The 115,343-nt window shown below is 72.6% G+C and carries 98 protein-coding genes, 2 tRNA genes and 1 riboswitch (1 of these 101 running past the window's edge); of the genes, 70 read left to right on the forward strand and 30 right to left on the reverse strand.

Going from position 1 to position 115,343, the window contains the following annotated elements; translation table 11 throughout:
• Positions 1 to 192: 192 nt before the first annotated feature.
• The 5 genes from leuS (at position 193) to holA (ending at position 8,192) form a co-directional block, all read left to right on the forward strand.
• On the forward strand, positions 193 to 3,087 hold the full coding sequence (gene leuS, locus AC1DYZ_RS02710) for a leucine--tRNA ligase (RefSeq protein ID WP_477063685.1): 2,895 nt from the start codon (positions 193 to 195) through the stop codon (positions 3,085 to 3,087).
• A 5-nt stretch (positions 3,088 to 3,092) separates the two neighbouring features.
• Complete coding sequence (locus tag AC1DYZ_RS02715) at positions 3,093 to 4,058, forward strand: DegV family protein (protein ID WP_477063686.1); 966 nt, start codon at positions 3,093 to 3,095, stop codon at positions 4,056 to 4,058.
• A gap of 756 nt (positions 4,059 to 4,814) precedes the next feature.
• Positions 4,815 to 5,546, forward strand: a complete 732-nt coding sequence (locus AC1DYZ_RS02720; protein ID WP_477063687.1) for a ComEA family DNA-binding protein — start codon at positions 4,815 to 4,817, stop codon at positions 5,544 to 5,546.
• A complete protein-coding gene (locus AC1DYZ_RS02725; protein ID WP_477063688.1) occupies positions 5,543 to 7,165 on the forward strand; it encodes a ComEC/Rec2 family competence protein in 1,623 nt (540 codons plus the stop codon). The genes AC1DYZ_RS02720 and AC1DYZ_RS02725 overlap by 4 nt, the downstream gene beginning before the upstream one ends.
• 19 nt (positions 7,166 to 7,184) lie before the next feature.
• Positions 7,185 to 8,192, forward strand: a complete 1,008-nt coding sequence (gene holA / locus AC1DYZ_RS02730; RefSeq protein ID WP_477063689.1) for a DNA polymerase III subunit delta — start codon at positions 7,185 to 7,187, stop codon at positions 8,190 to 8,192.
• Here holA and AC1DYZ_RS02735 read toward each other — a convergent pair.
• Positions 8,182 to 8,817 carry an EAL domain-containing protein gene (locus AC1DYZ_RS02735; protein WP_477063690.1) on the reverse strand — a complete coding sequence of 212 codons (636 nt, stop codon included), beginning with the start codon at positions 8,815 to 8,817 and terminating at the stop codon, positions 8,182 to 8,184. The two genes, holA and AC1DYZ_RS02735, sit on opposite strands and share 11 nt — an antisense overlap.
• 87 nt (positions 8,818 to 8,904) lie before the next feature.
• Positions 8,905 to 9,633: an EAL and HDOD domain-containing protein gene (locus tag AC1DYZ_RS02740; protein ID WP_477063691.1), complete on the reverse strand. Its 729-nt coding sequence runs from the start codon at positions 9,631 to 9,633 to the stop codon at positions 8,905 to 8,907.
• 217 nt (positions 9,634 to 9,850) lie between these two features.
• On the opposite strand from AC1DYZ_RS02740, the gene AC1DYZ_RS02745 reads away from it, so the two are divergent.
• On the forward strand, positions 9,851 to 9,994 hold the full coding sequence (locus AC1DYZ_RS02745; RefSeq protein ID WP_477063692.1) for a hypothetical protein: 144 nt from the start codon (positions 9,851 to 9,853) through the stop codon (positions 9,992 to 9,994).
• Between the two features lie 90 nt (positions 9,995 to 10,084).
• Positions 10,085 to 11,407 carry a helix-turn-helix domain-containing protein gene (locus AC1DYZ_RS02750; protein WP_477063693.1) on the forward strand — a complete coding sequence of 441 codons (1,323 nt, stop codon included), beginning with the start codon at positions 10,085 to 10,087 and terminating at the stop codon, positions 11,405 to 11,407.
• Between the two features lie 168 nt (positions 11,408 to 11,575).
• Here AC1DYZ_RS02750 and rpsT read toward each other — a convergent pair whose 3' ends face one another.
• Both rpsT and AC1DYZ_RS02760 read right to left on the reverse strand, forming a co-directional pair.
• The gene (gene rpsT, locus AC1DYZ_RS02755; RefSeq protein WP_456825459.1) at positions 11,576 to 11,836 is read right to left on the reverse strand and encodes a 30S ribosomal protein S20; all 261 of its coding nucleotides are present in this window, start codon (positions 11,834 to 11,836) and stop codon (positions 11,576 to 11,578) included.
• A 207-nt stretch (positions 11,837 to 12,043) separates the two neighbouring features.
• Entirely contained in the window at positions 12,044 to 12,547 is a 504-nt protein-coding gene (locus AC1DYZ_RS02760; RefSeq protein WP_477063694.1) for a type II toxin-antitoxin system PemK/MazF family toxin, read from the reverse strand.
• 126 nt (positions 12,548 to 12,673) lie between these two features.
• Here AC1DYZ_RS02760 and AC1DYZ_RS02765 point away from each other — a divergent pair, with 126 nt between their 5' ends.
• From AC1DYZ_RS02765 to AC1DYZ_RS02775, 3 genes are read left to right on the forward strand one after another with little or no spacing between them, the layout of a single operon-like run.
• The gene (locus AC1DYZ_RS02765; RefSeq protein WP_477063695.1) at positions 12,674 to 14,263 is read left to right on the forward strand and encodes a circularly permuted type 2 ATP-grasp protein; all 1,590 of its coding nucleotides are present in this window, start codon (positions 12,674 to 12,676) and stop codon (positions 14,261 to 14,263) included.
• Complete coding sequence (locus tag AC1DYZ_RS02770; protein ID WP_477063696.1) at positions 14,257 to 15,186, forward strand: alpha-E domain-containing protein; 930 nt, start codon at positions 14,257 to 14,259, stop codon at positions 15,184 to 15,186. Before AC1DYZ_RS02765 ends, AC1DYZ_RS02770 begins: the two co-directional genes overlap by 7 nt.
• Positions 15,183 to 16,022 carry a transglutaminase family protein gene (locus tag AC1DYZ_RS02775; RefSeq protein ID WP_477063697.1) on the forward strand — a complete coding sequence of 280 codons (840 nt, stop codon included), beginning with the start codon at positions 15,183 to 15,185 and terminating at the stop codon, positions 16,020 to 16,022. Before AC1DYZ_RS02770 ends, AC1DYZ_RS02775 begins: the two co-directional genes overlap by 4 nt.
• Positions 16,023 to 16,025: 3 nt before the next feature.
• On the opposite strand, the gene AC1DYZ_RS02780 is transcribed toward AC1DYZ_RS02775, so the two are convergent.
• On the reverse strand, positions 16,026 to 16,730 hold the full coding sequence (locus AC1DYZ_RS02780) for a maleylpyruvate isomerase family mycothiol-dependent enzyme (protein WP_477063698.1): 705 nt from the start codon (positions 16,728 to 16,730) through the stop codon (positions 16,026 to 16,028).
• A 106-nt stretch (positions 16,731 to 16,836) separates the two neighbouring features.
• On the opposite strand from AC1DYZ_RS02780, the gene lepA reads away from it, so the two are divergent.
• Together lepA and hemW are read left to right on the forward strand one after the other, a co-directional pair.
• On the forward strand, positions 16,837 to 18,717 hold the full coding sequence (lepA, locus tag AC1DYZ_RS02785) for a translation elongation factor 4 (RefSeq protein WP_477063699.1): 1,881 nt from the start codon (positions 16,837 to 16,839) through the stop codon (positions 18,715 to 18,717).
• A complete protein-coding gene (hemW, locus tag AC1DYZ_RS02790) occupies positions 18,714 to 19,928 on the forward strand; it encodes a radical SAM family heme chaperone HemW (RefSeq protein WP_477063700.1) in 1,215 nt (404 codons plus the stop codon). The genes lepA and hemW overlap by 4 nt, the downstream gene beginning before the upstream one ends.
• A 3-nt stretch (positions 19,929 to 19,931) precedes the next feature.
• Here hemW and AC1DYZ_RS02795 read toward each other — a convergent pair whose 3' ends face one another.
• A complete protein-coding gene (locus AC1DYZ_RS02795) occupies positions 19,932 to 20,399 on the reverse strand; it encodes a DUF4870 domain-containing protein (RefSeq protein WP_477063701.1) in 468 nt (155 codons plus the stop codon).
• 89 nt (positions 20,400 to 20,488) lie between these two features.
• Here AC1DYZ_RS02795 and AC1DYZ_RS02800 point away from each other — a divergent pair, with 89 nt between their 5' ends.
• A complete protein-coding gene (locus AC1DYZ_RS02800) occupies positions 20,489 to 21,697 on the forward strand; it encodes a hypothetical protein (protein WP_477063702.1) in 1,209 nt (402 codons plus the stop codon).
• A 46-nt stretch (positions 21,698 to 21,743) separates the two neighbouring features.
• Here AC1DYZ_RS02800 and AC1DYZ_RS02805 read toward each other — a convergent pair whose 3' ends face one another.
• Complete coding sequence (locus AC1DYZ_RS02805) at positions 21,744 to 22,601, reverse strand: DUF3097 domain-containing protein (protein WP_477063703.1); 858 nt, start codon at positions 22,599 to 22,601, stop codon at positions 21,744 to 21,746.
• 149 nt (positions 22,602 to 22,750) lie between these two features.
• Here AC1DYZ_RS02805 and hrcA point away from each other — a divergent pair, with 149 nt between their 5' ends.
• From hrcA to AC1DYZ_RS02920, 23 genes are all read left to right on the forward strand, one after another.
• The gene (gene hrcA, locus AC1DYZ_RS02810; protein ID WP_477063704.1) at positions 22,751 to 23,773 is read left to right on the forward strand and encodes a heat-inducible transcriptional repressor HrcA; all 1,023 of its coding nucleotides are present in this window, start codon (positions 22,751 to 22,753) and stop codon (positions 23,771 to 23,773) included.
• An 82-nt stretch (positions 23,774 to 23,855) separates the two neighbouring features.
• A complete protein-coding gene (gene dnaJ, locus AC1DYZ_RS02815) occupies positions 23,856 to 24,983 on the forward strand; it encodes a molecular chaperone DnaJ (protein ID WP_477063705.1) in 1,128 nt (375 codons plus the stop codon).
• A 22-nt stretch (positions 24,984 to 25,005) separates the two neighbouring features.
• The gene (locus AC1DYZ_RS02820; protein ID WP_477063706.1) at positions 25,006 to 25,764 is read left to right on the forward strand and encodes a 16S rRNA (uracil(1498)-N(3))-methyltransferase; all 759 of its coding nucleotides are present in this window, start codon (positions 25,006 to 25,008) and stop codon (positions 25,762 to 25,764) included.
• Positions 25,765 to 25,873: 109 nt separating this feature from the next.
• Entirely contained in the window at positions 25,874 to 26,872 is a 999-nt protein-coding gene (locus tag AC1DYZ_RS02825; RefSeq protein WP_477063707.1) for a PhoH family protein, read from the forward strand.
• 7 nt (positions 26,873 to 26,879) lie between these two features.
• Positions 26,880 to 27,332 carry an rRNA maturation RNase YbeY gene (ybeY, locus tag AC1DYZ_RS02830; protein ID WP_456825474.1) on the forward strand — a complete coding sequence of 151 codons (453 nt, stop codon included), beginning with the start codon at positions 26,880 to 26,882 and terminating at the stop codon, positions 27,330 to 27,332.
• Positions 27,329 to 28,636 carry a hemolysin family protein gene (locus AC1DYZ_RS02835; RefSeq protein WP_477063708.1) on the forward strand — a complete coding sequence of 436 codons (1,308 nt, stop codon included), beginning with the start codon at positions 27,329 to 27,331 and terminating at the stop codon, positions 28,634 to 28,636. Before ybeY ends, AC1DYZ_RS02835 begins: the two co-directional genes overlap by 4 nt.
• Complete coding sequence (era, locus tag AC1DYZ_RS02840) at positions 28,633 to 29,550, forward strand: GTPase Era (RefSeq protein WP_056090219.1); 918 nt, start codon at positions 28,633 to 28,635, stop codon at positions 29,548 to 29,550. The genes AC1DYZ_RS02835 and era overlap by 4 nt, the downstream gene beginning before the upstream one ends.
• A 2-nt stretch (positions 29,551 to 29,552) precedes the next feature.
• On the forward strand, positions 29,553 to 31,142 hold the full coding sequence (locus tag AC1DYZ_RS02845; RefSeq protein WP_477063709.1) for an alpha/beta hydrolase family protein: 1,590 nt from the start codon (positions 29,553 to 29,555) through the stop codon (positions 31,140 to 31,142).
• 105 nt (positions 31,143 to 31,247) lie between these two features.
• On the forward strand, positions 31,248 to 32,129 hold the full coding sequence (locus tag AC1DYZ_RS02850) for a PP2C family protein-serine/threonine phosphatase (protein WP_477063710.1): 882 nt from the start codon (positions 31,248 to 31,250) through the stop codon (positions 32,127 to 32,129).
• Positions 32,126 to 33,424: an FHA domain-containing protein gene (locus AC1DYZ_RS02855; protein ID WP_477063711.1), complete on the forward strand. Its 1,299-nt coding sequence runs from the start codon at positions 32,126 to 32,128 to the stop codon at positions 33,422 to 33,424. The genes AC1DYZ_RS02850 and AC1DYZ_RS02855 overlap by 4 nt, the downstream gene beginning before the upstream one ends.
• Positions 33,421 to 34,962: a serine/threonine-protein kinase gene (locus tag AC1DYZ_RS02860; RefSeq protein WP_477063712.1), complete on the forward strand. Its 1,542-nt coding sequence runs from the start codon at positions 33,421 to 33,423 to the stop codon at positions 34,960 to 34,962. Before AC1DYZ_RS02855 ends, AC1DYZ_RS02860 begins: the two co-directional genes overlap by 4 nt.
• On the forward strand, positions 34,959 to 41,078 hold the full coding sequence (locus AC1DYZ_RS02865; protein WP_477063713.1) for an Ig-like domain-containing protein: 6,120 nt from the start codon (positions 34,959 to 34,961) through the stop codon (positions 41,076 to 41,078). The genes AC1DYZ_RS02860 and AC1DYZ_RS02865 overlap by 4 nt, the downstream gene beginning before the upstream one ends.
• Positions 41,079 to 41,127: 49 nt before the next feature.
• Complete coding sequence (locus AC1DYZ_RS02870; protein WP_456825482.1) at positions 41,128 to 42,084, forward strand: AAA family ATPase; 957 nt, start codon at positions 41,128 to 41,130, stop codon at positions 42,082 to 42,084.
• 35 nt (positions 42,085 to 42,119) lie between these two features.
• Complete coding sequence (locus tag AC1DYZ_RS02875; protein ID WP_477063714.1) at positions 42,120 to 43,235, forward strand: DUF58 domain-containing protein; 1,116 nt, start codon at positions 42,120 to 42,122, stop codon at positions 43,233 to 43,235.
• Positions 43,232 to 45,508: a transglutaminase-like domain-containing protein gene (locus AC1DYZ_RS02880; protein WP_477063715.1), complete on the forward strand. Its 2,277-nt coding sequence runs from the start codon at positions 43,232 to 43,234 to the stop codon at positions 45,506 to 45,508. Before AC1DYZ_RS02875 ends, AC1DYZ_RS02880 begins: the two co-directional genes overlap by 4 nt.
• Before the next feature lie 29 nt (positions 45,509 to 45,537).
• The gene (locus AC1DYZ_RS02885) at positions 45,538 to 46,710 is read left to right on the forward strand and encodes an FHA domain-containing protein (protein ID WP_477063716.1); all 1,173 of its coding nucleotides are present in this window, start codon (positions 45,538 to 45,540) and stop codon (positions 46,708 to 46,710) included.
• Positions 46,711 to 46,726: 16 nt separating this feature from the next.
• Complete coding sequence (locus tag AC1DYZ_RS02890; RefSeq protein WP_477063717.1) at positions 46,727 to 48,154, forward strand: outer membrane protein assembly factor BamB family protein; 1,428 nt, start codon at positions 46,727 to 46,729, stop codon at positions 48,152 to 48,154.
• A gap of 33 nt (positions 48,155 to 48,187) precedes the next feature.
• On the forward strand, positions 48,188 to 49,627 hold the full coding sequence (locus tag AC1DYZ_RS02895; protein WP_477063718.1) for an outer membrane protein assembly factor BamB family protein: 1,440 nt from the start codon (positions 48,188 to 48,190) through the stop codon (positions 49,625 to 49,627).
• Between the two features lie 163 nt (positions 49,628 to 49,790).
• The gene (gene leuA, locus AC1DYZ_RS02900; RefSeq protein WP_477063719.1) at positions 49,791 to 51,536 is read left to right on the forward strand and encodes a 2-isopropylmalate synthase; all 1,746 of its coding nucleotides are present in this window, start codon (positions 49,791 to 49,793) and stop codon (positions 51,534 to 51,536) included.
• A 255-nt stretch (positions 51,537 to 51,791) separates the two neighbouring features.
• Positions 51,792 to 52,241 (forward strand): NUDIX hydrolase, encoded by a 450-nt coding sequence (locus tag AC1DYZ_RS02905; RefSeq protein ID WP_477063720.1) that lies wholly within the window; start codon positions 51,792 to 51,794, stop codon positions 52,239 to 52,241.
• 445 nt (positions 52,242 to 52,686) lie between these two features.
• Positions 52,687 to 54,441 (forward strand): HNH endonuclease, encoded by a 1,755-nt coding sequence (locus AC1DYZ_RS02910; protein ID WP_477063721.1) that lies wholly within the window; start codon positions 52,687 to 52,689, stop codon positions 54,439 to 54,441.
• Positions 54,442 to 54,503: 62 nt separating this feature from the next.
• The gene (gene recO / locus AC1DYZ_RS02915; protein WP_477063722.1) at positions 54,504 to 55,235 is read left to right on the forward strand and encodes a DNA repair protein RecO; all 732 of its coding nucleotides are present in this window, start codon (positions 54,504 to 54,506) and stop codon (positions 55,233 to 55,235) included.
• Positions 55,236 to 56,018, forward strand: a complete 783-nt coding sequence (locus AC1DYZ_RS02920) for an isoprenyl transferase (RefSeq protein WP_056026541.1) — start codon at positions 55,236 to 55,238, stop codon at positions 56,016 to 56,018.
• On the opposite strand, the gene AC1DYZ_RS02925 is transcribed toward AC1DYZ_RS02920, so the two are convergent.
• The 4 genes from AC1DYZ_RS02925 to AC1DYZ_RS02940 are packed head-to-tail and all read right to left on the reverse strand — an operon-like array spanning position 56,003 to position 59,217.
• Positions 56,003 to 56,566, reverse strand: a complete 564-nt coding sequence (locus tag AC1DYZ_RS02925; protein WP_477063723.1) for a DedA family protein — start codon at positions 56,564 to 56,566, stop codon at positions 56,003 to 56,005. The genes AC1DYZ_RS02920 and AC1DYZ_RS02925 overlap by 16 nt on opposite strands.
• Positions 56,567 to 56,576: 10 nt before the next feature.
• Positions 56,577 to 57,485 (reverse strand): metal ABC transporter permease, encoded by a 909-nt coding sequence (locus tag AC1DYZ_RS02930; RefSeq protein ID WP_477063871.1) that lies wholly within the window; start codon positions 57,483 to 57,485, stop codon positions 56,577 to 56,579.
• 41 nt (positions 57,486 to 57,526) lie between these two features.
• The gene (locus AC1DYZ_RS02935; protein WP_477063724.1) at positions 57,527 to 58,303 is read right to left on the reverse strand and encodes a metal ABC transporter ATP-binding protein; all 777 of its coding nucleotides are present in this window, start codon (positions 58,301 to 58,303) and stop codon (positions 57,527 to 57,529) included.
• On the reverse strand, positions 58,300 to 59,217 hold the full coding sequence (locus AC1DYZ_RS02940; protein ID WP_477063725.1) for a metal ABC transporter substrate-binding protein: 918 nt from the start codon (positions 59,215 to 59,217) through the stop codon (positions 58,300 to 58,302). The genes AC1DYZ_RS02935 and AC1DYZ_RS02940 overlap by 4 nt, the downstream gene beginning before the upstream one ends.
• Before the next feature lie 159 nt (positions 59,218 to 59,376).
• On the opposite strand from AC1DYZ_RS02940, the gene AC1DYZ_RS02945 reads away from it, so the two are divergent.
• The 6 genes from AC1DYZ_RS02945 to dusB all read left to right on the forward strand — a co-directional run bounded on the left by AC1DYZ_RS02945 (position 59,377) and on the right by dusB (position 65,691).
• Positions 59,377 to 60,762: a glycine--tRNA ligase gene (locus AC1DYZ_RS02945; RefSeq protein ID WP_477063726.1), complete on the forward strand. Its 1,386-nt coding sequence runs from the start codon at positions 59,377 to 59,379 to the stop codon at positions 60,760 to 60,762.
• Positions 60,763 to 60,890: 128 nt separating this feature from the next.
• Positions 60,891 to 61,841, forward strand: coding sequence for an ABC transporter ATP-binding protein (locus AC1DYZ_RS02950; RefSeq protein ID WP_477063727.1), 951 nt, complete (start codon positions 60,891 to 60,893; stop codon positions 61,839 to 61,841).
• On the forward strand, positions 61,838 to 62,632 hold the full coding sequence (locus tag AC1DYZ_RS02955) for an ABC transporter permease (protein WP_477063728.1): 795 nt from the start codon (positions 61,838 to 61,840) through the stop codon (positions 62,630 to 62,632). Before AC1DYZ_RS02950 ends, AC1DYZ_RS02955 begins: the two co-directional genes overlap by 4 nt.
• A 50-nt stretch (positions 62,633 to 62,682) precedes the next feature.
• Positions 62,683 to 63,873 carry a sensor histidine kinase gene (locus AC1DYZ_RS02960; protein ID WP_477063729.1) on the forward strand — a complete coding sequence of 397 codons (1,191 nt, stop codon included), beginning with the start codon at positions 62,683 to 62,685 and terminating at the stop codon, positions 63,871 to 63,873.
• Positions 63,870 to 64,481 carry a response regulator gene (locus tag AC1DYZ_RS02965; protein WP_477063730.1) on the forward strand — a complete coding sequence of 204 codons (612 nt, stop codon included), beginning with the start codon at positions 63,870 to 63,872 and terminating at the stop codon, positions 64,479 to 64,481. The genes AC1DYZ_RS02960 and AC1DYZ_RS02965 overlap by 4 nt, the downstream gene beginning before the upstream one ends.
• Before the next feature lie 25 nt (positions 64,482 to 64,506).
• Entirely contained in the window at positions 64,507 to 65,691 is a 1,185-nt protein-coding gene (gene dusB / locus AC1DYZ_RS02970; protein WP_477063731.1) for a tRNA dihydrouridine synthase DusB, read from the forward strand.
• Positions 65,692 to 65,695: 4 nt separating this feature from the next.
• Here the strand turns inward: dusB and AC1DYZ_RS02975 are convergent, their stop codons facing one another.
• Positions 65,696 to 66,568, reverse strand: a complete 873-nt coding sequence (locus AC1DYZ_RS02975) for a carbohydrate kinase family protein (protein ID WP_477063732.1) — start codon at positions 66,566 to 66,568, stop codon at positions 65,696 to 65,698.
• A 155-nt stretch (positions 66,569 to 66,723) separates the two neighbouring features.
• Between AC1DYZ_RS02975 and AC1DYZ_RS02980 the strand changes: the two genes are divergently transcribed.
• Positions 66,724 to 68,166 carry an alpha-amylase gene (locus tag AC1DYZ_RS02980; RefSeq protein WP_477063733.1) on the forward strand — a complete coding sequence of 481 codons (1,443 nt, stop codon included), beginning with the start codon at positions 66,724 to 66,726 and terminating at the stop codon, positions 68,164 to 68,166.
• A 40-nt stretch (positions 68,167 to 68,206) separates the two neighbouring features.
• On the opposite strand, the gene AC1DYZ_RS02985 is transcribed toward AC1DYZ_RS02980, so the two are convergent.
• Positions 68,207 to 69,943: a glycoside hydrolase family 13 protein gene (locus AC1DYZ_RS02985; RefSeq protein ID WP_477063734.1), complete on the reverse strand. Its 1,737-nt coding sequence runs from the start codon at positions 69,941 to 69,943 to the stop codon at positions 68,207 to 68,209.
• Positions 69,944 to 70,033: 90 nt separating this feature from the next.
• A complete protein-coding gene (locus tag AC1DYZ_RS02990; protein ID WP_477063735.1) occupies positions 70,034 to 71,107 on the reverse strand; it encodes a LacI family DNA-binding transcriptional regulator in 1,074 nt (357 codons plus the stop codon).
• Between the two features lie 195 nt (positions 71,108 to 71,302).
• Here AC1DYZ_RS02990 and AC1DYZ_RS02995 point away from each other — a divergent pair, with 195 nt between their 5' ends.
• From AC1DYZ_RS02995 to AC1DYZ_RS03025, 7 genes are all read left to right on the forward strand, one after another.
• Positions 71,303 to 72,544, forward strand: coding sequence for a sugar ABC transporter substrate-binding protein (locus AC1DYZ_RS02995; RefSeq protein ID WP_477063736.1), 1,242 nt, complete (start codon positions 71,303 to 71,305; stop codon positions 72,542 to 72,544).
• Positions 72,545 to 72,658: 114 nt separating this feature from the next.
• A complete protein-coding gene (locus AC1DYZ_RS03000) occupies positions 72,659 to 74,275 on the forward strand; it encodes an ABC transporter permease subunit (protein ID WP_477063737.1) in 1,617 nt (538 codons plus the stop codon).
• A 1-nt stretch (position 74,276) separates the two neighbouring features.
• Complete coding sequence (locus tag AC1DYZ_RS03005) at positions 74,277 to 75,179, forward strand: sugar ABC transporter permease (protein WP_477063738.1); 903 nt, start codon at positions 74,277 to 74,279, stop codon at positions 75,177 to 75,179.
• Positions 75,176 to 77,014, forward strand: a complete 1,839-nt coding sequence (locus AC1DYZ_RS03010; RefSeq protein ID WP_477063739.1) for a glycoside hydrolase family 13 protein — start codon at positions 75,176 to 75,178, stop codon at positions 77,012 to 77,014. The genes AC1DYZ_RS03005 and AC1DYZ_RS03010 overlap by 4 nt, the downstream gene beginning before the upstream one ends.
• 16 nt (positions 77,015 to 77,030) lie before the next feature.
• Positions 77,031 to 78,350, forward strand: a complete 1,320-nt coding sequence (locus AC1DYZ_RS03015) for a deoxyguanosinetriphosphate triphosphohydrolase (protein ID WP_477063740.1) — start codon at positions 77,031 to 77,033, stop codon at positions 78,348 to 78,350.
• A gap of 59 nt (positions 78,351 to 78,409) precedes the next feature.
• Positions 78,410 to 80,341: a DNA primase gene (gene dnaG, locus AC1DYZ_RS03020; protein WP_477063741.1), complete on the forward strand. Its 1,932-nt coding sequence runs from the start codon at positions 78,410 to 78,412 to the stop codon at positions 80,339 to 80,341.
• An 86-nt stretch (positions 80,342 to 80,427) separates the two neighbouring features.
• Positions 80,428 to 81,000: a VIT1/CCC1 transporter family protein gene (locus AC1DYZ_RS03025; RefSeq protein ID WP_477063742.1), complete on the forward strand. Its 573-nt coding sequence runs from the start codon at positions 80,428 to 80,430 to the stop codon at positions 80,998 to 81,000.
• Between the two features lie 33 nt (positions 81,001 to 81,033).
• Here the strand turns inward: AC1DYZ_RS03025 and AC1DYZ_RS03030 are convergent, their stop codons facing one another.
• Positions 81,034 to 81,831, reverse strand: a complete 798-nt coding sequence (locus tag AC1DYZ_RS03030; RefSeq protein WP_477063743.1) for a transglutaminase-like domain-containing protein — start codon at positions 81,829 to 81,831, stop codon at positions 81,034 to 81,036.
• A gap of 225 nt (positions 81,832 to 82,056) precedes the next feature.
• A complete protein-coding gene (locus AC1DYZ_RS03035; RefSeq protein WP_477063744.1) occupies positions 82,057 to 82,689 on the reverse strand; it encodes a 4'-phosphopantetheinyl transferase family protein in 633 nt (210 codons plus the stop codon).
• 94 nt (positions 82,690 to 82,783) lie between these two features.
• Here AC1DYZ_RS03035 and AC1DYZ_RS03040 point away from each other — a divergent pair, with 94 nt between their 5' ends.
• The 4 genes from AC1DYZ_RS03040 (at position 82,784) to AC1DYZ_RS03055 (ending at position 85,275) form a co-directional block, all read left to right on the forward strand.
• A complete protein-coding gene (locus AC1DYZ_RS03040) occupies positions 82,784 to 83,206 on the forward strand; it encodes a transferase (RefSeq protein WP_477063745.1) in 423 nt (140 codons plus the stop codon).
• A gap of 97 nt (positions 83,207 to 83,303) precedes the next feature.
• Complete coding sequence (locus tag AC1DYZ_RS03045; protein WP_477063746.1) at positions 83,304 to 83,450, forward strand: hypothetical protein; 147 nt, start codon at positions 83,304 to 83,306, stop codon at positions 83,448 to 83,450.
• Between the two features lie 53 nt (positions 83,451 to 83,503).
• Positions 83,504 to 84,259, forward strand: coding sequence for an alpha/beta hydrolase family protein (locus AC1DYZ_RS03050; protein ID WP_477063747.1), 756 nt, complete (start codon positions 83,504 to 83,506; stop codon positions 84,257 to 84,259).
• A 95-nt stretch (positions 84,260 to 84,354) separates the two neighbouring features.
• Positions 84,355 to 85,275: an SMP-30/gluconolactonase/LRE family protein gene (locus AC1DYZ_RS03055; protein WP_477063748.1), complete on the forward strand. Its 921-nt coding sequence runs from the start codon at positions 84,355 to 84,357 to the stop codon at positions 85,273 to 85,275.
• A gap of 109 nt (positions 85,276 to 85,384) precedes the next feature.
• Here the strand turns inward: AC1DYZ_RS03055 and adhP are convergent, their stop codons facing one another.
• Both adhP and AC1DYZ_RS03065 read right to left on the reverse strand, forming a co-directional pair.
• Positions 85,385 to 86,413 carry an alcohol dehydrogenase AdhP gene (gene adhP / locus AC1DYZ_RS03060; RefSeq protein WP_477063749.1) on the reverse strand — a complete coding sequence of 343 codons (1,029 nt, stop codon included), beginning with the start codon at positions 86,411 to 86,413 and terminating at the stop codon, positions 85,385 to 85,387.
• A 176-nt stretch (positions 86,414 to 86,589) separates the two neighbouring features.
• Complete coding sequence (locus AC1DYZ_RS03065; protein WP_477063750.1) at positions 86,590 to 87,795, reverse strand: vanadium-dependent haloperoxidase; 1,206 nt, start codon at positions 87,793 to 87,795, stop codon at positions 86,590 to 86,592.
• 199 nt (positions 87,796 to 87,994) lie between these two features.
• On the opposite strand from AC1DYZ_RS03065, the gene AC1DYZ_RS03070 reads away from it, so the two are divergent.
• Together AC1DYZ_RS03070 and AC1DYZ_RS03075 are read left to right on the forward strand one after the other, a co-directional pair.
• Positions 87,995 to 92,950 (forward strand): nSTAND1 domain-containing NTPase, encoded by a 4,956-nt coding sequence (locus AC1DYZ_RS03070; protein ID WP_477063751.1) that lies wholly within the window; start codon positions 87,995 to 87,997, stop codon positions 92,948 to 92,950.
• Between the two features lie 278 nt (positions 92,951 to 93,228).
• Entirely contained in the window at positions 93,229 to 93,846 is a 618-nt protein-coding gene (locus tag AC1DYZ_RS03075; RefSeq protein WP_477063752.1) for a GNAT family N-acetyltransferase, read from the forward strand.
• 255 nt (positions 93,847 to 94,101) lie between these two features.
• Here the strand turns inward: AC1DYZ_RS03075 and AC1DYZ_RS03080 are convergent, their stop codons facing one another.
• The gene (locus AC1DYZ_RS03080; protein ID WP_477063753.1) at positions 94,102 to 95,301 is read right to left on the reverse strand and encodes an MFS transporter; all 1,200 of its coding nucleotides are present in this window, start codon (positions 95,299 to 95,301) and stop codon (positions 94,102 to 94,104) included.
• 105 nt (positions 95,302 to 95,406) lie between these two features.
• Here AC1DYZ_RS03080 and AC1DYZ_RS03085 point away from each other — a divergent pair, with 105 nt between their 5' ends.
• The 4 genes from AC1DYZ_RS03085 to AC1DYZ_RS03100 all read left to right on the forward strand — a co-directional run bounded on the left by AC1DYZ_RS03085 (position 95,407) and on the right by AC1DYZ_RS03100 (position 98,688).
• The gene (locus AC1DYZ_RS03085; RefSeq protein WP_477063754.1) at positions 95,407 to 95,919 is read left to right on the forward strand and encodes an Lrp/AsnC family transcriptional regulator; all 513 of its coding nucleotides are present in this window, start codon (positions 95,407 to 95,409) and stop codon (positions 95,917 to 95,919) included.
• A gap of 206 nt (positions 95,920 to 96,125) precedes the next feature.
• Positions 96,126 to 96,632: a GNAT family N-acetyltransferase gene (locus AC1DYZ_RS03090; protein ID WP_477063755.1), complete on the forward strand. Its 507-nt coding sequence runs from the start codon at positions 96,126 to 96,128 to the stop codon at positions 96,630 to 96,632.
• Positions 96,633 to 96,714: 82 nt separating this feature from the next.
• Complete coding sequence (locus tag AC1DYZ_RS03095; RefSeq protein ID WP_477063756.1) at positions 96,715 to 97,224, forward strand: GNAT family N-acetyltransferase; 510 nt, start codon at positions 96,715 to 96,717, stop codon at positions 97,222 to 97,224.
• A gap of 816 nt (positions 97,225 to 98,040) precedes the next feature.
• Entirely contained in the window at positions 98,041 to 98,688 is a 648-nt protein-coding gene (locus AC1DYZ_RS03100) for a hypothetical protein (protein ID WP_477063757.1), read from the forward strand.
• 441 nt (positions 98,689 to 99,129) lie between these two features.
• Here AC1DYZ_RS03100 and AC1DYZ_RS03105 read toward each other — a convergent pair whose 3' ends face one another.
• On the reverse strand, positions 99,130 to 100,101 hold the full coding sequence (locus tag AC1DYZ_RS03105) for a GGDEF domain-containing protein (protein ID WP_477063758.1): 972 nt from the start codon (positions 100,099 to 100,101) through the stop codon (positions 99,130 to 99,132).
• 207 nt (positions 100,102 to 100,308) lie between these two features.
• Between AC1DYZ_RS03105 and AC1DYZ_RS03110 the strand changes: the two genes are divergently transcribed.
• From AC1DYZ_RS03110 to AC1DYZ_RS03125, 4 genes are all read left to right on the forward strand, one after another.
• Entirely contained in the window at positions 100,309 to 100,542 is a 234-nt protein-coding gene (locus AC1DYZ_RS03110) for a hypothetical protein (protein ID WP_477063759.1), read from the forward strand.
• 102 nt (positions 100,543 to 100,644) lie between these two features.
• A complete protein-coding gene (locus AC1DYZ_RS03115) occupies positions 100,645 to 100,857 on the forward strand; it encodes a three-helix bundle dimerization domain-containing protein (protein WP_477063760.1) in 213 nt (70 codons plus the stop codon).
• Between the two features lie 152 nt (positions 100,858 to 101,009).
• Positions 101,010 to 101,279, forward strand: a complete 270-nt coding sequence (locus tag AC1DYZ_RS03120; protein WP_477063761.1) for a hypothetical protein — start codon at positions 101,010 to 101,012, stop codon at positions 101,277 to 101,279.
• An 87-nt stretch (positions 101,280 to 101,366) separates the two neighbouring features.
• Positions 101,367 to 101,993 (forward strand): hypothetical protein, encoded by a 627-nt coding sequence (locus AC1DYZ_RS03125; RefSeq protein ID WP_477063762.1) that lies wholly within the window; start codon positions 101,367 to 101,369, stop codon positions 101,991 to 101,993.
• A gap of 335 nt (positions 101,994 to 102,328) precedes the next feature.
• Here the strand turns inward: AC1DYZ_RS03125 and AC1DYZ_RS03130 are convergent, their stop codons facing one another.
• The 3 genes from AC1DYZ_RS03130 to AC1DYZ_RS03140 all read right to left on the reverse strand — a co-directional run bounded on the left by AC1DYZ_RS03130 (position 102,329) and on the right by AC1DYZ_RS03140 (position 104,754).
• Complete coding sequence (locus AC1DYZ_RS03130) at positions 102,329 to 102,661, reverse strand: STAS domain-containing protein (protein ID WP_477063763.1); 333 nt, start codon at positions 102,659 to 102,661, stop codon at positions 102,329 to 102,331.
• Between the two features lie 399 nt (positions 102,662 to 103,060).
• On the reverse strand, positions 103,061 to 103,933 hold the full coding sequence (locus tag AC1DYZ_RS03135) for an alpha/beta hydrolase (RefSeq protein ID WP_477063764.1): 873 nt from the start codon (positions 103,931 to 103,933) through the stop codon (positions 103,061 to 103,063).
• Entirely contained in the window at positions 103,930 to 104,754 is an 825-nt protein-coding gene (locus tag AC1DYZ_RS03140; protein ID WP_477063765.1) for an alpha/beta fold hydrolase, read from the reverse strand. The genes AC1DYZ_RS03135 and AC1DYZ_RS03140 overlap by 4 nt, the downstream gene beginning before the upstream one ends.
• Before the next feature lie 215 nt (positions 104,755 to 104,969).
• On the opposite strand from AC1DYZ_RS03140, the gene AC1DYZ_RS03145 reads away from it, so the two are divergent.
• Positions 104,970 to 105,926 (forward strand): helix-turn-helix domain-containing protein, encoded by a 957-nt coding sequence (locus tag AC1DYZ_RS03145; RefSeq protein WP_477063766.1) that lies wholly within the window; start codon positions 104,970 to 104,972, stop codon positions 105,924 to 105,926.
• 33 nt (positions 105,927 to 105,959) lie between these two features.
• Here the strand turns inward: AC1DYZ_RS03145 and AC1DYZ_RS03150 are convergent, their stop codons facing one another.
• From AC1DYZ_RS03150 to AC1DYZ_RS03160, 3 genes are all read right to left on the reverse strand, one after another.
• The gene (locus tag AC1DYZ_RS03150) at positions 105,960 to 106,289 is read right to left on the reverse strand and encodes a DUF2510 domain-containing protein (RefSeq protein WP_477063767.1); all 330 of its coding nucleotides are present in this window, start codon (positions 106,287 to 106,289) and stop codon (positions 105,960 to 105,962) included.
• Positions 106,290 to 106,347: 58 nt separating this feature from the next.
• Positions 106,348 to 106,423 (reverse strand) — tRNA-Asn (locus AC1DYZ_RS03155).
• A 47-nt stretch (positions 106,424 to 106,470) separates the two neighbouring features.
• On the reverse strand, positions 106,471 to 106,983 hold the full coding sequence (locus AC1DYZ_RS03160; RefSeq protein ID WP_477063768.1) for a hypothetical protein: 513 nt from the start codon (positions 106,981 to 106,983) through the stop codon (positions 106,471 to 106,473).
• A 144-nt stretch (positions 106,984 to 107,127) separates the two neighbouring features.
• Between AC1DYZ_RS03160 and AC1DYZ_RS03165 the strand changes: the two genes are divergently transcribed.
• The 3 genes from AC1DYZ_RS03165 (at position 107,128) to AC1DYZ_RS03175 (ending at position 109,159) form a co-directional block, all read left to right on the forward strand.
• Entirely contained in the window at positions 107,128 to 107,568 is a 441-nt protein-coding gene (locus AC1DYZ_RS03165) for a hypothetical protein (protein WP_477063769.1), read from the forward strand.
• 4 nt (positions 107,569 to 107,572) lie between these two features.
• A complete protein-coding gene (locus AC1DYZ_RS03170; RefSeq protein ID WP_477063770.1) occupies positions 107,573 to 109,060 on the forward strand; it encodes a multicopper oxidase family protein in 1,488 nt (495 codons plus the stop codon).
• 25 nt (positions 109,061 to 109,085) lie between these two features.
• Positions 109,086 to 109,159: transfer RNA gene (locus AC1DYZ_RS03175), tRNA-Ile, on the forward strand.
• Here the strand turns inward: AC1DYZ_RS03175 and rox are convergent.
• Complete coding sequence (gene rox / locus AC1DYZ_RS03180; RefSeq protein ID WP_477063872.1) at positions 109,119 to 110,585, reverse strand: rifampin monooxygenase; 1,467 nt, start codon at positions 110,583 to 110,585, stop codon at positions 109,119 to 109,121. The genes AC1DYZ_RS03175 and rox overlap by 41 nt on opposite strands.
• A 147-nt stretch (positions 110,586 to 110,732) precedes the next feature.
• Here rox and AC1DYZ_RS03185 point away from each other — a divergent pair, with 147 nt between their 5' ends.
• Both AC1DYZ_RS03185 and AC1DYZ_RS03190 read left to right on the forward strand, forming a co-directional pair.
• Positions 110,733 to 111,539 (forward strand): DUF1206 domain-containing protein, encoded by an 807-nt coding sequence (locus AC1DYZ_RS03185; RefSeq protein ID WP_477063771.1) that lies wholly within the window; start codon positions 110,733 to 110,735, stop codon positions 111,537 to 111,539.
• A 74-nt stretch (positions 111,540 to 111,613) separates the two neighbouring features.
• Positions 111,614 to 111,688: riboswitch (cyclic di-GMP riboswitch) on the forward strand.
• A 16-nt stretch (positions 111,689 to 111,704) separates the two neighbouring features.
• Positions 111,705 to 111,923, forward strand: a complete 219-nt coding sequence (locus tag AC1DYZ_RS03190; RefSeq protein WP_477063772.1) for a BldC family transcriptional regulator — start codon at positions 111,705 to 111,707, stop codon at positions 111,921 to 111,923.
• 56 nt (positions 111,924 to 111,979) lie between these two features.
• Here AC1DYZ_RS03190 and AC1DYZ_RS03195 read toward each other — a convergent pair whose 3' ends face one another.
• The 3 genes in view from AC1DYZ_RS03195 to AC1DYZ_RS03205 are tightly spaced (at most 43 nt apart) and all read right to left on the reverse strand, a layout consistent with a single transcriptional unit that may run on beyond the window.
• A complete protein-coding gene (locus AC1DYZ_RS03195; RefSeq protein ID WP_477063773.1) occupies positions 111,980 to 113,224 on the reverse strand; it encodes an arginine deiminase in 1,245 nt (414 codons plus the stop codon).
• A 43-nt stretch (positions 113,225 to 113,267) separates the two neighbouring features.
• Positions 113,268 to 113,807, reverse strand: a complete 540-nt coding sequence (locus AC1DYZ_RS03200) for a TetR/AcrR family transcriptional regulator (RefSeq protein ID WP_477063774.1) — start codon at positions 113,805 to 113,807, stop codon at positions 113,268 to 113,270.
• 13 nt (positions 113,808 to 113,820) lie between these two features.
• Positions 113,821 to 115,343, reverse strand: partial view of a YhgE/Pip family protein gene (locus AC1DYZ_RS03205; RefSeq protein ID WP_477063775.1) — the 3' portion only. The gene runs 478 nt beyond the window's last position; only the last 1,523 of its 2,001 coding nucleotides appear in the window; its start codon lies beyond the right edge, outside the window; it ends in the stop codon at positions 113,821 to 113,823.

Raw genomic sequence — 115,343 nt, forward strand, 5'->3', positions numbered from 1 at the left:
GCCTGCGCCTTCGCCTCGGCCGCCTCGGCGGCGGCCTGCGCGGCGACCGCGCGCAGGGCGGCGAGGTCGGCCGCGGACGAGCTGGCGGCCGACGCTGGCGTGCTGTCCGACATGTCGGGAGCATACGGCGGGGGAGCAGGCCGCACCCGGCCGGGGTGCGGGGGGAGCGCCACCGGTCGGTAAACTCGCGGGGTGACCTCGCAGGACGCCCCCGCCGCCATCCCCACCGCCTCCGACGACGTGCCCTTCCGCTACACCGCGGAGCTCGCGCGCGAGATCGAGCTGCGCTGGCAGGACGAGTGGGCGGACCGCGGCACGTTCTATGCGGCCAACCCGTCGGGCGACCTCACCGACGGCGACGGGAACCACGCGGCAGCCGACCAGCCGGCGTTCTTCGTCATGGACATGTTCCCGTACCCCTCGGGCGCGGGCCTGCACATTGGCCACCCGCTCGGCTACATCGCGACGGATGTCGTCGGCCGGTTCCGCCGCATGCAGGGCGACAACGTGCTGCACGCGCTGGCGTTCGACGCGTTCGGCCTGCCCGCCGAGCAGTACGCCGTGCAGACGGGCCAGCACCCGCGCACCACCACCGAGGCGAACATCGTCATCATGCAGCGCCAGCTGCGCCGGCTGGGCCTGGCCCACGACCCGCGCCGCACGTTCGCGACGATCGACCCGGGGTACGTGCGCTGGACGCAGTGGATCTTCCTGCAGATCTTCGACTCCTGGTACGACGAGACCGCGCCGCGACCGGACGGCGGCGTCGGCCGGGCGCGCCCGATCGCCGAGCTGGTGGCCGAGTACGAGTCGGGGTCGCGGGGCCCGGAGTGGGCGGACCTGGACGAGGTCGCTCGTCGGCGTGTGCTCGACACGCACCGGCTGGCGTACGTCTCCGAGACGCCGGTCAACTGGTGCCCGGGCCTGGGCACGGTGCTGGCCAACGAGGAGGTCACCTCCGACGGCCGCTCCGAGCGGGGCAACTTCCCGGTGTTCCAGCGCAGCCTGCGCCAGTGGAACATGCGCATCACCGCCTACGCCGACCGCCTCATCGACGACCTCGAGCACATCGACTGGCCCGACAAGGTCAAGGCGATGCAGCGCAACTGGATCGGCCGCTCGTCGGGCGCCCGGGTCCGCTTCGCGGTGCAGGGCGGCGACCAGGTCGAGGTGTTCACCACCCGCCCGGACACGCTGTTCGGCGCCACGTTCGTCGTCGTCGCCCCCGAGCACCCGCTGCTGGACGAGGTCCCGACCGCCTGGCCCGACGGCACCAAGGACCTCTGGACCGGTGGCCACCGCACGCCGGCCGACGCCGTCGCGTCCTACCGCGCCGAGACCGCCGCCAAGACCGCGGTCGAGCGTCAGGCGGACGCCGGCCGCAAGACCGGCGTGTTCACCGGCCACCTGGCCGCGAACCCCGTGAACGGCGAGCTGTTGCCCGTCTTCACCGCCGACTACGTCCTCATGGGCTACGGCACCGGCGCGATCATGGCCGTCCCGGGCGGCGACGAGCGCGACTTCGCATTCGCGCAGGCGTTCGACCTGCCCGTCGTCTACACGATCGACGCCCCCGAGGGGACCGAGCCCGGCGCGCGCACCGGCGACGGCGTCGCGATCAACTCGTCGAACGACGAGGTCAGCCTGGACGGGCTGCCCGTCGCCGACGCCAAGGCGACGATCACCGAGTGGCTGACCGCGAAGGGCGTCGGCGAGGGCACCATCACGTACCGCCTGCGCGACTGGCTGTTCAGCCGCCAGCGCTACTGGGGCGAGCCGTTCCCGATCGTCTACGACGAGCACGACCTGCCGCTGGCCGTCCCGGAGTCGGCCCTCCCGGTGAACCTGCCCGACGTCCCGGACTACTCGCCGCGCACGTTCGACGCCGACGACGCGCACTCCACCCCCGAGCCGCCCCTGGGCCGCAACGAGGACTGGGTCCAGGTGACGCTCGACCTGGGCGACGGCCCGAAGCAGTACCGCCGCGACACCAACACCATGCCCAACTGGGCCGGATCTTGCTGGTACTACCTGCGCTACCTGGACCCCACCAACGACACCGCCCTGGTGGACCCGGCCCTCGAGCAGTACTGGATGGGTCCGGGCCACGGCGAGCAGAAGCCGGGCTCGATCGGCGGCGTCGACCTGTACGTCGGCGGCGTCGAGCACGCGGTCCTGCACCTGCTGTACGCGCGGTTCTGGCACAAGGTCCTGCACGACCTGGGCCACGTCTCCAGCGGCGAGCCGTTCCACAAGCTGTTCAACCAGGGCTACATCCAGGCGTACGCCTACACCGACCAGCGCGGCGTGCACGTGCCCGCCGACGAGGTGGTCGAGGACGCCGCGGCCGAGACCGGCTTCAGCTGGCAGGGCGAACCCGTCAACCGCGAGTACGGGAAGATGGGCAAGTCGCTGAAGAACATGGTGACGCCCGACGACATGTACGCCGAGTACGGCGCCGACACCCTGCGCGTGTACGAGATGTCGATGGGCCCGCTCGACCTGTCGCGCCCGTGGGAGACCCGCGCGGTCGTCGGCTCGCAGCGCTTCCTGCAGCGCCTGTGGCGCAACGTCGTCGACGAGACCACCGGCGCGACCGTGATCTCGGACGAGGCGCCGTCGCAGGAGACCCTGCGGGTGCTGCACCGGGCGATCGCGGACACGACGGCTGACATGGCGGCCATGCGCGTCAACACCGCGATCTCGCGCCTGATCGTGCTGAACAACCACCTCACCACCTTGCCGACGACGCCCCGCGCCGCCGTCGAGGCCCTCGTGCTGATGACCGCGCCGGTCGCCCCGCACGTCGCGGAGGAGCTGTGGTCGCGCCTGGGCCACGAGCRCTCGCTCGCCCACGAGCCGTTCCMGGTGGCCGACCCGGCGTACCTGGTCGAGGACACCGTCACCTGCATCTTCCAGGTGCAGGGCAAGGTGCGTGGGCGCGCCGAGGTCGCCCCGGACATCTCCGACGACGACCTGCGCGAGCTGGCGCTGGCCGACGTGGGCGTGCAGCGCGCGCTCGACGGTCGCGGCATCCGGACGGTCGTCGTCCGGGCCCCCAAGCTCGTCAACGTCGTGCCGGCCTGATCGCCGTGCCCGGCCGCCGTCGGCCCGAGCAGCCGTCGGTCGCGATCGTCACCGACTCGACCGCGTCGCTGCCGGAGGGGGCTGCCGAGCGGTGGGGCGTCGGCGTGGTGCCGCTGGACGTGGTCGTCGACGGCGAGCGGCACGTCGAGGGCGTCGACCTGTCCCCGCAGGCCCTGCTCGCCGCGCTGACCAAGGGCGTGACGGTCACGACGTCGCAGCCGCCGCCCGCCGCGTTCGCGTCCGCGTACGAGCGCGCCGCCGCGTCGGGGGCGCGCGAGATCGTCTCGATCCACCTGTCCGGCGAGCTGTCGGGCACCGTCCGCGCGGCCCGGCTCGCCGCCGAGTCGTCCTCCGTCCCCGTGCACGTGGTCGACTCCGGGGTCGTCGCGATGGCGCTGGGCTTCGCCGTGCTCGACGCCGCCCGCTTCTCCGCCGGACCCGAGGTCGCCGTCACCGCCGCCGCGCCCGCACCCGGCCCGCTGGCGGCGGCCCGAGCCTGGTGGCACGCCCGCGCGCGCCCCGAGGCGCGCCTCCCGTCCGGTGGGGAGGTCGCCGAGCACGCGCGCACGGTCGCGGCGTCGACCCGGGTCTGGTTCCTGGTCGACTCGCTCGACCACCTCCGACGCGGGGGGCGGCTCAGCGTGCCGGCGACCGCGATCGGCATCGTGCTCGGCCTGCGCCCGATCCTCACGCTGCATGCAGGCGGCATCGACGTCCTCGAGAAGGTGCGCACCCGTCGGGCCGCCCGCGACCGGCTCGTGGCCCTCGCCGTCGCCGACGTCGTCCGGCGCTCGTCCGCGCGTATCGCGGTGCACCACCTCGGGCAGCCCGAACTCGCGGAGGCCCTCGCCGCCGAGGTCGCCGCGGCAGCGGGCGACCGGCTCACCGAGACCGCCGTCTGCGAGTCCAGCGCCGTCCTGGCGGCCCACGCCGGACCCGGCCTGCTCGCGATCGTGGTCGCCGACGCCTGAGCCTGGCCCCCCCGACCGACCTGATCGATCGACCCCAGTTCGACCCGCCAGTTCGACCCGCCGGATCGACCCGCCAGATCGACCCGCCCACAGCCCCCGGACCCGACCGACGGGTCGCGCCGGACCTCCCCAGCCCGGATCGCGGCGATCCCGCGACCGTAGGTTCTGCGGGTGCCACGCCGTGATCGCGACCTCGCCCCGGGCGCCCGGCTGACCGCACTCACCACGCCGCGCCGACCTCTCGCGCCCCGAGCGTTCGCGCCGGCCCCGAACGACCCGCCCACGTCCGCGCGCGAGCGGTTCCCGCCGGGCTGGACGCCCGAGCCACCGGCGCCCACGACCGCGAGTCCGGCCCTGCCGAGCAGTCCGGTGCCGGCCTTGACGGTGTGGTCTCCGCTAGCGGCCCCACTCGCACCGCCCCCACCCTCACCGCCCCCACCCTCACCGCCCCTACCGGCCTCGCCCGCACCGGCCCGCGCACCCTCAACACTGCGGACTCCCGCGCCAACTGTCCCGATGGCGAGCCCGCCGACGGCGCCCAGGCCGACGCCAATGGCGCGTGCGGCTCCGCGGACGACAAGCACCCCGACAACTACCCCGCCGATGCCGACGGTGCCGACGACCTCGCCGGTCCCGAGCCCGCCGCCAGCGACCCTGCCGGCGACCCCGCTGGAGCCGAGGACCGCGACCCCGCTGACGTCGAGCGTGCCGACGACCCCGCCGTGGCCAATCAGGCCGACGGCGACACAACCGACGTTGGGCACACCTACGACGACCTCGCCGGTCCCGAACGCGCCGGCAGCGCCGGCTCGAACCACCCGGGCGCTGGAGTCGGCCGCCGCCGGCTACGTCGAGTCGCACGGCGATCCGCTCGCCGGATCTGCTGGCCCTCGCCGCCGGGCCCGATGGACGATCTCGTGGCGCCTGGCCGCGGCCGCCGGCACCGTGCTCCTGCTGGTGGGGGGAGCGGTCGCGCTGCGCGCCGTCTCGCTGACCCCGGGCCCGGCGGTGACGTTGCCCGACCCGGCGCCGAGCGGTGCCAACGCCCCGGCCGCGTCTCCGACGGGTCAGGTCGTGGTGGACGTGGTCGGCGCCGTGGCAGCGCCGTCCGTGGTGCGCCTGGCCGCGGGCTCCCGCGTCGTCGATGCGCTGGCGGCCGCCGGCGGTGCCACCGCCGAGGCCCAGCTGGGTGCGCTCAACCTCGCGCGAGTGCTGGTGGACGGCGAGCAGATCGTGGTGCCTGCGGTGGGCGACCAGCCCGTCGATGCTGCGCCGGGACCGGCGGGCGCACCGACCGACGACCGCGTCGACCTCAACGCGGCGGACGCCGCCGCGCTCGATGCGCTGCCGGGAATCGGCCCCGTGCTCGCCGGCAGGATCGTCGCGCACCGCGAGGACGGACCGTTCACGAGCGTCGACGAGCTCGCCGACGTCGCAGGCATCGGGCCGACGCTGCTCGACCGCCTCCGCGACCTGGTCCGCGTGTGACCGGGCACCGGACCCCGCCGGTCGACAGTGGACTGACGCCGACACCCGCCTGCCCGGCGACGAGCCCCGACCTCGGCCCGCCCGCCGACGACCGTGACCCGCCGCTCACCATCGACGTGCGACTGCTCCCGGCCGCTATGGCCTCGTGGGTCGCCGCGCTCGCCGTGGTGCGGGTGCCGGCCGCCGCGGCGCTGGCCGTCGGTCTCGCGGTGCTTGGCGCCGCGATCGCAGGTCTCGGGTGCGTGGCGCGGCGTGGTGCTCGCCCCGGGCCGCTCCACGAGCCGCGCGGGGTCTTCGCCCTCGTGCCGACACTCTGCCTCGCCTTGGCCGCGGCTGCGATCGTGCTCTGCGCCGGCTCGGGCCAGACGGCCGCACGGGCCCGCGGGCTGCTGCCCGAGCTCGCCCGGCACGAGCAGGTCGGCCGTGTCGAAGGCGTGGTCGTCGAGGAGCCGACCGTCCTCCCGCCCGGCTGGCCGGGCGCCCCGGCGCGCGTCCGATGCGTCATCGCCGTCGACGCCGTCTCCGCACCTGGGCGCTCGTCGGGTGCCGCGGGTCGGGTGCTCGTGCTCGGCCCGGCGAGCTGGGCGGAAGCACCGTACGGCGCGCGGGTCTCGGCGACGGGGAGCGTGCGGCCGGGCGAACCCGGGAGCCGGGTCGTGGCGGTGGTCCTGACCGGCGCCGCGCCGGAGGTCGTCGGACCGCCGCCGCCGTGGCAGGCGTCCGCCTCGAGCCTGCGCGACGGTGTGCGTTCGCTCGCCGCGACGCTGCCGGGCGACGCTGGCGCGCTGTTGCCGGGAGTGAGCGTGGGGGACACCCGCGAGGTCCCCGACGACCTCACAGCGGCCATGCGCACGGCCGGCCTGACGCACGTGACCGCCGTGTCCGGCGCGCACTTCTCGCTCGTCGCGGCGTTGGTGCTCGCGCTGGCCTCCGCGGTCGGTCTGCCTCGCGCCGGGCGCGCCGCCGTCACGGCCGCCGCGATGGCCGCGATGGTCCTGCTCGTCCACCCCTCGCCGAGCGTGCTGCGCGCCGCGGTCATGGGCCTCGTCGCCGTGCTTGGGGTGCTGGTCGGACGCCCGCACCGCGCGCCCGCCGCCCTCTCGGCGACGGTCGTGCTTCTGCTCGTCGTCGACCCGTGGCTTGCCGCCGAGCTCGGCTTCGTGCTCTCGGTGCTTGCCACCGGGGGCCTGGTGCTGGTGGGCGGACCTCTGGCGGAGCGCTGGTCGCCGAGGTGCGGACGCCCGCTGGCGACCGCGCTGGCCCTGCCGGTCGCGGCGCAGCTGGTGTGCGCGCCCGCGATCCTTGCGGCGACGCCGACGGTCGCGCTGTACGCCGTCCCGGCGAACGTGCTGGTTGCCCCGGCCCTCGCTCCGGCCACGGTGCTGGGGCTCGCCGCGGCCGGCACGGCGGGGTGGTGGGGCGCCGGCGCGCACGTGCTTGCGCTGGGCTCGGGTGCGGCCTGCTGGTGGATCGGCGCAGTCGCGCGCGCGGCCGCCGCCGCACCGGGCGCCCAGGTGGCGTGGCTACCGGGGTGGGCCGGCGTCGTGGTTCTCTCCGTCGCCGGGGCGTGCGTGCTGCGCCTCGTCGTGGCCCGCGGCGCTGCGTCGAGACGTCAGTGACGTCTGGCAGGCTGAGCCCGTGCCTCCCGCCTCCCGCMGCCCAGCCGCCCGCACCGCGGGCATCTCGTGGGAGGCCGTCGAGCTGGCCCCCGTGCTCCTGGTCAGCGGGGCCGAGGACCTGCTCGGTGACCGTGCCGTCGACCGCGTGGTGTCGCTCGCCCGCGCCGCCGACGCCGGCGTGGAGGTCACGCGCCTGGACGCGACCGAGTACACCGTCGGCGCCCTCGGGGTGGTCACCAGCCCGAGCCTGTTCGCCGAGGAAAAGGTCGTCGTGGTCGACGGCCTCGAGCGTGCGACGGACGACCTGCTCAGCGACGTGACCGAGTACATCACCGCTCCGCCCGCCGACGTCGTGCTGGTGCTCCGGCACGGTGGGGGCCAGCGTGGCAAGAAGCTGCTCGACGCTCTTCGCTCCGCGGGAGTGCCGACCGTGGCGTGCGACGTGATCAAGTCCGACGGCGACAAGAGCGCCTTCGTCACCGCGGAGCTGCGCCGGGCTGGCCGGCGGGCCGACGCGCAAGCCGTCCGGGCGCTCGTCGACGCGGTCGGCAGCGACCTGCGCGAGCTCGCGGCGTCGTGCGCACAGCTCGTCGCCGACACGACCGGCCTGATCGGGCCGGAGGCCGTCGAGCGGTACTACGGCGGGCGCATCGAGGCGACGGGCTTCCGCGTCGCAGACGCCGCCGTGGCGGGTCAGGCCGGACAGGCCGTGGCGCTGCTACGGCACGCCCTGGCCACGGGCGTGGACCCGGTCCCGGTGGTCGCCGCGCTGGCCGCCAAGCTGCGGGTGCTCGCCAAGGTCGCGGCGGTCCGCGGACGGGGAGCCGGCGCGGTGCGGGACCTCGGCCTCGCGCCGTGGCAGACGGACCGCGCGATGTCTGACCTGCGTCGCTGGACGCCCGAGGGCCTCGCGAGCGCCATCGCGGCGGTCGCGCAGGCGGACGCCGAGGTCAAGGGCGAGGGCCGAGACCCGCAGTTCGCCGTCGAGCGCGCCGTCCTGCGCGTCGCCGGGGCAGTCAGACCCTGACAGTCACATCGAGGGTGACGGCCGGACCGAGCTCGTCACCCTGCAGGAGCTCGAACCCGAGTCCGCGGCACTCCGCGACGAGCCCGGGATCGGAGACGCGCTCCGCGACGAGCGTCGCGCCGTGCTGACGGGCGAGCTGCACCAGACCGGCGCCGAGTCGGTGGACGTCGCGGCAGTCGATCTTGACGAAGTCGGCCCAGGGCATCATCGCCACCTGGTCGGGCTCAGCGGCGAAGTCGTCGATCGCGATCCGGTAGCCGCGCGACTTGAGGCGCTCGAGCCCGGCGAGCACCGCGTCGTCGGCCGTGACGGACTCGACGACCTCGAGCACGAGCCGGCCGGCGTGCGCCGGCAGCGGGCGGTCGTTGACGAGGAACGAGCGGGTGACGTTGACGAAAGCGAACGTGCTGCTGGTGGGAGGGCCGTCACCGAAGAGGACGTCGAGCACCGAGGCCGTCGCCACGTCCTGCCGGTCGGAGCCCCAGCGGTCGACCTGGGCGGGAAGGCCGTCGCGTGACCGGTAGAGGAACTCGTTGGCGTACAGCCGGCCGCCGGCGGTCCAGATGGGCTGGCGCGCGATGGGGAGCCGAGCGGGTACCGCGGGGGAGACGACGGGCAGTGTCACATCGGATGAGAGGGACTTGCGTCGGCGCTATGACGCCGTTCACCCATTCGGACCAAGCAAGTGTGACCGGACGAACAGGCGACGGGCCTACAGGCTGACGCGGCGCGCGCCTGCTCGGTCGAGGACGCCGGCGCGCTCGAGCAGATTTCCCTGAAAGAGGGTGAAGCCCAGGTCGCGCGCGTGGCGCAGGGTGTCGGCGCTCTCCACGTACTCGGCGACGAGGAGCGCGCCGTACGACCGGGCGAGGTGCACGACGGGCGGACCTTCGACATCCAGGTCCCGGACGTCGATCTTGACGAAGTCGGCGTGCGGGAGGAGCCGGCGCTGGTTCGGGCTGCTGACGAACGCCGGGATGGCGATCCGGAAGCCTTCCTCGCGCAGGCGTCGAATGCCCGTGAGGACCGCCGAGTCGACGGTGACGGCGTCGTTGATCTCGATGACGAGGCGATCCGGGCGGCGGGGGATGGGCAGATCGCCGACCAGGTACGCGCGCGGGCAGCGGACGAACAACAACCGACCGTGCGCGACGTGCTCGAGGTCGGCGCGCCCGAACGTGGCGCCGAGCACGTGCGCGGTGGCGCGCTCGTGCTGGTAGGAGTTCCAGGAGACCGCCGTCGCGGTGTGCTGGTCCGGCGACCGGAACGAGAGCTGGTACGCGAACGGCCGGCCGTGGTCGGAGAAGATCCCCTGCCGCGCGACCAGGACGGGCTCGTGCGAGATCCGCTGCGACCATTCCTGACGGAGGGCAGGGGGGATGGCCGCGTCCACCGCAGCTGCGAGGTACGCGAGCCGCCCGTCGGCGTCATCCGGTGTCATGGCATCTATGACACCACAACTTCGGCGCTGTGAACCGCCGACGTGCGGGTGGAATTCTGGACGAGTGACCGCCTCCCCTGCTCAAAGCGCCGCCGATAGGAGAACATTCACCCATTCAGGGGCGGACCGACCGGTAAGGGAAGACGTCGGGGCCCGCCACCCGCCATCATGGGCACCACCCCGGATCGCCCGATGATCGTCGAAGGAGCAACTCACGATGTCCAGAATGCTCAAGACCGCACTCGTCGTCGCCACCATCTTCGGGTCCCTGGCGCTGTCGCCGGGCGCCGCGCTGGCGGACGGCGCAGGGGACAGCCCCAACACCGGGGGCGCCAGCGGCTGCTGCCGGACGATCGACTGACAGTCCGCTCGGGTGCGCCGCAGAGGCACAGACTTACGCCACTGCAGGGGGTGGTGCATCCGGGGGACGTCACACATACAATGACTGACCATGACCACGATTGCTGACCGGGTTCGCGAGGCCCGGCTCGCTGCTGGGCTGTCCCAGACCGCGCTTGCGGGGTCTGCCTTCTCGCCCAGCTACATCTCTCTGATCGAGGCGGGTCATCGGGAACCGACCGACTCCGCGCTCGCCGTGCTGGCTATCCGCCTGGGCACGACTCTCGAGTACCTGAAGCACGGCGAGGACGGCCCGAACGAGGCCCGGACGCGTCTCGAGATCGACTACGCCAAGCTCGACATGACCCAGGGCGACGCCGCCGGGGCGCGTCGCCGGCTGGAGGCGCTCGACCTCGAGATCGTGTCTCCGTCGGTCCGCGTGGAGGCCTTGACCACCTTGGCGCACGCGTTCGAGGTGCTGGGCGACCTCGAGTCGTCGGTGGCGATCCTCGAGCCGCTGCTCGCGGACTCCCGGGCGCGGACGCACCACGTCGAGTCCGCCAAGCTGGCCAACGCGCTCGTCGCCTCGTACCTCGAGGCCGGTGATCTGCACCGCAGCGTGGAGGTCGGCGAGCGGACGCTCGCGGACCTCGAGTCGGCGGACCTGACCGGGACCGACGAGCACCTGCGGCTCGCGTCGACCGTGCTGTGGGCGTACGTCGAGCGCGGTGACCTGCTCTACGCCACCCACCGGGCGGCGGAGCTGGTCCGGCTGGCCGAGTCGCTCGGCACGCCGCGCGGTCGCGGGAGCGTCTACTGGAACGCGGCGCTCGTCGCGGAGCAGCGTCGCGACTACGAGCTCGCCCAGCGATACACGGAGCGTGCGCTCGCCCTGCTGTCCGAGGGGGAAGCGGATCGCGACCTGCCCCGGCTGCGGCTCAACTACGCGTGGCTCCTGCTGCGCTCCGACCCGGTGGACCCCCGGGCGGCGCTCGACCAGATCGAGCGCGCCGCGCCGGAGCTGGCGGTCCTGGGTTCGGAGCTCGACCTGTCGCGCGTCGACGTCGAGAGCTCGCGGGCCCACCTGCTGCTCGGTGACATCGACGCCGCGGAGCGGTTCGCGGACGCGGCCCTCGCGCGGTTGGGCGACCCGCCGCGGCTGGAGACGGCGTTCGCGCAGCTCTCGCGGGGCGACGCGCTCCACGCGCGCGGTGACGCCGAGGGTTCGGCTCGGGCGTACGAGTCGGCCGCGGACCTGCTCGGCATGATGTCCGCCTCCCGGCAGTCCGCGTCCGCGTGGCGTGACCTGGGAGACCGCTACGCGATGCACGGCGACAGCGCGGCGGCCGCGCAGGCCTACGACCGTGCGCTGCGCGAGGCAGGCTTCCGTCCCACGATCCCGCTGAGCACCTGGGAGACCTGGTCGCTGACCTGATCGGGCCGGAGTGCAGCGAAGGCGTCACCCCGCAGGGGGGGTGACGCCTTCACTGTGTGCGGGGTCCGGATCCGGACGCACTGAAGGCGTCACCCCGGGTGGGGGTGACGCCTTCAACGTCGGGCTGCCTGGCGGTCGCGGCGGGGCCGTGACCAGCTCAGGAATGCCTCAGAGTGCGCCGACCGACTTCGCCAGCGCCGACTTCTTGTTGGCGGCCTGGTTCTCGTGGATGACACCCTTCGAGACGGCCTTGTCGAGCTTGCGCGACGCCTCGATGAGGGCGACCGACGCGGCGTCCTTGTCGCCACCGGCGACGGCCTCACGGACGCGACGGATGTGCGTCTTGAGCTCGGACTTCACCGACTTGTTGCGCAGGCGCGCCTTCTCGTTGGTGGTGATGCGCTTGATCTGGGACTTGATGTTGGCCACGTGTGGACTCTCTTGTGCGTTCGCCGAAGCGATCTGACAGGTCTAGAGGGCGCGCACAGCTCCGGGACATGGGCGTGGGGATACCCGCGGAGAGGAACTGGGCTTGTGCCCGCCGACCCGGGCGGACACGCGAATAGCCATGTTAGCAGGCAGGAGGCCTGACGCCGAACCCCGTGATCCGACTCACGCAGCGCCTCATCCGGCACCTCACCATCCGTGCGTCGCACGCAGCGCCGCGGCCACGCGGTCGAACAACGCGCGGTCCACGACGGCGCCCTCGCGGCGGAACGCGGTCGGGTGCAGGCGCAGGACGCGGTCGAGGCGGACCTCGCTGGGTCGTCGCTGCGAGTCCCACGCGCCCGAGCCGATGTCCATCCAGACCCGGCCGCGCCGCGCCTCGAGCGCCTGGTCGCGGGAGTGGTCCTTGCTGGTGAGCATGAGGCCGAGCACGTTCGCGCCGTCGCGGCCGATCACCAGGACGGGTCGATCCTTGCCCTGCGACGGGTCGTCCTCGAACGGGACCCACCCCCAGACGATCTCGCCGGGGTCGGCGTCGCCGTCCCGGCGGGGGGCGTACTCGAGCCGCACGGTTCCCCGGTGGTCGGGGAGGGTCACGCGCGTCGGCGCGGGTGCGGGGGGCTTCCCGGTGAGCCGGGCGAGGGCGTCACGGAACGATCGTCGGAGGCGGGCCCAGCCCGAGGTCGTGCTCACGCGCCGACGGTACCCGTGCGCGCGTCGGTCCAGGTGGGGAACACGTCGAGCGCCGGACCGGGGATCGACTGGTCGAGGACCGGATCCGTAACGCGGCGTTATCACCGGGCGGATACTGTCCGGATCATGGCGGACCTGTTCGACGACTACCCGACCGGACCGGCGTGGGACGAGATGATCGATCCCGACGGCGGAGGCTCGCGCGCGGCCTACACGGGCCTGCACCGTGCGCTCGCCCAGCTGAGCGCCGGTGAGCTGAAGGCGCGGGCGGAGACGCTCGCGCGCTCGTACCTCGCGCAGGGGGTCACCTTCGACTTCGCCGGCGAGGAGCGACCGTTCCCGCTGGACGTCGTGCCGCGCGTGCTCGCCGGGGACGAGTGGGAGCACGTGGCTCCCGGCGTCGCCCAGCGCGTCCGCGCCCTCGAGGCGTTCCTGGCGGACGTGTACGGACCGCAGCGCGCCATCGCCGACGGGGTGATCCCGCGCAGCGTCGTCGTCTCGTCGACCAACTTCCTGCGCGCGGCGCGCGGCATCAACCCGCCGAACGGCGTCCGCGTGCACGTGTCGGGCATCGACCTGGTCCGCGACAGCCTGGGCGGCTGGCGGGTGCTCGAGGACAACGTCCGCGTGCCCAGCGGCGTGAGCTACGTGCTCTCCAACCGGCGGGCGATGGCGCAGACGTTCCCCGAGCTGTTCGCCGCGCTGCGCATCCGCCCGGTGGCCGACTACCCGCGCCGGCTGCTCGCGGCGCTCACCGCAGCCGCACCGTCCGGGGTCGACGAGCCGACGGTCGTCGTGCTCACGCCGGGCGTGTTCAACAGCGCCTACTACGAGCACTCGTTGCTCGCCCGGATGATGGGCGTCGAGCTCGTGGAGGGGCGGGACCTGTTCTGCGCGGGCGGGCGCGTCTGGATGCGCACGACGCAGGGCCGGCGCCGGGTCGACGTCATCTACCGGCGCGTCGATGACGACTACCTGGACCCGGTCATCTTCCGGAACGACTCGTTCCTGGGCAGCCCCGGGCTCATGACGTGCGCGCGCAACGGCACGGTCACCATCGCGAACGCGGTCGGCAACGGGGTGGCCGACGACAAGCTCGTCTACACCTACGTGCCCGACCTCATCCGGTACTACCTGAGCGAGCAGCCGATCCTGCGCAACGTCGACACGTGGCGGCTGGAGGAGCCGGACGCCCTCGAGGAGGTGCTCGACCGGCTCGACGAGCTCGTGGTCAAGCCGGTGGACGGCTCAGGCGGCAAGGGCCTGGTCGTCGGCCCCAAGGCCTCGACGTCCGAGCTGGACGCGCTCAGAATCCGGCTGCGGGACGACCCGCGCGGCTGGATCGCCCAGCCGGTCGTGCAGCTGTCCACCGTGCCGACGCTCATCGACGACAAGCTGCGCCCCCGGCACACCGACCTGCGGCCGTTCGCCGTCAACGACGGGGAGTCGGTCTTCGTGCTCCCCGGCGGTCTGACCCGCGTCGCGCTCCCCGAGGGCGAGCTCGTCGTCAACTCGTCGCAGGGCGGCGGGTCCAAGGACACCTGGGTGCTCGGCGGGGCGGTGCCGCGGCGAGCGGTCCGGCACGAGTCGGACAGCCCGCAGGCCGTCCCGCAGGACGCGGCGGTGCCGATCGAGTCCAACCCCAACGACGTGCGCGCCCAGGTCATGCAGCAGCAACAGACCCTCTCGTTCCCGGCCGGAGGTGCCACGTGCTGAGCCGCATCGCGGAGTCGCTGTTCTGGATCGGTCGCTACGTGGAGCGCGCGGACGACACCGCCCGCCTCCTCGACGTGCACGTGCAGATCCTGCTGGAGGACCCGTGGGCGGAGGAGGACCTCGCCTGCCGGTCGCTGCTGTCGGTCATGGACCGCACCCCGCCGCCTGCGCACGTCGAGGTCGGCCGCGAGTACGTGCTCGACATGCTGGCCTACGACCGGTTCGCACCGTCCTCCATCGCGGGCTCGCTGGTGTCCGCGCGGGAGAACGCCCGCCGGGCGCGCGAGACCATCTCGACGGAGCTCTGGGAGAGCCTCAACGCGACGTGGAACCAGCTGCCGTCGCACATGCGCCCCGCGCGGCCGCACGACTACTTCACGTGGGTCCGTGAGCGTGCCGCGGTGGTCGCGGGCATCACCGACTCGGCGACGTCGCGTGACGACACGTGGAACTTCATGGTGCTGGGCCGGTCCATCGAGCGGGCCGACATGACCGCGCGCCTGCTGACGACGCGGGCGCTGGCGGGTTCGGCCGGTCCCAGCTGGACGACCCTGCTGCGGTCCTGCGGCGCGCACGAGGCGTTCCTGCGCATGTACCGCGGCGCGGCGTCCGACGAGCGCGCCGCCGGCTTCCTGCTGACGGACCAGCTGTTCCCGCGCTCGATCGTGTTCGCGCTGAACCAGGCGGAGGCCTGCCTGGCGGCCCTCGAGGGGACGTCCGACCGGGCGGCCGTCGACGACGCGCGGCGGCACATCGGGTACGTGCGGACCAACCTCGAGTACCGCCCGCTGATCGAGGTGCTCGACAAGCTGCCCAAGGAGATGGAACGGGTGCAGCGCGCGTGCTCGGCGGCCTCGGACGCGATCCGCGGCCGGTACTTCCCGAGTGGGTCGGCGACGAACTGGGTGGGGGAGGCACTATGAGCAGGTTGCGGGTCGTGCACACGTCGACGTTCCGGTACGGCAGCGCCGTGCTGGCGTCGTACAACGAGGCGCGCATGACGCCGATCTCGCAGCACGGTCAGACGGTGCTGGAGACGAAGCTCGACGTGCAGCCGCACACCGGTTGGCACGAGTACCGCGACTACTGGGGGACGGCGGTCACCGCGTTCGAGGTGCTCGCGCCGCACGAGTCGATGGTGGTGACCGCCGAGCACCTGGTCGAGGTGGCCGAGCGGGGGCCGCTGCGGTCGCCGGCGGGGTGGGACACCCTGCGCGGCCTCGAGCTGCGGGACCGGCTGGCGGAGTTCCTCACCGACACGCCGACTACCGCGCCGCCCGAGGACGTGGTCGATCTGACCCGCCGGGTCGCGGCCGACCTCGAGCCGGCCGACGCGGCGCTCGCGGTCGCTGCCGCCCTGCGCGACGAGATCGAGTACATCCCGGGCGTCACGACGGTGCACACGCCGGCCTCGGAGGCGTGGACCGCCCGGGCCGGCGTCTGCCAGGACATCGCGCACCTGGTCACCGGAGCGCTGCGCTCGATCGGCATCCCCGCCCGCTACGTGTCGGGCTACCTGCACCCCGACTCGGAGGCCGAGCTGGGCAGCACGGTACTCGGCGACTCGCACGCGTGGGTCGAGTGGTGGGTGGGCGAGTGGTTCGCCTACGACGTGACCAACCGCGTGATTGCGGGCGACCACCACGTCGTGCTGGCGCGGGGGCGGTCGTACGACGACGTGCCGCCGCTGCGGGGCATCTACGCGGGTGCCGGGACGCAGGACGCCGAGGTGCAGGTGCGCATCACGCGCGAGGCGTGAGGCTCACGGGGTCAGGCGGCGGCCGAGGGCGTCGCTCAGCGCCCCGGCGTCACCCGTCACCGCGAGCCGCTCGTCGTCGGGCGACACGCGTCCCCACAGCAGGAGGGCGAGGGCGTCCGCGGGTCCGGTGACGGTCACCGAGGGGTGGGGGACGGTCGGCGCACCGAGCAGCCAGCTGCGCTGGGCGTCGTCGGCGACCAGCTCGATCGGAGCCTCCAGCGGCTCCATCCGGCCCATCCGCTCCTGGCGGGGCTGCATGACCGTGACCACCTCGTCGACGGTGTCCGCCCACAGCGCGGGGTCGGTCGCGAGCTCCAGGCCGCCCGCGGTGCGCAGGTCCCACAGGTGCACGAGCGTCTCGTGGGTCTGCCGGCGGTGCCAGAACGAGGCCTGGCCGTCCCCGACGAGGGTCCACGCGTGGGCGTCGGGCCCGAGCGCGGTCAGCGTGTCGCGCAGCTCCGCCGCGCACGTCGCGTAGAGGTCCTCGAGCACGAACGGGCCGCGGCCCAGCGGTGTCTCCTGCTTCCGGCTCGCCTGGCGGGCCGCCCAGTGGTGGACGCGCGAGAGATGGACGACGAGGTCCCGCACGCGCCAGCGGCCGCACCAGGGGACGCGGGTGGTCGGGTCCACGTCGGGGATCGTCGCGAGGAACTGGTCCTGGAGCTCGCCCAGAGTCTCGAGCGGGGTGAGAACACGGCTGGCCGTCATGGGACCATGGTGGGACCGACCACCGACAGCCGACAGGCTGGCAAGGGTCACCGTTCGTCGGGAAGCCGCCATCGCGTGCCCGACTCCAGCGCCAGGAGCAGTCCGCTTGTCCCCGATCCCGAGTGCAGCCGCCGCGTCGCGCATCCACCCCGCGGCGACCACGCCCGACCTGCTGCGCAACTTCTGCATCATCGCGCACATCGACCACGGCAAGTCCACGCTGGCCGACCGCATGCTGCAGCTCACCGGCGTCGTCGACTCGCGGGCCATGCGCGCGCAGTACCTGGACCGGATGGACATCGAGCGCGAGCGCGGGATCACCATCAAGTCCCAGGCCGTGCGCATGCCGTGGGGCGTGGACGACAAGGCCTTCGCGCTCAACATGATCGACACGCCGGGCCACGTCGACTTCACGTACGAGGTCTCGCGCTCCCTGGCCGCCTGCGAGGGCGCGGTGCTGCTGGTGGACGCCGCGCAGGGCATCGAGGCCCAGACGCTGGCCAACCTCTACCTGGCGCTCGAGAACGACCTGACGATCATCCCGGTGCTCAACAAGATCGACCTGCCGGCCGCGCAGCCCGAGAAGTACGCCGAGGAGCTGGCCAAGCTCATCGGCGGCGAGCCCGAGGACTGTCTGCGGGTGTCCGGCAAGACCGGCGAGGGCGTCGTGGAGCTGCTCGACCGCATCGTCGAGCTCGTCCCGCCGCCCACCGGGGACGCCGACGCACCCGCCCGCGCGATGATCTTCGACTCCGTCTACGACACCTACCGCGGCGTCGTCACCTACGTCCGCGTGATCGACGGCAACCTCAACCCGCGCGAGAAGATCGTCATGATGTCGACGCGCGCGACGCACGAGCTGCTCGAGATCGGCGTCATCTCCCCGGAGCCCGTGCCGACGAAGGGACTCGGCGTCGGTGAGGTCGGCTACCTGATCACCGGCGTGAAGGACGTGCGCCAGTCGAAGGTCGGCGACACCGTCACCAACGCGAGCAAGCCAGCCTCCGAGGCTCTGGGCGGGTACTCCGACCCCAAGCCGATGGTGTTCTCCGGCCTGTACCCCATCGACGGGACCGACTACCCGATCCTGCGGGACGCCCTGGACAAGCTGAAGCTGAACGACGCAGCGCTGAACTACGAGCCGGAGACGTCGGTCGCCCTCGGCTTCGGGTTCCGCGTCGGCTTCCTCGGCCTGCTGCACCTCGAGATCATCCGCGAGCGCCTCGAGCGCGAGTTCGACCTCGACCTGATCTCGACCGCGCCGAACGTGGTCTACGAGGTCACGCTCGAGGACAAGACCGTGGTCACGGTGACGAACCCGAGCGAGTTCCCCAGCGGGAAGATCGGCGACGTGCACGAGCCGATGGTCAAGGGCACGATCCTGGCCCCCAGCGAGTTCATCGGCGCGATCATGGAGCTCTGCCAGACCAAGCGCGGCGAGCTGCAGGGCATGGACTACCTGTCCGAGGACCGCGTCGAGCTGCGCTACGTCCTGCCGATGGCCGAGATCGTCTTCGACTTCTTCGACCAGCTGAAGTCCAAGACGCGCGGGTACGCGAGCCTCGACTACGAGCGCATCGGCGACCAGGTGGCCGACCTGGTCAAGGTCGACATCCTGCTGCAGGGCGAGACCGTCGACGCGTTCAGCGCGATCGTGCACAAGGACAAGGCCTACGCGTACGGCGTCATGATGACCGCCAAGCTCAAGGACCTCATCCCGCGCCAGCAGTTCGAGGTGCCCATCCAGGCCGCCATCGGCGCCCGGATCATCGCGCGCGAGACCATCCGGGCCATCCGCAAGGACGTCCTGGCCAAGTGCTACGGCGGCGACATCACCCGCAAGCGCAAGCTCCTCGAGAAGCAGAAGGAGGGCAAGAAGCGCATGAAGACGATCGGTCGGGTCGACGTGCCGCAGGAGGCCTTCATCGCCGCGCTCTCGAGCGAGCCCGCGGGGTCGGCCGGCGGCAAGGACGCGAAGAAGAAGTGAGCCCCGCCCTTCCCGAAGGGGATGTGGCTCCCGACGACGGCGCCCTGCCGCCGTCGGCCTTCGACGGCCTCGACCAGCGTGCGTTCGGTGTCTACCTGCACGTGCCGTTCTGCACGGTGCGCTGCGGGTACTGCGACTTCAACACGTACACGGCGACCGAGCTGGGCGGCGGCGCGAGCCAGAACGCCTACGCGGACACGGCGCTGCGGGAGATCGAGCTGGCCGCCGGCATCCTGCCTCCCCGGCCGGTGAGCACGGTGTTCGTGGGCGGTGGCACGCCCACGGTCCTGTCCGTGCCGGACCTGTCGCGGATGCTCGGCGGCGTCCGCGACGCGTGGGGCCTTGCCGACGACGTCGAGGTGACCACCGAGGCCAACCCCGACTCGGTGACGCCGGAGTCGTTGAAGGCCCTGGCCGACGCGGGGTTCACCCGCGTCTCCTTCGGCATGCAGTCGGCCGTGCCGCACGTGCTTGCCACGCTCGACCGCACGCACGACCCCCGGCGGATCCCGGACGTGGTGCGATGGGCCCGCGATGCCGGCCTGGCCGTCTCGCTCGACCTCATCTACGGCACGCCGGGGGAGTCGCTCGACGACTGGCGCACCAGCGTCGAGGCGGCGCTGGCGACGGGCGTCGACCACGTGTCCGCCTACGCGCTCGTGGTCGAGGCCGGGACCCGCATGGCGGTCCAGGTGCGCCGCGGAGAGCTCGAGCTGCCCGACGGCGACGACCAGGCCGCCAAGTACGAACTGGCCGACGACCTGTTCGAGGCCGCCGGGCTCGGTTGGTACGAGGTGAGCAACTGGGCGCGGACGCCGGCCGACGCGTGCCGGCACAACCTCAGCTACTGGCGGGGCGACGACTGGTGGGGGATCGGTCCCGGGGCGCACAGCCACGTGGGTGGGGTGCGCTGGTGGAACGTCAAGCACCCCCGCGCGTACGCCGACCGGCTCGAGCGGAACCTCAGCCCCGCGGCCGGACGGGAGACGGTCACCGGTGAGGGCGCCGTGCTGGAACGCCTGATGCTCGGTGTCCGGCTGGCGTCGGGGTTGCCGCTCGACGCGCTCCCCAGCGAGGCGCGGCCGTCGGTGGCTGGGCTCGTCGCGGACGGGTTGGTCGACGGGCACGCCGCGACCGGGGGACGCCGGATCGTGCTGACCCGGCGCGGCCGGCTGCTCGCCGACGCCGTCGTCCGGACGCTCGTCGGCTGACGGTCAGCGGATCAGCTCGAGGCTGAACGGGTAGCGGTAGGAGCCACCACGCTGCACGGCGAGCGCCGCGAGGATGCTCACGACGAGGCTGATGATGCCCAGCGCGATGAAGCCGAGCCAGCCGACGATCCCGATCACCGGGATCGCGCGCACGATCGCGCAGATGACCAGCCCGACGAGCACCGTGAGCTGGAAGTTGAGCGCGACGCGCGCCTCGTCGGCGACGCGTGCGGCCTTCTCGCGGTTGACCAGCCAGATCACCAGCGCCGCCAGCCAGCCGACCCAGAAGTACGCGAGGATCCCGCCGAGGTGCGCGAGCATGCCCAGCGAGCGCGTCTGGTCCGCGCCGTGCGGTGATGGGCTCTCGTGGTGCTCGTACGACATCGTGGCTCGCTCCTCGTCCGGGGCCGTCGTCGTGACGGCACCGCGCAGCCTACCGACGGGGGAGTCGTCGTGGGCACGTTCCGACATGCCCGGAAAGCGTGGTTCCTTGACATGCGACCGCCGCCTTCGGTTCCCTGGCGTGGGCGACGACCGCCCTGTGACCAGGGAGGCCACGCATGAGCGAGAACCCCGGCGGTACCCCGCCGCGTGACGACGACCCCGCGAAGCCCGCTGACCCGATCGTTCCCGAGACACCAGCAGAACCGCCCGCGGCACCGGACCCGGTCGAGAAAGCCGCCCCCGTGCCGCCGGCTCCCGAGCCCGAGCCCGCGCCGCCCGTAGCTCCTCCGGCACCCGAGCCCGCACCGCCGGCTGTTCCTCCGGCACCACCCGCCMCGCCCGTCGCACCACCCGCCCCGCCCGTCGCTCCGCCTGCACCGCCCGCTCCGCCGTCCTACGGCCAGCCGCCMGCCGGGGCGTACCCGCCGCCGCCCCCGTCCGGCTACGGCCAGCCGCCCGCCGGCGCCTATCCGCCCCCTCCGGCGCCGGGCTACGGCCAGCCGCCCGCCGGGGGGTACCCGCCCCAGGGCTCGCCCTACGGTCAGCCCTCGCCCGGCGCCTATCCGCCCGCCGCGCCCGTCTACGGTCAGGCGCCCCCGGGCGCGTACCCGCCGCCCGCCGGTGGCTACGGCCCCCCGGTCCAGGCGTCGCCCATCGGCGAGTCCTTCTCCTACGGATGGAGGAAGTTCACGAGCCACGGCGGCCTGTTCATCGGGGCCGCGCTCGTGTGGTTCGTCGTCGCCGCCGTCGTGTTCACGGTCGTGGCGCTGATCTTCGGCGGCTTCGCCTCGCTGTTCGACCCGAACGGCCGCGGGATGGGCAGCGGCATGGGCATCGGGCTGTCGTTCGGGCTGATCGTGTTCTACGCCGCGGTCGCGCTCATCGGCTACCTCATCCAGGCGGCGTTCATCCGGGCCGCGCTGACCGTGACCGAAGGTCGTGAGCTGTCGTTCGGCGACTTCTTCAAGTTCGTCGACGCCGGTCCGATCGTCCTGACGGCGCTGCTGCTCGCGGCGATCGGCGTGGTGCTCAACCTCATCCCGTTCTTCGGCGGGCTGATCTCCCTCGTCGTGAACTTCCTGCTGCTGTTCACGTTCTGGTTCGTGATCGACAAGCACCTGACGCCCGTCGACGCGATCAAGGCCAGCTACCAGCTCATCACGGCGAACCTGTCGACGACGATCCTGTTCTACCTGCTCAGCATCGTGATCCTCTTCGCCGGAGCGATCCTCTGCGGCGTCGGCCTTCTCGTGGCCGTGCCGGTGGTGCTCCTCGCGACGGCCTTCCTGTTCAAGCGGCTGCTGGGCGACCCGATCGCCGCCTGACACCGACTGACCGTGCCCGGTCACCCACGAGGGTGGCCGGGCACCGTCATGCCGTGACGAAGTCGATGAGCTCCTCGACGCGACCCAGGAGGCTCGGCTCGAGGTCGGCGTAGCTGCGCACGGAGCGCAGGATCCGCTGCCAGGCGCGGGCGACGTCGGCCTGCTCGTCGGCGGGCCAGCCGAGCTCGCGCAGGATGCCGTGCTTCCACTCCGTGCCGCGTTCGATGACGGGCCATGCCGACAGCCCGAGGCGCTCGGGGCGGACGGCCTGCCACACGTCGACGTACGGGTGGCCGAGGACGAGCACCGAGCCGGCGGGCGCCCCGCGCACGGCGTCGGCGGCGATCCGGCTCTCCTTGGAGCCGGCGACGAGGTGGTCGACGAGGACGCCCACGCGACGTCCCGGGCCCGGGGAGAAGTCGCGCAGGGCGTCGGCGAGGTTGTCGACGCCGTCGAGCAGCTCGACCACGACGCCCTCGAGGCGCAGGTCGTCGCCCCAGACCTTCTCCACCAGCTCGGCGTCGTGCTTGCCCTCGACCCAGATCCGGCTGCCGCGGGCGACGCGGGCGCGGGCGTCGTGCACCGCGACCGAGCCCGAGGCGGTGCGGGTGGGCCGCGCGGGTGCGGGGGTGCGGACCGGGGCCGTCAGGGCCACCGGCTCGCCGTCGAGCCAGAAGCCCCGGCCCAGGGGGAAGGTGCGGGTGCGGCCGCGCCGGTCCTCGAGCACGACCACGTGCTGGCCGCCCGACTTCTCGACCCGGACCACGGCGCCGACCCACCCCGTGGTGACCTCCTCGACGACCAGGCCGGTCTCGGCGGGCTGCGGGCGGCTGGTGCGGGCGGGCCGGTGGTGCGTCGAGGCGGAGCCCCCGAGCACGTCCGAGCCGTAGCGGTCGTCGTTCACCCGGGCAGCCTAGGGGGGCGCGCGAGCGGTGCGGTCGAGGCGCGCAGCGGCCGCCCCGTGGGTGTCGGCTCCGCGGCGTAGCATTGGCACTCCTGTGCGCGGAGTGCTACCCGCTGGGACGATGGCGGCGCGACGACGAAGGAGGCGACATGAGCGAGGACCGACGGCTGGACGTGCTGCGGGCGATCGTCGAGGACTACGTCGCCACCAAGGAGCCCGTGGGCTCGCGCGCGCTGGTGGAGCGGCACTCGCTCGGCGTCTCGCCGGCCACGATCCGCAATGACATGGCCGCGCTCGAGGAGGGCGGCTACATCGCCCAGCCGCACACGTCGGCGGGGCGCGTGCCGACGGACAAGGGCTACCGGCTCTTCGTCGACCGCCTCTCGACCGTCAAGCCGCTGTCCAGCCCCGAGCGGCGCGCCATCGGCGCGTTCCTCGAGAGCGCACAGGACCTGGACGACGTCGTGGACCGGGCCGTGCGCCTCATCGCGCAGCTGACGCAGCAGGTCGCCGTCGTGCAGTACCCGTCGCTGCGGCGGTCGGCGCTGCGGCACGTCGAGCTCGTGCCCGTCGGGGCGCGCCACCTGCTGGTCGTGCTCATCACGGACACGGGACGGGTCGAGCAGCGCACGCTGGAGCTCGCGTCCGACCTCGACGAGTCCGTCGTCGCGCGCCTGCGGTCACGCCTGAACATCAGCGCGGCCGGCCGACGCCTGTCCGAGCTCCCGGTGGCGCTCGGCGAGCTCACGGACGCGTTCGTGCCCGGCGACCAGGCGCTCGTCGAGGCCGTCATCGCGGTGGTCGAGGAGACCCTGGCGCAGGAGAGCGAAGAGCGCGTCGTGCTCGCCGGCACAGCGAACCTCGCCCGCGTCGGCGGGACCGACGTGCGGTCGATCGGCCCGGTCCTCGAGGCGCTGGAGGAGCAGGTCGTGCTGCTGCGGCTGCTCTCCGAGATGGCCGAGGACTCTGCGACGGTGTCCGTGCGCATCGGCCGGGAGAACCAGCACGACGGGTTGTTCGAGACGAGCTTCGTGACCACCGGCTACGGCGACGAGGGCGGTGGCTCGGTGGCGCGCGTCGGCTCGATCGGCCCGCTGCGGATGGACTACCCCGGGACCATGTCGGCGGTCCGCGCCGTGGCTCGCTACCTGACGCGCATCCTCGCGCAATGACCGGCCCTGTTACCTGCCACAAGACCTCCCCGAAGACCTGCACGCACCTGTCCACGACAGCTGGAAGTGAGCACCCCCTCTCGTGACCGACTACTACGAGGTCCTTGGCGTCCCGCGTGACGCCAGCCCCGAGCAGATCAAGAAGGCGTACCGCAAGCTCGCTCGCGAGCACCACCCCGATGTCGCGGGCGCGGACGCCGGCTCCGAGGACACGTTCAAGGACGTGTCGCGCGCGTACGACGTGCTGGGCAACCCCGAGAAGCKCCGCGCGTACGACCTCGGCGGCGACCCGTCCTCGCCCGGCGGCGGCATGGGCGGCGGGTTCGGCTTCCAGGACATCTTCGAGACGTTCTTCGGCGCCGCGACCGGGGCGGCGGCGCAGCGGGGACCCATCCCGCGCGCGCGGCGCGGGCAGGATGCGCTCGTGCGGCTCGACCTCGACCTCGCGGAGGTCACCTTCGGCGTCCACAAGGACGTGCCGGTGGATACCGCGGTCGTCTGCCCGACGTGCAGCGGCTCGTGCTGCCGGCCGGGCACCTCTCCGCGCACCTGCGAGGTGTGCGGCGGTCGGGGCTCGGTGCAGCGCGTCGCGCGGTCCTTCCTCGGGCAGGTCATGACGACGCAGCCGTGTGCCGCGTGCCACGGCTTCGGCACCGTCATCCCGGAGCCGTGCACCGAGTGCTCCGGCGAGGGTCGCGTCCGGTCGCGCCGCACGCTGAGCGTGGACGTGCCCGCGGGCGTCGACACCGGCACCCGGATCAAGCTGACCGGCCAGGGCGAGGTCGGTCCCGCCGGCGGCCCCGCCGGTGACGTCTACCTCGAGGTGCGCGAGCGCAAGAACGACACGTTCGTGCGGCGCGGCGACGACCTGCACGCGACGCTCGAGGTCCCGATGACCGCGGCGGCCCTGGGCACGGTGCTCACGCTCGACACCCTGGACGGCGCGCGCGAGGTCGACCTGCGACCGGGCACGCAGCCCGCCCAGGTCGTGACGATCAAGGGCCTCGGCGTCGGTCACCTGCACGCCGCCGGGCGCGGCGACCTGCACGTCCACGTCGAGGTGCAGGTGCCGACGGCGATGGACGACGAGCAGGCCGAGCTGCTGCGCCGGCTGGCCGCCCTGCGGGGCGAGGAGCGTCCGGAGGCGCGGCTCGCTGCGTCGAATACGGGCGTCTTCGCGAAGCTGCGCGACAAGCTCTCGGGCCGCTGAGCATGACGGCGCCGGCCGCGTCATGAGCGCGCCCGTCTTCCTGGCCGAGCCCGGGTCGCTCGACGCCGTCGCCGACGGCGGCACGTACCTGCTGGGCGGCGCCGAGGGGCGCCACGCGGGGGTCGTGCAGCGCCGGGTCGCCGGTGAGCGGGTGGACGTCGTCGACGGCGCGGGTGTGCGGCTCGTCGGGGTCGTCGGCTCGGTGACGCCCGACGGCGTGCTCGTGCAGGTCCAGCAGCGCGTGGTCGAGCCGGCGGCGGCCGTCGCCCTCGTGCTCGTGCAGGCGCTGGCCAAGGGCGACCGCGACGAGATGGCGATCGAGGCGGCCACCGAGGTCGGCGTCGACGCGGTGGTGCCGTGGCAGGCAGAGCGTTCGATCGTGGTCTGGCGCGGCGACCGGGCCGCGAAGAGCCGCGCGCGCTGGCTGGGGACCGTGCGCGCGGCGGCGAAGCAGTCGCGACGCGCCCGCGTGCCCGACGTCGAGTTTGCGCTCGACGGCCGGGGCCTGGCCGAGCGGGTCCGTACGGTCGTCGACGGCGGTGGGGTCGCGCTGGTGCTGCACGCGGACGCGACCGACGCCATTGCGGCGACGGCCCTGCCGGACGCCGGCGAGTGCCTCGTCGTGGTCGGCCCGGAGGGCGGCATCGGCGAGAGCGAGCTCGGGCGGCTCGTCGAGGCGGGGGCGCGGGCCGTCCGGCTCGGTCCGCATGTGCTGCGCACGTCGACCGCGGGCCCGGTCGCGCTGGCTCTGCTGGCCGAGCGGCTCGGGCGCTGGGCCTGACCGCTCCGTCGGCGGCGCCTCGTAGACTGTCGACGTCTGCCTGGGACACCCGTGCCTGACCCGCACACCCACCACCTGACCTAAGGAGCGCACGGCGCACGCCGAGCACATGGCCGAGTCCACATCCGCAGCGCGGTCCTCCGGGGCACCCGCGCGCGTCGAGCACCGCATCAGCGTCCCGTCCGAGGTCTCGATGGTCGAGCTGCTCGGCCTGCGGGACGAGGTGCTCCGCACCATCGAGTCCGGGTTCACCGGCGTCGACATCCACGTCCGCGGCAACGAGGTGACCCTCGCCGGGCCGGTCGGCGACGTGGCCCTGGTGTCGCGGCTCATCGACGAGCTGGTCGAGATGGCGGCGGGCGGCACACCGCTGACCCCCGACGTGGTGACCCGGTCCGTGGCGATGCTCACGGCGGCATCGACGGCGCGGCCTGCCGACGTCCTCTCGTTCAACATCCTCACGGGTCGCGGCCGCACCATCCGCGCCAAGACGTCGGGCCAGAAGGACTACGTCGACGCGATCGACCGGCACACCGTGACGTTCGGCATCGGGCCTGCCGGCACGGGCAAGACGTACCTGGCGATGGCCAAGGCGGTGCAGGCGCTGCAGGACCGCAAGGTGCAGCGCATCGTGCTCACGCGCCCCGCCGTCGAGGCGGGCGAGCGGCTCGGGTTCCTGCCCGGCAGCCTCTCGGACAAGATCGACCCGTACCTGCGGCCGCTCTACGACGCGCTGCACGACATGGTCGACGCCGAGTCGATCCCGCGGCTCATGGAGGCGGGCACCATCGAGGTGGCGCCGCTGGCGTACATGCGCGGGCGCACGCTGAACGACGCGTTCATCATCCTCGACGAGGCGCAGAACACGTCGGTCGAGCAGATGAAGATGTTCCTCACCCGGCTCGGCTTCGGGTCGAAGGTGGTGGTCACCGGCGACATCACGCAAGTGGACCTGCCCGCGGCGCAGACCTCCGGCCTGCGCGTGGTCGAGCAGATCCTCACGGGCGTCGACGACGTCGCGTTCTGCCGCCTGACGTCGTCGGACGTGGTCCGGCACCGCCTGGTCAGCGAGATCATCGACGCGTACGCGCGCTGGGACAGGAGCTGAGGCGGCCATGAGCGTCGAGGTCAACAACGAGTCCGGTTACGACGCCGACGAGGCGGAGTTCGCCGCCCTCGCCCGCTACGTGCTGGACGAGATGCACGTGCACCCGCAGACGGACGTGTCGATCCTGCTGGTGGGCACCGACGTCATGACGGACCTGCACGTGAAGTGGATGGACGAGCCCGGCCCTACCGACGTGCTGTCGTTCCCCATGGACGAGCTGCGCCCGGGCCGGGAGGGCGACCCCACGCCCGCCGGCCTCCTGGGCGACGTCGTCCTGTGCCCCGAGGTCGCGGCGCAGCAGGCGCGCACCGCCGGCCACTCGACCGCGGAGGAGCTGCTGCTCCTCACCACGCACGGGATCCTGCACCTGCTCGGCTACGACCACGCAGAGCCGGAGGAGGAGAAGGAGATGTTCGCCCTCCAGCGTCGGCTGCTGCTGACGTTCCTGGCGTCGCGATGACGGACATTCCCGTCGCGCTGCTCATCGTCGTCGCCGTCCTGGGCATCGCCACCGCCGCGGCCCTGTCCGCCGGCGAGGTGGCCGTCGTGCGCATCTCGCGCGCCGCGGTGACCGAGCTGCTGGCCGAGCACGACCCCGCGGCCGGCCGCGTGCGCGCCCTCACCGAGCACCCTGCGCGGGTGGCCTCGGCGGCCGCGTTCGTGCGGCTGCTCGCCGAGATGACGGCGACGGTGTGCATCACGGTGACCGTCGGGTCGACCGGCCTGGTGTGGTGGGCGGTCCTGCTGGTCGCGCTCGCGATCTGCGGGCTCGTCGCGTTCCTGCTCGTGCGCGCCAGCCCGCGCACCATCGGCCGGAAGCACCCCGTCGCGACCGTCACCCGGCTCTCGCGCGTGCTCGTGGCCGTGACCGCGGTCGCCGGCGGGCTCGGAGCCGTCGGGCGGCCGGGTGCGGGGTCGGCGGCCGAGGACGAGGACGAGCTGCGGGACATGGTCCAGCGCGTGAGCGAGTCGGACGTGATCGAGGACGAGGAGCGTGAGATGTTCCGCTCCGTGCTCGAGCTCGGCGACACCCTGACGCGCGAGGTCATGGTCCCGCGGACGGACATGGTGACGGCGCGGGCGGACACGACGCTGCGCAAGGCGCTCGCGCTGCTGCTGCGGTCGGGGTACTCGCGGGTCCCGCTCGTCGGTGACTCGGTGGACGACCTGCGCGGCGTGCTCTACCTCAAGGACGTCGTCGGGCGGCTGCCGATCGCGCCGGCCGGACGCTCGGACCGCCGCGAGCAGGAGGCGATGCTCGACGCGCCGGCCTCGTCGCTGGCGCGGCCGGCGGTGTTCGTGCCGGAGTCGAAGCCCGTGGACGAGCTGCTGCGCGAGCTGCAGGACGGCACGTCGCACATGGCCATCGTGGTCGACGAGTACGGCGGCATCGCCGGGCTCGTGACCATCGAGGACGCGCTCGAGGAGATCGTCGGCGAGCTGACCGACGAGCACGACCCCACCGCGCCGGTGGTCGAGGACCTCGGGGACGGCGTGTTCCGGGTACCCGCGCGCCTCGGCCGCGACGAGCTGGGCGAGCTGTTCGACCTCGAGGTGGACGACGAGGACGTCGACACCGCGGGCGGGCTGCTGGCCAAGGCTCTCGGCAAGGTGCCGCTGCCCGGCTCCGCCGGCGACATCCACGGGCTGCACCTCGTGGCCGAACGCGTCGAGGGTCGTCGCCGGCGCCTCGCCACCGTCCTGGTCAGCGTGGTCGACGCCGACACCCCCGTCCCCACCGAGAACCACGGAGCCACCCGATGACCACCTTCCATTCCGGGTTTGCCTGCTTCGTCGGGCGGCCCAACGCCGGGAAGTCGACGCTCACCAATGCGCTCGTCGGCCAGAAGGTCGCCATCACGTCGGGGCGCCCGCAGACGACGCGGCACACCGTCCGCGGGATCGTGCACCGGCCGGACGCGCAGCTGATCCTCGTCGACACCCCCGGTCTGCACCGACCCCGCACGCTCCTGGGCGAGCGGCTCAACGCGCTGGTCAAGGACACGCTCACCGAGGTCGACGTGGTCGGGTTCTGCCTGCCCGCCGACCAGCGGGTGGGCCCGGGTGACCGGTTCATCGCCGAGCAGATGTCGGAGCTGGCGCGCGACGGCCGCGGGACACCCGTGGTCGCGGTCGTCACCAAGGCCGACCTCGTCGGCAAGGGGAAGCTCGCGGAGCACCTCATGGCCGTGCAGGCGCTGGGGGAGTGGGCCGACATCGTGCCCGTCTCCGCGACGTCCGGCTACAACGTCGACGTGCTGGAGAACGTGCTGATCGGCCACCTGCCCGAGGGGACGCCGCTGTACGCGGAGGGTGAGCTCACCGACGAGCCCGAGGCCGTCATGGTCGCCGAGCTGGTGCGGGAGGCCGCCCTCGAGGGCGTCCGCGATGAGCTGCCGCACTCGCTCGCGGTGGTCGTCGACGAGATCGTGGCGCGCGACGAGCCGGCCGCAAACGGCGTGCCCATGCTCGACGTGCGCGTGCACCTGTTCGTCGAGAGGGACAGCCAGAAGGCCATCATCATCGGCAAGGGCGGTGCCCGGCTGCGCGACGTCGGCAGCCAGGCGCGGCGCGGCATCGAGGCCCTGCTCGGGGCGCGCGTGTACCTGGACCTGCACGTCAAGGTGGCCAAGGACTGGCAGCGCGACCCCAAGCAGCTCGGAAAGCTGGGCTTCTGAGCATGCTGAGGAAGGGTGAGCGCGCGGGGACGCGCGCGGAGACGGACGTGGGCCGGCACGTCGGGCGGTGGTACCGCGTCGCGGCGAGCACCGCGTTGGGTGTGGTGCTGCTCGCCGTGCTCGGGGCCGTCATGGGCCCGCAGTGGGACCCGGTCCCGCTCGCCGACCCGCTGACCGTCGAGACCACCTCGACCGCGATCGGGTCGGCAGCGCCCGTGCCGACCTACGAGGTCCGCACCTCGGTGGTCACCGTGCAGCTCGACGGGACCACGGTCGACGCTCAGATCAGCGAGCCGATCGGCGCGGAGGGTCCGCTGCCCGGGGTGGTGTTCGTGCACGGCGCCGGGACCGGCCGCTACGACACTGCGTTCCTCCAGCAGGCCCACGCGCTCGCGGCGTCGGGGATCGTCGCGATGGTGCCCAACAAGCGGCTCGACACCTACACGACGCGGCACCGCGACTACCCGCTGATGGCCGCGGACTACGACGCGTCGGTGGCCCTGCTCCAGTCCCGCGAGGGGGTCGACCCAGACCGGGTCGGGATCTACGCCGAGAGCGAGGGCGGCTGGATCGCGCCGGTCATGGCCGCGCAGGACCCGTCGATCGCCTTCGTGGTCCTGGTGTCCTCGCCGGTGGTGCCGCCGCGGGAGCAGGCCGCGTTCGCGGTCGACTCCTACCTGCGGAACACCGGCGTGCCCCACGGGGTGTTCCGGGCGATCCCGCGGGCCGTCGGCATGTCGCTGCCGGGCGGCGGGTTCGAGTACGTCGACTTCGACGTGACGCCGTACCAGCGGCAGATGAGTCAGCCGGTCTTCGTCGTGTACGGCACGGGCGACGCCTCGATGCCGACCATCCAGGGCGCCGAGCAGGTGCTGCGGGACACCGCGATCGCGGGCAACGGCGACGTGACCGTGCGGTACTACGAGGGCGCCAACCACGGTATCCGCGTCGACGGCGACGTCGACGCCGACTTCTTGCGCGACCTGTCGGGCTGGGTGCTGGGGCAGCCCGCGACCGCCGACGCGTCGCCGCGGATCGCCGGTGCGCAACCGGTGCAGACGTACGTCGCCGCTCCCGTGCCGGAGCCCCGCTGGTTCGGGGACGGAGACCTGGTCGTCGCCCTCGCGCTGGCCGCGGTGGCCCTCATTCTGCTGGGGCCGCTGGCGGTGCTCGTCGCGCGTGGCGTGGAGGAGACGACCGATCGGGTCCGGCGCCGGGGCGGTGCCGCCGTGACCGTGCCAGGTCCCCGGTTCGCGCGCGGGGTGCTGCCGCTGCTCGTCGCGCTCGGCCTGGGCGCGCTCCTCACCGTCGTGGCCTTGGTCTGGTACATCGTCTCGGTGGCGCGCCTGGCGCTCGACTACCAGCGCAACGACATCGTGGTGCAGGGCGGCTGGGTCGCCGTGCGGGTGCTCGGCATCGCGGTGGTCGTCGTCGGGGTCCTCCTGCTGCGCCGCTGCCGGCGCGTGCGCCTGGCCGGCGGGCATCCTGCTCCCGGTATCGTGCGGACCTGCGTCCTGTGGGCGGGCGTCATCGGCTCGGTCGTCCTGCTGGTCGTCCTCGCTTACTGGGGCGTCTTCCAGCTCGGGATCTGATCACAGGTCGGTCCCGGTTGTGTGCCGAGCGCTCACGTACGGCACGATGTGCGCCGATGATCTGAACGAGGCACCGGCCGGGGCCACAAGGACGAGGGGGGTCGCGTGCGCACGTCGTGGGGGTCGGCGACCGATCGCGGCCTGGTCCGTGAGGTCAACGAGGACGCCCTGCTGGCGTACCCGCCCGTGTTCCTCGTCGCGGACGGCATGGGTGGCCACGACGCGGGCGACCTGGCCAGCCGGATCGCCGTCGAGGAGTTCGCCCAGCTCGCCGGGCAGGCCGCGGCGACCGCCGACGACGTGCACGCGTGCTTCGACCGCACCGCGGCCCGCATCCGCACCGAGTTCACCGGCGGACGCCAGGGCGGTACCACCGTCGCCGGGGTGGCCGTCACCGAGCACGACGGCGGCTCCTACTGGCTCGTCTTCAACGTCGGGGACTCGCGCGTGTACCTGTGGTCGGGCGACGAGCTCGAGCAGGTCAGCGTCGACCACTCGGTGGTCCAGGAGCTCCTGGACCTGGGCGAGATCGACCGAGGCGAGGCGGCGACGCACCCCGACCGGCACGTCCTCACGCGGGCCCTGGGCACCGGCGACCCGCCCGAGCCGGAGTACTGGCTGCTGCCCGCCGGGCTGCACGACCGCCTCCTGATCTGCACCGACGGCCTCACGCGCGAGCTCCACGACGACGTGCTCGCGCGCGTGCTGGCCGGCACGGCCGACCCGCAGGACGCCGCGGCCGAGCTGGTCCGGCTGGCCCTCGACCACGGCGCCCGGGACAACGTGAGCGCCGTGGTCGTCGACGTCGCCACCGCGTCGGGCGCGCACGACGACGTGCACATCACCGTCCCGCGCAGCGGCGCGGAGCTCGGTCCGCACCTGTGGGACGAGATGCTCAACGGCGCGACGGTCCCGCGCCGGTCGCTGTTCACGACCGACCCCGGCGCGCGCGGCGCGGGCACACCGAACGAGGAGATGCCGTCATGAGCGTGCCCGAGTACTCCGCCGGCGGTTGGACCGCCGTGGTCCGTCCCGGCTTCGTGGCGCTGCTGGGCCCGACGACGGCCGCCTCCACCGTCCGTGCGCTGTGGCAGGACGCCGGCGAGGGTGTCTTCTCCGCGCTCGCCCTCCTGGCCCGCGACGGCTTCGGTGGCCTCCCGCCGTTCGCCGTGGTGTCGGTCGACGGCCAGCGCGTCCACGCCGCCCTGCGCGGGGACGTCGAGGTCGTCGTCGAGGTGGGCGGCCGCCGGGACGTCTGGCGCTCCGGCGAGGTCAGCACCTGGACCGAGCGCGTGCTCGACGGCGTGTCCGACGTCGCCGTGCAGGTGGACGGGCCGGGGAGCGGCTCGGCGAGCCTGCCCCTGGCAGACGGCGTCGTGCAGGCCTCGCGCGTGAGCGTGTCCCTGACCGCGCGTGAGGATGTCCCCGAGCCGGTGACAGCCGCCGCGACCGAGGCAGTGCTCGTCGTCGAGGAGCCCGTCGAGGCACCGTCGGACGAGGTCATCGAGCCGTCGGTCCAGCAGGTTCCCGAGGTCGTCGACGTCGTTGTCCACGACGAGGCGTCGGACGAGCCCGAGGTTCAGCAGCCGGCCGCGGAGATCGTCGACGACGTCGTGTGGGACGAGCCGACGACCGTCGCGCTCGTGCCGGTCGAGGAGCACGCGCCGGAAGAGGCTCCGGACGAGGTCGACGTCCTCGACGAGAACACCGACCCGACGAGTGTGGTCGCCGCCGCGGAGTCGTTCCTCACGTGGCCCCCGACAGAGCCCATCGAGGCGCCGGCGGCTCCGGAGTCGCCCGTCCCGGTCGCCGGCGCGTCGCTGGACGACCACGACGGCCTGACAATCCTGTCGACGGATCTCGCGGAGATCCGCGAGCAGCTGCCGTCGTGGGCGTCCGACGAGGTTCCCGGCCCGTTCCGGGTCCCGACGACGGTCCAGACGGCGGCCCGCCTCGTGCTCTCGACCGGCCTCGTGGTGCCGCTCGACCGCGCGGTGCTGCTGGGTCGCGCGCCGCAGGTCGCGCGGGTCACCAACCGCGAGCTGCCGCGCTTGATCACGGTGCCGAGCCCGCAGCAGGACATCTCGCGCACGCACGCGGAGGTCCGGCTCGACGGGGACCACGTGGTCGTCACCGATCTCGACTCGACGAACGGCGTCCACGTGGCGCGTCCGGGGGAGGGCGCGCGGCGCCTGCACCCGGGTGAGCCCAGCGTCGTCGGTCTCGACGAGATCGTCGACCTGGGTGACGGCGTGACGTTCTCGGTGGAGCGGGGTTCGTGACCGCACGCCGCGAAGCATCGACCCCGCCTCGCCTGCCGGGCTACGAGCACCTCCGGGTGCTCGGCCTCGGAGGCTTCGCGGACGTCTTCCTGTACCAGCAGGAGCTTCCGCGGCGCGAGGTGGCGGTCAAGGTCCTGCTGGCCGGGAGCCTGGACGACGAGGTGCGGGCGCGCTTCCAGCAGGAGGCCAACCTCATGGCCCAGCTGTCGCACCACCCCTCGATCGTGACGATCTACCACGCGGCGATCGCTGCTGACGGGCGTCCGTTCCTCGTCATGGAGTACTGCTCGCGGCCGGGCCTGGCCGAGCGGTACCGGCAGGAGCGGATCTCCGTCGCCGAGGCGCTACGCATCGGCGTCCGCCTCGCGTCGGCGGTCGAGACCGCGCACCGGGCCGGCATCCTGCACCGCGACATCAAGCCCGCGAACGTGCTCACCACCGACTTCGGGTGGCCCGCGCTGACCGACTTCGGCATCGCCGCGACGACCGGGCACGGCGCGGGCGCCACCGTCGGCATGTCGATCCCGTGGTCGCCGCCCGAGCTGCTCGGGGAGCACCCGACCGGTGACGAGCGCTCCGACGTGTACTCGCTGGCGGCGACGATCTACTCCCTGCTCGCGGGCCGCACGCCGTTCGAGGTGCCCGGCGGCGAGAACACCGCGCAGCAGCTGGTCGCCCGCATCGAGCGGTCCCCGCTGCCGCCGACGGGCCGTGCCGACGTGCCGTGGGGGCTGCAGGACCTGCTCGAGCGCGCCATGGCCAAGCACCCGGCGCGCCGTTTCGAGTCCGCGGCCGCCGTGGCGCGCGCCCTGCAGCAGGTCGAGGCCGACCTCCGCCTCCCGATCACCCCGCTGGACCTCACCGACGAGCCCGACGGCGTCCCCGCGCTCGAGGTGCCGCCGCACGCCCCGGCCGGGCAGGAGGACGCCACCCGGCTGCGCTCGATCGTGACCGTCGCGCCCGAGGCTGCCGAGCCCGCGCCCGGCGGCGACGAGCCGACCCGGCTGCGCGGCGTCACCACGGTCCCGCCGGCGACGCCCGCCCGCCCCGGACCCGTCTTCGTCGCGCCGCAGGAGGTCGCCGAGACGGAGCCCGAGGCGAAGCAGCGGAACCGGGGCAGGCTCGTCGCGGGCATCGTGTCGGGCCTCGTGGTGCTGGGCGCGGTCATCACCATCGGTGCCGTCGCGCTCGGCCGCGACGACTCGCCCGACGTCGCACCGACGTCCACCTCGGACTTCAGCCAGGCGCCCGTGTCCACGAGCATCGGCGAGGCGGTCCCGTCCCCCCACTCGCTGCTCGGGACGCGGCAGGCGGACGGCTCGGTCGTGTTCACCTGGGAGAACCCCGACCCCGAGCAGGGCGACCAGTACCTCTGGGGAGTGCGCCAGGCCACCGGCGAGCCGCAGCTGACCCTCGTCGCCCAGCCGACGGCGACGGTCCCCGCGGCCGACGCCACGGGCGAGGTCTGCATCGAGGTGTCGATCGTGCGCGCCGACCGTCGCGCGTCGACCACGCCCCTCGAGGGGTGCGCGTCATGAGGGTGCGCTCGCGCGTCACGACGGCCGCGGCGGTCGTCACCGTCCCGGTGCTCGTGCTCGTCCTCGCGCTGCTCAACCAGGGCTTCCCGCTCGCGCGCCTCGACCTCAACGACGGCGCCGTCTGGCTGACGGCGACCAGCCAGTCGCAGCTCGGCCGGTTCAACGCGCAGGTCGAGGAGCTCAACGGCGGGCTCGTCGCGCAGGGAAAGTCGTTCGACGTGCTCCAGGACGCCGGCGACGTGCTGCTGGCGGAGTCCGGCAACCTCTCTGTCGTCGACCCGGCCACCGTCGCGACCACCACGCAGGTCGCCGCACCCGGCACGACACCGTCGATGGCCGCGGGCACGGTCGCGCTGTACGACGGGGACGGCAACGTCTGGGTGCGCACCATCGACGACCTGGACTCGCTCCGCACCGAGACGGACACGCCGGAGATCGAGCTGGGCGACGGCGGCCGCGCCGTGGTCGCCCGGAGCGGGACGGCCTTCGGCGTCGCGCCCCAGGGTGGCGCCGTCACGCGCGTCGAGATGGGGTCCGGGTCGCCGCAGGTGAGCGAGTCGGGGTCCGTCGGCGACGGTGCTGTCGACCAGATCACCGCGGTCGGCGACGAGCCCGTCACGCTCTCGGGCAGCACGGTCCGCACGCTGCACGGCTCCGTCGAGGTGCAGGGCGAGGACCTCACGCTCCAGCAGCCCGGTCCCGCGTCGTCGCGCGTCCTCGTCTCCAGCCGCGACACGCTGCTCGAGGTGCCGCTCGACGGCGGCCGGGTGGTCGAGCACAAGACCACCGGGTCCGGGAAGCCGGCGCAGCCGGTCCAGGTCGGGTCCTGCGCGCACGGCGCGTGGGCGTCCCCGATCGGGTCGTACATCCAGCTGTGCGACGGCGGCAAGGCCGACGTCCGCGACCTCGAGGACATGTCCAGCGCCGACGTGCTGACGTTCCGCGTCAACCGGCAGATGGTCGTCCTCAACGACACGTTGCGGGGCCGGCTGTGGCTGCCGCTCGAGGACACCAAGCTGCGGGTGCCCAACTGGACGGACGTCGTGCCCGAGGAGCAGCCCGACGAGGCGCAGGAGGAGACCGAGACCTCGGACACGACCCAGGACCTCGTCACCGAGTGCTCGGCCGAGTCCGCGTCGCCCACGGCGACCGACGACGAGTTCGGCGTGCGGCCCGGTCGCACGACCATCCTGCCGGTCATCGACAACGACTCCTCGTCCGACTGCGGCATCCTCGCGATCTCCCAGTTCGAGCAGCTGCCCGAGCAGTTCGGCCGGGTGGAGGCGATCTACGGCGGCCGGGCGCTGCAGGTCTCCATCGCCGCTGGCGCGACCGGCAGCGGCGAGTTCACGTACACGATCACGGACGGACGCGGCACGTCGGCACCACCGACGGCTCACGTGCGCCTGACGGTCCGGGGCATCGGCGAGGACGAACCACCGCGCCAGGTGCGCACGGGCTCGATGCGCGTCGAGCAGGGCGGCCAGTCCGACCACCAGGTGCTGGCCGACTTCGTCGACCCGGACGGCGACGACCTCCTGCTCGTCGGCGCCACCGCCGACCCGGCCGCAGGGTCCGTGCGGTTCCGCCAGGACGGCACGATGACGTTCAAGGCCGACGGGGCGTCCCTGGGCCGGACCCAGGTGACGGTCGAGGTCTCGGACGGGACCACGACCACCGAGGGGACCGTGGACGTGGACGTGCGGCCGGCGGGTTCGCTCGCGCCGCAGATCGACCCGGTCTTCGCCGTGACGTACGTCGGCCAGGCGGTGACGCTCAACCCGCTCACGGCCGTGCGCAGCTCGTCCAGCGAGCCACCGCGCCTCGCCGGTGTCGACGAGGTCGTCGGCGCGACGATCACGAGCGACCTGCAGGGCGGCACCTTTACGTTCAGCGCTGCGCGGGCGGGCACCTACTACGTCCCGTTCCTCGTCGCCGCGCCGCCGCAGCAGGCGACGGGACTCGCGCGCGTCGACGTGCTCGAGTGGCCCGACACCCCGGTGCCCCCGGTCGCCGTACGGGACAAGGCCTACCTCCCGGCGGGCGGCGAGGTGACGATCGACCCGCTCGAGAACGACTCGGACGCGGAGGGCAAGGTCCTCGTCCTGCAGTCCGTCGAGGTCCCCGAGGGCTCCGGGCTCAAGGTCGCGGTGCTCGACCACCACCTGGTGCAGATCCGCTCCGAGCGCACGCTCGACGGCCCCGTCGCGCTCAGCTACACGGTGTCCAACGGGCAGGCGTCGGCGGTCGGCGAGATCGTCGTGCAGCCCGTGCCGCCGTCGGCGACGTCTCAGCCGCCGGTCGTGGAGAACGTCGAGGTGAGCGTGCGCACCGGTGGCGTCGTCACGATCCCCGTGCTGGACACCGCGTACGACCCCGACGGCGACCGCCTGACCCTGGTGCCGGAGCTCGCCGAACCGCTGGGCGACGGAGAGGGCCTGCTGTTCGTCTCGGGTGACGTGCTGCGCTACCAGGCGCCCGACGACGCGATCACGGCCCACGCGACGTTCGCCGTCCAGGACGCGACGGGCAACGTCACGGCGGCGACCGTCACGGTGCGCGTGCACGCGTCCGACGCGAGCACCAAGGCACCCCCGCGACCGAAGAACCTCGTCGCGCGCGTCTACGAGGGCGACACGGTGCGCATCCCCGTCCCGCTCGTGGGCATCGACCCCGACGGAGACGGCGTGACCCTGCTCGGGCAGGCCTCGGCCCCCGCGCACGGCCGCGTGACCGCCACCGGTCCGGACTGGATCGAGTACCAGGCGCTGCCCGGCGAGCTCGGCACGGACACCTTCACCTATGCCGTCGAGGACTGGGTGGGGCAGCGTGCCGTCGCCGAGATCCGGGTCGGCATCGGCCCGCGACCGACCGGCGCTGCGCCCGTGGTCGCCCGCGACGACCAGGTGACCGTCAAGCCCGGCCAGCGGGTCGAGGTCCGGGTGCTGGCCAACGACATCGACTCGAGCGGCGGCGAGCTCACCCTCGCCCCGGAGCTCGACATGCCCGACGGCATCGACGCGAAGGTGGACGGCCGGCGCATCGTCGTGCACGCGCCCGACCAGCCCGGGGTCCTCCAGATCGCCTACACGGTCTCGAACGACCGAGGCGGCCACGACACCGGGGTCCTCACGGTGACGGTCGCCGACGACGCGCCCGTGCTCGCCCCGATCGCCCGCGACGTCGTCGTGCCGGCGATCGACACCATCGGTCGGACCGAGGTCTCGGTCGACGTGCTGGCCGTCGCGCAGAACCCGAGCGGGCCGCTGAGTGACCTCGACGTCTCGGTACCCGCCGCCCTCGCGGACGTCGCGCGGGTGGACTCGTCCGGCAAGGTGGTCGTCACGCTCGTCGACCACGCGCAGACGCTGGCCTACCAGCTCAGCAACAGGACGTCGACCGACGGCAAGGCGACCGCGTACGCGTTCATCACGGTCCCCGCGCTGGGCTTCTTCCGCCCGATCCCGCGGCCGAAGGCGCCGGAGCTACGTGTCGCCTCGGGGGAGCAGCTCGTCATCCCGCTGTCGGAACAGGTGCAGGTCGCGCCCGGACGCACGGCGTCGGTCGCGGACCCGCTCGGCGTGACGGCGACGAAGTCGGACGGCACCGACCCCGTCAAGGACAAGGAGACCCTGCAGTTCCGCTCGGAGGCCGGCTACGCCGGGCCTGCCTCGATCACCGTGCCGGTGACCGACGCCTCCGGGGCGGGGGACACGTCGGCGCGCACCTCGCTGATCACCCTGCAGATCACGGTGTTCGCCGTCGACGACCACCCGCCGACGTTCACGCCGTCGGTGATCGACGTCGCGCCCGGCGAGGACCCGATCCCCGTCGACCTGCGGTCGTTCACCACCGGCCCCGAGGGCGCGACGCCCGCGGAGGACCGCTACAGCTACCAGCTCACGGCCGCCGTGCCCGCCGGGTTCACGGGCGGCATCGACGACGACGGCTTCCTGCGGATCGCGGCCGACGAGACCACGCCCAAGGGCCGCACCGACAAGCTCGAGCTGCGGATCGGGTACGGGCGCACGGGCTCGCTCCCCGCGACAATCGACCTGCGCGTCATCGCGAGCACCCGCCGCACGGCCGTGGTCAACGACCGGGTGATCGAGAACGGCGTCGAGGGCCAGCAGACCACGGTGAACGTGCTGGACGACGCCTTCAACCCGTTCCCCGACTCGCCGCTGACGGTCGTCGGGGCGACGGTCGAGACGCCGGGCGCGGGCACCGCGAGCGCGACCACCAGCACCGTGAGCGTGCGCCCCGCCGTCGGGTTCATCGGCCAGATGGTCACCCGATTCCGCGTCCGCGACGTGACGGGCGACCCGGACCGCGAGGTCGAGGGCCGCATCACCGTCACGGTCCGCGGGAAGCCCGCCACGCCCACCGCGCCGCGCGTCGGCGAGGTGCGGGACCGGACGGTCGTCCTGTCGTGGGACGCGCCCGACAACCGCGGGGCGCCCATCACGGGCTACCGCGTCGTCGCGAACCCCGGCAACATCGTGCGCTCGTGCGCGAGCACCACCTGCACGATCGACAACCTGACCAACGACACCGAGTACACGTTCACGGTCGCGGCGCAGAACGACGTCGACTGGTCGGAGCAGAGCCCGCCGTCGGCGACCGCACGCCCCGACGCGGTGCCCAACCAGCCGTCGCCCCCGGTGCTCACCTTCGGCGACGGCAGCGTCCGGGCGACCTGGGAGCCGCCCGTGTCGACCGGTTCGCCGGTGACCAGCTACACGCTCGAGATCTCGCCGGCGCCCCTGACCGGGCCGGCGTCCGTCACGTCGACGACCACCAGCTACACGTTCCCCGGCCTGAAGAACGGGACCGCGTACACGGTGCGCGTGCGGGCGCAGAACCGGGCGCCGGAGCCGAGCGCGTGGTCGGACTCGTCGCAGCCCGAGGTGCCCGCCGGCGTCCCGGCCGCGCCGACCGACCTCGTGGCCCAACGGGTCAACACCCCACTCGGTGGGCAGATCAACGTCAGCTGGGCCGAGCCCAACGGCAACGGCGACCGCGTCGCCGGCTACGAGCTCGTGATCTCCAACGGGCCGAACGGCCGGACGGTGGCGCTGGACGCCGCGTCCACCGGCTACGCGTTCACCGACGCCGCGAACGGCCCGGCGTACCGGTTCCAGGTCCGGGCGAGGAACAAGGCCCCCGGGTGGTCCGCGCCGACGGTCACGGAGGCGTCGACGTATGGGCTGCCGAGCGCGCCGACCTCCGTGAGCGCCAGTGCAGACGCCGGTCAGGGCCGCATCCAGGTGCGCTGGTCCGGCGCCGACGGCAACGGCACGTCGATCCGCTCGTACGTGATCAAGCTTCCCGACGGATCCGAGCGGGACGTCGGCGGTTCGACGTCGTTCACCGACAGCAACCTGCGCGGCGGGAGCACGTACGCGTACCAGGTCCGCACCGTCAACGACGCGGGATCGAGCGAGTGGAGCGCGGTGGCCTCGGCGGTCGCGACGACGCCGCCGGACGCGCCGCCCGTCTCGCTCGCCGTCACGGCGAACGGCAACGGCGGTCGGCCCACGCAGATCACGATCACCCGCGGCAACGTGGGCAACGACGGCGGCGGGCAGAACCTGCAGTACACCTGGGAGCTCAGGAGCGACCGCCACGGACCCGTGTCCGGGTCGTTCTCCGGCACGACCGCGGTCGTCGACGTCACGGGCTGGGACTGGCAGTTCCGGGGAACTCAGGCAACCGCCACCGTGACGGCGAGCACGAGCGTCGGATCGACGTCGAACGCCGCGTCGATCGACGTCGTGTGGGGCCAGCCACCGAGTGCGGTCCAGGGCCTCGCCGTCGTGCCGGACAGCGCGACTGTGCCGAAGAGAATCACCGTCACCTGGGACGCGCCCGCGGACGACGGCGGCATCGGCATCGACAAGTACTCCGTGTGCTGGAAGGTGAACGGCCAGGACTCCGGGTGTGAGGACACCCGCGGAACGTCGGTGGAGCGGCGTCTGAGCGACTGGCTCAACCCCCCGGTTGCCGGCGACAAGGTGACCGCCACCGTCTCCGCGAGCAACGGTCGCGGCTCCGGCCCGAGCGCCTCGGTCGACTTCGTCTACCCCGACCCGGCGCCACCACCCACACCATGACCGACCCACGACACCACCACCTGACCGACCTCCCGAGGAGCACCACCACATGACCCCCGAGCAGAGCATCTGGTTCGCCGAGACCTTCGACGCGCTGGTCGCCAACGTCGGTCTCGCGCTCCTCGGCAAGGAGCAGTCCGTGCGCCTCGCGCTCACGGCGATGGTCGCGGAGGGCCACCTCCTGCTCGAGGACGCGCCCGGCACCGGCAAGACGTCGCTGGCCAAGGCGCTCGCCGCCACGGTGCAGGGCAGCCACCACCGGATCCAGTTCACGCCGGACCTGCTGCCGTCCGACGTGACCGGCGTGACCATCTACGACCAGAGCACCCACCGCTTCGAGTTCCACCCGGGGCCGATCTTCGCGTCCGTGGTGCTCGCCGACGAGATCAACCGCGCCTCGCCGAAGACGCAGGCCGCGCTCCTCGAGGTCATGGAGGAGGGCAACATCACGGTGGACGGCGTGACGCACCCCGTGGGTCGCCCGTTCATGGTGATCGCGACGCAGAACCCGATCGAGCAGGCCGGCACCTACCGGCTGCCCGAGGCGCAGCTGGACCGCTTCCTCATCAAGACGTCGCTGGGCTATCCAGACCGCGCCTCGACCATCGAGATCCTCGCGGGTGCGAAGGACCGGACCACGGTCCTGACGCCCCGCATCACCACGCAGGCGGTCGGCACGATGGCGGACCTGGCGCAGACCGTGCACATCGACGAGGTCGTGCTCGACTACGTGGCTCGGCTGACGGAGGCCACGCGCGACGACGCCCAGACGGCGATCGGCGCGAGCGTCCGCGGCGGGCTCGCGCTCGTCCGCACGGCCAAGGTGTGGGCGGCCGCGTCGGGCCGCGAGTACGTCATCCCAGACGACGTCAAGGAGCTGGCCCAGCCGGTGCTCGCGCACCGCCTGATCCTGGACACGGAGGCCGAGTTCGCGGGGGTCACGGCGGTCGACGTGCTCGCGCGCATCCTCGAGCAGACGGCGCCGCCGGCGCTGCGGGCGGCCTGATCGTGGGTCTTCGGGTCTCTCCGGTCGGTTGGGGAGTGGCGGTCGTCGCCCTCCTCGGCCTCGTGCTGGGCCGGTGGTTCGGCTGGCTCGAGCTCGCGGCCATCGGGGCGGCCCTCACGGCGGTGCTCGTCGTGTCGCTGGTGATGACCGCGGGCCGCGCCCGGTACGAGATCCGCCTCGACATGGCGGACCGCCGGGTCAAGGTCGGGGAGCGCGCGGTCGGGCGCGTCGAGGTGCGCAACGTCGCGCGCCGCCGGTCGCTGCCGTCGCGCGTCGAGCTTCCGGTCGGGGCCGCGGTCGCCGAGTTCTCGGTCCCGGCCCTGGCGCCCGGCGCCGAGAACGACGACCTCTTCGCCATCCCGACGGCCCGCCGCGCGGTCATCGTCGTGGGGCCGGTGCGCTCGGTGCGGGGCGACCCGTTCGGCCTCGCGCGCCGCAGCGTGCGCTGGACCCGGCCGGTGGACCTGTTCGTGCACCCGCTGCTCGTCTCGCTGGCAGGTGCGAGCTCGGGCCTGCTGCGCGACCTCGAGGGGCAGTCGACGCGGGACCTGTCCGACTCGGACCTGTCGTTCCACGCGCTGCGCGACTACGTCGCGGGCGACGACCGGCGCTACATCCACTGGCGGACCACCGCGCGCCGAGGCGCCCTCATGGTCAAGCAGTTCGAGGACACCCGCCGCACCCAGACGGCGCTGGCCCTCGCGACGGACCCGCGCGACTACGCCGACGACGACGAGTTCGAGCTCGCCGTCTCGGTCATCGCGTCGGTCGGCGTCCAGACCATCCGCGAGGAGCGTGACCTGGCCGTCCTCGCCGGCCCGGGGAGCCTGCGGGTCGAGACCCCGCCGCTGCTGCTCGACGACTGTTCCGGCATCCAGCTCGCGTCGAGCGGCGCCGGCATGGCCCTGCTGGGCCGGCGCGTGGCCCGTGAGGCGGCGGACGCGTCGGTCGCGATGCTGGTCACCGGCTCCGGCCCCTCCGACGCCGACCGACGCCTCGGCGCACGCCACGTGCCCGCCGGTACGCGCACGGTCGTCGTGCGGTGCGAGCGCGGCGCCGACGTCTCGGTCCGCACGCAGGGCTCGTTGAGCCTCGCGACGATCGGCACCCTCGACGACCTGCCCCGGCTGCTGCGGCGGGTGACCGCGTGACGGCACCTGTCCGCATCGCGAGCCGCGCCGCGGTCGACATCGCCTGCCTGGTCGGCACGCTCGCGCTGGCGCTCGTCCCGCTGCTCGCCGTCTACGGCGGCCTCGTCGCGCTGCCCGCGCTCGTCGGCGGACTCGTGCTCGGCACTGGCGTCGCCGCGCTGGGTGCGGTGCGCCGCTGGTCCGCCCTCACGGTGGTCGCGCTGGTGGTCGTCGTCTTCGTGCTCGTCGGCGGACCGCTCGCGGTGCCGTCGACGACGATCGCCGGCGTGCTGCCCACGCCGAGCACCGTCGTCGAGCTGGCCCGCGGCACCGTCACCTCCTGGAAGCAGGTGCTCACGCTCCAGCCGCCGGTCGGCTCGAGCGGGAGCCTGCTGGTCGCGATGCTGGTGCTCGCGCTGGTCGGGTCGGCCGTCGCGGTGTCCGTGGCGCTGCGCGCGCGAGGTGCCGTCGCGGCGACCGCAGCGCTGGTGCCCGTGGCCGGTGTCGTCGCCGCGATCCTGCTGGGCGTCCGCCATCCGTCGGTCCCGCCGATCGTGACGGGCACGGTCCTCGTCGTCGTCCTGCTGCCGTGGTCGTCGTGGCGCGCCGGGCTGCTGCGGGCGCGCCGCGTGGTCGCCACTGGCCTGCTCGCGACGATCGCCGTGGCCGCCGGCGTGCTGGGCGCACCCGCTGTGGCCGGCCCGACGGAGCGGTTCGTGGTCCGCGACGAGATCGTTCCGCCGTTCGACCCGCGCGCCTACCCGAGCCCGCTGTCGGCGTTCCGGGAGTTCGTGAAGAAGGACGAGGACGCCAAGCTCTTCACCGTCACCGGGCTGCCGGCGGGCGCGCGGATCCGGCTCGCGACCATGGACCGGTACGACGGCGTCGTGTGGAACGTCGCGGGCGACGGGTCCGCGCAGGCGTCGGGCGAGTTCCGCCGCGTGGGCGACACCATCGACACCACCGTCCGGGGCGAGCCCGCGCACGTCGAGGTGCAGATCGACGATCTCACCGGCGTGTGGCTGCCCACGGTGGGCCAGGCGACGTCGTTCGATGTCGCTGATTCCGCCGCGGCGGCGGGCCTGCGCTACAACGACGCGACGGGCGCGGCGGTGCTGACCGACGGCGTGCACCGGGGTCTGCGCTACGGCGTCGACGTCGTCGTCCCGCCCGTCCCCACCACCGACGAGGTGGGCAGCGCCGCGGCATCCGACATCTCGCAGCCGGAGCTGACCGGCGTGCCGGACGCCGCGACGATCACGGCCGCGGACGTTGCGCGCGACGCTGGCAACCCGGTGCAGATCGCGGAGCAGCTCTCGACCTGGCTGACCGAGCAGGGCTACTTCAGCCACGGCATCGTCGACGCCGGTGACTACGCCTCGCTCTCCGGGCACGGCGCGGACCGGATCACCTCGCTGCTGGCCGGCGACATCATGGTGGGCGACGGCGAGCAGTACGCCGCGGCGATGGCTCTGATGGCCCGGGAGATGGGCCTGCCCGCGCGGGTGGTGCTCGGGTTCGCGCCCGAGGACGCCGCTGCCGGTCCCGTCACCGTGACCGGCAAGGACATCCAGGCGTGGGTCGAGATCAACTTCCAGGGCTACGGCTGGGTGCCGTTCGACGCCACACCGCCGCCCGAGCAGACGCCGCAGGAGGACGACCAGCAGAAGCCGTCCGAGCCCGACCCGCAGGTGGTCCAGCCCCCGCCGCCGCCGCCGGCCGCGGTGACGCCGCCCGACGAGGACACGGAGCAGCCGCAGACGGACGACCCGGCCTCGGACGACGACGGCAACGCCCAGTGGCTCCGGATCGCCCGCGTCGCCGGCGTCGTCTCGATCCCGCTGATCCTTCTGGCGGCTCCGCTGCTGGTGATCGTCGGGCTCAAGGCTCGTCGTCGCCGGCGTCGGCGTCGCAGCCCGGACACGGTCGCGCAGGTCGCGGGCGGCTGGGACGAGGTGCTCGACGTCGCGCGCGACCTGCGCCGGCCGGCCGGAGCCCTGGCCACCCGCAACGAGTCCGCGCGTGCGCTGGCCGCGGCCTTCGCGGATGAGCCGCAGGGCGCACTCGTCGGCTCGCGGGTCGGGGCCCTTGCCCGCTCCGCCGACCAGGCGGTGTTCAGCGCGGGGGACCCGAGCCCGGCTCAGGCCACCGCCTACTGGTCGGACGTGGAGACCACCGTCGAGGCGATGTCGCACAGCGTCGGCTGGCGCCGACGGATGCGGGCGCGCCTCTCGACGGCCTCGCTCCGGTCCGACCGACGCCGACAGAAACGCCGCCGCAGGGACGCCTCATGACGACGGCCACCCGACCTCAGGGAGTGCACGTGCCCGACAACCGCCACCAGGTTGAGCACGCGGACCCGGCGTCGATGGGACGTCGGGCCGCGGCGACCGTGCTGGACCTCGCGCTCTGGCTCGTCGTCGGCGGCTGGCTCGTGGTCGTCGGCACCGTGCGCGGGCTCGCCGACGCCGGGCAGCCGGACACCGGGTCGCTGCTCCTCGCCCTGCTCGGCGGTGCGGCGGCCACGCTGTTCGTCGTGGGCCAGTGGATCGTGCACGCCCGGTTCGGCTGGACCGTCGGCCGGCTGGCGACGGGGATCCGCACGCTCGACGTCGAGACGCGCCGACCGATCGGCCTCGCCCGCGTGCTGCTGCGAGCCCTCGTCCTCGCGGCCGGCGCGCTGGCCCTGGGCGTTGGTCTGCTCGTCGTGCTGCTCTCGCCCCTGTTCGACCGGACGGGCCGACGCCGCGGGTGGCACGACCTCGCCGCACGGGACGAGGTGCTCGACCTGCGGTCCGCGCGCGGTCACGGGGGACCGGTGGCTCTTCCTGCGCCGCAGATCCCGGACCCCCGGCCGGCGGCTCCGGCCCGACCCGTGACGACGACCGTGCCGGGCTGGGCGGCGTCGGCCGTCGCGGGCGGCGACGGCGCCGAGCTGCTGGACGTCCTCCTCGACGAGGGACGGCCCTCCGCGCTCGTCCTGGCACCCGTCTCGCCGCAGCGCAGCGGGCCCGACCTCGACACCCGCGCGACGCCGGTGGTCCGGCAGGTCGGGCTCAGCTACGGCCTCGCGCCGGAGCTCGAGATGACCCGCCCCGCGGGGCCGCGCGACGACCTCCTCGCGCAGCCCGTCGACTCGGTCGCGGTGGACCGTGCGGTGGCCGAGCTCGAGCTCTCCGACGGTCGCCGGATCACCGTCGAGCGGACGGCGCTGGTGGGCCGCAACCCGGCGTCGGACGCGGACGTCCAGCTGGTGCGCGTGGTCGACCCCGGGCGCTCGGTGTCCAAGACGCACCTGCAGATCGGCGTCGAGCCCGGTGGCGTCTGGGTGGCGGACCGCGGCTCCACCAACGGCACCGTGGTCACCCTGCCCGACGGCGCGCAGGTGGTCTGCCGCGTCGACCAGCAGGTCCGGCTGCGCGTCGGCTCGACTGTCGTGTTCGGCGACTGTGCCCTGCGTCTGGTGCGGGCTCCCGGAACGCGCTCCACGCCCTAGCAACTAGAGTCGGAGCATGGCGGACCGGCGCCTGGCTGCACGGATGCAGCTCGTCGAGATCGAGGACGCCTCGATCACGGCTCCTCGGTCGCGCCACCCCGACGACGAGCCTCCTCCCGGGATCCCCGCCGCCAGCCACCATCCGGTGCTGCGCTGGTGGCCGCTGGCCGCGGTCGCGGTGGTCTGCCTCGTCGCGGCGACGATGCTCGCGTCCGCCCGGGACCGCGCCTTCGTCCGCCACATCGGGGCCGTCCCCGGCCTGGTGCGGCCGCTGGACGCGGCGCCCGCACCCCTGTGGGAGGTGCCGGGTCGGACGGCCAACGGTGCGGTGCTCGCTGCCGACGGAGCGCTCGTCGTCGTCGGCGAGGGCAACGATGCGTGGGACGTGACGGCGCACGACCCGACGACCGGGGACGTGCTGTGGACCGTCCCGGTCGGGCAGGCACCGCGCAGCGGGTTCGAGAGCGGCGGCGTGACGTGCCCGGCACAGGGCGCCGACGTCGGCTCGCTGGTCCTGTGCCTGGTGCCGCAACCGCGGGTCCTGTACTCCGACGACGCGTCGATCCAGGAGGAGCCACGCATCACGGTCCTGGCCCTGTCCGCCAGTGACGGCACGCGCACCGGTGGCTGGGAGATCCGCGGCGACGTCGTCGGCGTCGAGCGGGTGGACGACGACCTCGTCGTCGGCAGGCTCGCTTCGGACAACCACCTGGAGGTGCAGCGCCGCGACGGCCGGTCGGGCGCGGTCGTCTGGTCGTACAGGACGCCGGCCGACATGGCGCAGCTCCTCAGCGCCTCGATGCGCGTGCTGCCGCCGATCGTCGTGCTCGATGGCGAGTCGACGATCATCCTCGACGCCGGCGACGGTCACACCCTGGTGGCCGGCGCCCGGTTCAGCGGCCTCCAGGCCTCGGCGCTCCGTGGCCGGTTCGCGACCTGGGCGCCCGCCGGTGGCGGCCACATGCACGACGTCGACGGCGCGGAGCTCTACCGGCTGTCGGGCCTGCCCGCTCAGCTGTCGGCCGACGACGGCTCCGAGCCGGCGCGGGTGGTCGTCGACGAGGGCTCGCAGCTGGTGTCGCTCGACCTGGGCACGGGGACCGAGCAGTGGCGCACGGTGTCGATGCTCGACCCGCGCGTGCTCGTCGGCCACCGGCTCGTGGTGTCGGGCGCCGGCACGTACGGGGTGCTCGACGCCTCCGACGGCCGCGAGCTGTGGTCCGTCGACACCGGCGACGCGCTGGGGTGGGAGCCGCTCTCCGACGGCACCCTCGTCCTGGGTCCGGGCCTCTCGCCCGACGGACGGCCGGAGCTGTGGGGGCGCGCGCTCACCGACGGGGTGCGGTACTGGGCGGTCCCGCTGCCCGAGCACGTACGCCACGTCGACGCGGTGGGCGGGCACCTCGTCGTGCAGACGCCCAGCGACCTGATCGTCTACGGCTGACGCGCGGTGGCCCACGGTGGGCTGAAGGCCCCGATGCAGCTYGTCCGGCTCGACGAGGGCGAGGCCCTCCCGGACGAGCCCGCATCCGGACCCGAGCGGCTGCGTGCGTGGGCGGCCCGGCGACCTGCCCGTGCGACGTCGGCGGCCGTCGTCGCGCTGCTCGCGCTGGCCGCTGTCGTCGTGGGGGGCCCGCGGTGGGAGTCGACGCAGGAGCGGACCGCCGTGCTCGGCGAGGCGCGGTTCCCCGGCGCCGTCCGATCTCTGGACCACCAGCCTCGGGTGCGCTGGACGGCCACCGTCGACGGGTCTGTCGCGCCCCTGCTGATCGGCGACGTGATCGTCGCGACGGCCGGAGCCGCCCCGCAGGGACGGCGGATCGTGGGGCTGGACGCCGTGGCCGGCGAGCAGCGGTGGTCCGTGTCCCTGGCTGAGGTTCCGTCGCCGGAGAACGTCCTCTGCCGCTCCCTGGGCGCTGGGCTCGCGTGCGTGGTCGGCCCGGCACCGCCCACCGGCCGGAACCTGCTGGTGCCGGGGGAGGCGACCGGCGACGACGGCACCGCTGCCCTGCTGGTCCTGGACCCCGCCGACGGAACGGTGCTGTCCCGCAGCGAGATCCCCGGGTGGGTGGTGGCGACCGCGCAGGCGGGTCCTGACCTGGTGGTCGCCACGTACGCGCGGGGCATGCTCACGGTGCGCAGGGTCGACCCGGCGACGGGTGCGGCGCGGTGGGAGACCCAGCGGTGGTCCACCTTCCAGTCGGCGTCCAACGGGCGCGTGTCGTTGGTGGCGGCGGCGGGCCTGGTCCTCGCGGCGGGGAACGACGTGACCCTCCTGCTCGACGCGACGACGGGGGAGCGGCTGCCGCGGCCGAAGGGCTCGACGGTGGCTGACCAGACGCGCCTGCTCGAGGACGGCACGCTGGTGCGCACCCGGTACCGCCTGAGCGACGAGGGTGTCGACGCCGTGTCGGAGCTGTCGACCGGCCGCGGCCAGCCGTGGGCCGCGGTGCGCGGGGTGCTCGTGGCACCGGCGACGAGCGACGGGACGTCGGGCCTCGTGTTCGCGGCCGGCGGGCTGGCCGACCAGACGTCCGGCGGGCGGGTGCGGGCGTTCGACCGCGGCTCCGCCGCGCAGGTGTGGCTGGCCACGGCGCCGGCCCCGGAGGTCGCCGTCGACGCGGCCGGGCGCGTGCTGCTGCGCGGTGGCGGCGGGCTCGTCGGGCTGGACGCCGCGACCGGTGAGCAGCTCTGGGCGAGGACGTTCGGCCCCTCGATCGGGCGCGTGTTCACGGACGGTCGGCGGGTGGCGGTCGAGCACGACGCCTCCGACGGCGCGCCGGTGCTCTCCGCCGTGTCGCTCGACGACGGCGCCGCCGCCTGGGAGGTCGCGCTGCCCGTCGGCACCACCCGGGTGGTCCGACTGGGCAGTCAGCTCTATGCCGTGGGTGACGAGGCGCTGGTGGCGCTGCGATGAGACCGGGTTGCAGTGCGCCCCGCGTCTGGGGGTACGGTGACATCGTGCTCGCAGTCACCCTCCTCCTTCTTTGCCGCGACGAGGCCCTCTAGGCCGCATCCTCGTCGCGGTGTCGTGTGTGCCGGCTGACTCCCCGCCGAACCGCCCGAAGGACGAGAAGACCATGACCTACCTGGAGACGAGCGCACAGCAGCCGTCGTCGATGCCGGTGCACAAGTACCGCCCCTTCCACGAGCAGATCCGTGTCGAGCTGCCCGACCGTCGCTGGCCCGACAAGCGCGTGACCCAGGCTCCCCGCTGGTGCGCCGTCGACCTGCGGGACGGCAACCAGGCGCTGATCGAGCCGATGAACCCCGCCCGCAAGCTCGAGATGTTCGAGCTGCTGGTGCAGATGGGCTTCAAGGAGATCGAGGTGGGCTTCCCGTCCGCCTCGCAGACCGACTTCGACTTCGTGCGGATGCTCATCGAGGAGAACCGCATCCCCGACGACGTCGTCATCCAGGTGCTGACGCAGGCGCGAGAGCACCTCATCGAGCGGACGTACGAGGCGATCGCGGGCGCCAAGCAGGCGATCGTGCATCTGTACAACTCCACGTCGACCCTGCAGCGCGAGGTCGTGTTCCGCTCCGACGAGGACGGCATCGTCGACATCGCCGTCTCGGGCGCCCGGTTCTGCAAGAAGTACGAGGAGCTCGTCCCGGACACCGACGTGTACTACGAGTACTCGCCGGAGTCGTACACAGGCACCGAGCTGGAGTACGCGCTGCGCATCTGCAACGCCGTGCTCGAGGTGCTGGAGCCGACGCCGGACCGCAAGGTGATCATCAACCTGCCGGCCACGGTCGAGATGGCGACGCCCAACGTCTACGCCGACTCGATCGAGTGGATGAGCCGCAACCTGCGCTACCGCGAGAGCGTCGTGCTGTCGCTGCACCCGCACAACGACCGCGGCACCGCGGTGGCCGCCGCCGAGCTGGGCTACCTGGMCGGCGCGGACCGCATCGAGGGCTGCCTGTTCGGCAACGGCGAGCGCACCGGCAACGTCTGCCTGGTGACCCTCGGCATGAACCTGTTCAGCCAGGGCGTCGACCCGCAGCTGGACTTCTCCGACATCGACCACATCCGCCGCACCGTCGAGCGTTGCAACCAGCTACCCGTCAACGAGCGGCACCCGTACGGCGGGGACCTGGTGTTCACGGCGTTCTCCGGCTCGCACCAGGACGCGATCAAGAAGGGCCTGACCGCCCTCGAGGCGTCGGCGGAGCGCCAGGGCAAGACCGTCGACGACGTCGTGTGGGCCGTCCCGTACCTGCCGATCGACCCGAAGGACGTGGGCCGGTCGTACGAGGCGATCATTCGCGTGAACTCGCAGTCGGGTAAGGGCGGCATCTCCTACCTGATGAAGTCCGAGAAGGACCTGGACCTGCCGCGCCGGCTGCAGATCGAGTTCTCGCAGGTGGTGCAGAAGCACACCGACCAGCACGGCACCGAGGTCACGGCCGACGAGCTCTGGCACATCTTCAACGACGAGTACCTGCCGGTAGAGCCGGGCAGCCCCTTCGCGCCGTGGGGGCGGTTCTCGCTGCGCGGCACGCGAGGCACGAGCGTCGAGGACGGGCCGGACACGCTCGAGGTGGACCTCGTTGACCGTGGCGTGCCCCGCACGCTGCAGGGCTCCGGCAACGGTCCGGTCGCGGCGTTCGTCGCGGCCGTGAAGACCCTCGGGGTCGACGTGGCCGTGCTCGACTACGCCGAGCACGCGCTCTCGTCGGGCGGCGACGCCACGGCCGCCGCGTACGTGGAGTGCGCCATCGGTGACGAGATCCTGTGGGGCGTCGGCATCGACCCCTCGATCACGACCGCCTCGCTCAAGGCGATCATCTCGGCGGTCAACCGGCACGAGCGCTGACGTCGGCCGACCCGCGCCGACCTCGCCCGCTTTCCGCCCGTTCTCGGCCCCTGCTCTGCCCCGCGGCGGCGACACGCCCGCCGTCCCGGGGCGCGCGCGGCTCCCGTCGGCAACCCCGACGACGCCACGCGCCACTCGCGCCGCCGACCCTCACCCGCCTCACCGTCACCACCCTTCGACGGGAGCGGGCCGACGAGGAGTCGGCGGCGCGGGCCCGTCGACCATCTCGCACGGGTCCGGTCTACGGTGGCTGCCGTGCGCTTCCAGGTCGTCCCCGCCGCCTACGTCGTTCTCCGCCGCGACGACGAGGTCCTGCTCCAGCTGCGGCGCGGCACCGGCTACATGGACGGGCACTGGGCATGCGCGGCCGCCGGGCACGTCGAGCGGGGCGAGTCGGTGATCGCCGCCGCGATCCGCGAGGCGCGCGAGGAGCTCGGCATCGACGTCGCCGCTGCCGACCTCGTCGGGCTCACCGGCATGCATCGCACGAACGGGACCGGCGACCCGATCGACGAGCGGGTGGACTGGTTCTTCGAGTGCCGCCGATGGGTGGGCGAGCCCGCGCTCCAGGAGCCCGACAAGGCCGCCGACCTGCGCTGGTACTCCCTCGCAGCGCTGCCCCACCCCGTCGTGCCACATGAGCACGCGGTGCTGGACGCACTCGCTCACGGATCCGTTCCGGCTGTGATGACCTTCGGCTTCTGACGTCGGCCGGGGGCCACACAACCTGACCCGGATGTGGACAAACCGAGCGGATCGAACGCATGTTCGATAGACTGCCCACGTGAGATTCACTCCAGCCGACGCGACGCGCGACTCCGGCGCGATGACGCGCGACGCGATGACGCGCGACGCGATAACGCGAGGAGTGGGTGCGTGCGACGAAGACGCGTACGACGTGACCGCGTGCGACGGGTCTGCACCCGATTTCGCTGCATGCCGTGTCGTTTTGTGTGACGCACCTGACGGGCCCAGGGTCGCCGTCGACGCGAAGTCGGTCGGTGAGTCTTCGCGCGAGGCGGCCGCCCCGGATGTCGGTGCGCACCCTCGGGCTGCCGTCGACGCGGGCATGGTGGGGCGGTGGTGTCGCGAGCTCATGCGAGGACTCGACGACTCGCAAGAGCTGGCCCGCGGCGCACGGGAGTGGACGGTGTCGGACGTCGCATCGGGGAGCCCCGACGTCCGCGCGGAGGGTGCCGCCGGCCCGAGCGCGGCGCAGGTGGATCTGATCGCCGCCCTGGAGGCCCTGAAGTCCGCGGCGTGCGCGCTCCAGGCGGAGGCAGCGGTCGCGCTCGACCGTGCGGAGCGAAACCGACAGGCGCTCGAGGGCGTGCCTGCGAGGCGCCGCGGACTGGGCGTCGCCGCCCAGGTGGGCCTGGCGCGCCGCGAGTCGCCGCACCGCGGTGCGGCACTCCTCGGTGCCGCCAAGGTGTGGCTCGCCGAGATGCCGCACACGTTCTGCGCTCTACGCGCGGGGCGGCTCTCGGAGTACGGCGCGATGCTGCTCGTCCAGGAGACCGCCTGCCTGGAGGCCGAGGATCGCCGAGAGGTCGACGCCCTGCTCTGCTCCGACTTGTCGGCGTTGGAAGGGGTCGGGACGCGGCAGCTCGTGGCGTCGGCGCGCGGGCATGCGGCGCGGCTCGATCCGTCGGCGGTCGTGCGTCGCGCGCGGCGTGCCGAGTCGGAGCGCTGCGTGACCTTGCGGCCCGCCCCGGACACGATGACCTACCTCACGGCGTTGCTCCCGGTGGCGCAGGGTGTGGCGGTCTACGCCGCCCTCGGCCGTGCCGCCGACGCCGCGTTGGCACTCCCGGCAGCTGGAGCTCCACAGGACGGGGTCAGTGGCGACGGGCCAGCGTCGAAGAGCCTGGACGAGCCAGTTCGGGCGCAGCGGGGGCGCGGGCAGATCATGGCGGACACCCTCGTGGAGCTCGTCACCGGTCAGTCGAGCGCGTCGGCGGTGCCAGTCACGGTGAACCTCGTCATCAGCGACTCGGCGCTGCTGGGCGCCGGCCACGAACCCGGCCATCTGCCGGGTGGCGGCCCGGTGCCCGCGCAGGTCGCCCGTGAGCTCGTGGCCGCCGGGATCAATGCCGACGCGGCGTGGCTGCGGCGGCTCTACGCCGATCCCGGCAGTGACCTGGTCTCGATGACCTCCCGGGCGCGGTTCTACCCTGACGGGTTGGCCGAGTTCCTGCGGATCCGCGACCAGGGGATCTGTCGAACCCCGTACTGCGGGGCGCCCGTCCGACACATCGACCACATCGTCCCGGCCGCGGCCGGCGGACCGACGACCGCCGAGAACGGCGAGGGCCTCTGCGTCGCCTGCAACCTGGCGAAGGAAGCGCCCGGATGGGCCCGAAGGCCGGTCCAGCGGGCGGGGCCGGGACACGCGGTGCTGACGACGACGCCCACCGGCCACCAGTACCTGGGTCGCGCCCCGAGCCTGCCCACACCGAGCGCATCGGCAGAATTCACCGGAGCCGAAGGGCTGCGCGCGAGGCTGCCCGGCGGCGTGCCAGCCACCAGGTCGATGGCCGTCGCCAGGGCCGAACGAGACCCTGCGATGCTCGCCGGCACGTCGCGAACCGAGCGCGAGAGCGACGTGGGAGTGGCGAGGGGCCCGGCCGCGCGCGAAAGCGACCCTTGTCTGACGATCGAGGCGGGCGCGCGGGAGAGCCACCCGCGCTCGACAATCGAGGCAGGCGCGCGGGAGAGCAACCCGCGTTCGACGATCGAGGCGGTCGCGCGGGAGAGCAACCCGCGTTCGACGATCGAGGCCGTCGCGCGCGAGAGCGACTCACGTGCGGCGATCGATMGAGCCGCGCACAAGAGCGACGTGCGTTCCGTGATCGACGTGTGCTTCTCGGGGCTCGTCGCCGAGTACGGGGACTTCGCCGCCTGATCGGCGCCGGTCGCCTCCGCGCGCCGACGGGGACTGTGGGTGCCGCGGGGGACAATGAGCGGGTGAGCCTCTACCGCGATGAGGCGATCGTCCTGCGCACCCATAAGCTGGGGGAGGCCGACCGCATCGTCACCCTCCTGACCCGGTCGCACGGCAAGGTCCGTGCCGTCGGCAAGGGGGTCCGCCGCACGACGTCGCGGTTCGGGTCGCGCCTGGAGCCGTTCATGTACGTCGACCTCCAGCTGAGCACCGGCCGCAACCTCGACATCGTCACGCAGGCGGAGACGCTGGGCGCGTTCGGGCGCCGGATCTGCGAGGACTACACGCTCTACACGGCCGGCACGGTGATGCTGGAGACCGCGGACCGGCTGGTCGAGGCGGAGCACGAGCCGTCTCTGCAGCAGTACTGGCTGCTGGTCGGCGCGGTGAAGGCGCTGGCGTACCGCGACCACGCGCCCGGCCTCGTGCTCGACTCCTACCTGCTCCGGGCGCTGGCCGTGGCGGGCTGGGCGCCCAGCTTCACCGACTGCGCGCGCTGCGGCGAGCCAGGTCCGCACTCCGCGTTCGCCGTGGCGTCGGGCGGGGCCGTGTGCCGGGCGTGCAGGCCGCCGGGAGCGGCGGCTCCGGCGCCCGAGACGTTCGAGCTGCTGGCGGCACTGCTTGCGGGAGACTGGTCCGTCGCCGACGCCAGCGCCGAGCGGCACCGCGGTGAGGGCAACGGCCTGGTCGCCGCGTTCTGCCAGTTCCACCTCGAGCGCCAGCTGCGCTCGCTCCCGATGGTCGAGAGGGTCTGAATGCCGGTCCCACCCCCGCCGCACCCCAGCGGCGAACGCGCTCCTGCGATCCCGAAGGAGTTCGTGCCTCGGCACGTGGCCGTCGTCATGGACGGCAACGGCCGGTGGGCCAACGCCCGCGGGCTGCCGCGCACGGCCGGGCACGCCGCCGGAGAGGCGTCGCTGCTCGACGTCGTCGCGGGGGCCATCGAGGTCGGCGTCGAGTACGTGTCGGCGTACGCGTTCTCCACGGAGAACTGGTCGCGGTCGCCCGACGAGGTGCGCTTCCTCATGGGCTTCAACCGGGACGTGCTGCGGCGTCGGCGAGACCTCATGAACTCGTGGGGGGTGCGGGTGCGCTGGGCCGGTCGGCGGCCGAAGCTGTGGCGCTCGGTGATCAACGAGCTCGAGACGGCCGAGGAGCTGACCAGGAACAACTCCACGGTGACCCTGACCATGTGCGTGAACTACGGCGGTCGGGCCGAGATCGCCGACGCCGCGCAGGCCATCGCTCGCGAGGTCGCGGCGGGCCGGGTGAAGCCGGACAAGGTCAACGAGAAGCTCTTCGCGCGCTACCTCGACGAGCCAGATCTGCCCGACGTCGACCTGTTCCTGCGGTCGTCGGGGGAGCAGCGGACGTCGAACTTCATGATCTGGCAGGCGGCCTACGCCGAGCTGGTGTTCCTGGACGAGCCGTGGCCCGACGTCGACCGCCGGCACCTGTGGCGGGCGGTCGAGACCTACGCCCGACGGGACCGCCGGTACGGCGGAGCGGTGGACAAGCCGGGTCAGACCTCGGCCTGAGCGGGGACGTCAACCGAACGGCGCGCCCGGCGCAGCAGACGCCGGCGCACGAGCCACACGATCCCGGCGACGAGCACGACGGCCGCGCCGAGCAGCGCCCACGGCGACTGCGCGAACAGTGCCAGCGCGCCCCACACCGCACCGAACCCGACGGTCGCCCACACCACGGCCCAGACGAGCGCGCCCGGGATCGAGGCGAGGGTGAAGCGCAGGTAGGGCATCTTGATGAGCCCGGCCGAGGCGAAGATCGCCGTCTGCAACCCGATGGTCATGTAGGCGAGGGTGACGGCGATCGCGCCCCACCGGCGGACCAGGTCGAGCCCCCGCTGCGCGGTGCGCGTGTCCGTCCACGCCTCGAGGCGCATCATCGTGGCGTGCCACCAGCCGGGTGCGCCCTCGGTCTCGTGCACGGCCTGCGCGCCCCGCACGACCCCTCGGCCTGCCCAGTAGGTGGCGTGCGAGCGGGCGAAGACGATGGCGAAGAGCACGACGACGGCGATGCCGAGGGAGGCGCCTCCCAGGCCGTACGCGTCGCGGACGTCGGTCACGGGCCCGATTCTACGGCTTGGGTGAGGTAGTCCTTACCTCGAGATCGTCGTGCACGTCATCCACCAGCAGCACGTCGTCGACCATGTCCGGGTGCGGGTCGCTCGGGGGCTGCGGGCGTGAGAAGAGCGGCCGCAGGCTCGCCGCGACGGCATAGACCAGGATGGCGAGCACGACGATGGTGGCGCCGGGTGGGATGTCCTGCCAGTAGGTGAGCACTAGCCCGACCACGCTGACGACGACGCCGATGACGCTGGCCAGCGTCATGGTCCTGCCGAACGAGCGCGCGAACAGCTGGGCGATCGCCACGGGCACGATCATCAGCGCGCTGACCAGCAGCAGGCCGACGACGCGCATCGCGATCGTCACCGTGAGGGCGGCGATGACGGCGACGATCATCGACAGGAAGCGCACGGGCAACCCGCTGGCCCGCGCGAACTCCTCGTCGTGGCTGACGGCGAACAGGGCGGTCCGCAGGCCGATGCCGACGGTGAGCACCAGCGCGGCGAGCCCCGCGGTCCACCACAGGTCGGTGGTCGAGACGGTGGAGATGGAGCCGAACAGGTAGCTGATGAGGTTGGCGTTGGTGCCGCCGGCCACCTTGATGAGCAGCACGCCGCCCGCGATGCCGCCGTAGAACATCAGGGCGAGGGCCAGGTCGCCGCTGGTGCGTCCACGCTCGCGCACGAGCTCGATGATGACGGAGCCGACGATGGCGGCGATGACCGCGCCGGGCACGGCGAGCGCGTCCTGCGGCACCAGCCCGGCCCAGCTGCCGACGAGCCAGCCGAGCGCCACGCCGGTGAGGGCGACGTGCCCGATGCCGTCGCCCATGAGGGCCATCCGGCGCTGCACGAGGAAGGTGCCGACGACGGGCGCGCATGCGCCGACGAGGATGGCGGCGATGAGCGCCCGCTGCATGAGCGGCGAGCTGAGCAGCTCGACCACCTGGTCCCACGCGGTCACGGGTTCACCTCCACCGACAGGGACGGCCCGGAGCGCGGCGGCTCGGGATCGGGGTGCGCGTGCGTGTGGTCGTGCCACTCCCCGGCGTGCTCGTCGCKGGCGCGGGGCGGGGCGCCGTCGTGCGCGACGCGGCCGTGCCGCAGCACGATCGCGCGGTCGATGAGCGGCGCGAACGGACCCAGCTCGTGCAGGATCACCACGACCGTGGTGCCGGCGTCGTGCAGGCGGCTGATCGTGTCCACGAACGTCGCCTGCGTGGGGATGTCGATGCCCGACGTCGGCTCGTCCAGCACGAGCAGGTCGGGGTCGCGGACCAGCGCCCGGGCGATGAGCACGCGCTGCTGCTGGCCGCCGGACATCTCGTGCACCCGTTGGAACGCCCGGTCGCCCAGCCCGACGTCGGCGAGCGCCGCCATGGCGCGTCCACGGTGCCCGCGCGGGGGACGCAGAGAGCGGCCGTGCAGGAGCCCGGACGTCACCACCTCGTAGGCGGTCGCGGGGACGCCCGCGGCAGCGGGGAGCCTCTGCGGCACGTAGCCGATGCGGTTCCACGGTGCGGTGGGTCCGAGATCGATGCCGAACAGCTGCACGCGGCCCGCGGTGCGGGGGATGACGCCGAGCAGGGTGCGCACGAGCGTCGACTTGCCCGACCCGTTGGCGCCGAGCAGGGCGAGCACCTCGCCGGTGGGGACCGTGAGGTCGATGCCGTCGAGGATCGGCTGGCCGCCCAGGGTCACGCCGAGGCCGGTCGCCTCGATCACGGGGGTGCTCACGAGCAGGACAATGCCATGCGGAGGGCGTCGAGGTTGCGCTCGGCGATGGAGAAGTAGTCGTCGGCGGGGTCCGCGAGACCCTCGATCGGGTCCAGCACCGCGCTCTCGATGCCCAGGTCGTTGGCCAGCGTCTCCGAGACCTTCGGGCTGACCAGGCTCTCGAAGAAGATCGTGCTGACGTCCTGGTCGCGCACGATCTTCTCGACCGCGGMGAGGMGCGCGGGAGACGGCTCGGCCTCGGGATCGACACCGGAGATGCCGACCTGGTCGAGGTCGTACCGGTCCGCTAGGTAGCCGAACGCCTGGTGCGCGGTGACGAAGGTGCGCGTCTCGCACGTGGTCAGGCCCGTGGCGTAGGCCGCGTCGAGGTCCTCGAGCTTCTGGTTCAGCGCCGCGGCGTTCGCGGCATACGTCTCCGCGCCCGCCGGGTCGATCGCGCCGAGCTCCGACGCGACGTCGTCGACGACCGACGGCAGCCTGCTGGGGTCGAGCCAGAAGTGCGGGTCGAGGGCGCCGTGGTCGTGGTCCTTGTGACCACGCTCCTCCGCCGGCGTCATCAAGGTCGTGTCGTTCGCGGCGTCCACCACGTGCGCGGGGGAGGTCTGGGCCACGGCGTCGTCGACGGCTGCCTGGAATCCCGACAGGTAGACGACGAGGTCGGCCCRGTCGATGCGCGAGACCTGCGCGGGGGACAGCTCCACGTCGTGCGGCTCGGCACCGGGGGGCGTCAGCGAGCGCACGGTCACCCGGTCGCCGCCCACCTGCTCGGTGATGAACTGCAGCGGGTAGAACGACGCCATCACGTCGAGGGTGCCCTCGGCGACGCCGGGATCGTCCGCGCAGCCGGCCAGCAGCAGTGGGACGAGCGCCAGCGGCGCGAGCACCCGCCGTCGGCGTCGCGGAATGATGGACATGACGATCATTCTCAGTTGGGCGAGAACCGTTGTCAAAACGGTCCCGGCCGCCGACGGGTAGCCTGGGCAGCGCCTTGTGCCCCACCGCGACGATCGGCGTCGCGGTCCACCCGCCCGCGACACCCAGCCGCGGGCGCCACCACCCTGGAGTGATCGATCGTGGCTGCACCCTCCCGCCTGGATTCCGTCGTCTCCCTCGCCAAGCGGCGCGGGTTCGTCTTCCCGAGCGGTGAGATCTACGGCGGTACCCGGTCCGCGTGGGACTACGGACCGCTGGGCGTCGAGCTCAAGGAGAACATCAAGCGTCAGTGGTGGCGCACGATGGTGACCAGCCGCGACGACATCGTCGGCCTCGACTCGTCGGTGATCCTGCCCCGGCAGGTCTGGGTCGCGTCCGGCCACGTCGGCGTCTTCACCGACCCGCTGACGGAGTGCCTGAACTGCCACAAGCGGTTCCGCGAGGACCACATGCTCGAGGAGTTCGAGGAGAAGAAGGGTCGCGCGCCCGAGAACGGCCTGGCCGACATCGCGTGCCCGAACTGCGGCACCCGCGGCCAGTGGACCGAGCCCCGCGACTTCAACATGATGCTCAAGACCTACCTCGGCCCGGTCGAGGACGAGTCCGGCCTGCACTACCTGCGGCCCGAGACCGCCCAGGGCATCTTCGTGAACTTCAAGAACGTCTACTCGACCGCGCGCATGCGCCCGCCGTTCGGCATCGGTCAGATCGGCAAGTCGTTCCGCAACGAGATCACGCCGGGCAACTTCATCTTCCGCACGCGCGAGTTCGAGCAGATGGAGATGGAGTTCTTCGTCGAGCCCGGCACGGACGAGACCTGGCACCAGTACTGGATCGACCAGCGCACGGACTGGTACGTGGACCTGGGCATCTCGCGCGACAACCTGCGCCACTTCGAGCACCCGCAGGAGAAGCTGTCGCACTACTCGAAGCGGACCGTCGACATCGAGTACCGCTTCGGCTTCCAGGGCAGCGAGTGGGGCGAGCTCGAGGGCATCGCCAACCGCACCGACTTCGACCTCAAGACGCACAGCGAGCACTCGGGCCAGGACCTGTCGTTCTTCGACCAGGCCAAGAACGAGCGCTACATCCCGTACGTCATCGAGCCGGCGGCCGGCCTGACCCGCTCGCTCATGGCGTTCCTGGTCGAGTCCTACTACGAGGACGAGGCGCCCAACACCAAGGGCGGCGTCGACACCCGCACGGTGCTCAAGCTCGACCCGCGCCTGGCGCCGGTCAAGGCCGCGGTCCTGCCGCTGTCCCGCAACGAGTCTCTGTCGCCCAAGGCGCGCGACCTGTCCGCCGAGCTCCGCAAGAACTGGAACGTCGAGTTCGACGACGCCGGCGCGATCGGCCGCCGCTACCKCCGCCAGGACGAGATCGGCACGCCGTTCTGCATCACGGTCGACTTCGACACGCTCGACGACCAGGCCGTCACCATCCGGCACCGTGACGACATGACGCAGGAGCGCGTGGCCCTGGACAAGGTCACCGGCTACCTCGCGCAGCACCTCGTCGGCGCCTGACCGCACGCGATTCGAGACGCCCGTCCCGTTCGCGGGGCGGGCGTCGTCGTCTCCGCATGACATCCGTCATGCCTGGCTCGTGACGTGCGACGGGGGAGCGGCGCCCGGTCGCCCGTCAGGATCGAGCCATGACCTTCACCGACACCCTTCCCACGCCGGCCCCGGCCGGCTCGGGACCGCTGGCGATCGAGCTGCGCGGTCTGCACAAGTCCTTCGGCACCGTGCGTGCCGTCGATGGGATCGACCTGGCGGTCACGCCGGGTGAGGTCGTCGCTTTCCTCGGCCCCAACGGCGCCGGCAAGACGACCACGATCGACATGCTGCTCGGCCTGGCCCAGCCCGACCAGGGTTCGGTGTCGGTGCTCGGGCTCGACCCCAGCCGCGCGATCGCCGAGGGCCGGGTCTCGGCCGTCATGCAGACCGGCGGCCTCCTCAAGGACCTCACGGTGGGCGAGACGGTCGAGCTCACGGCGTCGTTCTTCCGGTCGTCGCGGTCCGCGAGCGAGGTGCTCGGGCGGGCCGGCATCGCCGACATCGCCGACCGCAAGGTGGGCAAGTGCTCCGGCGGCCAGCAGCAGCGGCTCCGGTTCGCGCTCGCGCTGCTGCCCGACCCGGACGTCCTGGTCCTCGACGAGCCGACGACCGGTATGGACGTCGAGGGGCGCCGCGACTTCTGGACCGCGCTGCGTGCCGACGCCTCGCGCGGCCGGACGATCCTGTTCGCGACGCACTACCTCGAGGAGGCCGACGCCTACGCCGACCGGATCGTGCTGGTCAGCCACGGCCGGATCGTCGCCGACGGGTCCGCCGCGCAGGTGAAGAACATGGCCTCGGGCCGGCTGGTCACGGCCACCCTGCCTGAGATGACGGCCGCGGAGCACACCGCCCTGCAGGCCATCCCCGGCGTGCAGTCCGTCGAGCAGCGCCGCGACCGCATCCTCGTGCACACGTCGGACTCCGACGGCGTCGCACGCCACCTGCTCACCGCCACCGCGGCGAGCGACGTCGAGATCACCGCCCGCGGGCTCGAGGACGCGTTCCTCGCCCTCACCGGCGACACCAAGGGGAGTGCAGCATGAGCGCCGCCGCCGCGACCGTCTCCGCCGTCACGACAAAGGATCGGACACCCCGCACGGGGCTGGTCAACGGCCCGTTCCTGTCCATCGAGCTGCGCCGCCTGGTGCGCAACCGGCGCACGGTGATCTTCACGCTGATCATGCCGCCGGCGTTCTTTCTCATCTTCGGAACGGCCGACGCCTACAAGACCCAGTCCGTCGGCAACGGCAACGTCACCGCCTTCATCATGGTCTCGATGGCGCTCTACGGCGCGATGCTGGCCACCACGAGCGGCGGCGCGAGCGTGTCCGTCGAGCGCTCGCAGGGGTGGACGCGCCAGCTGCGGCTCACGCCCTTGCGCCCGGCGACGTACGTCTTCACCAAGGTGGCGGTCGCCATGGTGATGGGGCTCGCGGCGGTCGTCGTCGTCGCGGCCGTGGGGCTGCTCAGTGGAGCGACGGGTGACACAGGCGCGCTCGTCGCGTCCCTGGGGCTCGCCTGGCTCGGGTCCGTGGTCTTCGCCGCCTTCGGCCTCTTCATGGGCTACCTGCTGCCCGCCGAGAACGTCATGCAGATCCTGGGTCCCGTGCTCGCGCTGCTGGCCTTCGCGGGCGGCCTGTTCGTCCCGCTCGGCGACGGCCTGTTCGCGGACATCGCCAAGGTGGTCCCCACCTACGGCCTGGCGGAGATCGTCCGGGCGCCGCTCACCGGTGAGACGCCCAGCATCTGGGCCGTGATCAACGTGGTCGGCTGGGCGGCGGTGTTCGTCGGCGGAGCGGCGTGGCGGTTCCGCCGCGACACGGCGCGCGTGTGACCAGCAGCTCCGTCGGCCCGACCGGCCACCGCCCGGATACCGTGGACGCTGTGACCAGCAGCGAGGTTCCGGGCGGCGGCCGGTCGGCGCCGCGCTGGGGCGGCCGCGAGGCGTTCATCGGCGACGACGGACCGTTCCGCCCGCGGACGCGGCGGGTCATGCGCGTCGTCGGCCCGGTCATGGGGATCGTCTGGGCGGTCTTCCTGCTCCAGCCGTGGCAGGCCGCGTGGGACGCGCCGCACGGCGTCGAGCGGACGCTGTCGCTGCTCGCCATCGCGGGGCTGGCCGTGAGCTTCGGCTGGGTGGTACTGACCCGCGCGGGACCGCACGGCAGCCGCTTGCCCGACCCGCGCTCCTGGTTCGTGCTCCTCCAGCAGGTGGTCCTCGTCGCGATCGCCTGCATGGCCGCCGACGAGCAGGGCCTGGTCGGCCTCGTCTTCGTCTGCGTGTCCGCGATCTTCCTGCTGCGCGACCCGCGCGCGCTGCTGGTCGCGGTGTTCTCGACCGTTGTCATCCTTGTCGTCCCCCGGCTCGTGCCCGGCTGGGACACCATCGACGACCTGGTCATCTCGGTGATCCTGGCCTCCGTCGCCGTGTACGGCTTCACGCAGCTGGTCCTGCGCAACCGGCAGCTGGCGCTCGCGCAGGACGAGGTCGCCGTGCTTGCCGTCGAGCGGGAGAGGGAGCGCATCGCGCGCGACATGCACGACATCCTCGGGCACAGCCTGACCGTGATCGCGGTCAAGGCGGAGCTCGCCGGCAAGATGTTCGACGTCGACGTCGAGCGCGCGCGCGCCGAGATCGCCGAGGTGCAGGGCCTGGCGCGGGCCGCGCTCGCGGACGTGCGCGGCATGGTCTCGGCCACCCGCGCGGTCACGCTGGCCGGCGAGCTGGCCGGCGCGCGGCAGGCGTTCGACTCGGCGGGCGTCGAGGCCGACGTCCCGGGCACCGTCGACCAGGTGCCCGACGACCTCCGCGAGCTGTTCGCCTGGGCGCTGCGCGAGGGGACGACGAACGTGCTGCGGCATGCTGCGGCGTCGCGGGTGCGGGTGACCATGACGTCCGACACGCTCGTCGTCGACGACGACGGGTACGGGCCCGCGAACACCGAGGTGGTGCCCGGCAACGGGCTGCGCGGGCTCTCGGAGCGCGCGAGGCAGGTCGGGGCGCACGTCGAGGTCTCCGCGAGCCCGCTGGGCGGCTACCAGCTCCTGGTCACGACGAAGAACGGCGCCCGATGATCCGCCTGCTCCTGGCCGACGACCAGGCCCTCGTCCGCGGAGCCCTCGCCGCCCTGCTCGACCTGGAGTCGGACCTCACGGTGGTCGCGCAGGTGGGCCGGGGCGACGAGGTGCTCCACGCCGCCCGGCAGAACGCCGCCGACGTCGCGCTGCTCGACGTCGAGATGCCCGGCATGGACGGGATCGCCGCCGCCGCGGAGCTCAAGGCGCGCTACCCGGCGTGCCGCTCGCTCATCGTCACCACGTTCGGGCGCCCCGGCTACGTGCGCCACGCGCTCGATGCCGGGGCCAGCGGGTTCGTCGTCAAGGACACCCCGGCGGAGCAGCTCGCCGACGCCGTCCGCCGCGTGCACCGCGGCCTGCGCGTGATCGACCCGGACCTCGCGGTGGAGTCCCTGACGGTCGGCGCCAACCCGCTGACCGAGCGCGAGCGCGCCGTGCTCGTCGTCGCCGCGACCGGCGGGACCGTCGCCGACATCGCCCGCGAGACCTTCCTGTCCGAGGGGACGGTGCGCAACTACCTGTCGGCGGCCATGGGCAAGACCGGCGGACGCACGCGCGCCGAGGCCGCCCGGCTGGCGCAGGAGAACGGCTGGTTGCTGGGCTGATCCTGCAGTGGGGGACAATGGGGGCATGACCCTGACGACTCCTGCGGTTCCGGCGCGCTCCGGCGCCGTGCTCCCGCCGTTGCGCATCGGGCCCCTGACCATCGACACCCCGGTGGTCCTGGCGCCCATGGCGGGGGTCACGAACGCCGCATTCCGCCGCCTGTGCCGCGAGTCCGGCGCCGGGCTGTACGTCGCCGAGATGGTCACGTCCCGCGCCCTGGTCGAGCGCGGCGAGGAGTCGATGCGGATCATCTCGCACGAGCCCGACGAGCGTCCGCGGTCCGTCCAGGTGTACGGCGTCGACCCCGCGACCGTCGGTGCCGCGGTCCGCCTCATTGCCTCCGAGGACCGCGCCGACCACGTCGACCTCAACTTCGGCTGCCCGGTGCCCAAGGTCACGCGCCGCGGCGGGGGAGCGGTGCTGCCCTGGAAGCGGGACCTGTTCCGCAACATCGTCACGGCCGCGGTCGACGCCGCGAGCCCGTACGGCGTCCCGGTCACCGTGAAGATGCGCAAGGGCATCGACGACGACCACCTGACGTACCTCGAGGCCGGCCTCGTTGCGCAGGAGGTCGGCGTCGCGGCCGTCGCGCTGCACGCCCGCACGGCCGCCGACTACTACTCCGGCACGGCCGACTGGGACGCGATCGCCCAGCTCAAGCAGGCGGTCACCGACATCCCGGTGCTGGGCAACGGCGACATCTGGTCCGCTGAGGACGCCCTGGAGATGGTCGCGCAGACCGGCTGCGACGGGGTGGTCGTCGGCCGCGGCTGTCAGGGCCGCCCGTGGCTGTTCGCCGACCTCGCCGCCGCGTTCGCCGGCTCCGACGAGCGCATCAAGCCGGGCCTCGGGTACGTCGCGACGATCGTCCGGCGGCACGCGGAGCTGATGGTCGAGCACTTCGGCGACGAGGGCAAGGCGCTGCGCGAGATGCGCAAGCACATGGCCTGGTACTTCAAGGGCTACGTCGTCGGCGGGGAGACCCGGGCCGCCCTCGGGCTGGTGTCGACGATGGCGGAGCTCGACGAGCGTCTCGCACGCCTCGACCTCGAGCAGGGCTACCCGGGCGCCGGCGCCGAGGGTCAGCGCGGCCGCGCCGGATCGCCGAAGCGCCCGCTGCTGCCGTACGGCTGGCTGGACTCACGCGACCTGTCCGAGGAGTTCGCCAAGGCCCTGCACGAGGCCGAGCTGAGCGTCTCCGGCGGCTGACGCCTCAGACGCGCCGGACGGCCACACCCACTCGGTCGAGGGCCGCGGGCGTGGCGGACGGTGCCCCCAGGTCGGGGGTCGTCACGGCGAGCGCGCCGGCGGCCGACGCGCGCGCGAGCGCCCGCTCGACGGCCAGACCRTCGAGCACGCCGCTGAGCAGTCCCGCGAGGAACGCGTCGCCCGCACCGTTGGTGTCGACGACCTCGGCCACCGGTGCGGCCGGCACCTCGATCCAGCCGTCCGCGTCGAGCGCGAGCGCACCGGCGGCGCCGTTGGTGCACACCGCGAGCCGGCACCCGCGGGCGACCGCGTCGGCGAGGTAGGCGCGGGGGTCGGCCAGCCTCGCTGCGCTGACCAGCAGCACGTCCGCGGCCGCGACGAAGTCGCGCGGGTAGTCGGCCACGCCGTCGTCGTCGTGGACGTCGCACCACACGGGTACGCCTGCGGCCCGGGCGGCGGGCAGGAGCGGGCGGCTGTGGTCGGCGAGGTCGAGGACGGCGGCGTCGACGCTGTCGAGCGAGGGCAGGCGACTGGGTCCCGGGGACGGCAGCTCCAGGTAGATCGACACGCGGGAGCCGTCGTCGGCCATGAGGTTGACGTGCCGCTCCGTGCGTTCCGCGCCCTGCGCGACGAGCGAGATCCGCGGGTGGGTGAGCGCGGCCAGCACCAGTCCTCCCTCCCGGTCGTCGCCGAGCGCGGTCCGCAGCGTGACGTCGACGCCGAGCGCGGCCAGCGTGAGCGCCTTGCCCGCCGACGTCCCGCCGAGGCCGTCGTGGTGGCCGCTTGCGAAGAGCGTCTGCGAGCGGGGCTCGGGCAGGGCCGCGAGCCGGACGAGGGTGTTCCAGGAGGCGGGACCGTTGACGAGGACGCGAGGCACGGCGACCACCTTAGGAGCGACGCGGTGGCGCCGACCGTGACGGCGCACCGGGAGTCTCGAGGTCCGACGTGTGCTGGTGGGAACCGCCGGCACGTTCTAGGGTGTGGCGTCCTGCAAGTTGCTGCAAGGAGTTGCAGCCTCACCCGGTGGTGACGATGACGCACCTGACCGCCCGCGCGACCGCCCTGGTCGGCGCCCTGCTGCTCCTCGCGGCGTGCAGCGGCACGCCCGAGCCGTCGGCCACGCCGCCCGGCGGCGGCGGCCACGACGTCGGCGTCGAGATGTTCCAGTGGACCTGGGACGCGATCGCGACGGAGTGCACGGACCACCTCGGCCCGGCCGGCTACGCGTGGGTGCTCACGAGCCCGCCGCAGGAGCACATCCTGGGCGAGCAGTGGTGGACGGCGTACCAGCCGGTGAGCTACCGGGTGGAGTCCCGACTGGGCACCCGCGAGCAGTACGCCGCGATGGTGCGGACGTGCCACGACGCCGGCGTGGACGTGTGGGCCGACGCGGTGGTCAACCACATGACCGGCCAGGACGTCCCCGGCACCGGGTGGGCGGGCTCGTCGTACGCGCACTACGACTACCCCGGGATCTACACCGACGCCGACTTCCACCATTGCGGCCTGACGGCCAACGACGACATCGTCGACTACAACAACGCCACGCAGGTGCAGACGTGCGAGCTGGTCAACCTCGCCGACCTGGCCACCGAGACCGACCACGTGCGCTCGACGATCGTCGCCTACCTGCAGGACCTGCTCTCGCTGGGCGTCGACGGCTTCCGCATCGACGCGGCCAAGCACATGGCGGCGGACGACATCGCGGCGATCGTGTCCGAGCTGCCGGAGGGCACCGGCATCGCGCAGGAGGTCATCCGGGGCAGCGGCGAGCCCGTCACGCCCGAGCAGTACACCGACAACGGCCAGGTCTACGAGTTCGCCTGGGGCAAGGACCTCCAGGGTGTGCTCGCCGGGTCGCCGGGTCTGGCGCTCGACCTGGGCACCACGTCGAGCTACCTGCCCTCCGACGACGCGGTGATCTTCGTCGACAACCACGACACCGAGCGCAACGGCTCGACGCTCAGCTACGCCGACGGTGCGCAGTACGCGCTGGCCAACGTGCTCATGCTCGCGAGCACCTACGGCACGCCTGCCGTCTACACGGGCTACGCCTTCTCCGACCGCGACGCCGGTGCAGCGCAGGACGCGGACGGCCGCGTGCTGGACGCCGCGTGCGGAGACGCGCCCGGTCCTGACGCCGACCTGGCGGACGGCGACTGGGTCTGCCAGCACCGCTGGCCCGCGATCCAGGGCATGGTCGGGTGGCGCAACGTCGTCGGCGACGCGCCGCAGGTCGACGCCTGGTCCGAGGGCGACGCGGTCGCGCTGGGCCGCGGCGAGCGCGGCTTCGTCGTGGTCAACACCGGCGACGACGAGCTGCGCACGACGCTGACCACGAGCCTCCCGGACGGCGACTACTGCGACGTGCTGTCGGCGGGCGACTGCGTGGCGTCGACGATCAAGGACGGTCGCCTCTCGGTCACAGTCCCGCCGCAGACGGCCCAGGCCTGGGACGTCGCCCACCGCTCCTGACGCAGGAACGGCCCCGCCGTGGCGGGGCCGTTCTCGCAGGTCAGGCGGTGTAGCGGGCCCAGACGGTGGCGTCCGAGGGCACCAGCACCGAGCCGTCGGCCTCGACCGCGGGGTCGATCGACGCGAGCAGCACCTCGGCGCCGGCGGGCAGCGCGACGGGGGCGGAGCCTAGGTTGGCGACGACGAGCACGTCGCGGTTCACGAACGCGATGACGTCGTCACCCAGCCCGTGCAGCCAGTCCATGCCGCCGGACCCCAGGTCCGACTCCCGGCGCAGCCCCAGTGCCGCCCGGTAGGTCTCGTACGTCGACCCCGCGACGCCGCGCTGCGCATCCAGGGCGTACGACGCCCAGGTGGCGGGCTGCGGCAGCCAGGTCACGCCGGTGGGGGAGAAGCCGAACCCGGCCTCGTCCGACGACCACGGCAGAGGCACCCGGCAGCCGTCGCGGCCGCGCTCGGCGCCGCCGGTCCGGAAGAACGCTGGGTCCTGGCGCAGGTCGTCGTCGAGCGCGGTGTGGTCGGGCAGTCCGAGCTCCTCGCCCTGGTACAGGTACGCGGACCCGGGCAGGCCGAGCATGAGCAGCGACGCGCAGCGGGCGCGGCGCAGGCCGAGGGCCTCGTCGGGCTGCTCGTCGCCGTGCCCGATGCCGTTCGGCCGCGAGCCGGGCTCGGCCAGGCCCAGGCGGGACGGGTGTCGGACGACGTCGTGGTTCGACAGCACCCACGTGGTGGGGGCGCCGACGACGTCCGCGGCGCGATAGGAGGCCTCGACGACCGTGCGCAGCGCCGCGGCGTCCCAGTGGGTCGCCAGGAACGCGAAGTTGAAGGCCTGCTGCATCTCGTCGGGCCGGATGTACCGGGTCAGCCGCGACAGGGGCTCCACCCAGGCCTCGGCGACGAGCGCGCGGTCGCCGTCGTACTCGGCCAGCACCCGGTTCCAGGCGCGGTAGATGTCGTGCACGCCGTCCTGGTCGAACATGGGCCCCTGATTGCCGGCGCCCGAGACGGTGTCGGTCGGCTCGACGTCGTCCGACCCCTCGATCATGGAGACGTGCCCGTCCCAGTCGGGCAGCCCGGGGGCCTTGACCATGCCGTGCGCGACGTCGATGCGGAAGCCGTCGACCCCGCGGTCGAGCCAGAACCGCAGGACGTCCTCGAACTCGGCGCGGACCTCGGGGTGCTCCCAGTCCAGGTCGGGCTGCCGGGAGTCGAACAGGTGCAGGTACCACTCGCCCGGCGTCCCGTCGGCGTTCGTGGTCCGGGTCCAGGCGGGCCCGCCGAAGATCGACTGCCAGTTGTTGGGCGGCTCGGTGCCGTCCACGCCGCGGCCGTCGCGGAACAGGTAGCGGGCACGCTCGGGCGACCCGGGGCCGGCGGCGAGCGCGGCCTGGAACCAGACGTGCTCGTCGGAGGTGTGGTTGGGCACCAGGTCGACGATCACGCGCAGGCCGAGGCGGTGGGCCTTCTCGAGCATCGCGTCGAAGTCCGCGAGCGTGCCGAACAGCGGGTCGACGTCCCGGTAGTCCGCCACGTCGTAGCCGGCGTCCGCCTGCGGGGACCGGTAGAACGGCGAGAGCCACACGGCGTCGACGCCCAGCTCGGCCAGGTGGTCCAGGCGCGAGGTCACGCCGGGCAGGTCCCCGATCCCGTCGCCGGACGCGTCCGCGAACGAGCGCGGGTAGACCTGGTAGATCACGGCATCCCGCCACCACTCGCCGTCGGGCGATCCGGCGGTGTGCACCTGGGTGCGCAGGGGTCGGGTGTCGGTCGTCGTCATGCGGGCATGCCTCACTTCGGGGTGTCTCAGAAGGGGGGAGGCGCCGTTGCCAGACGGGTGCCGGGCCTGTGCGGGCCCGGCAGAGTCCGGTCAGAGTACGGCGGGGGCCTGTGTGGTCACAGCGACCGAGGTCAGCGCGGGTGCGGCGCCCGTGGAGCCGCGCACGATGAGCTCGGGGTGGAACTTCAGCTCGGTGCGGGACGCGGGCGTCCCGTTGATCTCGCCGACCAGAGCGGACACCGCCGCGTGGCCCATCGACAGCACGGGCTGACGCACCGTGGTGAGCGGCGGGTCGGTGAACGCGATCAGCGGCGAGTCGTCGAAGCCGACCACCGACAGGTCGCCCGGCACCGACAGCCCGCGGGACCGGGCCGCGCGGATGGCTCCGAGGGCCATGAGGTCCGACCCGCAGATGATCGCGGTGTGGCCGCTGTCGAGGAGCTCGAGCGCGGCCGCCTGGCCGCCCTCGACCGTGAACAGCGTGGTGACCACGTGGCCGTCGGCCTCCGTGACGCCGAGGTGACGCTCCAGGTTGATCGCGAACTCCACCCGTTTGCGCGCGGCGGGGACGAACCGCTCGGGGCCGATGGCTAGGCCGATCGAGCGATGCCCCAGCGAGACCAGGTGCCGGAACGCGAGGTCGAGCGCCGCCGAGTCGTCCGTCGAGACCGACGGGGCGTCGACGCCCTCCGCGAACCCGTTGACCAGGACGATCGGCATCCCTCGGCTGCGGAGGCGGTGGTACCGCTCCTTGCTCGCGGTGGTGTCGGCGTGCAGCCCGGACACGAACACGATCCCGTCGACCGCATGCTCGAGCAGCATCTCGACGTACTGGTCCTCGGTGGTGCCACCGGGGGACTGCGTGCACAGCAGCGGCGTGAAGCCCCGCTCCGTGAGCATCGTCTCGATGACCTGGGCGAACGCCGGGAAGACCGGGTTCGAGAGCTCCGGCACGACGAGGCCGACGAGGCCGGCGGAACGGGTGCGCAGCTTCTCGGGTCGCTCGTACCCGAGCACGTCGAGGGCCGCCAGCACGGCCTGACGCGCCTGGGCCGACACGCCGTGCTTGCCGTTGAGAACCCGAGACACAGTGGCCGTGCTGACGCCGGCCTGCTCGGCCAGATCCGTCAGACGGGTGCGCACAGGCGGCAGCGTAGGGGACACCGGACCTCCTCGTCCGTAGCGTTCATTGAGGTCGTCACGGGTGCGTGTCGCGCAGCCGCTGGAACCGTTGCCTGAAAGTTACCGTAACGACTTGCAAGCGCTGTGGCAACGACGCTAACTTCGGCGGTATCAGGCCAGCGTCGGTGGGAATCGCCGTCAGCTGGCGCACCCACAGACACTTTTTTGGAGATGACGATGCGACGGAGCATCCCTGTCCTCGCGGCGACGCTCGGCCTCGCGCTGACGCTCACCGCGTGCTCGGGTTCTGGAGACAGCGGCGACGAGTCGTCGGCCGCCCCGAGCGAGAGCGCCTCGGCGAGCGGCACCCTGACGATGTGGGTGGACGACACCCGCATCAAGGAGATGGAGCCGGTGGTCGCGACGTTCACCGAGGAGACCGGCGTCAAGGTCGACCTCGTGCAGAAGGCGTCGGGCGACATCGGCAAGGACTTCGTCGCGCAGGTTCCGACCGGCGAGGGCCCCGACGTCATCATCTCGGCGCACGACGGCCTGGGTGAGTGGGTCAACAACGGCGTGGTCGCCCCCGTCGAGCTCGGCGACAAGGCCGGGGACTTCTCCGACTCCGCGATCGCGGGCGTGACGTACGACGGCAAGACCTACGGCACCCCCCTCTCGATCGAGAACATCGCGCTGGTGCGCAACAACGCGCTCCTCAAGGAGACCAAGGCGACGACGTTCGACGACCTCGTCACCGAGGCCAAGACCGCCGGCACCCCCTTCTCCGTGCTGATCCAGCAGGGGGACGCTTCGGACCCGTATCACCTGTACCCGCTGCAGACGTCCTTCGGCGCCCCGGTGTTCGAGCAGGCGGCGGATGGCTCTTACACCGACACTCTCGCCCTCGGCGGCGAGGCCGGTGACGCGTTCGCGGCCTACCTGGCCAAGCTCGGTCAGGAGAAGGTGCTCGACCTCTCGATCGACGGTGACAAGGCCAAGCAGGCGTTCCTCGACGGCCAGGCGCCGTACATGATCACCGGCCCGTGGAACACCTCGGCGTTCGAGGAGGCCGGGATGGACATCAGCGTGCTTCCCGTCCCGAGCGCGGGTGGCCAGCCGGCGCAGCCGTTCGTCGGCGTCCAGGGGGCTTTCATCTCGGCCAAGTCGAAGAACCCGGTCCTCGCCAACGAGCTCGTCGTCAACTACCTCTCGACCGAAGAGGCTCAGGACGCGCTCTACAAGTCGGGTGGCCGCATGCCGGCCAACTCCGCGGCGGCCGCCAAGGTGGACGACCCGATCCTCAAGGGCTTCGGCGACGCCGGTGAGACCGGTGCTCCGATGCCGGCCATCCCGGCGATGAGCACCGTCTGGGCTTTCTGGGGCGCGACGGAGGCGCAGATCATCAGCGGGCAGGCAGACCCGACCGCTGCGTGGAACACGATGACGGGCAACATCCAGGACGCCGTCGACAAGGTCTGATCGCCGAGGACGTCCCGTCGGGTCGGCTTCGCGCCTCCCGGCGGGACGTCCTTCGTGCAGCCATGCTGAACCGACGACCCTCGTAGCTGTCACCTGCGTTCCCGGAGGACCCGCATGACCGACCAGCAGATCCTGGCGCCACCGGCGCCCCCGGCCGAGCCCGGCGCCGGGTCGCCGCGTCGCTCGCGCGGCGACGGTTCCCACGCCCGCAACTTCTCGGCGGGCTTCGTCGTCAAGCTGCTCCTCGTCGCTCTCGTCGACGCCCTCGGCATCTACGGGATCCTCACGGCGGGGGCCGTGGGGTCGTGGGGGATCCTCATCTTCCTGGTGCTCGCGCTGGTGGCGGTGAACTGGGTCTACTTCTCCCGCCGTGCGGTGCCGGGCAAGTACCTGATCCCCGGTCTCCTCTTCCTGCTCGTCTACCAACTGTTCGTCATGGCCTACACCGGGTACGTGGCGTTCACGAACTACGGCGACGGGCACAACTCCACGAAGTCCGACGCGATCGAGCAGATCTCGATCCAGAACGAGACCCGCGTCGAGGGGTCGCCGACGCTCCCGCTGACCGTCGTGCAGAGTGACGGCGAGCTCGGGTTCGCCATCGTCCAGGACGGCGATGTGCAGGTCGGCACGGCGGAGGAGCCCTTCGCCCCTGTCGACGACGCCACGGTGGAGGACGAGCGCGTCACGGCCGTCCCGGGCTGGGACGTGCTGGGGTTCGCCCAGATCGCCGAGCAGCAGGACGCGATCACCGCGCTGCGGGTTCCGTTCTCCGACGATCCGTCGGAGGGGTCGGTCCGCACGCAGGACGGCTCGACCGGCTACGTCTACCAGTCGACGCTCGTCTACGACGCGGAGACGGACACGTTCACCGACTCGGCCACCGGCGAGACCTACACGCCGTCGAGCTCGGGCAACTTCACGTCGGAGTCCGGCGAGGTCCTCACGCCGGGCTGGCGGGTAGGCGTCGGTTTCGACAACTTCACGCGCGTCTTCACCGACTCGCGGCTGGCCGGGCCGTTCGCGCAGATCACCGTCTGGACGTTCGCCTTCGCGTTCCTCTCGGTGCTCACCACGTTCGCCCTCGGGTTGTTCCTCGCCATCGTGTTCAACGACTCGCGCATCCGCGGTCGCAAGGTCTACCGGTCGCTGCTGATCCTCCCGTACGCGTTCCCGGGCTTCCTGTCGGCGCTCGTGTGGCGCGGGATGCTCAACCAGCGGTTCGGGTTCATCAACGAGGTGCTGCTGGGGGGTGCTGAGATCCCCTGGTTCCAGAACCCCTGGCTGGCCAAGATCGCGATCCTCACGGTGAACCTGTGGCTGGGCTTCCCCTACATGTTCATCGTCTGCACCGGAGCGCTGCAGTCCATCCCTGCGGACACCATCGAGGCCGCGAAGATCGACGGCGCCGGGACGTGGCGCATCTTCCGGGCCATGACCCTGCCGCTCCTCATGGTGTCGGTGGCGCCGCTGCTGATCGCGTCGTTCGCCTTCAACTTCAACAACTTCACGCTGATCTACATGCTGACCGGCGGCGGACCGAACTTCGTCKGGACACCGGTCGTCGTGGGCCACACCGACATCCTCATCTCGATGGTCTACTCGGTGGCCTTCGAGAGCGGGGCCAAGCAGTACGGCCTAGCGAGCGCCCTGTCGATACTCATCTTCATCGTGGTCGGCCTCATCTCGTACTTCGGCTTCCGTCAGACCCGCAAGCTCGAGGAGATCTGAGATGGCCAGCACCGTCGTCGACCGCGACCTCGCACCCGTCGAGCGCGACCTCGCACCCCGTGGGCGTCGCTGGTGGGTCGAGGTCGGCTGGCGGCACGTCATCGGCGTCGTGATGATCGCCTTCTGCGTCTTCCCGCTCGTCTACGTGCTGTCCGCGTCGCTGAATCCCGGCGGCACGCTGACCGGCTCGAACAAGCTGTTCCGCACGCTCGACCTTGAGAACTATCGGGACCTGTTCGACGGGAACTATGGCAGCTGGTTCGTGAACTCGATGGTCGTGTGCACGGTGACCGCCATCGGCACGGTGCTCATGGGAGGTGCGGCGGCGTACGCGTTCTCACGCTTCCGGTTCCGAGGGCGCCGGGGCAGCCTGACGGGCCTGCTGATCGTGCAGATGTTCCCGCAGATGCTCGCGTTCGTCGCGATCTTCCTCGTGCTGCTCTCGATCGGCGACGTGTTCCCGCTGCTGGGCCTCAACAGCCGCCTCGGGCTCATCGCCGTCTACCTAGGAGGGGCGCTGGGCGTGAACACGTTCCTCATGTACGGGTTCTTCAACACCGTCCCGCGCGAGCTGGACGAGGCTGCCAAGATCGACGGTGCCTCGCACGCGCAGATCTTCTGGACGATCATCCTGCGACTGGTTGCGCCCATCCTCGCCGTCGTCGGGCTGTTGTCGTTCATCGGGACGTTCGGCGAGTTCATCATCGCCAAGGTCGTGCTGCAGCGACCCGAGGAGTACACGCTCGCCGTGGGTCTGTACTACTGGGGTTCGGACGAGCGGACGGCGAAGTGGGGTCTGTTCGCTGCAGGGGCCGTGCTCGCGGCGATCCCGGTCGTCCTCCTCTTCCTCTTCCTGCAGAAGTACATCGTCTCCGGCCTGACGGCGGGCTCCGTCAAGGGATGAGGCACCTCCTCGACCAGCCGCACCACGACGGGTCCGAGCTGTACGTCCGGCGCGCCACGCCGAGGCTCGGCGACGTCGTCCCGGTGCGCATCCGGGTGCCGCTCTCGGGCACGGAGCGGGCCGTGTGGCTGCGCACGGTGCGCGACGCCGAGCCGCGCATGGTGCCGACGAGGCTCGAGCGGGTCGACGCCGACGCGCGCTGGTACGTCGGCGAGGTGCCCATACACAACCCGGTGGCGGGCTACCGCGTGCTGCTGGACGAGCCGGGCGGCTACCGGTGGCTCAACGGTCGCGGCCTGCACGCGCGGGACGTGCCCGACGCCGGGGACTTCCGGCTGACCGTGCACGACCCCGCGCCGGCGTGGATGGACACGTCGGTGGTCTACCAGGTGTTCCCCGACCGGTTCGCGCGGTCCGGGAACGACCACGGGCCGCTGCCCGACTGGGCGCTGCCGGCGAGGTGGGACGACGAGCCGATCGGCGAGGGTCGCGGTGTCGCGCAGCAGTTCTTCGGGGGCGACCTCGCGGGGGTCGAGCAGCGCCTGGACCACCTGCAGCGACTGGGCGTCGACACCCTCTACCTCACGCCGGTGTTCCCGGGCCGGTCCAACCACCGCTACGACGCCAGCACGTTCGACGTCGTCGACCCGCTGCTGGGCGGTGACGAGGCCCTCGCGTCGCTCAGCCGGGCTGTGCACGGGCGCGGCATGCGGATCCTCGGCGACCTCACGACCAACCACACCGGCGCCGGCCACGAGTGGTTCGCGCGCGCCCAGGCCGACCGGGCCAGCGAGGAGGCGTCGTTCTACTACTGGACGGACGCCGAGCCGGGGTACGTCGGCTGGCTGGAGCACGCGTCGCTGCCGAAGCTCAACTACAACGCCCCGGCCCTGGCGGGCCGCATGGTCGACGGCCCGGACTCGGTGATCGGGCGCTGGCTGGTGGAGCCGTACGCGCTGGACGGCTGGCGCATCGACGTGGCCAACATGACCGGCCGGTACGCGGACGACGACCTGACGCTGCAGGTGGCCCGCACGATCCGCGCGACCATGCACTCCCTCAACCCGGAGGCGGTGCTGGTCTCGGAGCACTTCCACGACGCCGGCACGGACCTGGCGGCGGGCGGCTGGCACGCAAACATGAACTACTCGGCGTTCACGCGACCGGTGTGGACGTGGCTGGTGGACCCGGACCTCGACCTCGGGTTCCTGGGGATGCCGGTCCCGATCCCGCGCCGCGACGGCGTCTCGATGGTCGACACCATGCGCGACTTCGACTCGACCGTCCCGTGGGCGGTCACGACCCACCAGTGGAACATGCTCGGGTCGCACGACACGGCACGCCTGCGGACCGTCGTCGGCACCCGGGAGCGCGTCGAGCTGGCCGCCGGGCTGCTCTTCACCTACCCCGGAACCCCGGCCATGTTCGCGGGCGACGAGGGCGGGCTGACCGGCACCAACGGCGAGCACTCGCGTGTCGCGATGCCGTGGGACGACATCGACGCCGGTGGGGGAGCCCGCTGGGACGCCGGGACGTTCGAGATCTACCGGTCGCTCATCGCGGTGCGGCGGGGATCGCGCGCGCTGCGCGAGGGCGGGATGCGCTGGGCGGTCGTGAGCCCCGACGCGGTCGCCTACCTGCGGGAGACCGCCGACGAGCGCGTGCTCGTGCTGGTCGCGCGCGCCGCCTGGGAGGGTGCGGACCTGCCGCGGCACCTGCTCGCGCGGGGGGAGTCCCCGGAGAACCTGTACGGCGGCGGCGACCTCGGGGTGCACCCGGACCGCCTCGCGCTGCCGGGCGACGGACCGGGAGTGCAGGTCTGGCGGCTGGCGTGATCGTTACGCTGGCGACGTGACCGCATTGGACCCGGCCTGGCAGATCGAGGGAGCCCTCGACGGGTACGTCGACGCCGACCGGGCGCGCTGGGTCACCGAGGCGCCCAAGTCGCGCGAGCGGACCGCCTTCGAGCGCGACCGGGCGCGGCTGGTGCATTCCTCAGCGCTGCGGCGCCTGGGCGCCAAGACGCAGGTGCTCGGACCGTCGTCGGACGACTTCGTGCGGACCCGGCTGACCCACACGCTCGAGGTAGCGCAGGTCGGCCGGGAGATCGGCAAGGCGCTGGGCTGCGACCCGGACATCGTCGACACGGCGTGCTTGGCGCACGACCTGGGGCACCCGCCGTTCGGCCACAACGGCGAGCGTGCGCTGGCCGAGCTGGCCAAGGGCATCGGGGGGTTCGAGGGCAACGCCCAGACCCTGCGGCTGCTGACGCGGCTCGAACCCAAGGTCGTCGCTCCCGACGGCCGCGCCGTCGGCCTCAACCTCACGCGCGCGAGCCTCGACGCGTCGGTGAAGTACCCGTGGCGGCACCTGCAAGGGCCGGTCAGCGCGGCGAGCGGCAGGCCGACGCACAAGTTCGGCGTCTACGAGGACGACCTGCCGGTCTTCGAGTGGCTGCGCGAGCAGGCTCCCGAGGGTCGCAAGTGCCTCGAGGCGCAGGTCATGGACCTGGCCGACGACATCTCGTACTCGGTGCACGACGTCGAGGACGCGGTCGTCGGGGGGCGCCTCGACCTCGACGTGCTGGGCGTCCCCGTCGAGCGCGACCGCGTGGTCGAGGCCGTGCAGACCTGGTACGGCGACGCGGTGAGCGCCGACGGCCTGCAGGAGGCGATGGATCGGCTGGTGGCGGCGGACCTGTGGCGTCCCGGCTTCGACGGGTCCCGCGCCGCGCTGGCGTCGCTGAAGGACTCCACCAGCCAGCTCATCGGACGCTTCGCCAAGGCGTCGCAACTCGCGACCCGCGAGGTCTACGGCCCGGGGCCGCTGACACGCTACGGCGCCGACCTGATCGTGCCGCACGAGACGCTGGCCGAGATCCTGGTGCTCAAGGGCCTCGCGGTCGCCTACGTCATGGCGCCGCGCGAGCTCGAGCCCCTTTACCACCGGCAGCGCGAGGTGCTCGTCGACCTGGTCCACGTTTTGTCGGAGCGCGCGCCGATCGCCCTCGAGCCGCCGTTCGCGGCGGACTGGGCGGAGGCTGCCGACGACGCCGCGCGCCTGCGGGTGGTCATCGACCAGGTCGCCTCGCTCACCGACGTCTCCGCCGCCGAGCTGCACGCCCGGCTGGTCCACCCGCCCCGGCACGGCGGCCCCGCTGTGCTGGTCTAGACAGGCGGTCTCGCGCGAACACGGTCCGGTGCGTCGGCCCCGACGCCTAGACTCCTCGCGTGGCAGGACGGATCCGGCGGGAGGACGTGGAGGCGGTCCGCGAGCGTGCCCACATCGAAGAGATCGTCGGGCAGCACGTCACGCTGAGGTCCGCKGGCGTCGGGTCGATGAAGGGCCTGTGCCCGTTCCACGACGAGCGCTCGCCGTCGTTCCACGTGCGCCCCCAGGTGGGCCGGTACCACTGCTTCGGCTGCGGCGAGGGCGGCGACGTCATCGACTTCGTGCAGAAGGTCGACGGGCTCGGGTTCTCCGAGGCCGTCGAGTACCTGGCCGGCAAGGTCGGCCTGCAGCTCCGGTACGAGGAGGGCGGTGCCCCGCGGCCCGGTGAGGAACCGGGCAAGCGCCGCCGGCTCATCGAGGCTCACAAGGTGGCCGAGGAGTTCTACCGCGAGCAGCTGAGCACGCCCGCCGCCGCCGCCGGCCGGCAGTTCCTCGCCGAGCGCGGGTTCGACCGGTCGGCCGCGGCCGACTTCGGGGTCGGGTTCGCCCCACAGGGCTGGGACTCGCTCATGCGGCACCTGCGCGGTCGTGGGTTCACGGAGGCCGAGCTGACGCTCTCCGGGCTGGTCAGCCAGGGGCAGCGTGGCGTCTACGACCGGTTCCGTGGTCGTCTGGTGTGGCCCATCCGGGAGGTGACGGGGGAGACCGTCGGCTTCGGTGCCCGCCGCCTGTTCGAGGAGGACCAGGGGCCCAAGTACCTCAACACCCCCGAGACGCCGCTCTACAAGAAGTCGCAGGTGCTCTACGGCATCGACCTGGCCAAGCGCGAACTGCAGCGCGAGAAGCGCGTGGTGGTGGTCGAGGGCTACACCGACGTCATGGCGATGCACCTGTCCGGCGTCGGCACCGCGGTGGCCACCTGCGGCACGGCTTTCGGGTCCGACCACGCCCGCATCGTGCGCCGGCTGGTCGGCGACTCCGGCTCGAGCGGCGGCGTCCAGCTGGCGTCGGGCGCCTCCGTCGGCGGCGAGATCATCTTCACGTTTGACGGTGACGCCGCAGGTCAGAAGGCCGCGCTGCGTGCGTTCGGCGAGGACCAGTCGTTCTCGGCGCAGACGTTCGTCGCGGTCGAGAAGTCGGGCATGGACCCGTGCGAGCTCAGGCAGGCGAAGGGTCCCGACGCCGTCCGCGCGCTCGTCGCCGGCCGGACGCCCCTGTACGAGTTCGTCATCCGCTCGACCCTCGCCTCCTACGACCTGCGCACGGTCGAGGGGCGGATCGGCGCCCTGCGCGCGGCCGCGCCGATCGTCGCGGGCATCCGGGACGCCGCCCTGCGGCCCGAGTACACCCGGCTGCTGACGGGGTGGCTCGGCATCGACGACCAGGACTCGGTCCGCCGGGCCGTGCAGGGCGCGTCCCCGTCGACGCGCCCGACTGCCCCGCGCACCGAGCGGCCGTCGGCGGAGCCGGTGCCGGTCGCCGTCGCGCGCATGCCCGTCCCCGACCGGCGCGACCCGGTCGCGCAGATCGAGCGCACGGCCCTCGAGGTCGTGCTCCAGCGCCCGGATCTGGTGGCCGCTGACTTCGACGAGCTCCCCTCCGACGCGTTCGGTGCGCCCGCCTACCGGGCGGTGCACGAGGCGATCCGGGCGGCCGGCGGCCTGTCCGTCGCGCGTCCCCTGCTGCAGTCGTCCGGTGGGTCGACCGGGTGGGTGGGCGCCGTCATCGAGCAGGCCGCGGAGCCGGTCCGCGCGCTGGTGACCGAGCTGGCCGTCGCGCCGCTGCCCGAGGACCGGCCCGAGGCGCTCGAGGGCTACGTCAAGGGAGTGGTGCTGCGGCTGGTGGAGATCGGCTACACGCGGCACATCGCCGACCTGCGCGGGCGGCTGCAGCGGATGGACGCGGAGGCCGACCAGGCCGCCTACCAGGCCGCCTTCGCCGAGCTCGTGCAGGTCGAGGGGCAGCGCCGCAGCCTGCGGGAGAGCGCCTGACGTAGGTGAGGCTGTCCTGCATCGCCGCAGGTCAGGGCAGGCTTTGCTTCGGTGACAAGCCCGGGATCGCGTTCTAGCGTGGCCCTATGACCACCCTCTCGGCGCAGCGTCCGGCTCCCACCCTGGCGAGCCTGAACTGGTTGCGCGCGGGGGTGCTGGGGGCCAACGACGGGATCGTCTCGGTGGCCGCGACGGTGCTCGGCGTGGCCGGCGCGGCGACGGCCGTCCGCACCATCGCGGTGGCGGGGATCGCCGCCCTCGTCGCGGGGGCCCTGTCGATGGCCGCCGGCGAGTACGTCTCGGTGAGCAGCCAGCGGGACGCCGAGCGCGCGGCGCTGCGCCGCGGACGCGTGCTGCCCACCCTCGTGGTCGAGGACGACCCCCAGCTGACCAACCCGTGGCACGCGGGCATCGCGTCGTTCGCGGCGTTCCTCGCCGGCGGCGTGGTCCCGCTGCTCGTGGTGCTGGCGCCCTGGGGCGCCGCCCGCGTGCCCGCGACGTTCGCCGCCGTCGTGGTCGCTCTCGTGGTCACCGGGCTGGTGGCGGCCCGGTTCAGCGACGCGGAGCCCGGTCGCGCGGTGCTGCGCAACGTGCTGGGCGGGTCGGTCGCGATGGCCGTGACGTTCGGCGTGGGCGCCCTCGTCGGGCTGTCCGTCTAGCGTCAGCGCCCTCGTCGGGCCGTCCGTCCGGCGTCAGCGCAGCGCGACGAGTCCCGTGCCGTCGTCGGCCGGGAGCGCGGCGTGCACCGCGGCGGTCACGGTCATGGCCCGAACCGAGAGCTGGCCCCCGTAGTAGGAGAGGAACGCGGTGTCGGTCGCGTCGCGGCCGGTCGCGATGCGGACGAGGGACTCGCGCGGCGCCAGCCTCGTGGCGTCGACCACGCGCCACGCGCCGTCGACGTAGGCCTCCGCCACGGCGTGGAAGTCCATCGGCTTGAGGCCCGGCGCGTACACGGAGACCAGGCGGGCCGGGACGTCCTTGGCGCGGAGCAGGGCCACGACGAGGTGCGCGAAGTCGCGGCACACGCCACGGCGCTTGAGCAGGGTGTCGGTGGCGCCGTCGGTCGGCAGGCTCGAGCCCGACAGGTAGGTCACGTGGCCGGTGACCCAGGCGACGACCGCGTCGAGCAGCTCGGGGCCCTCGATGCCCCCGAACTGGTCGCGGGCGAACGCGAGCAGGCGGTCGGACTCGGCGTAGCGGCTGGGCCGGCGGTACTCGACCAGGTCGATGTCCTCGACGGTGGGGAGGTCCGCCTGGCCGGTCACGGTGGCCTGGTAGTCGACCACCAGGCGGCCGGCCGGGGCGAGCACGCGATGCATGCGTCCGCCGTGGGCCATCTTGATCTCGGCCACGTCCAGCGGCCCGTCCTCGTGCCGCACGGAGAGGATCTCCGAGCGGTCGTAGGCGCCGTCGGCGACGGCCACGGAGAGCAGGATCTCGAGCGGGGTGCGCACGTCGAGAGACAGGTGCGAAGTCACGGTGCGCAGCACGGCCGCGGGTCCTTTCCCGGCCATCGGCGGCCGGACCATCAGAGGGGCAGGCGCAAGTGTGAGGCTCGCGGGGCGATCCGTCCAGCCCGCGGACACCGCCCGGTAAACGTGCAGGTCACAGGCGTGCTGCAAGCACCCCGGTCGCGTCGTTCAGGCGTCGGATTCGTCGCTTCCGAAGCCCGGGTTACCGGCGAGTACACGGCGCGGTGCGCGGGACCCGCGCGCTCACCCTCGCGACAGCGCGACGGCGGTCACCAGCAGGCCGTCCCCGACCGCCCAGCGACCCTGCAGTACGCGCGTGCCGAGAGCCGCGGGGCGCAGTCGCGCGACGAAGGTTCCGGCGTCGCCGAGGCGAATATCGACGTCCTCGAACCCGAGCCACGAGCGCGTCACCGGGTACCAGACCTTGTACACGGACTCCTTGGCGGAGAACAGGACGCGGTCGAGGCACAGGGCCGGGTCGGTGCCGACGAGGGCCGCCCGCTCGGCGGGGTTCAGCACCAGCTCGAGCACCTCGGGCGGCAACGGCGCGTGCGCCTCGGCGTCGATGCCGAGGCCGATCCAGTCGTGCGCGAGCCCGACCGCGGCGGCACGGTAGCCGTCGCAGTGGGTCATGCTGCCGACGACGCCCGCGGGCCAGACGGGGGCGCGGTCGGGACCGGCCGGCACGGAGACGCCGTCGAGGCCCAGCCGGCCCAGTGCCGCGCGCGCGCAGGCGCGGACGGCGGCGTACTCGGCCCGCCGACCAGGTACGGCGTTCGCGACGCCGGCCTCCTCCGACGCGTGCAGCGTCGCGGGTACCGGGGGACCGGCGTGCTCGGCGGCCTCGACGCCCGACGGCAGCACCTGGTCGATCATGCTGCGCAGTCTTGCAAACTCGCCCGTCGTCGACGCTGGAATCTCGCGACCCCGTCCTTCGTTATGTCACCTGAGAACGATGACAAGGAGCAGCATGACGCGACGCAAGACCGGCCATGTGGAGTTCGAGGACGACCAGGGCGTGGTCGTCCGGTACGCGAAGCACGCGAACGGCGGAGGACTCGTCTCGCCGTCCGCTCGCGTGCACGAGAACGCCTGGCTGGCCGACACCGCCTACGTCGAGACGGGGGCCGTGGTGCACGACGCCGCCCGCGTCGGGCCCGGCAGCTGGGTCGACGTCGACGTGGTCGTCGGCCCCGGCGCGGTCGTCGACCGCAACGTCCACCTCGGGCGCGCCACCCGCGTCGGTGCCCGGGCGCGCATCGGCGCCGGTGCGCGGGTGGGGGAGTCGGTGGTCGTCGAGCCTCGGGCGCAGGTCCCGGCCGACGCCGTGGTCAGGGACGGCACCACCGTCGCCCGACGCGGACGCGCGTCGTCCTACGGGATCGCGGCGTAGTCGTCGGCAGACTGCTCGCCCGGACGAACCGCCCGCTCGGGCGTAACGTCGCAAGGGTGAGGACGCGACCGGCGCGCCCGGCAAGGAGGCAGCACACATGAGCACCGACACCCCGCTCCCGGACGACGAGACGCGCGCGCACGCGACCGAGCCGGCCGAGGGCGGGACCGCGCCGGCGACCCCGGGCGACGGCCGCGAGCACGCCAGCGAGCCGGCCGAGGGTGAGGACGTCCCCGACGCCTGACCTGCCCTACCGTGGAGCCGGCGTGATGGTTTCTCCGACCGAAGGGACGGGCCTTGGCCGAGCGGGTCTGGTTCGCGAGCTCGACCGGGCCTCGGCTCGCGGGACTCGTCGACCACCCGGAGGGGACTGTGCGGGGGTGGGGAGTCTTCGCGCACGGGTTCACGCTCGGGAAGGATTCCCCCGCGGCGAGCCGGATCTGCCGGCAGCTCGCCGCCGAGGGCATCGGCATGCTGCGCTTCGACAACCTCGGGCTCGGCGGCTCCGAGGGCGACTGGGGTGACGGCTCGTTCTCCCTGAAGGTCGATGACACCGCGCAGGCGGTGAGGTTCATGGAGGCCTCCGGGCGACCCGTCCACCTCCTCGTCGGCCACTCCTTCGGCGGCGCCGCGGTGATCGCCGCGGCCCATCTCGTCGACTCGGTGCGGGCGGTGGCGAGCATCGGGGCTCCCTACGACCCGGCCCACGTCGAGCACACCTACGACGCGCTCATCGAGCGGATCCTCGAGGACGGGGAGGCACCGTTCCTCATCGGCGGCAAGGCGCTGACCCTGCGGCGACACTTCATCGAGGACGTGCGCGCCGCGGACCTTCACGAGCGGATCCGCACGCTGCGCAAAGCGCTGCTCGTCCTGCACTCGCCCACCGACAACACCGTCGGCATCGGCAACGCCAGCGACATCTTCCGCGCGGCGAGGCATCCTCGTAGCTTCGTGTCGCTGGAGGGCGCCGACCACCTCCTCACCCACGGCACCCAGGCCAAGCGCGCCGCGCGCATCATCAGCGCCTGGGCCGATCCCTATCTGAGCTAGCCGAGGCGGGTGCGGTCAGGGTCGATCCGGTTCGGACTGGCCAGGTGGCCCCGGGCGGCGAGCACCTCGCAGACCCTGAACACAGGAGGTCGCACGTGAATGGCAACGACGCCAGCAGCCCCGCCGGGACGCTCATCCCCGTCGACGCCGCACCTACGCGGGTCGCGACGGGCGCGACGTGGAGCGAAGGGCCCCTGTGGCTGCCCGACCTGAGGCTGCTGCGGTGGAGCGACATCCCCGGGAACCAGATTCTCGAGCTCGACCCGACCACTGGCCGTACCCGTGTTCACCGGTCCGACGTCGAGTTCACGAACGGGCGGACGCTCGATCGCGACGGCTCGGTGATCCAGTGCTCGCACGGGCGGCGCGCGGTCGAGCGGGAGCGCGACGGCGTGGTCACGGTGCTCGTGGACCGCTGGGCGGGTGGGCGGTTCAACTCGCCGAACGACGTCGTCGTGGCCTCCGACGGCGCGATCTGGTTCACCGACCCGCCCTACGGGATCGTCCAGCCCGACGAGGGACATCCGGGGGAGCGCGAGTACGGCGCCAACTACGTCTTCCGGTTCGACCAGGTCACCGGCGACGTGCGACCGGTCGTCCTGGACGTCGAGGAGCCCAACGGGCTCGCGTTCTCCCCGGACGAGCGGCTGCTCTACGTGTCCGACACCTCCGCCGCGTTTCGGGAGGACAGGTCGGGCAACCACCACATCACGGTGCACGAGGTCTTTGCGGACAACACGGTCTCGGAAGGTCGGGTCTTCGCGGTGATCGAGGACGGGCTGTCGGACGGGTTCCGGGTGGACGAGGCCGGCCGCGTCTGGACCTCGGCCGGGGCCGCGATCCAGGTCTTCGACCCGACCGGGGAGCTGCTGCTCACCGTCCCGGTCCCGGAGCGCGTCGGCAACCTCTGCTTCGGAGGCCCTGACGGCACCGACCTGTTCATCGCCGCGAGCACGAGCATCTACCACCTGCCGACGCTCACGCGCGACGCGGTCGCCGGACGGAGCGCGGTATGAGCGCGCCGCAGCGCGGACCGACGACCGGGATGGCGAGGCGGCCTACCGTCCACCCGGCGCGCGAGATCGCGCCGGCCGGCTGCCGCCTGCCATCCCGGACGCCTGGTCCTCAGTCGCGCAGGTCCATGACGATGCGGCCGTCGATCTCGCCGCGTCGCATCTCGGCGAAGATCGCGTTGATGTCCTCCAGCGGGCGGATGGCGTAGGTCGGGTTGACCAGGCCGCGGGCGTAGAAGTCGAGCGCTTCGGTCATGTCCTTGCGGGTACCGACGATCGACCCGCGCACCGTGAGCCCGAAGAGCACGGTGGTGAAGATGTCGAGCGGGAACTGCTCCGGCGGAAGTCCTACCAGGGCGACCGTGCCGCCCCGACGAAGTGCGCCGACCGCCTGGGGGAACGCGTGCGCGTTCACGGCCGTGACCAGGGCGCCGTGCACACCGCCGGTGAGCTCCTGGAGCCGCGCCGCGGGGTCGGCCTCCACCGCGGCGTTCACGACGACCTCGGCGCCGTGCTTGGTCGCGAGCGCCAGCTTGGACTCGTCGACGTCGATCGCGGCGACGCGGCGACCCATCGCGACCGCGTACTGCACCGCGAGGTGGCCGAGGCCCCCGATGCCCGAGATGAGCACCCACTCACCCGGCTTGGTATCGGTCATCTTGAGGCCCTTGTAGACGGTGACGCCCGCGCACAGCACCGGCGCCACGCCGGCGGGGTCGACGCCCTCAGGGATGATCGGGCAGTAGCGGGCGTCGACGACCATGTACTGACCGAAGGAACCGTCGACGGAGTACCCGCTGTTGCGCTGGTTCGGGCAGAGGGTCTCCCACCCGGTCTCGCAGTACTCGCACTCGCCGCACGCCGACCAGAGCCAGGCGTTGCCGACCAGGTCGCCCACCCCGACGCGCGTCACGGCGTCGCCGATCGCGACGACGTGCCCGACGCCCTCGTGCCCGGGGATGAAGGGCGGGGTGGGCTTGACCGGCCAGTCACCGCCGGCCGCGTGCAGGTCCGTGTGGCACACCCCTGAGTAGTCGACCCGCACCAGCGCCTCGTGCGGGCCCACGGTGGGGATCGCCACCTCGGCCACGTCGAGCTCGGTGGTGAACGACCGGACGATGCCGGCCTTCATGGTGTTCATGTCCACTCCTCATGTCGTCCGACCCGCGTACGGGGCTCCGCGTCGCTGCGGGAACACCAGGATTTGCCCGTGACGACACGCGGCCTAGAGCCGTAGGTCCCAGGTGTCGGCGCGTCCGCACCCGCCCGGCGGTGAGCCGAGCGGGTGCGGGTTCGGGCGGGTCGTCGGGTCGGCTGTCAGCGGAGCTTCTCCAGTGCGCGGTCGGCCGCTCGGTGACCGATGGAGTAGGCATCCTCCATGGCGTCCCGGAAGTGCAGCCCTCCCCAGATCCGGGCCATGAACGCGTCCTGCTCGATCGAGCGGAGGTCGCTGTAGGTCCGGTCGGTGTTGAGCTGGGTGTTGTGCAGGGTGAGCGACGTCCTCTCGCCCAGCGTCGCGCGGATGGTCTGGATGGCGGGTGCCGTGAGGCAGCCGTGCCCGCTGACGTAGTCGGGATACGGCGGGTTGGGGAGCAGCGGGGTCCACCCTGCCTGAGCCGTGGTCGCAGGGTTGCCGTCGGCTTCCGCACCCGCGATCGCCTGGGACGGCCTCCAGAAGCCCACCTCGTACTTCAGCCGCCAGCACGTGATGAGCGCGTCGGCCATCGCGGTGTGCATGACGGCGAAGAGCCGTGTCGTCTCGGACGTCCGGAGGGGTGCGGCGTCGAGGTGACGCAGCAGCGCCTCGCTGACCATCACCGGACTGTTGGAGTTGTAGAACATCGCGATCGCCGTCTGCTCCGGGGTGCGGGCGGAGCCGGTCGCGGGACCGTATGCCTTCACCTCGGCGTAGTCGGCGGCGTACTCGGCGCTCGTGAGGGCGTCCGGACCGTTCGCTGGGAGGGGACGGTGCACCACCAGCGGTCGGACGAAACCTATCCACGGGGCGAGCATCGTCGTGCCCGGAGCGGGCTGCCAGACGCCGGGTTGCTCCGCACGGCCGTAGACCACGTAGCCGTCGTTCCGGCCGTCGTCCGCGCGCTCAGCGATCAGCGTGCGCGCGACCTGGGCGCCGACGACCTCTCCTGTCCGCTGTGCGCGGCCGTCGGGGACGGCGGCCAGGCTCGACGCGAGATCCGCGTCGAGGCTCGCCGATGCGCCACCGAAGTAGTAGGCGAGCACGTCGTGCGCGGCGGTCGCCACCGCCGCCGCCTGGGACCCGTGGACGCGTTGGGCGGCGACGGCCGCACGGTGCATCGCCAGCGACGTGAAGCCGAGGTACAGGACCCCGATGGGGATGGGCACCGCGGGGTAGATGGTGCGCAGCGACGTGCGTTGCCAGTCATGGACGACGGAGGTCCCGGCGGCCTGCGTCGGAGGCGAGCTCGCGCCGGCGGGCGCTGACAGCCCGACGGCGACGACGGCGGCGACCGAGGTGAGCGCGATCGCGCGGGTGAGGAACATGACGGACCTCCGGTGGTGGACGACAGGCGGGAGAGGCGGAAGGGGCGGCGGGGCGTCCTGGAGCCCGGGGCTGCCCTGGGCTGACTCGCACGGTGCCATCCGCCGCCGACGGATCGTCGACGATCCGGTGACATCTCGTCGACGACGTCGGGCGGCCCCCTTGCCGCCGCTCGCCCCGCGGCGGGACGCTGCAGAGACGATGGGTACCGGCGGAACGTCGACTCACCCCGCCACGTCGTCGTCGCTCGACGCCGCGATGACGTTCCGCGTCCTCGGTCCGTTCGAGGTCTGGGCGGGGACGAACCGGCTCGAGGTCGGCGGCCCGAAGGAGCGTGCCCTGCTCGCGCTGCTGCTCACCGCGCCCGGCAGGGTCCTCTCGGTGCCGACGATCGTCACGGGCCTGTGGGGCGACCGGCCCCCCGGCGGCGCCGACAGGACGGTCATGTCCTACGTCTCGCGGCTCCGCCGCGGCCTTCCCGACGGGGCCGCGGACACCGTGATCACACGCCGGCCGGGCTACCTCGTCGCGGTCGACCGGGAGCAGGTGGACGCGGAGCGCTTCCGCTCCCTCGTCGCGACAGGGCACCGCCAGCTCGCCGCCCAGCCGGAGCTGGCCGTGGGGACCCTGCGCGAGGCCCTCGGGCTGTGGCGCGGCGACGCGTACGCCGACTTCGACGCACCGTTCGCCGTCACCGAGCGGGGCGTGCTCGAGGAGCTGCGGCTGGCCGCGCTCGAGGACCGGATCGCGGCCGATCTCGCGATGGGGGCCGGTCCCGAGCTGATCGGGGAGGTCGAGGCGCTGGTCGCGGTCCTCCCGCTCCGCGAGCACCTCTGGGTCGACCTGATGACGGCGCTGTACCGGTCCGGCCGCCAGGCCGACGCGCTCAGGTGCTATCAGCAGGCGAGGTCGTCGCTGGTCGAGGAGCTCGGCGTCGAGCCGGGCAGCGAGCTCCAGGCCGTGCACGCCCGGGTGCTCGTCCACGACCCGCGGCTGCTCGGGCCGACCGCCGCGTCGGCCCTGCGTTCCGGGGGCGACATCGTGGCACCGACGTTCGTCGGCCGTGCGCACGAGCTCACGGTGCTCCGCGAGGCCTATCGCCGCGCGGTCGCGGGCGCTGCCGTGCGCGTACTGGTGTCCGGCCCGTCCGGGATCGGCAAGACGCAGCTGCTGGCCGAGCTCGCGCGGCACGTCCAGGCGAGCGGTGGCACGGTCACGGACCGGCCCGCCAGCATCGACGCGCAGGACGCGACGCCCGTGCTGCTCCTGCTCGACGACGTGCAGCGCATGTCGGTCGCGCACCTGCGGGCGTTGTCCGAGGGGCTCCCGCAGTCCCAGGTGCTCGTGGTGGCTGCGGGAGACCTCACACCGGAGCAGGCGGACCTGCTCGCCGACATCGTCCCCGACCGCCTGCCGCTGCCCCCGCTGAGCTCGGCGGAGGTCGCTGCGCTGGTCGAGCTCTACGTGCCGCAGCCCGACCTGGCGGACGCGCTCGCGGCGGACGACATCCTCGGCGCGGTCGGTGTGCCGCGTCAGGTGCACGCGGCCGCCGGCCGATACGGGGAGGCGATCGTCGCGGCGCGGATCGGGGCGGCGGCGCTGACGATCTCGGACCCACGACGTCGACTGGCCCGCTCCCGGGACCGGGTCGCGGAAGAGGTGACCGAGCTGCAGCGGCTGGGGTCGCTCCGGCGCGCGCACGCCGACTCGGCCGGTCCGCGCCACGTGTGCCCGTACAAGGGGCTCGCGTTCTACGACGTCGACGACGCGCCCTGGTTCGCGGGCCGCGAGCGCCTGGTCGCCCGGCTCGTCGCCCGGTTGGTCGATGCGTCGCTCCTCGCCGTCGTGGGCCCGTCCGGCAGCGGGAAGTCCTCGGTCGTCCGGGCGGGTCTGCTGGCGGCCATCGACGCGGGCCTCCTGCCGGGCAGCGAGCGCTGGCGGGTCCTGCTGACGACGCCCGCACGCCCGGCGCCCGTCCTCGCCCCTGCCGGAACGACCACCAGCTCGCCGCGGACGCTGCTCGTGGTGGATCAGCTCGAAGAGCTCTTCACGGTCCTGTCTCCGTTTGCGCAGCAGGACTACGCCGGGTGGCTGACGGCTGCGGCGCAGCGGCCGGACGTCACGGTCGTCGTCGCGGTGCGGTCCGACTACGTCGCGCGGGTCGCCGTCCACCGTCGGCTCGCCGAGCTCATCGCGGCGAATACCGTCCTGGTCGGGACGATGTCGGCGGAGGAGCTGCGTCAGGCGGTCGAGGTGCCGGCCGCGTCCGCCGATCTCGTGGTGGAGCCGGGCCTCGCCCGGGCGATCGTCGATGACGTCGTCGGCGAGCCGGGCGGTCTCCCGCTGATGTCCACCGCCCTCCTGTCGCTGTGGGAGCGCGGCGACGGTCGTCGCTTGTCGCTCGCCGACTACGGCGAGATGGGCGGCATCCGGACCGCCGTGCAGCAGCTCGCGGAGGAGGCATTCGCCCGCCTCACCGTCGCGCAGCAGGGCTGTGCTCGACGGATCCTGCTGCGACTGGCGGAGGTCGACGACGCGGGGGAGCCGGTCCGGCGTCGGGTGCTGCGCACGGAGCTCTCGGTCGACACCGACCCCGACGCGCGGGCGGCGTTGGACCTCCTGGCGGCACGCCGGCTCCTCACGGTCTCGACGACGCACGTGGAGGTCGCCCACGAGGCGCTGCTGCGTGAGTGGCCGCGGCTGCGCGGCTGGCTCGACGACGACGAGTCGGGCCGACGCCTGCGTCGGCACCTCGCCCCCGCCGCTGCTGCCTGGAAGGTCGCCGGTGGGGATCCCGGCGAGCTGTACCGCGGCCAGCGGTTGACGGCGGCCCTCGACTTCCTGGCTGATCACGGCGACGACCTGACCGACGTGGAGCACGACTTCCTCCGGGCGAGCCACGACGCCGCTGACGCCGACGCACTAGCTCGACGACGCTCGATCAGGAGGCTCCGCGCACTGGCTGTGGGCCTCGCGGCGGTCGTGGTCCTCGCCCTGGGCGCCGGCTGGGTTGCTGTCGACCAGCGCAACGAGTCGCGACGCCTCGCCGTCCAGGCAGATGTGCGGGCCCTGAGTGCGACCGCGCTGCGTGCGGACCGCTGGGACCTGGCGCTGCTCTACGCCGCGCAGGCGTTCGAGCTCGACGGCTCGGCACAGTCCAGGGCCGGCCTCCTGCGCACCGTGCACCGAAGCCCCCAGGCGACCGCGATGTACACGACCGACGGCCGGCTGCTGGCGGTCGCCGTGAGCGCGGACGGCACCACCCTGGCCGGCCTGGGCAGCGCCGGGACCGTGGATGTGTGGGATGTGGCGACGGGGAAGCGGACCTCGACCGTCAGCAACCTGACCGACGTCGCGGTGTCGTCCTTGGACCTCAGTCCGGACGGCCGGTACCTGGTGGTCGTCGGCCAGCCCGCCGGAGTCTCGAATTACCGCCCGCAGCTGATGGTCGCCGATCTCGACGCGACGACGCCGCACCCGGAGACGCTGAGAGGTCCGCGAGTCAACGCCGCCCGGTTCATGCACGACGGGAGCACGCTCGCCACGGTCGGGGAGGACGGGGCGGTTCGGCGGGTGGATCTCCGCACCGGCCGGACGGACCTGGTCCGCGGTCTGCGGGTCGCCGTCTCGGACACCATCGACCTGGACGCAGCCGCGGGTCGCCGCTTCATGGTCGCCGCTGATTTCGTGGCAGCAGGGCCGGTGACCGCCTGGGAGGCCGGGAGCGGCCAGGTCGTGTGGTCGTCCCGCGAGGGGTCCGGCACCGTGGCCTCCGTCAGCCCCGACGGCACGGCTCTGGTGCTCGCCCACGCGGGCGGATCGGTCGAGCACGTCGACGTCGGCAACGACGGCGCCCGTCGACCGGTCCCGTCCGACTTCGTCGGCGAGATCGTCGATCTCACCTGGGCGCCCGACGGGTCCTCGTTCGCGGGCGCGACCACCGAGGGCACCGTCGTCGTCTGGGACACGGAGTCGCTCGCGCTCCGCACCGTCCTTCGCGGCCACACCGGCAGGGTCAGCGAGGTCGTCTACTCGCACGACGGGGCGAACATGTACGCGAGCGGGTTCGACGGAGCGGTGGTGGCCTGGGATCTCACCGGCTCGCGGGGCGTCGTCCGACGGATCGGCACGCCGCAGCCCGCCACGCGCCTGGGACCGTTCGCGGAGACCACCCGTGCGCTCGCCGCGGACGGCTCCCTGGCCGTCGCCTATCGGGACGAGGGAGCACTCGAGCTCATCGACGTGCCCGCGGGGACGTCGTCCGTCGTCACGCTCCCGTCGCCCGGCGCCCCGGCGCGCGTCGTCGTCGACCCGACAGGTCGGCATGCCGGCCTGCTCACCGTGCACTGGCCGCATTCCATGACAGCCGAGATGCAGGTGGTCGACGTCGCCAGCGGACGTCTCCTGCCGACGATCCCGCTGGTCGCCGACTTCGTCAGTCCCGCGCCCGCGTTCAGCGGGAACGGTCGGTCGCTCGTCACCGCTGACCTGAGCACCGCCCTCGTCTGGGACGTGCAGAGCGGGCAGCCGGCCGCCGGGGGGGCCCGCTACGAGGCGCGTGAGGAGATCGTGTCCGTCGCCGCCGACGCGACGGGCAGCGTCGTGGCTCTCGGCGTGCGGGGCGGTGGCGTCGAGGTCGGCGACACGGTGACGGGCGAGCTCGTCACCGAGCTCGTCGTGCCGGGCGGGGAGACCCTCGCCGTGCGTCCCCTGGGCTTCTCGCCCGACGGCCGGTGGCTGGCGGGCGGGTCGGAGAGCGGACGCGTCGTCGTCTGGGACACCGAGACCTGGGACGTCCACGGGACGTGGGCGGCCGTCCCAGGCGGCGGGGTCGACTCCCTCGCGTTCACGGCCGACTCGCGCGCCGTCGTCGCCGCCGGGGCAGGCACCGCGTCCATCTGGCCCCTCGATCGCGGCGCTGCAGGGATGACGATGGATCTGAGCGCGACGAGATCCGGGTCGGACGTGGCCGTCGCTGCACTCGACGCGGGTCGGACCGTCGTGACGTTCACGGAGGACGAGGGCGTGCAGCTCTGGGACATCTCTGAGCGGGCCCTGCTTGAGCATGCGTGCGCGGTCGCGGGACGCAATCTCACGCCCGACGAGTGGAGCGAGGTCCTGCCCAGCATCCCGTACGCCCGCACGTGCCCGCCGTGACCTGGGGCCGTTGCGCGGTTCGCCGATGCCGGAACGCCTTTCGCCGCCCGCTGCGAGGGGCGCCGTCGAGTACCCGGCAGCGGCCAGCGCGTGGACTGGCCGTCGCGCGTGGGTGCGGGTCGATGCGTTGCTGCGGCCAGCAGACGACGCAGGAGTCGCTTGCGGGGCGTCGGGTGTGTGCTCTGCGGACGGGATCCACGCGACGCGGGCTCGAACGATGTTCTCTCGACGCGGTGGTGACCGGGCTCTGGAAAGCCGGCGCAGAGTAGGTTGCCCGCATGCCTGTCGTGAGGATCGAGACGCTCACACCGGAGACGTTCGAGGACTTCGCCGCTCTGATCGAGCGGAACGCGGGCATGTTCGCCAGCTGCTGGTGCACGAAGTTCCATCCCGACTGCGCGGAGAAGGGTCAGAGCGCCGAGGCGAACCGGGCACTCAAGCGGCGTCTCGTGGCCGACGGGCTCGCGCATGCGGCGCTGGTCTACGACGGCGACCGAGCTGTCGCCTGGGCGCAGTACGGATCACCCGAGGAGTTGCCCAGCATCCATCACCGCAAGGAGTATCTCGCCACTGCCGAGCGACTCCCCGACTACCGGGTGACCTGTATCCAGGTCGAGCGCGGCCTTCGCGGTCGGGGCCTGGCGGCGGTCGCCMTGCGCGGAGCAGTGGAGCTGATCGCGCGTGCCGGCGGCGGCTTTGTCGAGGGCTACCCGCACGACACCGGCGGGGTCCGGAAGAAGAACTCGTCCTTCCTCTACAACGGCACTCGCACCATGTACGAGCGCGAGGGCTTCATCTATAACCGACCCAAGGGCTTGGTCAACTGCGTGATGGTGCGCGAGGTTGCCCCGAGCACGCCCGACTTATCCCCGTCCCAGCGCTCGACCCGGAGCTGACGTTGTCCGCCCCGCGACTCCACGGGCGCCGCACGCCGGCGTCCGGCACCCGTCTTGGCGACTCGAGCTACGTGCGTCACGACAGCGCGGGCCGCGACCTCGACGACGTCGTGACGTCCGAGGACGTTGCCGAGCTTCTCGAGGTGAATCGATGCTTGACCTCAGGCTGCTGGACGGAGCTAGACGCCACAACGGGGGACACGCAACGAAGGCGTTGCGTGCGTGGCGGTGAGAGGGACGCTCAAGGTCGAAAACTCATCGGATGGCTCGAGGCGAGCTTCGCCGCCGATCGCTGAGCAGGAGGAGCGCCGGCACGAGGACGAGGGCGCCGGCCGCGAGCGTCAGCGCGGACCACCCGGCCAGCGCGAGGACCACAGTCGACGTGAGGGTGCCGGCCGCAGCCGAGATCCAGACGACGGCCTCGACGGAGCCCTCCACGTCGGCCCGCTGTCCCGCGGGCAGCCCGACGGCGAGCGACGCGCTGCCTCCGACGAAGCACAGGTTCCACCCGTACCCGAGGGCGAACAGGCCCACCGCCTGGGGGACGAGGGCGCCGGAGGCCGCAACGATCGTCGAGACGAGCAACGTGCCGAGGCCGAGTGCCATCACCGGCACCGGGCCCAGACCGTCGACGAGCCGTCCCGTGATCGGTGACAGCACGAACATGCCGAGCGTGTGGGCGGCGATGACGAGGCCGACGATGTCGAGACCGTGGTGGTGCAGGTGCAGCTGGACCGGCACCGACGTCATCACGGCGGCCATCACGACCTGCCCGGTGACCATCACCGCGAGACCGTCGCGCCCAGCCGGGGCGCCCAGGATCGCCCGCACGGGCACCCCGGAGCTGCTCGCGGGTCGTCGGGCCGTCCGCAGCGTGCTCAGGGCCAGCGCGGCGAGCAGGCCCGCCGGCACGGCGAGCAGGAACGCACCGGCGAGTGCGGGCCGTCCGAGGGCCTCCGCGAGGTGCGCGGTGGGGAGCAGGAGTAGTGGGCCGCCGACGGCGCCTACCGTCCCGGCCCAGACGATGAGTCCGATCGCAAACCCGCGTCGTCGTGCGGGCACGAGCTCGGCGGCCACGTACCGGGACAGCTGCGCGGCGGCGTTGCCCAGGCCGATCAGCAGCATGCCGCCGACGAGCAGCCCGACGTGGCCGAGCGGCACGGCCACCGCACCGACGGCGGCGCCGATGGCACTCGCCACGTACCCGAGCCGCAGGGCCGTCGCGGTGCGGGTGCGGTGGGTGAGAGAGGTGACCAGGAGGGCACCGAGCCCGGTTCCGACGACCGCTGCGGTCCCCGGCACCCCGCCCCACGCCGGTCCCAGGGCGTCGACCGCGACCAGCGCGGCCACGGTGCTGGTCGTCGCGATGACCGCGCTGCTCAGGGCGGCGCCGACGAACAGCGCCGACGTCGCCGGGGTGACCGCGGTGGGGAGACGTGCCCTGCTCAGCGCCATGCGATCGACGCTACGAAGGCCAGGGGCTGCGGTGAATGGCTGATCGCAGGCATTCGTCGCCCTTCGCCTGTCGATCGCGAGGCAATCCGAGGTTACGGTTTATAGATGAGCAAACCGCTCGACGGCACCGACTGGCGCATCCTCTCCGAGCTCCAGGACGACGGCCGGCTGTCGTTCAACCAGCTCGGCCGCAAGGTCAACCTGTCCGCACCCGCGGTCGCCGACCGGGTGCGGCGGCTGGAGGACGCGGGCGTCATCGCGGGCTACCAGGCCCGGATCGACCCCGCTCGCGCGGGCCTCCCGCTGACCGCGTTCATCAAGCTGCGGTGCTCACCCGGGCGCTGCCTGCTCAAGACGACCGAGTCCGACGAGTTCCCCGAGGTCGTCGAGATCCACAAGCTCAGCGGCAGCTCGTGCACCCTCCTGCGGGTCCGCGCCGCCTCGATGCCGCACCTGGAGGAGATCTTCGAACGCATCGGGCGGCACGGCGAGATCGACACCCAGATCGTGCTGTCCACCCAGTACGAGGGCCGCCCGGTCACTGAACCGCGCGCGGACAACCGGACCGCACAACGGTCGCTGGGATGGAGCCGCGAGACTCGGCCGGACGATGCCTGAGCGCGAGGCCTGACCGCGGCCGGACGGCCTCTAGCCCACCGAAGTCGGTTGTTCCAGGATTGCCCAGCGCTCGTCCGGCCCGTCCGCGGCCGCCCGCTCGGGCGCCGGGACCGCGCCCACGCATATCCGCTTCAGCTCCGCGCCGCCCGGTCCTACGCTGCCAGCCGCGTCCGAGGCGGGCGCGCCCCGCGATCCCGGAGACGACGGTGCTGATCCGACCCGAACGCCCAGACGACGACGCCGACGCGATCGATCGGCTGACCGTCGCCGCCTTCGAGCCGCAGTGGTTCAGCGACGGATCCGAGGCACCGATCATCCGACGACTGCGGGCGTCCGGTGACCTGACGCTCTCGCTGGTGGCGGAGGATGGCGGCGACGTCGTGGGGCACGTCGCGTTCTCGCCCGTGACGATCGACGGGTTGCACGACGGCTGGTTCGGGCTGGGGCCGATCTCCGTCCGGCTCGACCGTCAGCGGCGGGGGATCGGTCGGGCACTGGTGGCCGAGGGTCTGCGGCGGCTGCGGGAGCGCGGGGCCCGAGGCTGCGCGCTGATCGGTGACCCGGCGATCTACGGCCGGATGGGCTTCACGGGCGACGGGCCGTTGTCGCACCTCGACCTGGATCGCGCCGTCGTCCAGCACGTCACCCTCTCGGGGCCTACACCGCGCGGCGAGCTGCGGTTCGCGCCCGCGTTCGACGCCGCGGGGCGCTGAGCACCGCGGCGGCCAGCAAACCAAGGTCAGGTGACTGCGGACGCCCGTTGAGGGGCGCGCGGCTTTCGGTGAGAATTGCGCCATGGCGCTGACCACCCGGCTGCTGACGCCGGCCACGTGGGAGGACTTTGCCGCGCTCGTCGAGTCGAACAACGGTGTGTGGGGCGGCTGCTGGTGCATGGGATTCCATCCTGGCGGGTCCACCGGAACACGCCAGGGCAACCACGACGCCAAGCAGCATCTCGTGCGCCGGGGAGCGGTACACCAAGTCCTGGTGTACGACGAGGACAGATGTGTCGGCTGGTGTCAGTTCGGCACCCCGCCGGAGCTCCCTAACATCAAGAGTCGCCGCGCCTACGACGCTGAAGCGCAGGATCCGCCCGACTGGAGGATCGGCTGCATCTTCACGAACTCGAAGGACCGCGGCAACGGGATCGCTGTTGCCGCCGTGCAAGGGGCCCTGGAGGAGATCAAGCGCGCCGGCGGAGGCGTCGTGGAGGCCTATCCCGAACAGACGGCGGATCGACCGCCGCAACGGGGCGCGTATCTCCACACCGGACCCGAAGAACTGTATGCTGGCATGGATTTGTGAGGGACCGGCGCATCGCCAAGTGGCGGTGGGTCATGCGCGCCACCCTCTGACGACATGAGCAGCCGGCTGTGGGCCGAACGTTGACACGACGGAGCAACGAGGGGATGTGCTCCGGCCTGACTCCGCCACCGCAGCGCGGCCCATGAGCGGCTACGCGGAGACATCGCCCCTCGCAGCCACCGGTCGACCGGCCCGTGCGTGTCCGCCACGCTGGCGACATGGACGTCATGGACCCCTGCCGGCCACCGCCGCGCGGACGGCGAGGCGGTGGCCGCACACCCACCCGCCTGACACGTGCATCCGTCGAGGCTGCGCACGTTGTCGTCGCGCTCAAACCCGGCCTCGACATCCCGCAGATTTCGGGCGTCCGGTACGACACATGGCCACTGCCAGACCCGCCAAGTGGGACGTCGACGGCATCCGCCCGCTGCGCGAGCACCTCCGCGAGCGCATCACCGCACTCGCTTCCCACTGAGCACCGACACAGAACTCCGAAGGTTTCCGCGGGCCGATTCGCGCGGGAGGGTGCTCTCGTGGCGGGAGGGTTACGCGTGTGGGGTGTGACCAGGTAGAACGTGGGGAATGAGCGCTGTTCTTGATGAGCCGGGCGGGTCTGTGATCGCGGACCTGAGCCCGGGTGTGTGGGTGGTCTTGGGCAGCGCACCGTCGGGTGACGCGACGAGTGCGCCCGTGGACGCCGCGGGGGCAGTTGTCGTCCCGGTCGTGGTCGGTGCTGGTGTTGCGCCGGGGGCACCCCGGACGTTGTCGCGGTCCGCGGTGTGGCTCGAAGGACGCCACGACGGTGCGGTGCGGGTCGTGGCTGCGCAGCGGCACGGGACGGTGCTGCTTGACCGGCACCAGTGGGGGCAGGAGGCAAGTCTGCCGTTTGGTGGGGAGCACGTGCTGCGGTCGGGCGTGTTCACGGTTGAGCTCATCAATGGGGTGTCGTTGGCGAAATTCGCGGTGACGACCGGGTTGGGTGATGGGCGACCGCCGGGGGTTGACGGGCAGATAGATGGAACGGCGCCGCGGTGGTCGCGGCGGGACGTGTTCAATCCTGCGGTGCCGGCCCGGACGGTCGCGGCGCTCTGCGTGCTGGCGTACGGGTGGCCGGGTCCGGTGCAGTCGATCGGGTCGGCGCGGCTGGTGGGGCACATGGTTGACGACCTGCTCGGGGTGAAGAAGTCGGACGGGTTCCTCACGCGGCGTCTGGACCAGGCGCTCGCGGATCTGGGGGTGGTGGTGCCCCCCGGGCAGGACAAGGTCCCGACGATCGCGGAGCAGATGTTGCGGGGCGGGGTGCTCGAGGACGCTGTGTATGTCGAGCTGGCACAGCTCCTGGAGCAACGCCGCCGTGAGGGTGCCCGCGCGGTGGCGGAGCGTGCACGTGCTGAGCATGGGCGCACGGCCCGTGTGCGTCCGGCGCCGCTTCAGTTGCCACCGTTTGGGGGTGGGCAGCGATGAGGGGCTGGGGCAGCTTGAGCAGATGTGTTGGTCGCGGTCGTGGGGCCGGACACCTGGGCACGCCGCGGACGGGGGGTGCATGATCGCTAGCGCTCGGCTGCGAGGGCTCGAGATGGGCGTTGATCCGGCGCCGGTGAGGGTCACGCGGAAGCCGGTCGGCCGTGCGACACGTCTCGCCAAGCGGTGCGCCGCACCGTGAACACGGGTCGCGCAGGGCGACGTCGTCCGGTCCGAGCGGGGCTCGTTGCTGACGGGGCCGTACAACTCGGACGCCAAGTCAGATGAGCTCGCGGTTGCTCAGCCACGGCCCGACGTCGAGCCAGCTTCCGTCGTCCCGAAGCCTTTCGAGGCCCGCCTTCGCCCCATCCTCGGACTGTTCCTCGACGGTGGATGCAAGGCGGCCGATCGCATCGGAGTACTTCTGCGATCGCTTTGCTCTCATCAAGCGTTCCGTGTCTCGACGATCTGCGCGTGCTCAGACTTCTGTTTGCGCATTCCCCGGTGAACGTCTTGCAGAAGAAGAGGGACGTCAGCCCACCCCTGCAGGCTGACGGCGGAGGCCGCCCGGACTGGCGGCCACTCGCCGTCGAGGAACCCCGAGGGAGCGGCGGCGAGCGCGCGCAGCGCGACCCGCCGCAGATCTTCCGCTACCTGACGGGCGCGTTCGTCAGGAACGGCGGGCAGCACCGCGCCGATGAGAATCTCGTCGTCGCCGAGGCGTCCGAGCACGCAGCCTGCGGGGAAGGCGTCGGTGAGCGCCCGAGCCATGGTGGCGAGCACGCGGTCGCCGTGGGGGAGACCGTGGATCGCGTTCAGCAGACCGAACGCCGTGACGTCGACCAGTGTCACCGCCGGGCGCCGGCGAGAGCCGTAAATCTCGCGCGCCCACGAGGCGAGCGTGTGCTCGAGCGTGTGCCGGTTGACCAGCCCGGTGGTGCGGTCACGCGTGCCCTGGTCGGCGAGCGCCGCAGCGAGGGTGTGCACAAGCTCCGCGGTTCCCGTCGCCGACCACAGGTCCGCGCGGACCACCACGTCCTCGAACCGGGACTCGGGCGGCCGACCCATCGCCAGCAGGGCAGCTTCGACGACGGACGAGGTCGGGTCGACGACCAGGGGATCCCAGTCCGCCACGGCGCGCGCGGGGCGTCGCGTCAGGACCGCGCGGCCATAGCCGAGCCGGCCCGCCATGCCGGCGTTGAACCGCGACCGCGTGATGAGTCCGATCCGGCTGGGATCGGCACGGTCGAGGACCCCGATCCGCACGAGAGTCGGATCGAGGAAGAGCGGTTCCACCTCGTGCACGGGCGTCTCGGCGTCGATCACCTGCAACGGGACCGCGAGAGTCGCGACGAGCGCGGTGGGCGGGACGGCGCCGGAGCGTAGGTCACGCAGGAGGGTCTGGACATCAGCCACGACCGGATCCTCGTCAATGACGTCGCAGGTCATGAGGCGGTTCTTCCAGTCGTTGGTGAGTGTTCACGCACGAGTCACCGGGGGCGCCGCTCGGCCTCTTGGACGGCGCGAGACGTGAGCGAAGTTCGCCCGTCGTTCAGCCGCCCGTCGCCGAGACCTTCTAGGGTCTGCGCCTTAAGGGAACGGTGGCGGAGCGGGGGCGCGACGATGACGCACGAGCCGACGATCGAGCTGTCCGCGGCCGGGTTGAACGGGTCGCACCTCGGCAAGACGGCGACACTCGCCTTCGGCACGGAACGGCACCCCCGCGGGCTGTTGCGGGGCACGCTCGAATCGGTGAAGCACGCCGCCGCGTCCGACGACGTCGAGGTCACGCTGGCGATCGAAGGCCAGCGGATCCCGATCGACGTCCACAAGGACAAGGTCGTGCAGGTGGAGTGACGCCGCCGACGTCGTCGCGGAGCGTCGATGGACACCTCAACATTCGTCCAGAGGTCGACCACTGTTGTCCGCGCGGATCCGTGCGGCGCGCAGCATGCAGCCATGCCCGTCGAGAATGAAGGTCACGCGATCGACGAAGTCGTCGATCGACTCGCCCTGCGATTTCCCTCCATCTCGGGAGCGCGCATCCTGTCCGAGGTACATGCGCGGCTCGCGAGCTTCGTCGGCGCGTCGGTCCGCGACTTCGTGCCCGTGCTCGTCGAGCGCGAGGTCGCCGAGGCTCTCGCGGACGCAGCGCGTGGCGAGGACGCCTAGGGCGCGCGCGTCGCGGTGGACGTACCACGAGTCGCAGCCGGCCCTAGGCACTGTCACTGTCGCTGACGTCCACGCCGCCGACACCCGTCGCCACCCGGGTGTTCACGGCGAGGGACCACCCTGGTGCAGATCCTCCTGGGAAGGGAGCCGCCATGCGCATCGAACGCTCCACGGCACACCGCATGTGGACCGCCGAAGGCGAGCCTGTCTACGTCGTCGAGCTGTGGACCAGCGGCGGCGACGTCGAGCGCTGGCGGTTGCTCGACGCCGAGGACGTCGAGGACGTCATCGAATGGGCCAGGAGCCGCCAGCGTGGCCGCCTCCTCGCTGTGAGCCTCGAGCACCAGGACGAGTTCGGTACGTCGATCGTGCGCATCTTGGGCCCAGCCCGCTCGGCACGCGCAGCGATCCGATCGGCGTGAGCCCACCGACACGAACCGGCCCGCGCCCGACTGCACCCACCGCGTCCACGGATATGGGTCCTATTCGTCGTCGTCTCCGAGACGAGCATGACCTCGGCGAAGCGCGGCGCGGCCGACCAGAAAGCGGTCACGACCTCTGCGACCGAGTCGGAGACGTACGGCGCGATGAGGAGGAGAGGACGCTCGGTCGGGAGAGCGATGGCCGTTGCGATGCGCCGGTTCCGGGGCAGACCTGCGTCGGGCGGTAGCCAGCGCCTCGGGTTGGATCCCGGGTCAGTGGTGAACTTTGTGGCCATGACGCTGTTCATGAATTCACCCGATCTCATCGCCCGCGCACCGGTCGCGGTGATGCAAGCAACATGCGCAGACGACCTCGCCGAAATCCAGAGGCTCTGGCCCTGGTTCGAGGAGCGAGTCGGGTTACAAGGCCGCAAGATGTACGCAGCCGCAGACGTCCTGGCGCAGACCTACTCGACGTGCACGCCTCTGCGAGAAGGCGACAACCCTGCTCACCTGGGCCTGGAGGTCGGCGAACTGCCAGGCGGCATGTTCCGCCGTGGTCGCCTGCGGGGCACGCCTCCCGAGATCTACGCCTCGATCGGGCCCGGACTCGAGGAGTTGGAGTCAGGAGGCGCGGTCGACCAATCGCGACCGCTCATCGAGTTCTACAGACGGCACGATGAGATCGAGCTGTGGGTACCTGTCACGTCCTGAGCAGCACCGCCCGCTCGTGGCAAGCCGGTTCCGTTTCCGCGCAGGTCACAGGCCGATCCTCAGACATTCAACGAGACTTGGCCCAAACCAAACGTCGCTGCACTGGGTCGGCGAGCTCACGCGTGACGACGCGGCGGGCCGTGCCGGGCGCGACCTGGACGGCCTCGTCGACGAGCTGCTGCGGCGGCTGGTCCCCGAGAGCGAGGCGGACGACGACGTCGCGGTCCTTGCCGTCTAGATTTGCGAACCCTGGCGCCGCACACGAGGCCGTAGAACAGCCGATGTCGATCGTTGGTTGTCCGGACCGACGGTCCGCGTGCGCCCCTGTCGCGTGACTAGACGTCGTCGCATCCGGCCAGGACATCGTCCATTGCCAGGAAGTGGAGGAGCGACCTGACGGTCGGGGAGGTGGCCATCGTCAGCGGACCGTGGCCGTAGCACCGAGCGATGAATCGGGCGCCAGCCGCGTCCATGAAGGTCACACTCGTTGCGTCCACGATCACCGGGAGCCGGCAATCACGGACCGCGCGGGCAGCGTCGTCCAACTCGCTGTCGAGGGCGATGTCGATCTCCCCGGCCAGGGTCACGCGCGCCGCGTCGAACGCCACAACGACCCGTACGGTCCCGACGGGTTCGTCTGCGACGCGGATCTGCTCGCTGCTGGTCACGCCCTGTGCCGCCCTCTCTTGGCAACCTCCGACACCGATCCCGGCAGGAGATTAGACGTCCTGCGGCCCGCGCTGCACCACACCCCAAGGGGTGCATCGGCGCGGCGCCAGCTGACTCATCGCCGGCGGCTCGCGGTTGCTGCCAGGCCGGGGTCGCGCCCGCCGTCGAACCGTTGCGACCTCGTAGTACGTGTCTGGGCGTGGCGCGGGCGCACCGGCAATGCGGATTCATCGCGGTTGTCCGGACGGCGCTCAGCAGACCTGTGAGCGGACAGGTAGGTGAGACACGTCGCGTCTCACCTACCTGTCCGGTTCCTCAGATCAGCCATTCCGCATCGCGCCCGTCTGGGGCTCGACAAGGGAATCGTGGACGGGGCGGCGCGCAGCGGGCCACGGCCCTCATCCCTTGTCGGACCCCGCGTTGCGTGCCGACTGCACGGAGATGAACGACAGCGCGGACTCGGCGACGACCTCCCACCCGCTGTAGATCGTCAACGAGTGACCTCGACCGGGGATCTCTTCAATCTCAGTGACGGCCACGTTGCGCCGCTGCTTCTTGTAGGACGCGTTGGTGATGGCCCACGGCACCGTGTTGTCTGCCCCGCCCGAGATCAGCTTCATCGGGCCCCGGTTCGCCGCGAGGGTGTCCACCGACGCCTCCGAGCGGAAGGAGTAGTTCGCGAGAGCCGCCTGGAACAACGGGCGACCGGGTGCCGCGATGTGCTGGGACTCGTACAGGCGCCTCGCCTCAGCCTCGGTCAGCGCGTTGGCCCAGCCGTAGCGGAACTGCTCGAACGTCAGGGCCACCGCCCGCTTGCGATTCGCCGGGTTCCCGAGCACCGGCAGTGAGGACCGCAGGGTCGAGAGCGGCAGCGGCAGGACCCCCTTGAACGGGGCGGGGTCGATCGCCACCGAAGCGGACGCGAGCCCCATGCCGGCGAGTTTCTGGGTGATCAGCCCACCGAACGAGTGACCGACGACGACCGGCTTCGAGTCGAGCGCGCCGATGACGTCGGCCACGTGGGCGGTGACCTGGGCGACGCCCTTGCCGGCCAGGATGGACGGGTCCCGACGCGCCTCGAGGACGGTTGCCGGATCGTCCGGCCAGCTCGGGGCGATCGTCGCAAAGCCCTGCCCCTCGAGCAGTTCGCGCCACGGATCCCAGGAGCCGGCCAGGAGCCAGAGGCCGTGGACGAGGACGACGGTCGGTCTGCCGGACGCGTTGGCCGCGGCGATCTGGGTCCGCTCGGTGGCGGTGATGGTGTCGCTCATCGGGTCAGGAACGCGAGCAGGTCGGCGTTGAGCTGGTCCTTGTGCGTGTCCGTGATGCCGTGCGGCGCACCCGCGTAGACCGTGAGCTCGGCGCCCTTGATGAGCGCGGCCGACGCCTTGCCGCCGACCTCGAACGGCACCACCTGGTCGTCGTCGCCATGGATCACCAGCGTCGGGACGTCGAACGTCGCCAGGTCGTCGCGGAAGTCGGTGGCCGAGAACGCGGCGATGCTCTCGTACGCGTTGCGGTGGCCGGCCTGCAGCCCTTGACGCCAGAACACGTCCTGCATGCCCTGCGACACCGACCCGGGCTCCCGGTTGTTCCCGAAGAACGGGCCCGCGGCGAGGTCCTTGTAGAGCTGGGACCGGTCGGCGAGCGACGCGGAGCGCAGCCCGTCGAACACCTCGATCGGCACGCCGTCGGGGTTGTCCTCGGTGCGCAGCATGAAGGGCGGAACAGCGGAGACCAGGACCGCGCGGGCGATCCGCAGGGTGCCGTGCCGGCTGATGTAGCGGGAGATCTCACCGCCCCCCGTCGAGAAGCCGACGAGCGTGAGGTCCGTGAGGTCGAGCGTCTCGATGAGCGTCGCCAGGTCGTCGGCGTACGTGTCCATCTCGTTGCCGTCCCACGTCTGGGTGGACCTTCCGTGGCCGCGTCGGTCGTGCGCGATCACCCGGAACCCGTGCTCGGCCAGGAACAGGGCCTGGGCCTCCCAGCTGTCGCTGTTGAGCGGCCAGCCGTGGGCAAGGAGCACAGGCGGGCCCGACCCCCAGTCCTTGTAGAAGATCTCGGTTCCGTCGAACGTGGTGACGAAGGGCATGGTGGTGTGCTCCTGCAGGTCGGTGGCGTGATGGACGACCAGAACGTAAGAACCCGTTCGGCGTCACGGGTTGCCCGACGGTGCACAGAACCTGACTCAGAGCGACGGGTCACACGTTCTTGCTCGTGAGTGCACGGATCCACCACCGAACTGCTGACGAACCGACCGCGGACCCGCATACTCCGAGAGTTGCCTCAGGAGACAGGAGCCACCACGTGGCCGTGCTCTTCGACACCGACCTGGTGTCCCGCACAGACCGCATCGAGACGTGGCGCGCCGCGATGGTCGACGCCGTCCTGCCGATGAACCTGTACATCCCCGACGCGGACCGCCTGTCCGCGCGTGTCGAGGCATGGCAGCTGGGCGACCTCAAGCTCGTGCGCGCCGAGTCGAACGTCGGGATGTCGATGGCACTCACGCCACGCCAGGCCGGTGCCCGCGACGAGCCTCTGTTCAGCGTCGGGCTCGCCCTGTGCGGGGGCGGCCAGTACGACCAGTTCGGCGTCCAGCGCACACTTCCGCAGGGCGAGCTTCACGGCGTCGACCTGAGCATTCCCTTCACCTACGGGCGCGACGAGGGCGGTCCGTCGCTCTCGCTCACGGCGATGACCGCGGACCAGCTCGGCATGCCTGTCGACGTCATCCGGCACGCCGTGGTCCGGCTGCACACGAGCCCGCTCTACCCGCTGGTCCGCCAGCACGCGCGGAGCCTGGCAGCCACACCGGCGCTGGCCGACGACCCTGCGGCGACCGAGCTGGGCGCAGCCACGATCGAGCTGGTCCGAGCCCTGTTCGCCTCTGCGTCTCGCGACGTCCGCCACGGTCGCGACCTGCTTGCCGACACCCTGATGACCCGCGTCCGCACCTACGTACGGCTGAACCTGCGCGACCCCGACCTGCGGCCCGCGCGGATCGCCGCTGCGCACAACGTCTCGGTCCGCTACCTGTTCCGGATCTGCCAGGAGGCCGGGTTCAGCATCGAGCAGTGGATCATCACGCAACGACTCCTCGGTGCCCGCGACGAGCTGGGCTCGTCGTCGAGCCGCGGTCGGAGCATCGAGTCGATCGCGCGCGGCTGGGGGTTCGCGGACCCAGCGCACTTCAGTCGACGCTTCCGCGACCGCTTCGGCATGACCCCGCGCGACTGGCGAACGGCCGCGACGCGCTCGTGACCGATCCGCCGGCCCGCAACGCTGGCTGGCGCATCATCCGCGCGCCTGGTTGTCGGTCCAGATTCCCCTCGGCCAGAGCGAGACAGGCGCCTTGCGCGAGCTCGCGGACTGCACGATCGCCGGCTCCGGGCGGTGGGATTCACGAACGGGTGGCGCAGCAGCCGCTTGCTCGCGTGGCGCAGTGTGCTCCGTCCATCGCTGCCCGTCCCACCATCTCAGCGCGGTGGGGTCGTTCGGGTCGTTGTCCCAAGCGGGAGCGGCGTTGCTCAGGGCCACACCGTATCGACGATGGGCGTGGCGGCTGCCTCGAATCGACGCCTGGTTGCTCACATAGTGGAACCGAGGGACGTTCTGATCTGGCACGTATCTGGCACGGACGCACGAAGGCCCCCTCGAAAGGGGGCCTGACCTGCGGTTCTACTGGCTCCCTCGACTGGACTCGAACCAGTAACCGTCCGATTAACAGTCGGATGCTCTGCCAATTGAGCTACGAGGGATCGTGCGGGAAGAAACTCTAGCAGCCGAATCCGGGTGCCTCGGACGCTCAGCGGGGGAGTCCGACGGCGTCGCGCACCTCGTCCTCGGCAGCATCCACGACGGCCGCGACCTCGGGGTCGGACAGGTCGATGGACGCATCGCCGAGGACCTGCGTGAACAGCTCGCCGCCCTCGTCGCGCCGCAGGACGACGCGGGCGCGCTGGCCGCCGGGAAGTGTGACGGACACCGCATGGACGACGGACTGCTGCACGCGCTCGCGGAACGTCTGGGAGAACGCGAACGAGCCGGGCACCTCGGAGAACGTCAGCCGGTCGGTGTCGCCCCACACCCAGCGCAGGGTCATGGTGCGGGTGGCGGGGTCGAGGGATCCGTGGTCGACGTCCGACCAAGGGTGCCGGAGAGCCGGTCCGTCCGGGCCCAGGAGGTGCAGCGCGCGCCGGGTCGCGACGGCCCAGCGCCCGTCGGTGAGCTCGGTGCTGACGAGGACGGCGTCACCGGGCTGCAGGTCGAGCCGGGCGCGGTCGACGGCGGGCAGTCGGCGTCGGGAGAACAGGGGCACCCGGTCACGGTACCCGCGTGGCACACGCGCTCTAAAAGAGACAAAGCGGGCTATTGGTATCAAGTTGCCCGATGGAGGATCGTTGAGTCAGGCGCGGTCGGCCCCGATCGTGCCCTCGGAGCGCGATGGATCGAGAGGTACGCCATGAAAGCTACGTATCGGGTGCTCGCCTACTTGGTGGCCGCAGGAGTCTTCGTCCAGGCGGGCGCCATCGCGCTCGGTTGGTTCACGACCATCCACGAGCTGGACGACGGCGCCGTCATCGACTCGAACTACGAAGGCAACATCGGGCACTCGATCCACGGCACCAACGGGATGATGGTCATCCCCGTGCTCGTGATCGCGCTGCTCATCGTGTCCTTCTTCGCCAAGTTCGCCGGCGCGGTGCGATACGCGTTGATCATCTTCGGTCTCACCCTGCTCCAGATCGCGCTCGCGTTCGTGGCGTTCGGCGCCCCGGTGGTCGGTTTCCTGCACGGGATCAACGCGCTCGCGCTCCTCGGAGTGAGCATCATGGCCGCGACGCGCGTGCCGAGGGGTGTGACGACGACAGGCACCTCGGCCCCGGCCGAGGTCACCGCCTGAGCACGTGACCGACCGGGAGGCGTTGGGCCGACGGCGTCGGGTGGTGGCGGCCGTCGTCGCCACCGTGCTCGTGGTCGGCCCGCTCGCCTGGTTCTGGTGGACCAGCCTCGTCCCGGCGAACGCGTCCGTGATGGACATGGGGTACCCGGACTCCGGCGGCGGGCCGACTGAGTGGGTGGGTGGTGCCCACGAGCACGGAGCCGTCGACGGGCCGACCGTGAGCGTCGAGGCGCTCACGGGCCCGTCGACGGGTGTCCCCGATGTCGACGTGACGTTGACGGCCGAGTCGGGGCCCGTCTCGCTCGGCGGCGGTCGCTCGATCCAGGGCTACACGCTCAACGGCACCTCGCCAGGCCCGACCATCGACGCGCAGGTCGGCGACGTCGTGCAGGTGACGCTGGTCAACCGCTCGGTGCCCGACGGCACGACCCTGCACTGGCACGGCGTCGACGTGCCCAACGCGGAGGACGGCGTCGCCGGCGTCACGCAGGACGCCGTCCCCGTGGGCGGCTCGCACGTGTACCGGTTCGTCGCCGAGGATGCCGGCACGTTCTGGTACCACTCCCACCAGGTCTCGCACGCGCAGGTCCGCGGCGGCCTGTTCGGAGTCCTGGTGGTCCATCCCGCGACGTCCGACGACGCCGAGGTGGTCGCCGCGGTGCACACGTACGGGTCGACGCCGACGATCAACGGCAGTCCCGACGACCTGCGCGCCGCCGCCGAGTCCGGCGACCGCGTCCGCGTCCGCGTGGTCAACACGGGCTCCGGGGTGCTGCGGGCGTGGGTGCCCGACGCGGACTACCGCCTGCTCGCGGTCGACGGTCGCGACGTGCACGAACCGGGGGCGGTGCACGACCAGGCCGTGGTCCTCGGCGGCGGAGGTCGGGCCGACCTCGAGGTGACCGTCCCGTCCGACGGCCCGGTCCGCGTGCGGCTCGGGTCGCAGTCGGTGGTCGTCGGCCCGTCCGGTGACGCCCCGGGCGGCGACGACCCTCGCGCCGCGCTCGACCTCCTCACCTACGGCACGCCCACGGACGTCGGCTTCGACCCGCGCGCAGCCGACCGGCACTTCACCTACGCGATCGGCCGGCGTCCGGGCTTCGTCGACGGCCGCCCGGGGCTGCAGTGGACCATCAACGGGCACACGTACCCCGACGTCCCGATGTTCGTCGTGCGGGAGGGGGACGTCGTCCGGATGACGCTGCGCAACACCAGCGGCCAGCCGCACCCGATGCACCTGCACGGCCACCACCTGCTCGTCCTGTCCCGGGACGGGCAACCGTCGACCGGCAGCCCGTGGTGGACCGACTCGCTGGAGATGACCGCTGGGGAGACGTACGAGGTCGCGTTCGTCGCCGACAACCCCGGCATCTGGATGGACCACTGCCACAACCTCCCGCACGCGCAGGCGGGGCTCGTCGCACACGTGGCCTACGAGGGCGTGACCGACCCGTACGTGCTGGGCGGCGAGGCCGACAACGCGCCCGAGTGAGCGTCGGTAGGGTGTGCGGTGCCTCGGGGCAGTAGCTCAGCCGGTCAGAGCAGCGGACTCATAATCCGTGGGTCGTGGGTTCAAGCCCCACCTGCCCCACCGATGCATCAGCACCGAACCACCGTCGCAGGCTGCTGACCAGGTCGCCCTGGTCGTCGCCGACCCACGCCACGTGGCCGTCGGGCCGCAGCAGCACGGCCGGCACGTCCAGGTCGTCGGTCGTGTCGACGACGTGGTCGACGCGCTGCGCCMAACCCTCGACCGACAGTCGCCCGGTCTGGTCGAGCAGCAGCCCGCGACCGCCGCGCAGGAGCTCGAAGAGGCGGCCCTGCGTCAGCCGGACGTCCCGCAACCGCCGGCCCAGCAGCTCGTGCCCCTCGCCGAGGTCGTAGCGGATCCCGGTCGCCGTGATCTTCTCGACGAGGTGCCGGTTCACGTCGTCGAAGTCCATCAGCTCCTCCACGAGGCGGCGCACGGCCTGCGCGCCCGGCTCGAGGGACGACAGCTCGACCAGGACGCGGGTGGTGTCCAGCACGTCGGCCGCCACCGGGCGCCGTTCGGCCTCGTAGCTGTCGAGCAACCCCTCCGGCGCCCAGCCGTCGACCTCGGCGGCCAGCTTCCAGCCCAGGTTGAACGCGTCCTGGAGGCCGAGGTTGAGCCCCTGGCCGCCGTTGGGCGGGTGGACGTGCGCCGCGTCGCCGGCCAGCAGCACCCGCCCGGCCCGGTACCGCTCGGCCAGGCGGGTCGCGTCGCCGAACCGGGAGAGCCAGCGGGGGGAGTGCGCGCCGAAGTCGGTGCCGGCGAGCCTGCGCACCTGCCGCTTCAGCTCGTCCAGCGTCGGCGGGACGGACGGGTCCTCGGCGAGCCCGTCGGCGGGCGCGCCGAGCCGGTACACCCCGTCACCGAGCGGCACCGCGCCGAACCCCCGGTGGGTCTTGTGCACCTCGGCGACCACGGCGGCCAGCGTCTCCGGCGGTGTGGTCACCTCCACCTCGCCCAGCAGCCACTCGTGCCTGGTGGGGTCGCCGGGGAAGCCGATCCCGAGCAGCCTGCGCACGGCGCTGCGACCGCCGTCACACCCGACCAGGTAGCGCGAGCGCAGCCGCGTGCCGTCCGCCAGCTCGACGGTCACGGCCTCGCCGTCCTGGCTGAGCCCGAGAACCTCGCTCGCCCGCCGGACCTCGACGCCGAGCCCGACGGCGTGGTCGAGCAGCAGGCGGTCGGTGGTGGTCTGCGGAATACCGAGGACGAACGGATAGGGGGTGTCCAGCCCTGCCGGCGTCGGCTTGCGGATGCCGGCGAAGAAGCCACCGACCGGGTGCTGGCGGCCGAGGGCGAGGAACTGCTCGAGCAGGCCGCGCTGGTCCATGATCTCCACGCTGCGCGCGTGCAGACCGAGCGAGCGGACGACCCGGGTCGGCTCGGCGTCCCGCTCCAGCACGAGCGGGTGCACCCCGCGCAGCCGCAGCTCTCCGGCCAGCATCAGACCGGTGGGCCCGCCCCCGGCGACGATCACGTCGATCATGGTTCTCCCTCGCCTCGAGAGTCGGCTGCGCGAAACGAAACGACCAGCTGCGGGCACCGTCCATTCTGGCGGAGCCTCTCCGGTCGCCGGACGGCCCGACTCCTGCCACGATCTCGGGCACGGCACGATGGCGGAAGGGTGAGGGCAGTGGTCTCGACGAACGGCACGGTCAACGCAGAGCGGTCCTGGGAGCTCGCGGCTCGGGCCGGGTACGCGGTGAGCGGCGTCCTGCACGTGCTCATCGGCGTCCTCGCCCTGCGGGTCGCCTTCGGCAACAGCGGCGAGAAGGCGGACCAGTCCGGAGCGCTCGCCGCGATCGCGAGCACGCCCTTCGGGGGCCTCGTCCTCTGGTTCTCGGTCCTCGCGTTCCTCGCGCTCGGCGCGTGGCAGGTGGCCAAGGCGATCCACGGCGGCTCGCCGACGGGCGGCAAGAGCGACAGCGGTGCGGGGGACCGGGCCAAGGCGGTCGGTCGCGCGGTGGTCTACCTGGCGCTCGCGTTCGCGGCCTTCAGCTTCGCGCGCGGTGGTGGCAGCTCGAGCTCGCAGCAGACGGCCGACGCCACGGCGAAGCTGATGGGCGCGCCGGGAGGTCGGATCCTCGTCGCCGCGGTGGGCCTGGCGGTCGTCGTCGTGGGCGGGTACCACGTCTACAAGGGCTGGACCAAGAAGTTCCTCGAGGACCTCCACCGGCTCCCCTCGGGTCCCGCCGGCCCGACCGTTCGGCGCCTCGGCATCGCCGGGTACGTGCTCAAGGGGGTCGCACTCGCGATCGTCGGAGTGCTCTTCGTCACGGCCGCCGCCGAGGCCAACCCGTCGAAGGCGACGGGCCTGGACGGCGCCCTGCACACCCTCCGGGACCAGCCTGCGGGGGTCGCGATGCTGGTCATCGTCGCGCTGGGGCTCATTGCCTACGGCATCTACTCGTTCGCGCGCGCCCGTTATGGCCGGATATAAATCACCCGTTTGCGCGCGAAACGTGCGGGGCGCTTGTTGCACAAGCGTCCAGTTTCGGGCATAGTTCCCTTCGTCAGCGACAACGGCAAACCCGCTGCAAGGCGGGGACGCAAAGCCACGGGGCCTACAGGGCCAGCCGAGCTACCGAACGACAGGAGAACAGTCATGGCTGTCACCACGATCACCGACGCCCCCCTCTCGCAGGGCGCTCTGCTCACGCCGGGCGAGGTCGCCGTGCTCTTCCGCGTCGACCCGAAGACGGTCACGCGCTGGGCCCAGGCCGGCAAGCTCTCGGCCGTCCGCACCCTCGGCGGCCACCGCCGTTTCCACGAGTCCGAGGTGCGTTCGCTCCTCACGGGCGTCCCCACGCAGCGCGCGGAGTGACCTCGACCCCCAGCTTTTCCTGAGACAGCCCCTTCCGATGTCGGGAGGGGCTCTTCTCATGTCACGGGGTCGCGGACGATCGGGCAGGTCATGCAGTGCCCGCCCCCGCGTCCGCGGCCCAGCTCGGCCCCTCTGATCTCGACGACCTCGATGCCCGCGGCGCGCAGCAGCGCGTTCGTCGTGGTGTTGCGGTCGTAGGTGAACACGACGCCCGGCTCGACGGCCACGGCGTTGTTGCCGCTGTCCCACTGCTGACGCTCGGACGCGTAGGCGTCCCCGCCGGTCTCGATCACGCGCAGCGACGGGAACTCGAGCGCGTGGGCGACGACGTCGACGAAGCGTGCGCCGCCCTCGTCCGTGATGTGCACGCGGCCCCGGTCCGCGGGCCGCAGCGTGAACGCGTGGATGCCGTCCACGATCTTCGGGTACAGCGTCACCACGTCCCGGTCCGCGAACGTGAACACCGTGTCCAGGTGCATCGCGGCCCGCAGCCGGGGCATCCCTGCGACGACCACGCGGTCGGCGGCGCCCTGGGCGAACAGCGCGGCGGCCAGCTGCGTGATGCCCTGGCGGGACGTGCGTTCGCTCATGCCGACGAGCACCGTGCCGTTGCCGACGGGCATGACGTCGCCACCCTCGATCGTCGCGCGACCCCAGTGCCGCTCGGGGTCACCCCACCACACGGTGGAACCCGCGAAGTCCGGGTGGAACAGGTAGACGGCCTTCATCAGGAGCGTCTCGTCGCGCCGCGCCGCGTAGTGGAGCGGGTTCAGCGTGACGCCCCCGTACAGCCAGCAGGTGGTGTCGCGCGTGTAGAGCGTGTTGGGCAGCGGGGGCATCACGTACTCGTGCGCGTCGGGGGAGTACTCGGCGAGCGCGAAGTGCTCGTCGTCGAACCCGCCGGTGATGTCGACGGTGGCCAGGCCTCCGATGAGGAACTCCGCCAGCCGGCGGGGCTCGAGCCGCTCGAGAAACTCGCGGGCGTCGTCGACCAGCTCCAGGCCGACGTCGTCGGCCACGATCTTGCGGTCGAGGAGCCAGTCGCGTGCGCCGCGGACCGCCATGGTCTGCGCCAGCACGTCGTGCAGCTCCAGCACCTCGACGTCGCGTGCCCGAAGCTCGCCGACGAAGGCGCGGTGGTCGCGGATCGCGTTCTCGACCCACAGGACGTCGTCGAACAGCAGGTCGCCGGCGTTCGTCGGCGTCAACCGCCGGTGCGCGAGGCCCGGCTCGCAGACGAGCACCTTGCGCAGGCGACCGACCTCGGAATGCACGCCCGCGGTGGGGTGGTCGGTCGGCATCGCGGGCCCTCCAGGTGGCGTCACCGGCCACGCTACAACTGGCTCAGCGCAGCGTCCCGAGCACCGCGGTGCGGACGTCCTCCAGCGATCGGTCCGGCTGGAACACGAGCCACTCGAGGCCGGCCAGCAGGGTCGCGCCGAACAGCGCCGCGGCCGTCAGCGACGGGTCCCGCTCCGGCCACGTCTCGGCGACGACGGCCGCGAACGCTCCCATCGACTCGTCCCGCACCAGCCGGATCGAGTCCTGCCAGCTGCGCCCGGTGCGGAACGTCTCGGCGACCATGAGCTTGGCGAAGTCCGGGTGCGCCCGGACCTGCGTGAGCAGCTCGGTGACCAGCGTCTCGAGCGCCTCCCGGCCGTGCAGGCCCTCGGCGGCACCGCGAAGCGCGGCGGTCAGCCGGGTGACGCCCTCGGTGATGATCGCCTCGAACAGCCCGGACTTCGAGCCGAAGTTGTAGAAGACGCTGCCCTTGGCGACGCCCGCGGCCGACGCGATGTCGTCGACGGACGTCGCCGTGAAACCGCGGTCCGCGACGAGCGCGAGGGCGGCCTCGACGATGTGCTCCCGGGTGGTCGCGCTCATGGGCGTCAGCCTCTCAGATGCTCAGCGCCGGGTGCAGGCGCGCCACGGTCCAGGTCCGCAGCCGCCCGGCCTTCCACGACGTCACGGCGAGCGAGGCCACCGTGAGGCCGACGAGGTACGCCACGGCGGTCCAGAGGCGGACGTCCGGCGTGCCGGTGATGAGGTCGCGCAAGCCCTCGACCGCGTACGTCATGGGCAGAAGGGGGTGGATCGCCTGGAAGAACGCGGGGGTCGTCTGGACGGGGTAGGTGCCGCTGGCCGACGTGATCTGCAGCATGAGCAGCGCTATCGTGGCCACCTTGCCGGCGGCGGAACCCAGGACGGCGATCAGCATCTGCTGCACGGCCAGGAACGCCGCGGCCACGAGCAGCAGGAACGCGACCGTGCCCGCCGCGTGTCCGATGTTCAGCCCGAGCCCCAGGCCGACCACGCCGAGCAGCAGCGCGACCTGACCGGCACCGATCACCAGCGACGGCAGGTAGCCGGCGAGCGCGACCCGCCAGCCGGCCGCCGGCGTGGCCAGAGCGCGGGTGGGCAGCGGCCGCAGCAGCAGCCAGGTGATGAGTCCGCCGACGAACAGGGCCAGCGGGATGAACAGGGGAGCGAACCCCTCGCCGAGGCTGGCGGCGGGGGCCACGTCCTCGTCGTCGATGGCAACGGGCGTGGCGAGGGCGTCGGCTCGGGTGGTGCGCTGCGCGTCGGTGTCGTCAGGGATCTGACCGGCGCCGTCGGTCAGGCCGTCGGCCAGCTGCTGCGCGCCGCCGCCCAGCTKGCCGGTCCCGTCGGCCACCTGGGTCGCGCCGTCGGCGAGCGTCGCGGTGCCCGTCGCGAGGGCCGACGCCCCGGTGGCGAGCGAGTCGGCGCCGTCGGCCGCCTGCTGCGCGCCCGAGGCGAGCGTGGTGGCGGCGGTGGACAGGGTGCCCGCGGAGTCCGCGAGCGTGTCGAGGCCCGTGCTGAGCTGCGAGGCGCCGTCGGCCGCCTGCKCGGCGCCGGCGTCGAGGGCGTGCAGCTGCTCGGTMATCGTCGCGAGGTCGCCCGCCGACGGCAGGTCCGTGCCCGCCAGCCCGGCCAGGAGCGCGGCCGCGTCGGGGTCGCCCGCCGTCGCCCGCGCCGTGAGGTAGGCGGTGACCTGGTCCAGCCCGGTCGAGAGGGCGGGGAGCTTCCCGGTGAGGGTGTCGACCTGCTCGGTGGCCGTGTGGACGCCGTCGGCGACCGACTGCACACCGGCGCTGAGCGCCGCGCCCGAGTCGGCGGCGGTCGTGGCTCCGGTCGAGAGCCGCGAGGCGCCGGACGCCAATTGCGCCGCGCCGCTGGCCACCTGGCCGGTGCCGTCGTCGAGCGCCGCCGCGCCGTCGGCCAGCTGCGACGCGCCGTCGCGGGCGTCGGTGGCGCCGTCGGCCACCTGCTGGGCGCCGTCGCTGAGCTGCGCCGAAGCGTCCCGCAGCGAGATCGCGCCGTCGGCGGCCTGCAGCATGCCGTCCCGCGCGGAGCCGAGCCCGATCAGCACCTGGTCCACGGCCTCCTCGCCGGCGGTCG

This window comes from Cellulomonas sp. P1_C4, assembly GCF_056406355.1.

Bases quoted from the DNA above. Each gene is read 5' to 3' on its own strand.
- AC1DYZ_RS02820 (WP_477063706.1), top strand. From the start codon at position 25,006: ATGAGCGCGCCCGTCTTCCTGGCCGAGCCCGGGTCGCTCGACGCCGTC.
- AC1DYZ_RS02920 (WP_056026541.1), top strand. From the start codon at position 55,236: ATGCCGGTCCCACCCCCGCCGCACCCCAGCGGCGAACGCGCTCCTGCG.
- AC1DYZ_RS03085 (WP_477063754.1), top strand. From the start codon at position 95,407: ATGAGCAAACCGCTCGACGGCACCGACTGGCGCATCCTCTCCGAGCTC.
- AC1DYZ_RS03010 (WP_477063739.1), top strand. From the start codon at position 75,176: ATGAGGCACCTCCTCGACCAGCCGCACCACGACGGGTCCGAGCTGTAC.
- AC1DYZ_RS02855 (WP_477063711.1), top strand. From the start codon at position 32,126: ATGAGCGTGCCCGAGTACTCCGCCGGCGGTTGGACCGCCGTGGTCCGT.
- ybeY (WP_456825474.1), top strand. From the start codon at position 26,880: ATGAGCGTCGAGGTCAACAACGAGTCCGGTTACGACGCCGACGAGGCG.
- AC1DYZ_RS03115 (WP_477063760.1), top strand. From the start codon at position 100,645: ATGCCCGTCGAGAATGAAGGTCACGCGATCGACGAAGTCGTCGATCGA.
- AC1DYZ_RS02930 (WP_477063871.1), bottom strand. From the start codon at position 57,485: ATGCAGCGGGCGCTCATCGCCGCCATCCTCGTCGGCGCATGCGCGCCC.
- AC1DYZ_RS03200 (WP_477063774.1), bottom strand. From the start codon at position 113,807: ATGAGCGCGACCACCCGGGAGCACATCGTCGAGGCCGCCCTCGCGCTC.
- AC1DYZ_RS03165 (WP_477063769.1), top strand. From the start codon at position 107,128: ATGAAAGCTACGTATCGGGTGCTCGCCTACTTGGTGGCCGCAGGAGTC.
- AC1DYZ_RS02980 (WP_477063733.1), top strand. From the start codon at position 66,724: ATGACGCACCTGACCGCCCGCGCGACCGCCCTGGTCGGCGCCCTGCTG.
- AC1DYZ_RS03080 (WP_477063753.1), bottom strand. From the start codon at position 95,301: ATGGCGCTGAGCAGGGCACGTCTCCCCACCGCGGTCACCCCGGCGACG.
- AC1DYZ_RS02985 (WP_477063734.1), bottom strand. From the start codon at position 69,943: ATGACGACGACCGACACCCGACCCCTGCGCACCCAGGTGCACACCGCC.
- AC1DYZ_RS02745 (WP_477063692.1), top strand. From the start codon at position 9,851: ATGTCCAGAATGCTCAAGACCGCACTCGTCGTCGCCACCATCTTCGGG.
- AC1DYZ_RS02775 (WP_477063697.1), top strand. From the start codon at position 15,183: ATGAGCAGGTTGCGGGTCGTGCACACGTCGACGTTCCGGTACGGCAGC.
- AC1DYZ_RS02825 (WP_477063707.1), top strand. From the start codon at position 25,874: ATGGCCGAGTCCACATCCGCAGCGCGGTCCTCCGGGGCACCCGCGCGC.
- AC1DYZ_RS03125 (WP_477063762.1), top strand. From the start codon at position 101,367: ATGACCTCGGCGAAGCGCGGCGCGGCCGACCAGAAAGCGGTCACGACC.
- AC1DYZ_RS03190 (WP_477063772.1), top strand. From the start codon at position 111,705: ATGGCTGTCACCACGATCACCGACGCCCCCCTCTCGCAGGGCGCTCTG.
- era (WP_056090219.1), top strand. From the start codon at position 28,633: ATGACCACCTTCCATTCCGGGTTTGCCTGCTTCGTCGGGCGGCCCAAC.
- adhP (WP_477063749.1), bottom strand. From the start codon at position 86,413: ATGAACACCATGAAGGCCGGCATCGTCCGGTCGTTCACCACCGAGCTC.
- AC1DYZ_RS03035 (WP_477063744.1), bottom strand. From the start codon at position 82,689: ATGATCGACCAGGTGCTGCCGTCGGGCGTCGAGGCCGCCGAGCACGCC.
- AC1DYZ_RS02965 (WP_477063730.1), top strand. From the start codon at position 63,870: ATGATCCGCCTGCTCCTGGCCGACGACCAGGCCCTCGTCCGCGGAGCC.
- AC1DYZ_RS02740 (WP_477063691.1), bottom strand. From the start codon at position 9,633: ATGACACCGGATGACGCCGACGGGCGGCTCGCGTACCTCGCAGCTGCG.
- AC1DYZ_RS03005 (WP_477063738.1), top strand. From the start codon at position 74,277: ATGGCCAGCACCGTCGTCGACCGCGACCTCGCACCCGTCGAGCGCGAC.
- AC1DYZ_RS02750 (WP_477063693.1), top strand. From the start codon at position 10,085: ATGACCACGATTGCTGACCGGGTTCGCGAGGCCCGGCTCGCTGCTGGG.
- AC1DYZ_RS03025 (WP_477063742.1), top strand. From the start codon at position 80,428: ATGACCACCCTCTCGGCGCAGCGTCCGGCTCCCACCCTGGCGAGCCTG.
- AC1DYZ_RS03065 (WP_477063750.1), bottom strand. From the start codon at position 87,795: ATGTTCCTCACCCGCGCGATCGCGCTCACCTCGGTCGCCGCCGTCGTC.
- AC1DYZ_RS03045 (WP_477063746.1), top strand. From the start codon at position 83,304: ATGAGCACCGACACCCCGCTCCCGGACGACGAGACGCGCGCGCACGCG.
- AC1DYZ_RS02765 (WP_477063695.1), top strand. From the start codon at position 12,674: ATGGCGGACCTGTTCGACGACTACCCGACCGGACCGGCGTGGGACGAG.
- AC1DYZ_RS02865 (WP_477063713.1), top strand. From the start codon at position 34,959: ATGAGGGTGCGCTCGCGCGTCACGACGGCCGCGGCGGTCGTCACCGTC.
- hrcA (WP_477063704.1), top strand. From the start codon at position 22,751: ATGAGCGAGGACCGACGGCTGGACGTGCTGCGGGCGATCGTCGAGGAC.
- AC1DYZ_RS03135 (WP_477063764.1), bottom strand. From the start codon at position 103,933: ATGAGCGACACCATCACCGCCACCGAGCGGACCCAGATCGCCGCGGCC.
- AC1DYZ_RS02835 (WP_477063708.1), top strand. From the start codon at position 27,329: ATGACGGACATTCCCGTCGCGCTGCTCATCGTCGTCGCCGTCCTGGGC.
- AC1DYZ_RS03070 (WP_477063751.1), top strand. From the start codon at position 87,995: ATGGGTACCGGCGGAACGTCGACTCACCCCGCCACGTCGTCGTCGCTC.
- AC1DYZ_RS02845 (WP_477063709.1), top strand. From the start codon at position 29,553: ATGCTGAGGAAGGGTGAGCGCGCGGGGACGCGCGCGGAGACGGACGTG.
- AC1DYZ_RS03040 (WP_477063745.1), top strand. From the start codon at position 82,784: ATGACGCGACGCAAGACCGGCCATGTGGAGTTCGAGGACGACCAGGGC.
- AC1DYZ_RS03110 (WP_477063759.1), top strand. From the start codon at position 100,309: ATGACGCACGAGCCGACGATCGAGCTGTCCGCGGCCGGGTTGAACGGG.
- AC1DYZ_RS03195 (WP_477063773.1), bottom strand. From the start codon at position 113,224: ATGCCGACCGACCACCCCACCGCGGGCGTGCATTCCGAGGTCGGTCGC.
- AC1DYZ_RS02890 (WP_477063717.1), top strand. From the start codon at position 46,727: ATGGCGGACCGGCGCCTGGCTGCACGGATGCAGCTCGTCGAGATCGAG.
- AC1DYZ_RS02950 (WP_477063727.1), top strand. From the start codon at position 60,891: ATGACCTTCACCGACACCCTTCCCACGCCGGCCCCGGCCGGCTCGGGA.
- AC1DYZ_RS02955 (WP_477063728.1), top strand. From the start codon at position 61,838: ATGAGCGCCGCCGCCGCGACCGTCTCCGCCGTCACGACAAAGGATCGG.
- AC1DYZ_RS03120 (WP_477063761.1), top strand. From the start codon at position 101,010: ATGCGCATCGAACGCTCCACGGCACACCGCATGTGGACCGCCGAAGGC.
- AC1DYZ_RS02870 (WP_456825482.1), top strand. From the start codon at position 41,128: ATGACCCCCGAGCAGAGCATCTGGTTCGCCGAGACCTTCGACGCGCTG.
- AC1DYZ_RS02795 (WP_477063701.1), bottom strand. From the start codon at position 20,399: ATGTCGGAACGTGCCCACGACGACTCCCCCGTCGGTAGGCTGCGCGGT.
- AC1DYZ_RS03140 (WP_477063765.1), bottom strand. From the start codon at position 104,754: ATGCCCTTCGTCACCACGTTCGACGGAACCGAGATCTTCTACAAGGAC.
- AC1DYZ_RS02780 (WP_477063698.1), bottom strand. From the start codon at position 16,730: ATGACGGCCAGCCGTGTTCTCACCCCGCTCGAGACTCTGGGCGAGCTC.
- AC1DYZ_RS02995 (WP_477063736.1), top strand. From the start codon at position 71,303: ATGCGACGGAGCATCCCTGTCCTCGCGGCGACGCTCGGCCTCGCGCTG.
- dusB (WP_477063731.1), top strand. From the start codon at position 64,507: ATGACCCTGACGACTCCTGCGGTTCCGGCGCGCTCCGGCGCCGTGCTC.
- AC1DYZ_RS03095 (WP_477063756.1), top strand. From the start codon at position 96,715: ATGGCGCTGACCACCCGGCTGCTGACGCCGGCCACGTGGGAGGACTTT.